Genomic DNA, 89,807 nt, shown 5'->3' on the forward strand with positions numbered 1-89,807 from the left:
GCGCAGCCCAGCGGGGATAAATCCCCTCGCCACAACTGTGTTCTCAGCCGAAATCCGGGGCAGATCAGACAATCCACTTCTTGTCGCCAGTGAAGCTGATGGTCAGCCACCGCGCCGCATCCGGCTTGCCCAACTGCGCCGAAATCTGCTCGCGCAACGCGTCCAGCTGCGTGACATTGCGCAGCGGATAATCCGCCGGCAACACCACATGAATTTCGATGAACCGCGCCCGACCGTGCTTTTGCACGTAGGACACATAATCGTCGAAACCATGCTCGACCTTCGCTGCGTCCATGACCTGACGCACCTGTTCATCGAGGACGTCCGGGGCAATCCCCAGCACATCGCGTAACGCCGGGCCGAGGATCTTGAACGCCGGCGGCAACATGGTCAGCGCCAATACGATCAGGATCAGCGGGTCGACATACACCGCCCACTCGCCGTAGCCCTGGGACTTGAGCAACAGCGCCGCAAGGAAACTGATCAATAACCCCACCGAAAGCATCGCGTCGACCAGCCAACTGATGTTGTCGAACTGGATCAGGCTGGATTTGAGTTGGCGATTACGGTGGCGCACGTAGAAGAAATAGGCGAACTCGACCACCGTAAACACCCCGGCATAAACGATCACCAGACCCAACTCGATCTCACGCCCTCCGTTGATGATGCCGAACACGCCGTTGAGAAACGCGTAGATGGCGATCAACAGCAGGAAACTGCCTTCGATCAGCAGCACCATCGGTTCCAGGTGCCAGAAACCGAACTGGAAGCGCTGATTGCTTTGTTTGGCGATCAACCTGGCGGTGATCAGCATCAGGACTTTGATGAAGGTTGCGATCAGCGAAAAAAAACCATCGAACAGGATGGATTGCGAACCTGAAACAAAACCGGTGACGATCCCGGCGATCGCCACGGCAAACATCAGAATGGTCGATTGTTTGAGCAGTGTCTGCTCACCTCGGTTACTCACTTTGACTCCTCGAAAAACCTGAAACACCGCAGGGTGCGGTGGGGTTGTTGCGAGGGGAGTTTACCTTATCAGCGGTTTTCGCCCGATTATGTGGCGAGGGAGCTTGCTCCCGCTGGACTGCGCAGCAGGCCCTGCTTCTTGCTGAATTGAAGAGCAGAGGCGCTTCGCACCCCAGCGGGAGCAATCTCTGGCCACAGGATCAGGTATCAGGCCTTGTTACGTTCGATGGCAAACCCGGCCCAGGTCTGGCTCACCGGCATCAGTTCCAGGCTGTTGATGTTGATGTGCGCCGGGGTGTTCATCACCCAGAAAATCGTCTCGGCGATGTCCTGCGGCTGGATCGGCTCGGCACCGGCATAGGTCGCGTTATAGCGCTCCTGGTCACCGGCAAACCGTACCAGCGAGAACTCGCTTTCGCACAGGCCGGGTTCGATGTTGCTGACCCGCACGCCGGTGCCTTGCAGGTCGCAACGCAGGTTCAGCGAGAACTGTTTGACGAACGCTTTGGTCGCGCCATACACGTGGCTGCCCGGATACGGATAGTTGCCCGCGATGGAGCCGAGGTTGACGATACCGGCGCCACGCCCATGAGCAATCAAGCGCGGCAGCAGCAGGCGGGTGGCGTACATCAGACCTTTGACGTTGGTATCGACCATGGTGTCCCAATCGTCCAGATCGCACTTCGGCGCCGGGTCCACGCCCAGCGCCAGGCCGGCGTTGTTGATCAGGCCGCGCAGTTTGGCGAACGATGGCGGCAGGTTGGCAATCGCCTCCTCCATCGCTTTACGGTCACGCACGTCGAGAACCAGACCGTGCACTTCAGTCTGCTTCGACAGTTCGGCACACAGGGCACTGAGGCGTTCCTCACGACGACCGGTCAGCACCAGTTTCCAGCCGGCCTCGGCAAAACGACGGGCACAGGCTTCACCAAAACCGGAGGTCGCACCGGTGATAAACAGGGTGTTGGACATCGTGTTCTCCTTGCTTCGGCCACCGCGGCGGCCCTTGGAATAGAAAATCAGCAGGCAGCATGCCCGCCCTCGCATTCACGGGCAACACCTACAATCTGTACAAAAAACGACCAACCGCGCCAACGCCATAGCGACCGTGGCCTGTAGCCATGTGCACGCATGTTATCCACAGTCTGCTCCACAGTTTTCGGGGGCAAGTGCAACGGCGCCAAGCCGCGCCCCACAAGGCTTTGCGGGCGAAATGCAAAGTTTTTTGCTTGACCCTGAGGCAATGGATGTGCGGGACATGGCATTTTGCACGACCGATGGCTCAACATCGTGATCGCGCGAGGCCAGCAATTACGGCCCTCAGCGCAGTCTTTCCAGAGTTTAATCACAGACTTATCCACAGGCTCGACTACCCGCGAGCAGGCCGGTCAGCCGCCCTATAAAAAGGTTGACAATAGCGCCTAACGCTTGCTTGAAATCGCCCGATCAAAAAACAACCACAACCCTGAAAGCCTTGTGCCATAAGGCCTGCGACCACATACACCCACGTTATTCACAGCCAGCTCCACAGCAAACGGGGACAAGTCAAAACTGTGGAAAAACAGCCGTTTGCAGCGTCTATATGTCGCGCTTTGGCAGGTTGGGGAATTTGTTTTCCACAATTGCGAGATCCGGCGCAGATCAACTGTGGGAGCGGGCTTGCTCGCGAAAGCGGTATGTCGGATAGCACTGTGTTTATTGACCCACCGCCTTCGCGAGCAAGCCCGCTCCCACAAGGAATTGGTGGTGGACTTGGGATAAAAAAGCCCCGGGACTTTCGTCGCCGGGGCTGTGTATAACAGCGGAAAAACTCAGTGCCCGCCCAGATAGGCGTTACGCACTTCCTCGTTCACCAACAGTTCCTGGCCGGTGCCGCTCAGGCGAATCTCGCCGTTGACCATCACGTACGCCCGATCCGACAACTTCAGCGCATGGTTGGCGTTCTGCTCGACCAGAAAGATCGTCATGCCGGTTTTCGCCAGCTCACGCAGTGTCGCAAAAATCTGTTTCACCACGATCGGTGCCAGTCCCAGGCTCGGCTCATCGAGCAGCAACAGCTTCGGCCGGCTCATCAACGCACGGGCGATGGCGAGCATTTGCTGCTCGCCACCGGACATGGTCATCGCCCGTTGCGTACGCCGTTCTTCGAGCCGTGGAAACAGCTCGAACATGCGCTGCATGTCCTCTTTGGCGTACTTGTCGCCAATCGGGATGGTGCCCATCAACAGGTTTTCCTCGACGGTCATGTCAGGGAACACCCGCCGTCCTTCCGGCGATTGCGCGATGCCGTTGGAAGCGATGTAGTGCGATGACTTGTGGGTAATGTCGACGCCTTGATAGAGGATCTGCCCGCCCGCCGCCCGTGGCTGGCCGAAGATCGACATCAGCAACGTCGATTTACCCGCGCCGTTGGAGCCGATCAGGCTGACGGTTTCGCCTTCGTTGATCTGCAGCGAAACGCCTTTGAGCGCCTGGATCGGGCCGTAGAACACATCGAGGTTTTTCAGTTCGAGGATCGCTTGGCTCATACCAGTTCCTCTTCGTCGGCGCCCAGATAGGCCGCAATCACTTTCGGGTCGTTGCGGATCGCTTCCGGTCCGCCCTCGGCGATGACGATGCCGTGGTCAAGAACCACGATGTGATCGGAAATGCTCATGACCATGCCCATGTCGTGTTCGATCAGCACCACGGTCAGATCGTGCTCGTCGCGCAGCAGCCGGATCATCGCGCTCAGCGCTTCGGTTTCCTGAGGGTTGAGGCCGGCGGCCGGTTCGTCGAGGCAGATGATCTGCGGCCGTGTGCACATGGCCCGAGCGATCTCCAGACGGCGTTGTTGGCCGTACGAGAGTTCACCGGCCAGACGGTTGGCGCAGTCCACCAGATCGACCACTTCGAGCCAGTAGAACGCGACATCCAGCGCATCGCTCTCGGCCTTGCGATAGCCCTTGGTGTTGAGAATACCGGCGAGCATGTTGCGGTTGACCCACATGTGCTGCGCGACCAGCAGGTTTTCCAGCACCGACATTTCCTTGAACAGGCGAATGTTCTGAAAAGTCCGCGCCAGACCTGCACGGTTCACCAGGTGAGTTCCGCCGAACATTTTGTAGTACATGCGGCTGAGGAAGGATTTCGGCGAAACGAAATCGGTCGGCTTGAACGACTCGCCCAGCAGCTGGATGACGTTGGTCTGCTGGCCGCGCACGTTGAGTTCGATCTTGCCGCCCGTGGCCTTGTAGAACCCGGTCAGGCAGTTGAACACCGTGGTCTTGCCGGCGCCGTTCGGGCCGATCAGGGCGAAGATCGAGTTGCGTTTGACCTTCAGGCTGACATCGCTCAAGGCCTTGATGCCACCGAAATGCATCATCAGTTTTTCAACAGAGAGTACGACTTCACTCATGGCGCAGTCCTCTCGTAGTGAATGGCACCTTTGCGTGGTTTGACCCCGGAACGGCTGATACGGATCAGCCCGCGTGGTCGCCAGATCATCATCAACACCATCAGAATGCCGAACAGCAGCACGCGGTATTCAGCGAAGCCGCGCAGCAGTTCCGGAGCGACGGTGAGCACGAACGCGGCGATGACCACGCCAATGGTCGAGCCCATGCCGCCGAGCACGACGATGGCGAGAATCAGCGCCGATTCGAAGAAGGTAAACGACGTTGGGTTGACGAAGCCTTGATAGGTGGCGAAAAACACCCCGGCCAGACCCGCCGTCGACGCACCGATGGTAAACGCCGAGAGTTTGACCAGCACGTGGTTGAGGCCCATCGAGCGACAGGCGATCTCGTCCTCACGCAGGGCTTCCCAGGCGCGGCCCACCGGCATTTTCACCAGGCGATGCTTGACGTACAGCACCGCCAGCACCACCAGGAACAACACCGCGTAGATGAAGTAATACTTCACGTCGGGGTTGTAGGCGATGCCGAAGAACTCGTGAAACGGCACCCCGCCATCCTTGGCGCGCTTGCCGAACTCCAGACCGAAAAAGGTCGGCAGTGGCGCCGGCATGCCGTTCGGTCCGCCCGTCAGCGACAGCCAGTTGTTGAGCACCAGACGAATGATTTCACCGAAGCCCAGGGTCACGATTGCCAGATAGTCACCGTGCAGGCGCAACACCGGGAAACCCAGAATGCAACCGGCCAGGCCCGCCGTGATCGCTGCCAATGGCAACACTGTCCAGAAGCCCAGGCCCAGATACTGGTAACCCAGCGCCAGACCGTAGGCGCCGATGGCGTAAAACGCCACGTAACCCAGATCGAGCAGGCCGGCCAGCCCGACCACAATGTTCAGCCCCAGCCCCAGCAGCACGTAGATCAAACCGAGGATGACCACACCGAGCAGGTAGGAGTTGGAAACAAACGGCACGATGATCGCCAGCACAATGATCAGCGGGATGATCCAGCGCAGCCGCGATTTGTAATCCGCCGGCAGCACGTGAACGCCGGAACCGCTGCTCTCGAATCCGTCGAGGATCTTCAGGCCCTTGGGCGTTTGCAGGAACAGGCTGAGGGCAAAGCGACCGGCCATGACGATGGCTATGATCCACGCCACGCGGGTCGCTTCGAGGTTGAAGCTGTAGCCGTCAAGTACGACACCGACAATCGGCCCGAACACGATCAGCGCAATCAGGCCAGCCAGAATCGCCTCGACCAGGCTTTTTTTGATATCGATGGATTTTTCAGTGGTTGCAGACATCGCTTACACCTTCGACACAAGAGGACGGCCCAACAGGCCCTGCGGCCGGAAGACCAGTACGAGGACGAGCAGCGAGAAGCTGAACACGTCTTTGTAGTCGGAGTTGACCAGACCGGAGAACAGCGACTCGGAGATGCCGAGGATGATCCCGCCGAGCATCGCGCCGGGCAGTGAACCGATACCACCGAGGACCGCCGCGGTGAACGCCTTGATGCCGATGATGAAGCCGGCATAGAAGTCGAACGTGCCGTAGTTCATGGTGATCAGCACACCCGCCAGTGCCGCCATGGCTGCACCGATGATGAACACGTAGGAAATTACCCGGTCGGTGTTGATCCCCAGGATCGAGGCCATCTTGCGGTCTTGCTGGGTCGCGCGGCACATGCGGCCGAGCTTGGTGTATTTGATGATGTAGGTCAGCAGTCCCATGCCGACGAACGCGGCGATCAGGATGAAGACTTTGGTGTAGGTCAGTTGCACGAAGCCGGTTCCGACTTCAACACGCCAGGCACCGGTCAGCAGCGTAGGCACGCCCTGTTGTTTGGCGCCCTGGGCGATCTGTGCGTAGTTCTGCAGGATCAGCGAGATACCGATGGCGCTGATCAGCGGCGCCAGCCGGGTGGAGTTGCGCAGGGGTTTGTAGGCGACTCGCTCGATGACCCAGCCATACACCGCCGTGACGACGATGGTGAAGATCAACGTGCCGAGCATCAGCAGCGGGAAGGATTCGATACCGAAGTACGCCAGCAGAGCCAGACTGATTGCCGCCAGGTAAGCGGAAATCATGTAAACCTCGCCGTGGGCGAAGTTGATCATGCCGATGATGCCGTAGACCATTGTGTAGCCGATGGCGATCAGGCCATAGACCGACCCGAGGGTCAGGCCATTGACCAGTTGCTGCAGGAAAATACCATCCATAACGCAATCTCACGCAGTGAGAACCTGCGCACCGGGGCGCGCGGTTCTTCTAGGAAAAATACAGATGTACGTCGGAGCAATGTCGGAGAGCGACCAGCCCGTTCGCCACTGAATCCTGTGGGAGCTGGCTTGCCAGCGATAGCGGTGGATCAGCCAACTTGTGTGCCGATTGATCTGACGCCATCGCGGGCAAGCCCGCTCCCACAGGGTTTCAAGTGAGCCGAGTGATCGCCTCAGCCCTTACTTCTGCTTTTCCAGCTGGTGGTATTTGCCATCCTTGTCCCACTGGTAAACCACGTAGTCGGAGATTTTCAGGTCGCCCTTGGCATCCCAGGTCTTCTCGCCCATCACGGTTTTCACCGGGTTGGCCTTGAGCCACTTGGCAGCCGCTTCGCCGTCGTTTTTCTTGGCACCGTTGAAGGCTGCCGCCAGGGTTTGCACCGAAGCGTAGGCGTACAGGGTGTAGCCCTCAGGCTCGGTACCGGCCTTGCGGAACGCATCCACTACGGTTTTGCTGTCTGGCAGCAGGCGCGGGTCGGCGCCGAAGGTCATCAGCACGCCATCGGTGAATTGCGGGCCGCCCGCGGTGGTGACGAGTTCGTCGGTAACGATGCCGTCATCGGACATGAACTTGACGTCTTTGAGGCCTTGTTCACGCAGTTGACGAACCAGTGGACCGGCTTCCGGGTGCAGGCCACCGAAGTAGACGACATCGGCGCCAGCGCCACGGATCTTGGTGACGATGGTGCTGAAGTCTTTCTCGCCACGGGTCAGGCCTTCGTACAGCACCGGCTTGACGCCGCGTTTTTCCAGCTGTGCCTTGGTGGCGTCCGCCAGGCCTTGGCCGTAGGTGTCCTTGTCGTGCAGCACGACAACTTTTTTGCCTTTGAGCATGTCGACGATGTAGTCGCCGGCAACGATGCCTTGCTGGTCGTCACGCCCGCACATACGGAACATGGCGCTCAAGCCACGCTCGGTGACTTGCGGGTTGGTCGAGCCCGGGGTGATCGCGATGATCCCGGCTTCGTCGTAGATTTCCGAGGCGGGAATGGTCGAGGAGGAGCAGAAGTGACCGACCACGCCGGCGACTTTCTGGTTGGTGAGGTCTTTGGCGACCGTCACCGCCTGCTTCGGTTCGCAGGCGTCATCGCCTTTGACCAGGACGATTTTTTCCCCGTTGACACCACCTGCCGCGTTGACCGCGTCGGCCGCCGCCTGTGCACCCTTCATGTACTGCTCGCCAAATGCCGCGTTGGCACCGGTCATCGGACCCGCTACACCGATCTTGATATCAGCTTGAGCAAACGCAGAAACACCCAGCGCAGTAGCCACTGCGAGGGCCAGAAAGCCTTTCTTGTAAAACGTCTGGGACATGAGGTGGTGCTCCAAGGTTTTTTTTAGTTGGCACTGCGACTTCACTTCACTCAAAGCTCAGAGCAAGGCCCGTGCCATCGGTTTTTTATTCGGCAAAAAGTCGCTGTGTTGTTGTTATTTCGACTGTTTCGTTCCCATTTTCATTGGGCGTGCAACCGTCTAAACCGCGGAAGGTGAAACCATTTATTTTTTCAGGCGCAACCCGCACGCGCCATCATTGCAACCGCAGCGGCAAACGACGTGCAACCAGCCTGTAACAGCCCGCGTCACCGAACTGCACACTGCTGGTGCGAGACTGCTACAACCCGCACCATTACAGGCTAGTCGCTCGATGCAAAAGCGCCGCTCGCGGCAACAAATTTCAACACTCAAATGACAATGCGCAGGCACTGGCCCGCGTGATACAGCGAAAATCCGGCCTCGTACAGGCAACTGCGCAGGCCAGCGCCCGCCAAGGGCTGCATCGGTGCAAAGGGAATCGGCAGTGCTTGTGGATCGCCGTTGCACAGGTAATCGGCGAAGGCCTTGCCAACCACGGTGCCGGTCGTCACGCCACGACCGTTATAACCGGTAACGGCCACCAGCCCAGGCGCCGGTTCGAACAGGCGCATCAGATGATCAGGGGTGAATGCGATGCGTCCGGTCCAGGTGCATTCCCACTCGACCGGCTTCAGATTGGGGAAGTAATGTTGCTGCACCCGGTCGGCCCAGGCCTTGAGAAACCAGGTCGGTTTCTGGTTGCCATTGCCCAGACTGCCGAGTAACAGACGGCCGTCCTTGTCGCGACGAATGCTGCTCAGCACCTGACGGGTATCCCATGAGCCCTGCCCGCCGGGGAGAATCGCCTGCGCGGCGTCCTCGGTGAGCGGCACCGAGGCGACCTGATAGTAATAACCGGGGAAAAAATTGCGCTTGAGCTCGGTCCAGTCGCCTTCGGTGTAGGCATTGGAGGCGATGACCACTTGTTCGGCGAGCACCGAACCCTGCCCGGTCTGCACCGACCATTGCTGGCCGACGCGTTCGAGTCGAGTCACAGCAGAATGGTCGAACATCTGCCCGCCGAGACCGATGACCGCGTTCGCCAGGCCAGTCACGTACGCCATCGGATTGAGCGTGCCGGCGCGGCGATCCAGCAGCGCGGCGGCGATCTTCTGCGTGCCGGTGGCTTGTTCGCAGGACTTTCCGGTGAGCAATTCAACCGGTGCACCACGGCGTTTCCATTGCTGCTCGCGACTGCGCAAGTCGGCCTCGCCCTTGGCGTTGTGCGCCATGTGCAAGGTGCCTTCGCGGCGCAACTGGCAATCGATGCCGTACTTGTCCACAAGGCTGAACACCAGCGCCGGCGCCGCGCCGAGCATGCGGTTGAGCTGACTGCCGACCGCCTCGCCAAAACCGGCTTCGATCTCGTCCGGAGGAATCCACATGCCGGCATTGACCAGCCCGACGTTGCGCCCGGAGCCGCCGTTCCCTGCGCGATGAGCCTCCAGCACGCAGACGCTTTTGCCTTTTTCCAACAGATGCAGCGCCGCCGACAACCCGGTGAACCCGGCACCGATCACGCAGACATCGACCTTGACCTCGCCCCTGAGCGCCGAATTATCCGGCCGTTGTGGCGTGAGCTTTTCCCACAGACATTCTTCGCGTAACGGCATTGCCAAGCTCCTGTCGGAGCAGCCGCAAGCCACAAGCTACAAGCTGCAAGCCGGTCTGCTTGACGCTTGTAGCTTGAAGCTTGTAGCTGCTTAATCGAATGTGATGCCCTGCGCCAACGGCAATTCCAGCGAATAGTTGACGGTGTTGGTCTGCCGGCGCATGTACGCGCGCCAGGCATCGGAGCCGGATTCGCGACCGCCGCCAGTCTCTTTCTCGCCACCAAACGCGCCGCCAATCTCGGCGCCGCTCGGGCCAATGTTGACGTTGGCAATCCCACAGTCGCTGCCGACCGCCGACATGAACTGCTCGGCCTCGCGCACGTCGGTGGTGAAGATGCACGATGACAGGCCTTGCGGCACAGCATTGTTCAGGCGCAGCGCTTCTTCAAAATCGCTGTAGCCGACCACGTAAAGAATCGGCGCGAACGTTTCGTTGCAGACCACGTCGCTCTGCTCGGGCATTTCGACGATGGCCGGCGAAACGTAATAGGCATTGGGAAACTGCTCTTGCAGTTGACGCTTGCCGCCGAACACCCGCCCGCCTTCGCTCAGTGCCTGCTCCAACGCATCCTGCATGTTCTCGAAGCTGTGCTTGTCAATCAGCGGGCCGACCAGATTGCCTTCCAGCGGATGGCCGATGCGCACTTTCGAGTAGGCAGCCTTGAGGCGCGTGACGATTTCTTCCTTGACCGATTCGTGAGCGATCAGTCGACGCAAGGTCGTGCAGCGTTGCCCGGCGGTGCCGACAGCGCTGAACAGAATCGCGCGCACGGCCATGTCCAGATCGGCACTCGGGGCGAGGATCATCGCGTTATTGCCGCCCAGTTCGAGAATGCTGCGGGCGAAGCGCGCGGCGACTTTCGGCGCTACTTCGCGGCCCATGCGCGTGCTGCCGGTGGCGCTGATCAGGGCGACACGCGGATCATCGACCAGTGCTTCGCCGGCATCGCGACCGCCGATCACTACCTGGCAAAGGCTCGCCGGTGCATCGCTGAAATTCTTCACTACGCGATCAAACAGCGCCTGACAGGCCAGCGCGGTCAGCGGGGTTTTCTCCGAGGGTTTCCACACCACCGGGTTGCCGCAGACCAGCGCCAGCGTGGTGTTCCACGCCCACACCGCGACCGGAAAGTTGAACGCGCTGATCACCCCGACCACGCCGAGCGGATGCCAGGTCTCACGCATGTGGTGGCCCGGTCGCTCGGAGGCGATGGTCAGACCGTACAACTGGCGCGACAGGCCGACGGCGAAGTCGCAGATGTCGATCATCTCCTGCACTTCACCCAGACCTTCCTGGGTGATCTTGCCGGCTTCCCAGGAAACCAGCTCGCCCAGATCGTTCTTGTATTCGCGCAGCACTTCACCGAATTGACGCACCAACTCGCCGCGACGCGGTGCCGGTACCCTGCGCCACTGCTCGAATGCATGATCGGCGCGACTGATGTGCTGCTCGACTTCGGCGGCGCCTTCCCAGTTCACCGAGGCAATGCAGCTGCCGTCGACAGGCGAATGCACCGGCACTTTGCCGTTCTGGTACAGGGCCGGGTTCACCCCCAGACGATCAAGCAATGCGGCAACCATGGGTCTCTCCTTACGCAAAAACAGTAGGTGTGCGGCCATTCTTTCCATGGCCGGGCAGGCCTTTAGTTGTAGCGTCACCAGGGCGATGCAACAAACGACCTTTACGCCAGATATCATTCCGTTTATTCATGCTGCGTGTAGAAAGACAATAAAAAGGACTGGCCATGCTGAACAAACGCCACTTGCCCTCAATCACTGCGTTGCAGTGCTTCGAAGCGGTGACCCGGCACCTGAGTTTCACCCGCGCCGCCGAAGAGCTGAACCTGACCCAGAGTGCGGTGAGCAAACAGGTCGCTCAGCTTGAAGAATTGTTGCAGCACTTGCTGTTCCGCCGCGTGCGTCGCCGCTTGCAAATGACGCCGACCGGGGATTTGTACTTGGTGGAAGTCAGGAAAATCCTTTCTCAGGTGGAAATGTCGACCCATTACCTGCGTTCCTACGGCGGCGAGACCGAAGTCCTGCGCGTCTCCACGCCATCGACCTTCGGCGCTCGCTGGCTGGTGCCACGTCTGAAGGGCTGGCGCCTGCGCCACCCGTCGATTCATCTGGATTTGTGCAACGAGCAGGAAGCGGATGATCTGTTGCAGGGGCGCAGTGATCTGGCGTTCTATTTCGGCCAGGCATCGCGACCGGGCACGGAATGCCTGAAACTCTTCGGAGAAGAACTGGTGCCGGTCTGCGCACCCGGTAGCCTGCCCGACACGCCTTTCACTGATCCGACGCAACTCACCGATCTGGTGCTGCTGCAAAATGCCTCGCGCCCCCAGGCCTGGCACGACTGGTTCGACAGTCAGGGCTACCACACCGAACACAGCTACCACGGGCCGCGTTTCGAAACCTTTTATATGTGCATTCGGGCCGCACAAGTCGGCTGTGGTGTGGCGCTGCTGCCACGGTTTCTGGTGGAGGAGGAATTGGCCGAGGGCAAACTGGTCATACCCTGGCAACACGCCATGCCCAGCAGCGACGCCTATTACCTGGCCTACCCGGAACACGCGGCGGAAGTGCCGAAGGTGCGCGACTTCGTCAAATGGATGCTGGAGCAAATCGATAGCCCGGCTTGAAACCGACCTGGCCCTTTTTGTGGGAGCGGGCTTGCTCGCGAAAGCGGTGTATCAGTCGATGCAAGAGTGGCTGGTTTACCGCATTCGCGAGCAAGCCCGCTCCCACAGTGGATCTGCGGTGTTCTGAAAAAATGCTGGCAATCCCCACCGCTGATATGCGCCACTAGCGCCATCGATATAGACCGCGCAAGGCGCGGCGCAACTGGAGACCCGTTTATGAGCGAGAGTGTGTTTGCCGATCGCATCGTGCAGAACCTGCTCGACACCGACTTCTACAAGCTGACGATGATGCAGGCGGTGCTGCACAACTACCCCAACGTCGAAGTCGAATGGGAGTTTCGCTGCCGCAACGCCGAGGATCTGCGCCCGTACCTGGCCGAGATCCGCCATCAGATCGAGCGTCTGGCCGAGCTGAGCCTGAGCGCCGATCAGTTGAGTTTTCTCGAGCGCATCACTTTCCTGAAACCGGATTTCCTGCGTTTTCTCGGTCTGTTCCGCTTCAACCTGCGCTACCTGCACACCGGTATCGAGAACGGCGAGCTGTTCATCCGCCTGCGCGGTCCGTGGCTGCATGTGATTCTCTACGAAGTGCCGCTGCTGGCCATCGTCAGCGAAGTGCGCAACCGCTATCGCTACCGCGACACGTCTCTGGAGCAGGCACGCGAACAGCTTTATCGCAAGTTCGACTGGCTGACCGCCAACGCTTCGGCCGATGAACTGTCGCAACTGCAAGTCGCCGATTTCGGCACGCGTCGGCGCTTTTCCTTTGGTGTGCAGGCGGAAGTGGTCAACGTACTCAAGCACGATTTCCCGGGGCGTTTCGTCGGCACCAGCAACGTGCATCTGTCTCGCGAGCTGGACATGAAACCGCTGGGCACCATGGCCCATGAATGGATCATGGCCCACCAGCAACTCGGCCCGCGGCTGATCGACAGCCAGATTGCCGCGCTCGATTGCTGGGTGCGCGAGTACCGTGGCCTGCTCGGCATCGCCCTCACCGACTGCATCACCACCGATGCGTTTCTCGGCGATTTCGATTTATTTTTCGCCAAGCTCTTCGACGGCCTGCGCCATGACTCCGGGGACCCGGTGGCCTGGGGCGAGAAGTGCATCGCGCACTATCACAAGCTCGGCATCGACCCGATGAGCAAGACCCTGGTGTTCTCCGACAGTCTGACGCTGCCGAAATCGTTGGAGATTTTCCGCGCGCTGCACGGTCGCATCAATGTGAGCTTCGGCATCGGTACCAACCTGACCTGCGACATTCCGGGTGTCGAACCGATGAGCATCGTGCTTAAAATGACCGCCTGCAACGGCCAGCCGGTGGCGAAGATCTCCGACGAGCCAGGCAAGACCCACTGCAAAGATCCGAATTTCGTCGCCTATTTGCGACACGTGTTCCAGGTTCCTGCCGAATCCAGTCTATCTAGCAAGGAGTGAATTCATGCAAGCCGTACAGCGTGAGATTGCTGAGCAGCTCAAGGTGCAAGCGCCATTCGCCGACGACCAGGCCCTACAGGCCGAAGTGGCCCGGCGCATCACCTTCATCCAGGATTGCCTGGTCAATTCCGGACTCAAGGCCTTGGTGCTGGGCATCAGCGGCGGCGTCGACTCACTGACCGCCGGCCTTTTGGCCCAACGCGCGATGCGTGAGCTGCGCGAAAAAACCGGCGACGACCGCTACAAATTCATCGCCGTGCGCCTGCCCTACGAAACCCAGTTCGACGAGCACGACGCCAAGGCTTCGCTCGATTGCATCGGCCCTGACGAGATCCACACAGTCAATATCGGCCCGGCAGTCAAAGCGCTGGCTGCTCAGGTCTCTGCTTTCGAAGGCAAACCGGCGGCGTCGGTGGATTTTGTGCTCGGCAATACCAAGGCGCGGATGCGCATGGTTGCGCAGTACACGATTGCCGGCGCGGCTGGCGGCTTGGTGATTGGCACTGACCATGCGGCGGAAGCGGTGATGGGCTTCTTCACCAAGTTCGGCGACGGCGCCTGCGACCTCGCCCCGCTCAGCGGCCTGGTAAAAAATCAGGTTCGCGCGATTGCCCGCAGCTTCGGTGCGCCGGAGTCGTTGGTCGAGAAAGTGCCGACTGCCGACCTTGAAGATCTGTCACCGGGCAAACCGGACGAAGCGGCACATGGCGTGACGTACGCCGAGATCGATGCGTTTCTGCACGGTGAAACGGTGCGTGACGAGGCGGCGAAGATCATTGTCGATACGTACAACAAGACCCATCACAAGCGGGTCATGCCGTTTGCGCCTTGATGTGAATGCCCAGCAGCACCTGCGCCTTTGCAGGTGCTGCGCAACACTGTCGCTGCGGTTCAGGATCAATAGATCGCTGCCGGCATTCTCGTATGCGGTCAACCAATCGGTATCAGTCGTGCTTTATAGGCGACTTCGAAGTAGCGGCAGTATCAATAGTAACAGTGAAGGTTTCGGAGGGATTACCGCCCGCACTCGGTGTTGGCTGTGCGTTGAATTCGTAAATTCCGTCCGACAACAGGTCGGTGCCTATTAGCCAAGTATCAGTAATATCCACGCTTGTTGGCACTAAGGGTGTTTCATTATTGCGAAGCATCAAGCGATAATGCCCAAATGCCACGCCTTGAATATCGAGCCGATTGATATCCGTTTTATCCCCATCGTTGAGTTCCTTTCCACCACGCTCAGAGATTTTTGTGATTTGTGGATTCTGCAATGCACCCACAAAAAAAACTTTAGCGGCTGACGTACCACCACCGTCAATTTTTGCAGTCAAAGAATATCTTTTGTTGTTATTCAAGCTTAACGATCCATTCCATTTTCCATCAACAACCGTAAACTCATCGATCGGCGTCGCGCCATGGCCATCATATATATATACCTTGTCGGATGAAGCAGTTCCCTCGATCTGTAGCGTTTCGTTCGATGTACCACCCTCGTTTGGAACCTCGGTATCAGATCCGTCTTTCAGCGAAGAAATCCGAGGCTCCCCACCGGGAAGAGAATTTACTGTGATGGTGTAGGTCGGAGAGGTCCTGCCGGCTACATCCTTGGCTATCAACTGATAAGTTTTACGTGTAGGCAAATTAAGCACATCTTTCCACTTACCGTCAGTGCCGGCCAGTGCTCGTCCTACAAGGTTCGTCTCGGTGTCATCGTATATCAATACTTCACCTTGTCGAGCATCACCTTCTATATCAAGCACCATTTCGGTTGTACTGCCGTTATCTGGAATCTCTTTGACGGAATCTTTTAGCAAACCAATCAATGGCGCTGCGCTTGCTATTAAAGTCATTCTAAATTCAGCAGAATACTCATCCATGAATTCTGCCTTATAGGTATGTGCTCCTTCCTGAATATCCGTTATCAACCTTCCCGCAAGGCCATTCAGGTCGGCCTGCATGCTGACTCTCGGGTTGCCATCCTCAAAAAGTCTTAAAATTTTATCCGAGGGGCCCGTCAGAGAGAAAAAAACCATCGGGCTGGTGGCCTGACCGCCGTCGCTAATTACCTTGCCATCGGAAGTCACCTGTCGGATGGTCAGGGGGCGATCGACGCTGGTTTCCTCAATACTGTTTTTCATCGAAAGCTCCTACTGGCGTTAGGCAGTCGATGCCAATTTATTGTCAAGCCGCAGGAATCGTCTACTGTCAGAAATTACAGGTCCGGTGGACATCCGACAGAAGGCGCAGGTTTCAAAGGGAGGTGCATTGCAAACGAGTGGGTTAACCAAGAACGACAAAATGAAAACGCCGCTGCGATGGCCTCGCAGCGGCGCTTTACGTCAATGCCTGGTTACTTGACGATGACGGTGCCTTTCATCATCGAGATGTGCCCAGGGAACGAGCAGAAGAAGCCGTATTTTTCGGCGGCATCCAGTTTCGACACATCGAAGGTCACCGAATCGGTTTCCTTGGCGCCGATGATTTTGGTGTGGGCGATGACGCGCGCGTCGCCATCCTTCAGGTAGTTCTTGTCGATACCGGCTGCCAGGCCGTCGGTAGCGATCGGCTGCATGTCCGCTTCTTTGCTGATCACCAGGTTATGGCCCATGACGTTCTTCGGCAGGCTGCCGGAGTGGGTCAGTTCGACGGTGAAGGTCTTGCAGCTCTTGTCGATCACGATCTCCTTGGTGTTGAAGGACATCTGATCGGTGGAGTCAACGGTGGTTTTGCACTCGGCAGCCATCAATTGGCTGCTGGCCAGCGCCAGCAGGGATACCGCAACAACTTTGGAAAACATGGTGAATCTCCAAGGCAGGGTTAACAAAACACGAGTGGTGGAAAGACTGCCTGAAATCTTCGCAAGTTCCTATGACTTGTGTCAAAAATTGTATACAACTTTCAGGCTATGACGCTCATCGACACAATCTAACGGCCAGATGACCTGGCCAGACTTATGATCGGCCCATCCATTGAGACGGAGTGCCTGTCATGTTTTTTAACGGTCTGTTGTGCAGCTTGCTCGCCGCTTACGCCTGTGGCGCCAGCGGCAGCTTTGAATCGCCGGAACGCGAAGTTTAGCCCTTGGATCGAAGCTCGCCAGCCATTACCCTGTGACGGATTGACCCAGGAGTAAGGCATGTCTTTGAAGTCCGTGTGTGTATTTTGTGGTGCCAACGCCGGCAGCGTTGCGGCGTACACCGAAGCGGCTATCGCCCTTGGCCGGGCGCTGGCCGAACGTCATTTGACACTGGTTTACGGCGGTGGCGCCGTGGGTTTGATGGGCGTTGTCGCTGACGCCGCACTGGCCGCCGGCGGCGAAGTGATCGGCATCATCCCGCAGAGCCTGATGGACAAGGAAATCGGCCACAAAAGCCTGACGCGTCTGGAAGTGGTCGATGGCATGCATGCGCGCAAGGCGCGGATGGCCGAACTCAGCGATGCGTTCATCGCCCTGCCCGGCGGTCTCGGCACCCTGGAAGAGCTGTTCGAAGTCTGGACGTGGGGTCAGCTCGGCTATCATGGCAAGCCGCTGGGTCTGCTGGAGGTGAACGGTTTCTACAGCAAACTCACGGCTTTTCTCGACCATATCGTCGGCGAAGGCTTCGTTCGTGCGCCACACCGTGACATGCTGCAAGTGAGCGAATCGCCAAATACCCTGCTTGATGCGCTCGATCAGTGGCAGCCGACCGTCACGCCCAAGTGGGTCGATCAAAAACCCGGTTAACCCCCGGACGCCGATACAGGGCAGAATACGCGCCGCTCAACCTCACCTTCGACCTAGAGGATCGCCCATGGCCAAACCCAATTACTCCTTCGCCAAACGTCAACGAGACCTGGCAAAGGAACAGAAGAAAGAGGAAAAGCTTCAGCGCAAGAAACAAACCGCTGAAGAAGCGGCACTGAACCCCGACGGTGAAGTGGCGACGGATGATGATGTTGATGCACCCGATGCACCGAAAGAACAGGCGCCCGACGCCTGAGCCCCACCGGGTTTGATGATCGAATCAGACCCTGCGGATTTGTGAAAGGGCTGGCGGTTTTGCCGCCGGCCCTCACAGCCCTCCCCCAAAACACCCCATTTCCCTTGTAGGAGTGAGCCTGCTCGCGATAGCGGTGTGTCAGCAGCGAATGTTTCAACTGACACACCGCTATCGCGAGCAGGCTCACTCCTACAGTTTGATCTGCGTTATTCCTGAGGCATCACCGTAACCCGCACTTCCGGGTCGTGATTACCGCCACCGAGAATCACCCCGCGCAACGGCGACACATCAGAAAAATCCCTCCCCCACGCCAACGTGATGTGCTCCAGCGCCGGCTGCACATTGTTGGTCGGATCAAAATCCACCCACCCGAGCACCGGACAAAACACCGACACCCAGGCATGGGACGCATCGGCGCCGATCAGGCGTGGCTGCCCCGGTGGTGGCTGGGTCAGCAGGTAGCCGCTGACATAACGCGCCGCCAGCCCGCGCGAGCGCACGCAAGCCAGCATCAAGTGCGCGAAGTCCTGACACACCCCACGCCGCCGCTCCAGCACTTCCACCAGCGGCGTCGCCACCTGGGTGGCTTCGGCATCGAAGGTGAATTCGCTGAAAATCTTCTGCATCAAGTCCTGCACACCCAGCAACAGCGGACGTCCAGCCGGGAAACAGCTGTGTGAAAACTCGACGAAGCTGCGCTTCAAGTGCACATAGGGCGACTGGAACCGGTAGCGACAGGCTTCAAGCAAGTCGGCAGATAACGGCTGGCTACTGTAGGTGAGCGCATCACGGGTCTGCTCCCACGCCGACGACCGATTGAAATCCAGCGCAGGACGCGCCAGCACTTCAACGGTGAGCCGCGCGTTGACCTGCAACTGATCATGCGGCCGTTCGAACGCCAGCCGGGTCAGCGGATTGCCAAACACGTCCAGCTCATCACGCCGCACCGTCGGCTCCGGACTGATCAGCAGTTGTTGTTCGGTGCAGCGCTGCCAGTCGCACTCACGTGGCCACAGATGCGCCAGTTGCTGCGCGAGGGATACCGGGCTGTCGTAGTGATAGCTGGTGTCGTGAAAGATCTGGTAATGGGCGCTCATCAGACGGACACCGTACGCTGGCTGACATCATCGACATGGGCGAAATGGCGCAGGGCCAATCGATCCGAGACTTGCCCGCTGGCCTCGGCAATGTCTTGCAGCAGATCCGCCAGGCCGTCGAGCGCGGCACGCACGCTGGACTTGCCGAACAACGGGTTTTCCAGGCAACCCAGCTCAAACCGCGACAGGCGTTCGACCAGCTGCGGCAAACCGGCTTCGCGGGGAGCGCCGAAATCGTCGTTCAAGCGTTTCAACGTGCGGGTGACCAGTTTCAACTGAAACAACACCGCGTGCGGGTTCTGATCATCCAGCAGCAACAGATCGAGGACCGGAATCAATTGCGCCACCGCCAGATATCGCGAGCGGTAGGTGATGCTGCTGTTACCCAGTTCGAGCAGCCATTCCAGCCCCGCTTGATCGAACGCACCCGCGCCGCGCAGAAACGCGGCCAGACTGGCGCTGAGAAACTGCAGGCGCTCGATGCGCCGGCCGATCATCAGAAAGCGCCAGCCTTCGTCGCGGGTCATGTCATCCAGCGCAAACCCCGACAGCGCCGCCAGCGACATCACCAGACGGTTGAGGAAATCCAGCAGTTCGCCAAAATCCGGCTGGTCGGTGTCCAGCTCCATGGCTTCACGCTGCAATTCAACCAGCGCTTGCCAGTTCTCCCGGGAGAGCTTGCCGCGCACCTGCGAGGCAGCCCACTGCAAGCGTTGCAGGTTGGCGCGCAGGCTGAACGACCAGTCCTCGCCCAGCAGCGCAGCGAGCAAGCGTTCCGGCAGCTCACCCTCGTCCGGCAGCAACGCCAGCCGTTCGCCAAGATCGACCGCCGCCTGCAACGCCTGCGGATCATCGCCATCGACGTAGCGCGCCAGCATGATGCGCAGCAGCCGCGCGCTGTCATCGCAGCGTTCACAATAACGGCCGAACCAGAACAGGTTCTCCACCACCCGCGAGGGCAGGTAAGGATCCCGACGCACCAGATCGTGCACACCAATATTGCGCTGCGCCTTCCACTGCTCGCCACTCGGCGCACGGTCGCCCAGCACCCAGGTGTCCTTGCTCGCACCGCCACGCTGCATCGACACCACTTCGGCATCGGCGTCGGCCGCCACGCGGGTCAGCCCACCGGGCAGCACACGGTAGCCGTCGTGACTGGCCACTGCGTACATGCGCATGCCGATTGCCCGGGGTTGCACATGGCCTTCTTCAGCTTGCCAGACCGGCGCCTGTGAGAGCTGCGCCAGTTCCTGGGCGACATAGGCATAGGGCCGCGCCTGCATGCGCTCCGCCAGTTCGTGGCGCTGTGTTTCATTAAGGTCCCGGCCAAAAACCGGGGCGAAGCTTTGCGAAGGGAACGCGGGTTTGATCAACAGCTCCGGGAGTTTTTCCAGTGCCTGCGCCAGCACCGGCGCTTCACCGCACCACCAGGTCGCGATGGACGGCAGGATCAGTTCCTCGCCGAACAGGTACTGATTGATCTTCGGTAGAAACCCCAGCAGCCCCGGCGATTCCAGGACTCCGCTGCCCAGCGCGTTGGCGACCAGCACCCGCCCCTGACGCACCGCCTCGAGCAGACCGGGGACGCCCAGCGCCGAATCGGTACGCAGTTCCAGCGGATCGCAGAAATCGTCGTCGAGGCGGCGCATGATCGCGTGCACCCGGCGCAGACCGCTGAGGGTTTTCAGGTACACCGTGGCATTGCGCACGGTCAGATCACCGCCTTCGACCAGTGGATAACCAAGCTGGCGGGCGAGGTACAGATGCTCGAAGTAGCTTTCGTTGAAACGCCCCGGCGTCAGCAGGACCACCAGCGGCGTGTCGTCCTCGCCGGGCGCCTGTCGCGCCAGGGTTTCCTGCAACGTGCGGAAGAACCCGGCCAGGTGCTGAACCTTCAGATCGCGGTACAGCTCGGGGAAGGCACGTGAAACGATGGTGCGGTTTTCCAGCGCATAACCCGCGCCGGACGGCGCCTGGGTGCGATCGGCGGTGACCCACCAGCGGCCGTCCGGCGTGCGCGCCAGATCCACGGCGTACAGGTGCAGGAAGGCCGACTCCGGTGGAACGATGCCCTGACAGGGCCAGAGAAAATTATTGTGGCCGAACACCAGTTCTGCCGGCAGCAGGCCTTCGCTGATCAGCCGTTGCGGGCCGTACAGATCCGCCAGCACGGCATTGAGCAGCCGGGCGCGTTGCGCGATGCCGGCCGCCAGGTGCTGCCATTCATCGGCAGCGATCACATGGGGCAACAGATCCAGTTCCCACGGCCGATCGGCCCCTTTCGGATCGGCATAGACGTTGTACGTGACGCCGTTTTCCTGAATCTGCCGCGTCAGCAAGGCCTGCCGCTGCACCAGTTGCGCGGGACTGCTGCGCTGTAACTGATCGAACAGCCGCTGCCAATGCGGGCGCACCGCGCCGCTGCCGTCAAGCAGTTCGTGATAAGTACCCGCGCTCAGCGGGTAGCGGTCTAGCAGGTCAGGCATGGAAAGCTCGGCAGACAGCAGGGAACGGTCAGACTAACGCAGGCACATGACGTGCGGATAGTTGAAAAATCCGCATGAAATGTATGACTCAGAAACGGCGCAGATCGATTGTCATCGGCAGCTCGTCACTGATTTCCACTTTCGGTATCGGAAGTTTCCCTGGCGTGTGGCCGAGACGGAAAAACCGCGCCATGCGCCGACTCTCTGCTTCATTGGCATTGACTGGCAACGTCTCGTAATTGCGCCCACCGGGGTGGGCGACATGATATTGGCAACCGCCCAGCGAACGGCCCATCCAGGTGTCGAGCAGGTCGAACACCAGCGGTGCGTGCACCGGGATGGTCGGGTGCAGGCAGTTGGCCGGCTGCCAGGCGCGATAACGCACCCCGGCGACGAACTCGCCGACACGGCCGGTCGGGTGCAACGGTACCGCGACACCATTACAGGTCAGCAGATACCGCTGCGGCGTCAGGCCGTTGAGTTTGACCTGCAAACGCTCCAGCGACGAATCGACATAGCGCACCGTGCCGCCCGCCGTACCCTCCTCGCCCAGCACGTGCCAAGGTTCAAGAGCTTGCCGCAACTCCAGCTCGATGCCATTGACGGCGTAATCGCCAACCTTGGGAAAACGGAATTCCAGATGCGCGGCGAACCACTCCGCGCGCAACGGATAACCGGCGTTGTTGAGGTCGACAATGACGTCGGCGAAATCCTGCTCGATAAAGTGCGGCAGCAGGAAGCGATCGTGCAGTTCAGTGCCCCAGCGTGCCAGTTTCGGTGGTGCGTAAGGCTCGCGCCAGAAGCGTGCGACCAAGGCGCGCAGCAACAACTGCTGAGCCAGACTCATGCGCGCATGCGGCGGCATTTCAAAGGCGCGCAGTTCCAGCAAGCCGAGACGCCCGGTGGCGCCGTCTGGCGAATAAAGTTTATCGATGCAGAATTCGGCACGATGGGTATTGCCGGTGACATCGATCAGCAAATGGCGCAACAGTCGATCGACCAGCCACGGCGCGCACTCTGCGCCCGGTTCGGGCATTTGTGCGAAGGCAATTTCCAGTTCGTACAACGCGTCATTACGCGCCTCATCGACCCGTGGCGCCTGGGAGGTCGGGCCGATGAACAGCCCGGAAAACAGGTACGACAGCGATGGATGGTTGTGCCAGTAACTGATCAGGCTGCGCAGCAGATCCGGCCGACGCAGAAAGGGTGAATCCGCTGGTGTTGCGCCGCCAAGAACGAAATGGTTGCCGCCGCCGGTGCCGGTGTGGCGCCCATCGATCATGAATTTCTCGGTGGTCAGGCGGGTTTGCCGGGCCTGCTCGTAGAGAAATTCAGTGCGCTCGACCAACTCGTCCCAAGTCGCCGACGGCTGCACATTGACCTCGATCACGCCAGGGTCCGGAGTGATGCGGAAATTGTTCAGACGTGGATCGCTCGGCGGCTCGTAGCCCTCCAACAGCACCGGGCAGCGCAGCTCCGCAGCGGTGGCTTCGATGGCTGCGACCAGTTCCAGATAATCCTCGACCCGTTCCAGCGGCGGCATGAACAGATAGAGCCGTCCCTCGCGGGCCTCGGCACAGAATGCGGTACGGGTCAGCCAGTCGGCGGACTCATCGATTTTCGGCACGCGCTCATCCACCGCAGCAGATTCGCCGTGAACACCAAGCTGCGCGGGATCCGGCAGTCCAGCAAAGTCCTGATTCGGATCGTTGGGATGGATGAACGGATATTCCGCCGCTTTCACCCACGGCTGCGACGCCAGCGGCAGGCGATACCCCAGCGGCGAATCCCCCGGTACGAGACGACAGTGCTCATCGCGCAAATACCAGCGTCCGCTTTGCCATTGATCGCCCTTGGCAGTACGCGCCAGCGGCAGCACCTGGCCAATGACCTTGTCGAGTCCCTGAGTGAACACCTTGCGCAGGCGCGCGCGCTCCAGCGGATCGTCCAGACGCGAATCTTCGGCGCTGACGTTGCCGGGCAAGGTGCCTTCGCGCCAGAGGTAATAGAAATTGTCCTCGTAGGCCGGGAAGACAAAACGTGCGGGTAATTTCAGCCGCTCGGCGACGCTCGCCAGAAAGCGTCCGGCCAAATCGCCATCGGCACCATAGTCCTCCTGCTCGTCAGCGATCAGCGCAGCGTTTTGCCAGATTGGCACGCCATCGCGGCGCCAGTAACAATTGAGCGACCAGCGCGGCAATTGCTCTCCGGGATACCACTTGCCCTGGCCGAAATGCACCAGGCCCTCAGGCGCGTAGTGACTGCGCAGACGCTGGAACAATTCGGCCGATAGCCGGCGCTTGTCCGGCCCCAGCGCGGCGGTGTTCCACTCGGCGCCGTCGGGATCGTCGATGGACACAAAGGTCGGCTCGCCGCCCATGGTCAGGCGCACATCGCCTTCGAGCAGATCGACGTCGATCTGCTTGCCCAATGCCTGGATCGCCAGCCATTGCTCATCGGTGTAGGGCCTGGTGACGCGGGGCGCCTCCCAGATTCGCTCCACTGACATGTCGTGGCTGAACTGACACTCACACGGTTCGACCAGACCACTGATCGGCGCCGCCGAGGACGGATCGGGACTGCAGGCCAACGGAATATGTCCTTCGCCGGCGAACAGCCCGGAGGTGGCGTCAAGGCCGATCCAGCCCGCACCCGGCAGGTACACCTCGCACCAGGCGTGCAGGTCGGTGAAATCGACGTCGGTGCCGGACGGGCCGTCGAGGCTCTTCACATCGGCAGTCAGTTGAATCAGGTAGCCGGAGACAAACCGTGCGGCCAGCCCAAGATTGCGCAACAGCTGCACCAATAGCCACGCGGAGTCGCGGCAAGAGCCAGAGGCCTGTTCGAGGGTGTGCTCCGGGGTTTGTACACCCGGCTCCATGCGAATCAGATAACCGATGTCTTCGCTCAGGCGTTGATTGAGCGCGACCAGAAAATCCACTGCCGGCAACGGCGTGCGGTCGATACCGTCCAGATAGGCCTTGAACGCCGGCGTCAGCGGCAGGGTTTCGAGGTACGGCGCCAGTTCCTTGCGCTCGTCGGTGGCATACGTAAAAGGAATGTTCTCGGCGTAGGGTTCGAGGAAAAAGTCGAAGGGGTTGAACACCGCCATCTCGGCCAGCAGGTCGACTTCAATGCGCAACTCACTGGTTTTCTCGGGGAATACCAGACGCGCGAGGTAGTTGCCCTGAGGGTCCTGCTGCCAATTGATGAAGTGCTGCTCGGGCGAGACTTTCAGCGCATAGGACAGAATCCGCGTGCGGCTGTGAGCGGCCGGGCGCAGGCGTACGATCTGCGGGCCGAGTTCGACAGCGCGGTCGTAGCGGTAATGCGTGACGTGGTGCAATGCGACATGAATCGACACGGCGTGCCTCCTGCGAGCCTGGGCGTATGGGAAAGCGCGCAAGACTTATGCCATGCACAGGTCCGGGCGTTTTCGCGAAATGCTCAAGGCAGTACAGCACCAAAACCGGGCGATGCGGGGAAATGCTTTAGTGAGTTTGCTTCTATTTGTGGCAGGCATGGGATGCAAGCTGCCTGTGCTCGCGAAGAGGCCAGTGGCTTCGATACTCTTTTTCTTCTCGCTCCCACGCTCTGCGCGGGAGTGCAACCCGTGACGCTCTGCGTCACAGCATCGCTCGAACTGACACCGGGTGAAGGCTGGAACGCGGAGCGTCCCTAGAGGCATTCCCACGCAGAGCGTGGGAACGATCAGCAAAACGCCAACCCGAAGGTTGGCGTTCTGTTTAGCGTGGCACTACCGGCTTGCGCGTCGGCTTCGGCCCTTTGCCCTTCGCGGCGTCCTTGCGCTCCTTGGCCGCCTGCTGATTGCGGGCGAACGCGGCGGCCTTGGCTTGTTCACGCTTGTCCCAGGGATTGCCGCCATCACTGGCACGCGGCGGCAGGCCGGTGTGCTGGGTGAGGATCTTGGTGGTTTTCTCTTTCGCGACCTTGTGGCTGCCGGCCGGGGTCGAGTTCTTGCGACGGGCGCTCTGGTAGCTGTCAGTCGCCGGCTGATGCGCCGGGATCAACTGATCCTTGCCCGAACCGATCAGATCGGCCCGGCCCATGCGCACCAGCGCTTCACGCAGCATCGGCCAGCCTTTCGGGTCGTGATAACGCAAGAACGCCTTGTGCAGACGACGCTGCTCTTCGCTCTTGACGATGGTCACGCCGTCGCTTTTGTAAGTCACCTTGCGCAGCGGGTTCTTGCCCGAGTGGTACATCGCGGTAGCGGTGGCCATCGGCGAGGGATAGAACGCCTGCACCTGATCGGCACGGAAGCCGTTGCCCTTGAGCCACAGGGCCAGGTTCATCATGTCTTCGTCAGTGGTGCCCGGGTGGGCGGCGATGAAGTACGGAATCAGGTACTGCTCCTTGCCCGCTTCCTTGGTGTACTTCTCGAACATGCGCTTGAACTTGTCATAGCTGCCGATGCCCGGTTTCATCATCTGGTTGAGCGGACCTTCCTCGGTGTGTTCCGGGGCAATCTTCAGGTAACCGCCGACGTGGTGGGTCACCAGCTCCTTGACGTATTCCGGCGACTCGACCGCGAGGTCGTAACGCAGGCCGGAAGCAATGAGGATTTTCTTCACGCCTGGCAACGCACGGGCACTGCGATACAGCTGAATCAGCGACGAGTGGTCGGTGTTCAGGTTCGGACAGATTCCCGGGAACACGCAGGACGGCTTGCGGCACGCGGATTCGATTTCCGGGCTCTTGCAGGCGATGCGATACATGTTCGCGGTCGGGCCGCCGAGATCGGAAATCACCCCGGTGAAGCCCGGGACCTTGTCGCGGATCTCTTCGATTTCGCGAATGATCGACTCTTCGGAACGGTTCTGGATGATCCGGCCTTCGTGCTCGGTGATCGAGCAGAAAGTGCAGCCGCCGAAGCAGCCGCGCATGATATTCACCGAGAAACGGATCATGTCGTAGGCCGGAATCTTCTCCTTGCCGTACGCCGGGTGCGGTACACGGGCGTAAGGCATGCCGAACACGTAGTCCATTTCTTCAGTGGTCATCGGAATTGGCGGCGGGTTAAACCAGACATCGATCTCGCCATGCTTCTGCACCAGCGCGCGGGCGTTGCCCGGGTTGGTTTCCAGGTGCAGCACACGGTTGGCGTGGGCGTAAAGAACCGGGTCATTGCGCACCTTTTCCATCGACGGCAGGCGGATCACGGTCTTGTCGCGAGTCATGCGCGGGCTGGCCAGAATCTGCACGACCTTGGCTTCCTGCGGATCCTCGACCGGACCCTTTTCCTGCTCGATGGCGCAGGCCTGGGTGTCCTGGGTATTGACGTACGGGTTGATGATCTTGTCGACCCTGCCCGGACGGTCGATGCGCGTGGAGTCGACTTCGTACCAGCCCTGCGGCGTGTCACGACGGATGAACGCGGTGCCGCGCACATCGGTGATGTCTTCGATCTTGTGTCCCCACGACAGACGCTGGGCCACTTCGACAATGGCGCGCTCGGCGTTGCCGTACAGCAGGATGTCGGCGCTGGCATCGATCAGGATCGAGTTACGCACCCGGTCCTGCCAATAGTCATAGTGCGCGATGCGGCGCAGCGACGCTTCGATGCCGCCGAGCACGATCGGCACGTGCTTGTACGCCTCTTTGCAACGCTGGCTGTAGACCAGGCTCGCGCGATCCGGACGCTTGCCGGCCATGCCACCCGGCGTGTAGGCGTCGTCGGAGCGGATTTTCTTGTCCGCGGTGTAGCGGTTGATCATCGAGTCCATGTTGCCGGCCGCGACGCCGAAGAACAGGTTCGGCTCACCAAGCTTCATGAAGTCGTCTTTGGACTGCCAGTTGGGCTGGGCAATGATCCCGATGCGGAAGCCTTGCGACTCCAGCAGCCGGCCGATAATTGCCATGCCGAACGACGGATGATCGACGTAGGCATCTCCGGTAACAATGATGATGTCACACGAATCCCAGCCAAGCTGATCCATCTCCTCCCTGCTCATCGGCAGGAATGGCGCTGGCCCGAAACATTCGGCCCAATATTTTGGATAGTCAAATAACGGCTTGGCTGCTTGCATGTCGACGACCGGTGTTGAAGTGAAAAATCGCGGGCGCGGAATATAGCACAAATTTTGACCAATTCCGACGGTAATGGTCGGTTTCTCGATGAAGCCGCCCGCCACGTCAAACTGCCCGGAAGATGACACGTTTTACCGGAACGCACGACACACAGAACGGCAAGGAAGCCGACCACCCGTCGATATCCGTTTGTGCGGATATCACGGCGTGAACGTTAAAGGATGACAGGCAATGCCACTCAAACCGCCCGCTCGGGGCAAAACCACTGTCGAGGTGCACGTCCAGCCCAGACCCGGCACCGACAGCCCGACAATCCGGCCCGATTTTCCGTCGCCTCACGGCGGCGGGTCGGTGCATTGGATTCCCACACGGCCGTCGACAGGCGACCGGACAACCGCGGGAACAGACCTTGACGCCATCACGCCAGCGCCTGCGAGGGTGACGGTCAACGCCACAACCGAACCCGGGCCTGCACCTGCGATGGTTACACGTCCGTTGAAGGATTACTGGATACACCCCTCGATCGTGTTGCCGCCCCCGAATGCCGACGGTATTTCGGTTTACAAGGGACGCCACTACGTAAAGGTGTCAGAAAATGGCGCCGTACAGGTGGCTCTGGACCCTGTCTCCGGCCTCTACCAGGCGAAGCTGCCCAACGAGCTGAACCCTTCCGGGCCGAAGCTGCAATCCGATCCCGAAAGCAGACTCTGGCGACCGGTCGAACAATTGTCGCCCGCGACCTATCCGTTATCTGCGGCACGCTTGCAGCGATTTCGCAGCGACCTCGATGTCAGCGACCTGGAACCGGACAGTCATGGCCTGTATTCCACCAACGGAAAACTTTACGCGGTTATCGAGAACCACACCTATCAGATGCTGCACGATCTTGACGCGTCGTCGCCGCACACGACAGTGATGCGCATCGTCCGCCCGGAGGATCCGATCGCCACGCACGAGCACAATGTGTACGTCGCAACACGTGACGGCAGCTCGGAGCCGGTCGTTTTCGACTCTCGCCACGGTTGGCAGGGCATTGTTGTGCCAGGTGCCGCCGGAATGCGGCGCAGTGCAGCGCCCGAACAATTAATAGTTCAGCGCCTGGAAGTGGCGAGCAAGCTTGAACAATTCACCGAGACCATCAATAAAGATCACGATGAAAATCAGCGACTGATAGCTGCATGGATGGCCGCAAGGGATTCACAAGGCAATCGAGCCGACATCGTCAAAAACGAAAAACAGGCACTGCGTGAGCGCAAATCACACAATAAGCAAGAGCTGGCGAGGCTTGATGAGGCCTATAACTACTACACAGACAACAAGTCCGTCATAAAGGCTCTCATTACGGAAGCCGTTTACAACCAGAGCGTCATTGCGCTGCAAAAAAGGCAAATGCTCGCCTATCAACAACTGGTCGAATGCAGCCTGACGCGCCGGGCACTCGAGGGTCCTTTGCTCGACATCCACCCAGACAGGCTCCAGGGGACCATAGAGTTCCTGACCCGGATAATCAGCCGGATGAAGGCGCGACAAAGGATTGCCGATAATCTGATTAAAAAATGGCGGCTCTCGCCTGACGACTTGAGTGGCGACATCCTTTCACCCATGGATACTCATAACGTCGTCGCTTCGTGGGTTCTGGCCAAAAGCCTGACGCTGGACAACCCCCAATCGACCGGTACCGCCCCGCAGGCTTCTGAGCTGGCGGCGCAGTTTGGTCAGGCAACGTTTATATATGGCGCACTCGACAGGATTCCAGACGGCTCGCGCCCTGCCGTTCTGAGCGAGCTGTCGGGGCAATGCGCCGCCATCCGTGACTGGTACGAGCGACTGGACCTGGCACCTGGCCCGCTACAACTCGCCTCACGCGATGAAATTATCACGCAACTGGAGCTGTTCGAAGAAACGCTCGCGCATCGCCTGAAACGCTATCACGAGAAACAGACTGAGCGTCCAGCGCTGCCCTTCCACGAACAACCAATTGATTTCGACTTCATCCCGCCACAAGACAGAAGCGGCACCGCCCCCCGGCCCAGGCGTATTTTTCGAGCCAAAAAGCACGGCGTCTACAAGATCAATGTCGGCGAATCACGACACACTGCGCAGGGCGCAGAGATTATTGAGGTCCGTAATCCTCTTAACCCCGATCAGCCTATACAGACCTATGAACGAAGGGCCGGCGAATGGCAACCGGTGCGGACGCCCCCGCAAAAGGAGCTGTCCAGGCTTGTCCAGGAAGCCCGCCAGCATCTGGCGCAATCGGACGCGCATGTACAGGCGGCCCTGAACGAAGAGCACCGGAAAAACAATCCGGACAACATCGTCGAAATGCTCGAGAGCAAAGCTAATGTGCTGGATGACCTGGTCCTGGAGCTTCAGCTTTTTGAGCCGACCGACCTTAATGCCGGCGACCTGATACGAAGCTTGAAGGGGGACGGTGAGCGCCTGCGCCAGGAAGGCGAAAACATTCGCCTGCGGATCTATAAGGACAAAAACTTTTTGAGCGCCGAACGGCTGATTTATCTGATCGACAAGGGACAGGTTCGTGTAGTTGAAAACCACCACCGGTCACCACGAGGCAAGGGCCAGAGCAAAGAGTTTCTCGACATCTACTCAATCCACGATGTCACCGATGGAAAAGTGCTCTGGCACGCGCATTTTCACTACGCGACCGAGCAAGCCCCAAAGTCGGACTTCAACGTGCGCGGCGCCCACCTGAAAACCCTTGAGCAGAGTCAGAAAGGGCGTTTATCACAACGCAAAGAAGAAATGGAAGGCCGCAAACACACCGCCATCTGGCGCGAACAACTCGACGGACGCACCGCGCAAAGAATTTTCGAGCTGGCGGTGCGTTCCCGAGCCGGTGAAGCCTCCACCTCCTCGCAAACGACACACTAAACCACGCGGTCCAGTCGCCGATTGAACGGCGCTGATGCAATCATTGTTTCAAGGATGAACAACACATGGCAGTAAAACCCCTCACTCGAGTCAATGTCTCGGTCGATGTCCACGCGCTACCGAAGAACCCGGTCGACGGGCATCTGTCCGACACGCCGGTCCGCACCGGCCCTGGCCTGACCACGACGACACGCAATCCGCCACGCACGGACAGCCCGACCGGAACCGCTGACCTGGATGCCATCCTGCCCGCACCCGCAGTAACGGTCAGCGAGCAGCCCCTGACCGTTACGCCTACGACATCCCCGACGGCGCCGCTGGAGCAATACACACTCAGTGCAAACGCTGCATTGCCGAGCGCCGACGTCGAGGGCTTCAGGACTTTCAAGGGACGCCGCTACGTCGACCTGAACGACGGCCGTATCGTGCAAGTAGCACAAGACCCGGACACGGGGCTGTACCGGGCCAGACTGCCGAGCGAACTGACGCCTTCGGGACCGACGCTGATTCGCGACCGTGACAGCAGGCGCTGGAGATCAATGAATGACAACGATGCCATCGCACCATTGACCCGTACACGTCTGCAGGCCTTCGGCACGGATCTGGATTTCAGCACTGCCACTGCCGACAGCGACGGCGTGTTCCACCATGACGGCAAGCTTTACGTGGTTATCGACAAACGCGGTTATCAGGTCTTGCAGGATCTCGATGCGTCCACGCCGGCGCAAAAAGTCTGGCGTATCGCCCGGTCGCCAGATCCGGTCGCGGCCGACAGTAGCAACGTCTATCGCGCCAGTCGAATTGGCCAAACGCTGGCCATTACGCGCAATCCGGCCCACATCTGGGTCGCTGCCCACCCCGGACTCAACGGTGGCATGCGGCGTAATCCACAACCGCAAGTGAGCGTCGCCGAGCTGCAGATCATGTACACGGCCATGGCGGCGGCCCACGGTGACTTGAAGCACTCGGCGGCCCGGTACAACACGCTTTTCGCCGAGTCACGGCAACAGGCCGAGGGCAGTGACGCGAAGACCGCCGCGCTGGTCGCCGTCGAGATACAGCTGATCAAGCACGTCAAACTCCAGACCGTCTTCGTACAGTCGTTTATCGACAACAAGGACGGCCTGATCCGCGTTAAAACCAGAGCCCTCTATAACGAAGAATTGCACACCTTCCAGCTGGAGCGAGTCGAGTACCTCAACCGGTTGATGGCGGTGATGGATTTGAGGATCAGGCCCACGGTCACTGCACTGACCGCTGACAACTTCAAGAAAATCATCACACACATGAACAAGAAGCTGAAGCTGCTCGAAGATCGCCAAGGGGTCATCGATCAGTTGAGCAAAGCCGCCCCGCGCACCAGTTTTCAGTTCGACGAAGATTTCAACGTTGTTCCGGGCTTCGACCTGGTCAACCGTAACAAGCTGACCGCCTATCTTTGTCTACTCTCGGACAATCCCGAGAACCCGCCGGCAAAAGGCATGCAAACCTTGCTGGCGATTGACCTGTTCGCCAACGATCTGAACAACATTGCCGAACCGCAACAGCCAATGGCACTGATGCTGGCCGACAGTCAGATCAGGGCGGAAAAACAGCACTTTGCGTCACTGTTGTCCTCCGCCAGCCCTGAGAACGCGGGGTATCTCAAAGAAATCATCAGTCTTATCGAGCCGTTCGAGCAGCGCATCGACAGCAAACTGAGCGATATCTTCGCCACGTTCCGCCGTCGTGGCGAGCCACTCAGCCTCGATCAGGATATCGATTTCGACTTTGTTCCCAAGCAGACGCTCAGCACCGAAACGGCGACGCCCGCCCCTGCGCGCAAAGTCTTTCGCACGCGCCAGCACGGTCTTTACAAAGTGCTGGTGGGTGAAAAGGAAGTCGCTGCGGATGGCAACATCATCGTTAAAGTGGCGGATCCGTTCCGCCCCGATGGCCAGCCGCAACGCTACGAAAAACGTCAGGGCGAATGGCTGCCGGTGCGTCCGCAGACTGCCGAAACGCCCAAGCCCCTGCTTGTTGCGCAGGCGCACCGTTTGCTCAGCGACGTCGCCGGCCACCTTGTCGAGGCCAAGACTCGGGAATCGCGACATGACAATCCCACGGACATTCTCGAATACCTGGGCAAGGCCGCCGACCGGCTCAGTGAGCATGCCCATCAGTTAGCCCATCACCCGGAAGCCGCTACTGACACTGAGCTCACGGGGCTGACCGATCGTCTGCGCAGCGCAGGCGATTCGCTGAGCGCCGAAGGCCAACGCGTTCTGGTGCGCATGTATAAAAACCGGGACGTGCTGGACATCATGCGCCTGAACTATTTACTCGATCATGCAGCACTCAGCGTGACCCGCACCGTAGAGCGCAAACAAATCGGCAAAGGCCGCGACAAGTCGTTCCTGGACGTTTATTCCATCAGCGACCGCGCCGATGACGCGCCACTGTGGGAAGCGCATTTCCACTATGAAAAACACGACAGCCTGGCCCTCAACTTCACGGTCAAGGGCGGTCACCTCAAAACGCTTGAACAGGCCGGACGGGGCGCATCCTCCCAGCGCCGGGATGAGCAGGCCGGTCTGCCCCATGTGGCGATCTGGCGCGAAACGATTGACGGTCGCACGGCCCGCAAAATATTCGATCTGGCGACATGAAGTCGCCATGCATGTAACCAGCCGACTCAGTCCTGCAGTGCTGACGTCGAACATCAGGCAATGACGCCGAAGTCCCTTCAGTGCGCCACTCGCGCAACTGGCGGGACAATCTTTTCAAGGACATGAAAGTGAAAAACAAACCACCCGTCAGAGAGACCACCACTGTCGAAGTCAGCCCGGGGGTGACGACACGACCCACCCCCCATTCGCGAGAATTCGACTCCCACGCGCGGACAGACACGGGTTCACTTGCCATTTCACGCGAGAATCTGCCGACATCGACAAGGACCGCTAACGAGGCCGAGCTGGATGCCATCCTTCCCGCGCCGCGAGTGACCGTCAACGAATTCGATCCGCCCGCACAACCGCCTGACACGCCTGCACCACAACCCCTTGAACACTACCGGGTACCTGCCACCGCACGGCTTCCAGCTCCCGACGAACGAGGCCTGCGGACATTCAAGGGACGCCACTATGTCGACTTGCCCGACGGCTTGGTCGTACAGGTCGCGACGGACGCGCAAACGGGTCTGGTGCTCGCCACGCTGGCCAACGAACGGCTACCCTCCGGCCCGGAACTGGTGCGCGATGCCATCAGCGGACGCTGGGAAGTGCGCAGCGACCTGGAGCCGATCCTCTTCCCGCTGTCCGAAAGTCGGCTGGAAGCGTTCCGGACTGCACTGGATTTTACCGGCGTCGAACCTGGCGGCGACGGTACGCTTCACCACGATAACAAGCTCTATGTGGTCATCGGTGAGCACGCCTATCAGGTTCTGCACGATGCTGACTCGTCATCACCGTCAGTACCGGTGCTGCGGATCGTGCGCACTGAAGATCCGGTTGCCCATGACGAAGGCAACCGGTACGTGGCCTCCCGCCCGGGTCGCTCGCAAGCGATCGTTCGCGACCCTCGCGACGGCTGGGTCGGCGTCAACGTGGCAGGGGTTGGCGGCATGCGCCGTGGCGAACCGCAACGAACGCTGTCGCAACGACTGGCGGACCGGTTTGCCACGCTTGCCAACCGCCTGCACAGCCCGGAGTCGCGCGTGCGAAAGCTGTTTCCGACGTTTGACGAGCAGCAGAACGCTGCCTATGTGCGTTCGCTGGGGGACGATGTCGCAGGTGCACTGACGCGGCGTGAAGCCGATTACAAAACCCTGAAAAACGCTCTGCAGGACTGGACCGGGACCAACGCGCAATCGCCGGCCATCAAGGCGTGGGCGCAACGGGTTGCCCTGGAGATCAAACGCTGCTGGCGCCATGAGACCGGCGCGATCCTGAAGCTGACTGGCGCCAGCGCGACGCTGCCGGCACTGACAGCAGATTTCAGCCACGTGCGCACGCTGGAGCTGAACGGGATCCTTTGGTCAGGCACTGGCGAAACGTTTCTTAACGGTTTTTCCGGCCTGCAACGCCTGTCCATCACCGACTGTGGACTGGATAAGCTGCCCGCAGCCATGACCCGAATGCCCGATCTGCAGACGCTGAATCTGCATGCCAATCGCCTGGAGTTCGACGAACAATCCGCCGCCGCCCTGGGCACGATGGTGACTCTGGAGCACATCGACCTGTCCGCTAACCCGTTGGGCAGACACCCTGACTTCAGCGCCATGTCGCGACTCAAGACACTGAATCTGCGTAGCACGCAATTGGAGCAATGGCCCATCGGCCTGACGCAGCACAGCGGCCTCGAGCGGCTCGACCTGCGCGACAATCTTCTGCGCGAGGTGCCTGACGCACTCGTCGCGCCGGCTGCTGATCAGTTTGAACGGATCTACCGGATCAACGCCGTCACGCTGATCGAACGCAACGATTTTCCTGCCGGTTACTGGAAAACGCTGGAAGCATTCTGGCAACGCGTGGCAGCCGCCCCGTCGCATCCGGGCATCGACCCCCTGCCGGGCGCGTTCAGACTCGACAGTGACATTCCCGAAGTGGCGATGGTGCAACGGCTGTATCCGGATAAAACCCCGCAAGAGGCCAGAGCCTACTTAATCGCCTTGGGCGACGATGCAGATACGCTCCTGGCGCAACGGATCGAACAACTGGATTTGCTCGAATCTCAGTTGCAAGGTTATGTCGCGGCCCAAGAGACCGGCACGGCCAGCGGCAGCACGGGCGAAACATCGGCACGACGCGTCGCCCGGATCATCAAGGCATGCTGGCTCGACGATTCCGTGCAAACGTTGAGGATCACCGCAGGTAGCGGTCCGCTCCCAGCGTTGACGCTGGACTTCAGCCATGTAAAGCGACTCGACCTCTTGTCCATCACCTGGTCGGATGACGCCGACACTTTTCTCGGCAACTTTCCCAATCTGGAGCAGCTGTCCATCAACCAGTGCGGGCTGAAGACGTTACCCGCCGTGGTGGGTGGAATGCACTCTCTGCGCCGCCTGGACCTGAGCGCCAACCGCATTGAACTGGATGAGCCAGGCGCGGCCACACTCAGCGCGCTGAGCCGTCTGACGATCATTGATCTGTCCCATAACCCGTCACTCAGTCTGAGTCCGGACTTCAGCGCGATGGCTGGATTGATTTCGGTGAACATGAACAACACCGGCATCCGTCATTGGCCGACCGGGCTGGAGGACAAATCTGCCCTGACGGGCCTGGACCTGCGCAATAACCGCTTGCGGGAGGTGCCAGGCCATCTGCTTGAGCCGACGCTTGAAAAAATGCCAGGCATCGCCCGGATAAACGGCGCGACACTGCTGCTGGGCAACGATTTCCCGTCCGACTACTGGCGTCAATTCGACGCCTACTGGCGCCAACTGAGCGACGCCTATCCGGAGCTGATGGACCCTCTACGTCCTGATGCCTTTGACAGTGAAAACTCGCTGGCGCAGCGCTATAAAAAACTGTTCCCGGCTAAAAGCATCAAGGCCTGCCGGGAGTTCCTCTGGAATCTGGAAGCGGATAGCGTCAACGGGCGGCTGGAGACTCTGGAACAGGAGTTCGGCCAGTTGAAAAGTCAGCTTGATGACTGGGTATTTTCCGGCGGCGGCAATCGCCAGCGCTACGTTCGCGCCAATCAGTTACAGATCAACGCTCAGACCCGCAACGACCGCACAGCGGCACGGGATCGCATCATCGCCTGCTGGCGCCGGGAGACCGCGCAAAAGCACGCCGTCGATGGCACGCCGATTGGCCTGGAGCTGGACCTCAGCGGTCTGATACTGCCGACCCTGCCGGACCTGAGCATCGACTTCAGCCACGTCGGCTCACTCAATCTGGCCCGAATGAACCTGGCTGAATCCCCGGAAGGTTTTCTGACGCGCTTTCGGCATCTGCGCTGGCTGGACATGTCGAACAACCGGCTCAGGGAACTGCCGCCGGCCGTTGGGGAAATGCATGCAATGACGCGCCTGTTTCTCCACGGCAACCAGCTCCAGCTGACCGATGAGACGGCCGCGATCCTCGCCGGGCGGGTTACGCTCAGGGCGCTTTGGCTCAACAACAACCCGCAATTGGGCGTCTTGCCGGATTTCAGCCAGATAACGGACATGCGTTCGATCGATCTGTCGACCACGGGCATTTCCAGCTGGCCCAGGGGGCTGTTCGACCAGCCACTGCTGGACTCCATCAACCTGAGCCACAACCGGATCACCACCATTCCGGACTTCGTCACCGCGCCGCCTGCCGATCGCCTGGCGCAATCGGTGCGGGCCAACAACAGCACGCGGGTGACCAATAACCCGCTCGTCGACACCACTGCCGCCCAACTGGCAGGCTATGTTCAACGGCTCAGAGACGCAGGGCTGGCATTGAACCGTGGCCCCAACCTGGTCACGTCCTCACAGCTCGTGGCACGCCAACCCGATCGCAATCCTCTGGAGCTGCGTGAGCAATGGATTAGCGGACTCTCCGCCGACGAGGTCGCCGCACGGCGAGCGCAATGGCGGATGTTGCGCGAGCTGGAAGGGTCTGACGGTTTTTTCAACATTATCGAAAGCCGTTCCGGGCATGCTGACTTTCGACGTCAGGTCTGGGAAGTGATCGATGTCATGACCGACAACGATGCGCAATCACGGGCGCTGCGCAGAGAGCTGTTTGATCGAGCTTGCGAAGCGGGTTGTACCGACCTCGCGGCAGCGACCTTTACCGATTTGCAAATCCTCGCGGTAACCCACAAGGCACGTATGCAGGCCCGCCAGGATAAGAACGGAGCGCCACTGGTGACATTGTCCAGAGGGTTGTTCCGCCTGAAACAGGTGGATGACATCGCCGCCGCGCACGTCGCCTCCAGCCGGTTGATTATCAACGATCCGGCAACATCCGAGGCACAGCGCAACGTTCATCGTCGTCGCATACGCGATCAGCATGAAGTGACCATGGCGTATCGCTTCGGCCTGAAGGACCGGCTGCAATTACCGTTTCAGCCACAGGCACTGACTTTTATCCTGATGGCCGAGGTGACGCCGGGCATGCTTGAGGCCGCCTATAACAAGGTGATAGTTCTGAATGATTCACCTGAGGAATTTCAGGCGTTGGTGTCCATGGACTTCTGGCAGGATTTCGTCATTTACAAATACCAGACGCAATTCGAAGCCAGTCGGCAGCCCTTTCAGGACCGGCAAGCCGCACTGGACAGCCAGTTTGCCCAGGAGCAACTGACCGAGGCCCAGTACATTGCACAGACCAACGATGGTCAGGCACAACTGGCGATTGCCGAAGCGGCGCTGATTCAGGAACTGACCCGGCAAGAGCTGCAACCTCGTACCACCGTCGAGACATCGCCCGCCGATGAATCGGCGGCTCAGACGTCTGCCTGAGCCGGCGGTATCAGGCAACGAGACGGCTGGCCGAATGTCTTCGGCCAGCCGTCACTCGTCGTCGTCGAAGTTGTAGCTGCCCGGGGCGAGGTTTTCGAAGCGCGTGTATTTGCCGATGAAGGCCAGGCGAATAAAACCGATCGGGCCGTTCCGCTGTTTGCCGATGATGATTTCGGCGATGCCCTTGTGTTCGGTTTCCGGGTGATACACCTCGTCGCGGTAGACGAACATGATCACGTCGGCGTCCTGCTCGATCGCTCCGGATTCACGCAAGTCGGAGTTCACCGGGCGCTTGTTCGGGCGCTGTTCGAGGGAACGGTTGAGCTGCGACAGGGCAACCACCGGGCAGTTGAATTCCTTGGCTAGGGCTTTGAGGGATCGCGAGATCTCGGAAATTTCGTTGGTCCGGTTGTCACCGCTCGAACCGGGGATCTGCATCAGTTGCAGGTAGTCGATCATGATCAGGCCGACATCGCCGTGCTCACGCACCAGGCGTCGGGTCCGCGCACGCATTTCCGAGGGACTGATGCCGGCGGTGTCGTCGATGAACAATTTGCGATCATTGAGCAGATTGACTGCGGAAGTCAGGCGTGGCCAATCGTCATCTTCCAGTTGACCGGAACGCACCTTGGTCTGGTCGATACGGCCGAGCGAAGACAGCATACGCATGATCAGCGATTCGCCTGGCATCTCGAGGGAGTACACGAGGACGGCTTTTTCGCTGCGCAACACGGCGTTTTCCACGAGGTTCATCGCGAAGGTGGTTTTGCCCATCGATGGACGGCCAGCGACGATAATCAAGTCAGAAGGTTGCAGGCCGCTGGTTTTCTCGTCGAGGTCGGTGTAACCGGTGGACAGGCCGGTAATGGCGTTGTCGGTGTTGAACAGGGTGTCGATGCGATCGATGGCCTTGGTCAACAGCTCGTTGACGCCGACCGGACCGCCAGTCTTCGGTCGCGCTTCGGCGATCTGGAAGATCTGCCGTTCGGCTTCGTCGAGGATCTCTTCGGCGGTGCGGCCTTCAGGGTTGAACGCGCTGTCGGCGATCTCGGTGCTGATACCGATCAACTGACGCAAGGTCGCCCGCTGGCGGACGATCTGCGCATAGGCCTTGATGTTGGCGACGGACGGCGTGTTTTTCGCCAGTTCGCCCAGGTAACCGAGACCGCCGACTTGCGAGGTCTGGCCTTCCTTGTCCAGTTGCTCGGCGAGGGTCACAACGTCGATCGGCGAGTTCTGATCGGCCAGTTTGGCGATCGCACGGAAGATCAGACGGTGGTCATGCCGGTAGAAGTCGCCGTCGGAGACTTGATCGAGCACACGTTCCCAGGCGTTGTTGTCCAGCATCAGACCACCGAGTACGGCCTGTTCGGCCTCGATGGAATGCGGCGGCACCTTCAGGGCAGCGGTTTGCAGATCGTATTGCTCGGGAGCGGAGATATCGTTCATGGCCACTTGAGAATTAGGTAAAAAGCAGGAGTTTCAGAAAGACAAAGGGCACGACCTGTAAACAGGATCGTGCCCGATGTTAACCGTCTGACGGGCAAGCCGCCAGCCGATCCGTGTTGCTTAAGCTGCTACCACGACAACGCGTACGGTGGCTTCAACTTCGGCGTGCAGGTGCACGGCCACGTCGAATTCACCCACGTTGCGGATGGTGCCGTTCGGCAGACGAACTTCGCTCTTCGCAACTTCAACGCCGGAGGCGGTCAGTGCGTCAGCGATGTCGTGAGTACCGATCGAACCGAACAGCTTGCCTTCGTCGCCAGCGGTGGCAGTGATAGTCACTTCCAGCTCGGCCAGTTGGGCAGCGCGGCTTTCAGCCGATGCTTTACGGTCTGCGGCAGCTTTTTCCAGCTCGGCGCGACGCTCTTCGAACGCAGCCAGGTTGGCAGCGGTCGCAGCGGTAGCCTTGCCGAAAGGCAGCAGGTAGTTACGGCCGTAACCGGCCTTAACGTTTACTTTGTCGCCCAGGTTGCCCAGGTTGGCGATTTTTTCCAGAAGGATCAGTTGCATGTGAAAATCCTCTAACTTTTAACCTTCACCGTTCGCGCTGTCGGTGTCTTTCGACACGTGACGACCGCGAAAATCAATCAGGCTGTCGACAATGGCCAGAACCACGAGCAACGGATAGATCAGCTGCATGAACAACAGCAGCGTGACGTACAACCCCACCAGCCAGAAACCGGCCAGTCGCTTCTGCCCGACCAGCCCGTGAATCAGGGCGAGTCCGGCGAACACCAGCGGTACACTGCACAACGGCGTCAACATGGCCATCTGTGCACCGAGATTCGGGCCCAGAAGCATCAACGCCAGCAGCAACATCGCCGGCCCCAGCGGGATCCGGATGGCGCGAAACTCACGACCAAAACCACCCGGGTTGTACAACAACGCCTGCCAATGCCGCCCGACAATCAGGCTCAGCACGCTGACGATCTGCAACAAAGCCGCAATCAGTCCGGTCAGGACCGGTGCAATCAGGGACGCGAAACGCGCTTGCTCATCGACCGACAATTGCTTGTAGGTCTCACCGAGAAGCGCTGGCATGACCTTTATAAGGGCCTGCGCGAGCATCTCGATCTGGGCCGCAAACGCGACGCCGAGCACCACTGAAAACACCACCCCGATCGCCACGCTGACCAGCAGCGTACGGACCCAGGATTCGCTTGCGCGCAAAACCAACGCAAGCCCCGAAGAACCCAGCAGCACCAGAAGTGCCCGTGGGTCATCGGCATACAGCCACCAGATCAATGCCGGCAGCAGTCCCAGGGACAGAACGCCGAGGGCGTCCGTCAATCCGCGCCGCAGCAGCACAAGGCTCCCGGCGGCGGCACCCAACCAATACAACAACGGCAATGTTGCACACCCGGCCACTACGAGAGTGGCCTGCAGGCGGCCGCGCATGATGAACTCAGCTAAGGCACGCATGCATTCAATCCTTTGCTACTTGTCGACTGCCCGGTCTCAGCGGCCGTGGCTGTCGGTGTAGGCCAGCAGGGCCAGGAAGCGGGCGCGCTTGATAGCGGTGGCCAGCTGACGCTGATAACGAGCTTTGGTACCGGTGATGCGGCTTGGAACGATTTTGCCGGTCTCGGATACGTAAGCTTTCAGAGTGTTGAGATCTTTGTAATCGATCTCTTTCACGTCTTCAGCGGTGAAGCGGCAGAATTTACGACGACGGAAGAAACGTGCCATTTGATAGGCTCCTTAATAAGGTCCGTGGATTACTCGTCAGCGTTATCGCTGTTGTCGCTGTCATCACTGTCGGTGCCTTCGGCGCCTTCGTGCTCAGGACGGTCGCGACGCTCACGGCGCTCACTGCGGTTTTCTTCAGCCTTGAGCATCTCGGACTGGCCGGTAACGGCTTCGTCGCGACGGATGACCAGGTTACGGATCACTGCATCGTTGTAGCGGAAGTTGTCTTCCAGCTCGGCCAGGGCCTTGCCAGTGCACTCAACGTTCAGCATCACGTAGTGAGCCTTGTGAACATTGTTGATTGCGTAGGCCAGTTGACGACGGCCCCAATCTTCCAGACGGTGGATTTTGCCGCCGTCTTCTTCGATCAGCTTGGTGTAACGCTCAACCATGCCGCCGACTTGCTCGCTCTGATCCGGGTGGACCAGAAAGATGATTTCGTAATGACGCATGAATGCTCCTTACGGGTTGTAGCCTGCCGCTCAAAAACGGTCAGACAAGGAGTGAATGACACTTATGGACTTGCTGGCGCGGGGCACATGCGTGCCTGCCGTCACAGCAAGGGGCGCAATTGTAGAGAAGGGACTGCGGGGGCGCAAGGCAATTGGTGATTATTTGAACAACCACCGATCTTCCAGACACCGTAAACGAATGTGGGAGCGAGCCTGCTCGCGAATGCGGTCTGTCAGGCAACAAATACGTCGACTGACACTCCCTCTTCGCGAGCAGGCTCGCTCCCACAGTTCTTGCGTGACGCTTATTTCTTCGCGGCAGCCTTGGCCTTCGCACCACGCTGGCGCTGGGCCTCGAACAGGCACACGCCAGTGGCGACCGAGACGTTGAGACTGCTGACGCTACCGGCCATCGGCAGGTTGACGAGGTAGTCGCAATGTTCGCGAGTCAGGCGCCGCATACCTTTGCCTTCAGCGCCCATGATCAGGATGGTCGGGCCGGTCAGGTCCTGGTCATAAATGCTGACTTCAGCTTCACCGGCCGTGCCCACTATCCACAGGCCACGTTGCTGGAGCTTTTCCAGGGTACGTGCCAGATTGGTCACCGCAACCAGCGGAATCATTTCCGCCGCGCCGCAGGCCACCTTACGAACCACCGGCGTCAAAGTAGCCGACTTGTCTTTCGGCACGATCACCGCCAGCGCGCCGGCCGCATCGGCCGAACGCAGGCAGGCACCGAGGTTGTGCGGATCGGTTACGCCATCGAGTACCAGCAACAGCGGCGCGCCCTCGGTGCGATCGAGCAGCTCGTCGAGCATCGCCTCGCCCCAGACCTGACTCGGGCTGACTTCCGCCACCACGCCCTGATGAACGCCTTCAACCCAGGCGTCCATTTCACGGCGTTCGGCCTGGCCGACCTGAACCCGGTTTTGGTTGGCCAGTTCCACCAGCGTCTGCACGCGCGGATCGTTGCGGCTTTCCGCCAGCCAGATCTGCTTGACGCGTTTAGGGTGGTGACGCAGCAACGCCTCTACCGCGTGAACGCCGTAGATTTTTTCCAACTGACTCATGACTTCGCCTTCGGTTTACGCGCCCCGCCACTTTTGGCTGGAGCAGAACCCGCTTTCGGCGGGCCTTTACGATGTTTGCTCGGTTTGGCTGGCTTGCCGCCGGTCGCCTCAGGCGCCGACCGCCCGGTCTTTCCCCCGGACGCCGCTTTACCACCGTTTTTCGCATCGGCCAGCAAGGCCTTTTTCAATTCGCGGCTTTTACGCAGTTCCGCGTTTTTCGCCACGGCATCGCTTGGGCGATAGGCTTCGGCAACCTTTTCCTTGGCCGGACGACGGCTGGCGGTTTTCGCTGGAGCCTTTTCCTCCGCAGACTTGGCAGCAGGCGCGGCGGTTTCGGCGCCACGTTTTTTGCGACCGATCGGCGCGCTAATGGTTTTTTCCGCCATCTCGAAGTCGATCTTGCGCTCGTCGAGGTCGACGCGCATGACCCGCACTTCAACGGTGTCGCCAAGACGGAAGCTGCGACCGGTGCGCTCGCCCGCCAGGCGGTGATGCACAGGATCGAAGTGGTAGTAATCGCCCGGCAGCGCGGTGACGTGCACCAGCCCTTCGACATAGATGTCGGTCAGTTCGACGAACAGACCAAAACCGGTCACGGCGGTGATCACGCCCGGGAACGACTCGCCGACGCGATCCTTCATGAACTCGCACTTGAGCCAGTTCACCACGTCGCGGGTCGCTTCGTCGGCACGGCGCTCGCTCATCGAGCACTGCTCGCCGAGCTGCTCCAGCGCCGGCTCGTCGTACGGATAGATGCGCGCCTTCGGAATGGTCATCGCACCGGCACGGCGAACGTGCGGGGTGTCTTGTTTCGAATGGATCACGCTGCGGATCGCGCGGTGCGTGAGCAGATCCGGATAACGACGGATCGGCGAGGTGAAGTGGGTATAGGCTTCGTAATTCAGGCCAAAGTGACCATCATTTTCAGCGCTGTACACCGCCTGGCTCAACGAACGCAGCATAACCGTCTGGATCAGGTGGAAATCCGGACGATCCTTGATGCTCGCGAGCAGGGCCTGATAATCCTTCGGCGACGGACCGTCCTTGCCTTTGTGCAAAGACAGGCCGAGCTCACCGAGGAAGGCGCGCAGCTTTTCCAGACGCTCTGGCGGCGGACCGGCGTGAACGCGGTACAACGCAGGAATCTCGTGTTTCTTGAGGAATTCGGCGGTGGCCACGTTCGCGGCCAGCATGCACTCCTCGATCAACTTGTGCGCATCGTTGCGGACGGTCGGACGGATTTCGGCAATCTTGCGCTCGGAACCGAAGATGATCCGGGTTTCCTGCGTCTCGAAATCGATCGCGCCACGTACGTGACGAGCGGCCAGCAGCACTTTGTACAGCGCGTAGAGCTGCTTGAGGTGCGGCACGACGTCGGTGTACTCGCCGCGCAATTTGCGCGCCTCGGTAGCCTTCGGCGTTTCCAGCATCGCACTGACCTTGTTGTAGGTCAGACGGGCGTGGGAATGGATCACCGCTTCGTAGAAGCAGTAGTCGGTCATTTCGCCAGACTTGGAGATGGTCATCTCACAAACCATGGCCAGACGATCGACTTGCGGGTTCAGCGAGCACAGGCCGTTGGACAGCTGCTCGGGCAGCATCGGGATCACGCGCTCGGGGAAATACACCGAGTTGCCGCGCACCTGGGCTTCGTTGTCCAGCGCCGAGCCGATCTTCACGTAGCTGGAAACGTCGGCAATCGCCACGTACAACTTCCAGCCGCCGGAGAACAGACGCAGCTTGCCCGGCTTGGCTTCGCAGTAGACCGCGTCGTCGAAATCGCGGGCATCTTCGCCGTCGATGGTGACGAACGGCAGATGGCGCAGGTCGATGCGCTTCTCTTTGTCTTTTTCTTCAACTTCAGGCTTGAGCTTCGCCGCTTCTTTCAGAACCGCTTCAGGCCAGACGTGCGGAATGTCGTAGGTACGCAGCGCGACATCGATTTCCATGCCCGGCGCCATGTAGTTGCCGACCACTTCGACCACATCACCTTGCGGCTGAAAGCGCGGCGTCGGCCAGTGGGTGATTTTCACCTCGACGAACTGACCGATCTGCGCGTTGGCGTTACGGCCCGGGGTGACCAGCACTTCCTGCTGGATCTTCGGATTATCCGCAACGACGAAGCCGATGCCGCCCTCTTCGAAGTAGCGACCCACGATGGTTTCGTGCGCGCGGGATACCACTTCGACGATCACGCCTTCGCGACGACCGCGACGGTCGAGACCGGAAACACGGGCCAGCGCACGGTCGCCGTCGAACACCAGACGCATTTGCGCCGGGCTCATGAACAGATCGTCGCTGCCATCGTCCGGCACCAGGAAGCCAAAGCCGTCACGGTGACCGCTGATGCGACCGAGGATCAGATCGAGCTTGTCTACCGGCGCGTAGGTGCCGCGTCGGGTATAGATGAGTTGCGCATCGCGCTCCATGGCGCGCAAACGGCGGCGCAGGGCTTCGATCTGGTCTTCTGTGGTCAGACCAAACTCTTCGACCAGTTGCTCGCGGGCAGCAGGCGAACCCCGATCGGCGAGGTGCGCCAGGATCAGTTCGCGGCTGGGAATAGGGTTTTCGTATTTTTCCGCTTCACGAGCGGCCTCGGGATCGAGGGACTGCCAATCGGCCATTAGAGAGTTTTCACCTTGTCTATATGCGGGTTAGTTTGGCATAGGCGCCGTGAAACGGGAAATTTCCGACTCTACAAGAGCCGTACAAGGCCCTGTATCGACGCTCTGATACCGATTTGAACGCCGCTGGTAAAAAAATTCAGTTTTTTCTGCGGCAGGGGTTTACAGTTAAAAAGCTGCTCCGTATAGTGCGCGCCATCGACGACGCACAAGCGCTTTCGATGATGCCCAGGTGGTGAAATTGGTAGACACGCCAGCTTCAGGTGCTGGTGACCTTACGGTCGTGGAAGTTCGAGTCTTCTCCTGGGCACCAATTTCGAGTTTGAGACTAGATCAGTTTCAAGACTCACACAAAACCCGCGAAAGCGGGTTTTTTGCATTTCAGGGAACGCATTTGTTAAAACCGGTTTATTAAAATTAAATCAGGGGTTTACAGATCAAAAAGCGCTCCGTATAGTGCGCCACATCAACAGCGGCAACGCTTGCGATGAATGCCCAGATGGTGAAATTGGTAGACACGCCAGCTTCAGGTGCTGGTGACCTTACGGTCGTGGAAGTTCGAGTCTTCTTCTGGGCACCAATTCAAATTCAAGGTTCAGGCCTTGGATTTCACGAAAACCCGCGAAAGCGGGTTTTTGCGTTTATGGCTTCCTGAAATTTCCAGATCACCTGTGGCGAGGGAGCTTGCTCCCGCCCGGCTGCGCAGCAGTCGCAAATCTGCACGCACCGTGCAACCAGACAAACACGAGCGCTGCTGCGCACCCCAGCGGGAGCAAGCTCCCTCGCCACAATGTTTTTCAGCCACCGTTGAATTCGTGCGACCGCTACAAGGCGCACTTGAGAAACAATATCGTTTATCATTGTTGCAAGTTTTTGCAATGCGACAGTGAGGAACCCTGCGAATGATGTTTCGAAATACCCTGCGCCGAGGCCTGACCTTCACCCTCCTCGGCCTGGCGCTCGCCACTCCCCTCACCCAGGCAGCCGATGCGGTGTCCCTGACTCTTTACAACGGCCAGCACAAGGAAGTCGGCGATGCGATCGCCAAGGCGTTCGAAGCCAAGACCGGTATTCACGTCAATGTGCGCAAAGGCAGCAGCAACCAGCTCGCCAGTCAGGTCATCGAAGAAGGCGACCGCTCGCCTGCCGACGTGATCTACACGGAAGAGTCACCGCCCCTGAACAACCTGGGCGAACAAGGTCTGCTGGCCAAGACCGATGACGCGACACTGGCCGTTCTGCCAAAAGAGTACGTCGCCAGCAACGGCACCTGGATCGGGGTGACTGCGCGGGTGCGCGTGGTTGCCTTCAACCCGAAACTGATCGATGAAAAAGACCTGCCGAAATCGGTCATGGAGTTTTCCGATCCGAAGTGGCAAGGCAAGGTCGGCTTTGTCCCGACCAGTGGCGCCTTCCAGGAGCAGGCCGTCGCGATCATCAAGCTGCACGGTCGCGACGCCGCCGAAGAATGGCTGACCGGTCTGCGCGCGTTCGGCAAGACCTACAGCAATAACATGGTCGCGCTCAAAGCCGTGGAAAACGGCGAAGTCGCCACGGTCCTGGTGAACAACTACTACTGGTTCGCCCTGCAGCGCGAAAAAGGCCAGCTCGACTCCAAACTGCACTACTTCACAGGTGGCGATGTCGGCGGCTTGATCACCGTGTCCAGCGCTGCGGTATTGAAGTCCAGCAAACATCCAAAAGAAGCCCAGCAATTTCTGGCCTACATGGCCAGCGAAGAAGGCCAGCGCGTGATCACCCAGACCACCGCCGAATATCCGCTGCACAAAGGCATGGAATCGGACCGCGGACTCAAGCCGTTCAGTGAACTGCAAGCGCCGAATGTCACCCCCGCCGATCTGGGCAATGCTGAAGAAGCGCTGGAGCTGGAACGTGAAGTTGGCTTGAACTGATGGCCGCATCGTTATCCGCCCCCGCCGCGCGCGGGGGTTATGTACCAAGACGCAAACGACCGTCGATCTGGTTGGTGCTGCCGGTCTTGCTGCTGGTGGTGATGAGCCTGTTGCCGCTGGCGTATGTCGGGCTTAAAGCCTGGCAGGCAGGCTGGGCCGAAGCGCTGCATTTGTTATGGCGCCCGTACGTGTTCGGGCTACTGCGCAATACTCTCGCATTGATGGTTGGCGTGACCATCACTTGTGCCGTGGTCGGCTTGTCGCTGGCGTGGTTGCTGGAGCGCAGCAATCTGCCGGGGCGGCGCCTGTGGGGCGTGATTCTGTGCCTGCCGTTTGCCGTACCGGCGTTCGTCAGCAGTTTCACCTGGGTTTCTCTGAGCGCCCAGTTCGAAGGTTTGGGCGGGGCAATCCTGGTGATGAGCCTGTCGAAGTATCCGCTGATCTTTTTGCCGGTGGCGGCGACCCTGCGCAATCTTGATCCCTCCCTTGAAGAGTCGGCTCGCACCCTTGGGCAGAATCGCTGGGGCGTATTTTTCCGTGTCACCTTGCCGCTGCTGTGGCCATCGCTGCTGGCCGGCTCGCTGCTGATCGCCTTGCACATGCTGGTGGAGTTCGGCGCGCTGTCGATCATCGGCCTGCAAACTTTCACCACGGCGATCTACCAGCAATTCGAGCTGGAATTCAGCAACGCCAACGCAGCGATGCTGTCGGCCGTGTTGCTGGCGCTGTGTCTGCTGCTGTTATGGCTGGAGCTGCGGGTACGCGGCAAGGGCCGGCATGTGCGCACCGGGCAGGGCGCGGCGCGTCAGGCCGGACAGGTTCGTCTCGGCCCGTGGGCAGCGGTCGGTCAGCTGTATTGCCTTTCGCTGGCGATCGTCGGCAGCGGGATTCCGCTGGGGATGCTGGCGTACTGGTTGGCGGTCGGCTCATCTGCTGCCTTTCCGGTGGCGGCGATTGGCGAGGCGTTATTGTCGTCGTTAGCATTGTCGTTGGGCGGCGCAGCGTTATGTCTGCTGCTGGCAGTGCCAGTCGGGCTGTTGGTGGTACGCCACAAAGGCCGACTGGCGATCTGGGCCGAGCGCCTGCCGTACCTGCTGCATGCGTTGCCGGGCCTGGTGATTGCATTGACGCTGGTGTATTTCGCCCTGCACTACGTGCCGGTGCTGTACCAGACATCGGGGTTGCTGCTGATCGCCTATGCGCTGCTGTTTCTGCCACTGGCTCAGGCGCCGATTCGTACCGCCCTGAACAAGGCAGCGCCGCAGTTGGAGGAGGCGGCGCGCACGCTGGGGGCTTCGTCGTTCACGGCTTTTTGTCGAGTGACGTTGCCGATTATCTTCCCGGCATTGGGCGCGGCGTTTGCGCTGGTATTTCTTGATGCAATGAAGGAGCTGACGGCGACGCTACTGCTGAGCCCGACCGGGCTTAATACGCTGGCGACCGAGGTCTGGGCGCATACCGCGAACGTTGAGTTTGCGGCGGCGGCGCCCTATGCGGCGTTATTGATTGTGGTGTCGGGGTTGCCGGTTTATCTGCTGACGACGCGGATGTATCTGAGTCGCTGAAATAGCTATCGCGAGCAGGCTCGCTCCCACATTAAATCGAGTTTCCCTGTGGGAGCGAGCCTGCTCACGAAGAGGCCCGCGCGGTTAGCATCAAGCCCTGAACTGCCCCAGGCTCGCCTTCAACTGCGCGGCCAGGCCATCCAGCACTTTGCCACTGGCCGTGGTCTCCACTACCGCCTGCGCCGCTTTCTCGGCCTGCGCATGAATGGTCTCGACGCGCCCACGAACAGCCTGCGCCCCCTGCGCCTGATGCGCTGCCGCTTGCGTCGCCAGACCGATCGCCGCATGCACTTGTTCGACCGAGGCCTGCACCGACTGTTGCAGCCGTGCGCTGTCTCGCAGCACCAGCAGGCCTTCGCTGGCCTGACGCCCGGCCTGACCGATTGCTTCGACCGCTTCACGTGCACCTTGCTGCAGCGCGACGATGTGCGCCTGAATATCGCCAGTGGAGCTTTGCGTCTTGCTCGCCAACGCACGCACCTCGTCGGCGACCACCGCGAAACCGCGACCGGTCTCCCCCGCCCGCGCGGCCTCGATGGCCGCATTCAGCGCCAGCAAGTTGGTCTGCTCAGCGATGCCGTGAATCACCGTCAGCACCACTTCGATCTGCTCGCTCTGCTGCGCCAGGCGTTCGATGACCTTCGCCCCGGTATCGACCTGCCCGGCCAGCGCTTCAATCAGGCTACCAACCTTGGCCGAAGTCCGCGTGTTTTCATCGGTGGCCTGACGAATATCGACAACCTGCTTTAACGCCGCCTGCATCGCCTGGCTCTCCGACTGCGCCTCGTCAGCCATTTGCGACAGCGCACGCAAGCTTTCCGCGACCTCGTCACGCTGCATCCCGGCAGCCGCATCGGCGCCAGCGTTGCGCAGGGTCATCGCGCCAATTTCAACGCCAGTGCGCTGAGCGACATCACCTGCCTCGCGCACGATCGGCTGCAACTTATCCACAAAGCGATTGACCGCCGACGCCATGTCGCCGATTTCATCCTTGCTGTTGATCTGCACGCGCTTGGTCAGATCGCCCTCGCCCGCCGCCAGGTCATCCATCGCCGCGTTGAGCATCTTCAGGCGATTGACCACGCGGTGACCAAGCACCACTGCCAGCAACAACAGCACGCCGCAACCGACCAGCGCCAACCCCATGCCTATTCGCCAGCGCAGGGTCGCAGCCGCTTCCTGGACAGTATTGGCCGTGTTGGTTTTCATCTCGGTAGCCGTGGCCTGCGCCGATTGCAGGCGCGCCTGCATGGCCTTGGCGCTGTCCGCCGCAGCCCCTTTGAGACTGTCGCCGACCAACTGATCGCTGCTGGCAATCAGCGCTAAGAAACGCGAGTCGAGTGCAGCCAGATCAGTTTCCACCGAGGCCGTGGACACGCCCATCAGCACCTTGCCGATTTCCACGCCATTAGGGTTGATCGAGGCTTCGAGGTAATACACCGATGGATCGTTCTTCGCTGCATCCAACACTTTATCCAGCGCGCGCTCGCCCTGGCCTTTTTCCAGCAAGGCCTTGTTGATCGGGTTTTCGCGATTGAGATAGCGGGTCAGGTGTTGACCAGTGGCATCGTCGTATACCACGAACAGCACGTTGGGATTGCGCTGGGCACGACGGGCGAACTCCGACAATGTCGGCACATCGCTGTCCCACATGGCGCGAGGCGCGACGGACGCCAGCAACTGCGCCATGTCATTGGCCGAATCCTTGAGATCCTTTTCCAGAGTTGCCCGCAGTTGCGCCTGCTCTTCCTTGAGGCGCGATGACAGGCCGGCGGTCAGCCGCTGACGCGTGCTGGCTGATAGCGCATCGAGGCTCGACGTCACTTCACGCCCCGCCTGCTCCAGCTCCCCGGAGAGTTTCTGGCTGTCGGCGCCAAGGCGCACAGCCAAATCAGCTTCGAGCGCCGTGACCGTGCTCCGCGTCAGGGCAACCGCCACCAACACCTGCACCAAAAGGGCGATACCCAAGGTAACGAACACCGGCCGCAACAAACGGCTTTGTAACAGTGAGAGAACGGCTGACACTTTAAATCCCTCTACTTCTGACGCCATTAATTTGATGGCACTCTTGTAGACAGATTCACAGCAAAGGTCATGCCGTCCAACAGGCATAAACGACAAAGGCCCCGATTAAGGGGCCTTTGTTTTTTACATCAACGACTTATCAAGCAAACGGATGACGCAGAACGATGGTTTCGTTGCGGTCCGGGCCCGTCGAAATAATGTCGATCGGCGCACCGATCAACTCTTCAACGCGTTTGATGTAGGCACGAGCGTTAGCCGGCAGCTCTTCCAGGGTCTTGGCACCCACGGTCGATTCGGTCCAGCCCGGCACTTCTTCGTACACAGGTTGCAGGCCTACGTAGCTGTCAGCGTCGGTCGGAGCAACGGCATTGCCCTGCGCATCTTTGTAGCCGATGCAGATGTTGATGGTTTCCAGACCGTCGAGTACGTCCAGCTTGGTCAGGCAGATGCCCGAGATGCTGTTCACATCGATAGCGCGACGCAGGATAACGGCGTCGAACCAGCCGCAACGACGAGCACGACCGGTGGTCGCGCCGAACTCGTGACCTTGCTTGGCCAGGTGCGCACCCACATCATCGAACAGCTCAGTCGGGAACGGACCCGAACCGACGCGAGTGGTGTAAGCCTTGGTGATGCCCAGAATGTAGTCGAGGAACATCGGGCCAACGCCCGAACCGGTCGCCACGCCGCCGGCGGTGGTGTTGGAGCTGGTCACGTACGGGTAGGTACCGTGGTCGATGTCGAGCAACGAACCCTGAGCACCTTCGAACATGATGTCTTTGCCGGCACGACGCAGCTCATGCAGCTCAGCGGTTACGTCGAGCATCAGCGGCTTGAGCAGCTCAGCGTATTCCTTGCACTCGGCCAGAGTTTTTTCAAACTCGATGGCCGGCTCCTTGTAGTAACCGACCAGCATGAAGTTGTGGTAATCCACCAGCTCACGCAGCTTGTCTTCGAAGCGCGGCATGTTGAGCAGATCGCCAACACGCAGGCCGCGACGGGCCACCTTGTCTTCATAGGCCGGGCCGATGCCGCGACCGGTGGTACCGATCTTCAGCTCGCCACGAGCCTTTTCACGGGCCTGGTCCAGCGCCACGTGGAAGGACAGGATCAACGGGCAGGACGGGCTGATACGCAGGCGCTCGCGCACCGGTACGCCTTTCTCTTCCAGCTTGGTGATCTCGCGCAGCAGGGCGTCAGGTGCAACCACCACGCCGTTGCCGATCAGGCACTGCACGCCTTCGCGCAGCACGCCCGAGGGGATCAGGTGCAAGACGGTTTTTTCGCCGTCGATCACCAGGGTGTGGCCAGCGTTGTGGCCACCCTGGTAGCGCACTACGGCGGCAGCATGTTCGGTCAGCAGATCAACGATCTTGCCTTTGCCCTCATCACCCCACTGGGTGCCCAGGACTACGACATTCTTACCCATAACACTTGTCCTCATTCGCGCAAACTTGGTGCCGGCGATCGCCGGCAGGAAAACTCAAGAAGCCAGTGGCGATACTTGCCAAAGCCCGTTCTGCTGAATCAATTGCCGGTCGCAGTCCGCATCACGGGCGGCGGCCAAAGGTTGCCCAGGCAACGCCTGAACGACACGCTGACCCTCACTGCGCAACTGGCAAACCTGCTGCCAGAGTGCCGCATCCGTACTGTCAGGCATCCAGATACCGCCAGACGGTAACTCGATCTCAGCACGCCCCAGGGTCACCAGGGTTTTCAAATCGGTAGAGAAACCAGTCGCCGGACGGGCGCGACCGAAGTCGGCGCCGATGTCGTCATAACGACCGCCTTGCGCGATGGACTGGCCCACGCCGGGCACGAACACCGCAAATACCACACCCGTGTGGTAGTGATAGCCGCGCAACTCGCCCAGGTCGAAATACAGCGGCAACTGCGGGAAGCGCACCGAGAGACGCTCGGCAATGGCCAGCAGGTCTTCCAGCGCCGCCAATACTGGCGCCGGTGCATTGGCCAGCCGCTCGCGAGCAGCGGCCAACACTTCACGGCCGCCGCACAGATCGACCAGCGCACGCAGCATGCCGGACAGATCGGCCGGCAGGCCTTCGGTCAGGATGATGACTTCGTCGATGGCTTTGCGCTGCAGGGCATCGAACAACTGCTGCTCGACTTCACCGGACAAACCGGCAGCGCGCGCCAGACCACGATAAATGCCGACATGGCCGAGGTCCATGTGCACGTCCGGCACGTCGGCCAGTTGCAGCATGGCCAGCATCAGGCTGATCACTTCAACGTCACTGCTCGGGCTGGCGTCGCCGTACAACTCGGCGCCCAGCTGGATCGGGCTGCGCGAGGACGACAGCGCACGCGGCTGGGCGTGCAGCACGCTGCCGGCGTAGCACAGACGGCTCGGGCCTTCGCGACGCAGAGTGTGCGCATCGATGCGCGCGACTTGCGGCGTGATGTCGGCACGGAAACCCATCTGCCGGCCCGATTGCGGGTCGATGACCTTGAAGGTACGCAGATCCAGGTCCTGGCCCGCGCCGGTCAGCAGGGATTCCAGGTACTCGATATGGGGAGTCACGACAAATTCGTAACCCCAGCTCTGGAACAGATCCAACACCTGGCGACGCGCCACTTCGATGCGCGCCGCTTCCGGTGGCAGTACTTCTTCGATGCCATCTGGCAGCAGCCAGCGGTCTACCGTTGCCATTACGCCATTCCCCTTTGATCCGGGCGGCCAGCCCGAGGGCTGAGCCTTGATTGAAGCAGAAAACGATTGTTCCGCGCATGAACAACGCAGCGAAAAGCCTGTTACCGGCTTCGCCAATCACTTCCCTCGAAAAACGCTCGAGCCTTTCAACCCGATGCTCTGCAGCAAAAACAGCAATCAAACGTGCAGACGCAAAAAAGCCGGGAATTTCCCGGCTGCCGCATCATACACACGTTTTCCCAAAGGATCACCCCGCCCGAGGTTTTAGCCGCCGGGCGGAGTGATTCAGATCAACGTCGTATCAAGGCTTGGCCTTTTCCAGGTAATGGAAAAAGTCGCTGCTTGGGTCGAGGACCAGTACGTCGGATTTGTTCGCGAAGCTTTCACGGTAGGCACGCAGGCTACGGTAGAACGCGTAGAACTCCTGATCCTGACCGTAGGCCTTGGAGTAGATCGCAGCGGCCTGGGCATCACCATCACCGCGAACCTCTTCGGATTCACGATAGGCTTCAGCCAGCAGCACACGGCGTTGACGGTCGGCGTCGGCACGGATGCCTTCGGCCAGCTCGTTACCCTTGGCGCGGTGCTCGCGAGCTTCACGCTCACGCTCGGTGCTCATACGTTCGAACACGCTGCGGTTCACTTCCTTCGGCAGATCGATGGTCTTGACCCGGACATCGACCACTTCGATACCCAGCTCTTTTTCCGCCATCTTGTTCAGCGACGCAGTGATGTCAGCCATCAGTGCATCACGCTCACCCGACACGACTTCGTGCAGGGTGCGCTTGCCGAACTGGTCACGCAGACCGGATTCCAGACGACGGGACAAACGCTCGTCGGCGATCTGCTTGAGGCCGGAGGTCGCGGTGTAGAAGCGCTCGGCATCTTTCACGCGCCACTTGGCGTAGGCGTCGACCATCACCGCTTTCTTTTCCAGGGTCAGGAAGCGCTGCGTCGGTGCGTCCAGCGTCATCAGGCGTGCGTCGAACTTACGCACCTGATTGACGTAAGGCACTTTCACGTGCAGGCCCGGCTGAACATCAGCCTGAACCACGCGACCGAATTGCAGCAGCACCGCACGCTCGGTCTGAGCGACGATGTAGAAGCAGTTCCAGCCCACCAGTACCACGACGACGCCAACAATAAGGGCGATCAGCGATTTATTGCTCATCAGCGGGTCTCCCTTGTGCGCGTCTGCGGCAGGTCAGTGACATGCGGCACGGTTTCCGTGTTGTTGCTGGCGGCGGCCGAACCGGTGACCGGTGCGCTGCCCGAACTGTTCTGGATCATTTTGTCCAACGGCAGGTAAAGCAGGTTGCTCTGGCCGTTCTTGTTGCCGGTCACGAGCACCTTGCTGGTGTTGCTGAAGACTTCCTGCATGGTGTCCAGGTACAGACGCTGGCGGGTTACTTCAGGAGCCTTGCGATACTCGGCGACCAGTTTGGTGAAGCGATCGGCCTCACCCTTGGCGCGCGAGACGGTTTCGTCACGGTAGCCATTGGCATCTTCGATGATGCGCTGGGCCTGACCACGGGCTTCAGGCACGACGCCGTTGGCGTAGGTCTCAGCCTGGTTGCGCGAACGCTGCTCGTCTTCACGGGCGCGGATCACGTCATCGAAGGCTTCCTGAACTTCACGCGGTGCCGCTGCGCTCTGTACGTTGACCTGGGTGACCGTGATACCGGTGCGATAGGTATCGAGGAAGCGTTGCAGACGCTCCTTGATTTCGCTGGCCATCAACTCACGACCTTCGGTCAGCACCTGGTCCATGGCGGTGGAACCCACCACGTGGCGCAAGGCGCTGTCAGTCGCGTGCTGCAGGCTGATTTCCGGCTGATCGACGTTCAGCACGAAGTCCTGCAGGTTGCTGATCTTGTACTGCACGGTCAGCGGCACTTCGACGATGTTCTCGTCCTCGGTGAGCATCTGGCCCTGCTTGGTATACGCACGTTCACGCGTGACGTTTTCCATGTACTTCTTGTCGATCGGCGGGAAGTAGATGTTCAGGCCCGGGCCGACGGTCTCGTAGTACTTGCCGAATCGCAGCACTACGGCCTGCTCCTGCTCGTCCACCACGTAGACTGCGCTGTACAGCCAGACAGCCGCCAGCACGACCAGGCCGATGCCGAGCAGGCCGCCGAAGCCGCCACTGCGTTTGCCCGAACCACCGCCGTCATCACCACGTTTCTTGCCACCACCGAACAACCCGTTCAGGCTTTCCTGCAGCTTTCGGAAGGCCTCGTCGAGATCCGGTGGCCCCTTGCGGTCGCCGTTATTGCGGCGCTTGCCACCCCAGGGATCCTGATTGTTCGAGTTGCCACCCGGCTCATTCCAAGCCATAGCGCTCTCCATCTGATAAAGCAAAGACGCACCCACGGCGCGCCGACCAATGCTACAGAATGCCTGCCGTTGCGGCATAACCGCTTTGTCAGGCTTTTATTGCAAAGTGTGTTGCTCGATGAATTCCATCGGCTGCAATCCTTCGCGGCTTACCAGTCGATTCAACTCGACCCGGGGCAAACGAACGGTCAGCAGGCTGACGCCTTCTTCATCGTGTTCTTCTTTTTGCACCGCACCGAGTTCGAAGAACTGCGCACGCAGTCGAGCGAATCGTTGCGGCAAGCGCAATGTGCCAACAAACAAATCACTGCCCAGCAACTCGGCAATGGCTTGCTCAAGCAATTCCAGACCGCTGCCATCACGCGCCGAGAGCCAGACCCGTTGCGGCTTGCCATCGGCATCGCGCTGGATTTGTGGCTCCACGCCTTCAAGCAAATCGAGTTTGTTATAGACCTCGAGGATCGGCAAGTCCTGGGCGCCAATCTCGCCCAGCACCACCATCACCTGCTCGATCTGCAACATGCGATCCGGTTCGGCCGCATCGATCACGTGCAGAAGCAGGTCGGAGTTGCTCGACTCTTCGAGCGTAGACCGAAATGCTTCGACCAGCTTGTGCGGCAGGTGACGAATGAAGCCCACCGTGTCGGCGAGGACAATCGGACCGAGGTCGTCAAGGTCCAGGCGGCGCAGCGTCGGGTCCAGCGTGGCGAACAACTGGTCAGCCGCGTACACGTCGGACTTCGTCACGTTGTTGAAGAGTGTGGATTTGCCGGCGTTGGTATAGCCCACCAGAGACACGGTAGGAATATCCGCGCGTGATCGGCCGCGACGCGACTGCTCGCGCTGGCTGCGCACTTTTTCCAGCCGACCCTTGATCTGGCGCAGGCGCACCCGCAGCAGACGACGGTCGGTTTCCAGCTGGGTTTCACCCGGGCCGCGCATGCCGATACCGCCACCCTGACGTTCAAGGTGAGTCCAGCCGCGAACCAGCCGGGTGCTCATGTGATCAAGCTGGGCCAGTTCGACCTGGAGCTTGCCTTCATGGGTACGGGCGCGCTGGGCGAAAATATCGAGAATCAGACCCGTGCGGTCGATCACGCGACACTCGAAAACGCGTTCGAGGTTACGTTCCTGACTGGGCGTGAGGATGTGATTGAAAATCACCAGATCGGCTTCTTCAGCCTTGACCAGGTCGCGCAACTCTTCGACCTTGCCGCTGCCGATCAGGTATTTGGCGGTTGGCCGATGACGCGGCACGTTAAAAAACGCAACGGTCTCGGCGCCAGCCGAATTAGCCAATTCCTGAAACTCCTGCGGATCTTCGCGCGCCTCAGGGTCCTGTCCATCCAAGTGAACGAGGATGACTCGTTCACCACCACCGTGGCGCTCAAAGAACAAAGGAGACTCCTATCAGGCGTTACCCGGCGCTGGGTCTGCATCACCCTGTTCGCTTTCGGTTGCACTAGGCAGACGAATCGGACGCACCGGCACTACTGTCGAGATAGCGTGTTTGTAAACCATCTGGCTGACGGTGTTTTTCAGCAGGATGACGAACTGGTCGAACGACTCGATCGTGCCTTGCAGTTTGATACCGTTGACCAGGTAGATGGAAACCCCAACTTTCTCTTTACGTAAAGTATTCAGGTAAGGGTCTTGTAGCGAATGCCCTTTTGACATGTGCCGCACTCCTTTAAGGATTCAATAATAAAAAATAGGTAATTCAGATGGCTTTGGCCGTCACACCCCCAAGGATAGACGGCAATTGCAAGGACTCAGCTCAATATGGAGATGGTCCCAAGGTATTTCAAGGCGCGTGGCAGATTGTCGCAATCAAGACTGTCCAGCCAGTGTATATCTTCCCAGCTGCGCAGCCAGGTGAACTGGCGTTTGGCCAATTGCCGCGTGGCAATGATGCCGCGCTCCTGCATTTCAGCCAACGTCAGCTTGCCATCCAGGTAATCCCAGACTTGGCGGTAGCCTACCGCACGTATAGACGGCAACCCCGAATGCAGGTCACTTCTTTTACGCAGGGCTACGACCTCATCGATAAACCCCTGTTCCAACATATTTGTGAATCTTTGTTCAATGCGCTCATGCAGTACCTGGCGATTTGCCGGAGCAATGGCCAGGTTCGCGACAGTATAGGGCAATTGTTGCAGTCCCGAAGCGGCTGCTTCAGTACTTTGCGCAGATTGCTGCTCGCGCAGGGCGGTCATGCTCTGGCCACTGACCCGGTAAACTTCCAGGGCGCGACTCAAGCGCTGCGGATCGTTCGGGTGAATCCGCGCCGCCGATACCGGATCGATGACCGCCAACTGATCGTGCAGGGCTTGCCAGCCAAGGCGCGCGGCCTCTTCTTCAATCTGCGCACGGACCTCGGGATCGGCTGCCGGCATGTCTGCCAGACCTTCGACCAAAGCCTTGTAATAAAGCATCGTGCCGCCCACCAGCAGCGGAATTTTTCCGCGCGCGGTGATATCAGCCATAGCCAGCAGCGCATCGCGGCGAAAATCGGCAGCCGAATAAGTCTCGGCCGGATCGAGTATATCTATCAAACGATGCGGGTATTTGGCCAGTAACGCCTTCGACGGCTTGGCCGTGCCGATGTCCATGTCGCGATAGACCAGCGCCGAATCGACGCTGATCAACTCGCAGGGCAGCACCTTGGTCAACTCGATAGCCAGATCGGTCTTGCCCGCAGCGGTCGGGCCCATCAGGAAAATCGCTGGAGGAAGCTGGCTCATCAACGACCGCGCAGGAACAGTTTGTCCAGATCGTCCAGGCCCAGTTGGGTCCAGGTCGGTCGGCCATGGTTGCATTGACCGCTGCGCTCGGTGTTTTCCATGTCGCGCAGCAGGCCGTTCATTTCCGCCAGGGCCAGGCGCCGGTTGGCGCGGATCGCGCCGTGGCAGGCCATGGTGCCGAGCAGTTCGTTCAGATGCGCCTGAATCCGGTCGCTGGTGCCGTACTCCATCAAGTCCGACAGCACGTCGCCGACCAGCCGGTTGGCTTCGGCCTGCTTGAGCAACGCCGGAATCTGCCGGATCGCCAGGGTTTCCGGGCCAAGGCGTTGCAATTCAAAGCCCAGACGCTGAAACCACGCCGCATGTTCTTCAGCGCAATCAGCTTCGCGCTGACTGACCGCCAATGACTCTGGGACAAGCAGCGGCTGACCACTGAGGCCTTCGCTGGCCATGGCGATTTTCAGCCGTTCGTACATGATTCGCTCGTGAGCGGCGTGCATGTCCACCAGCACCAGCCCATGAGCGTTTTCGGAAAGAATGTAGATGCCCTTGAGCTGCGCCAGTGCGTAACCGAGCGGCGGGATGTCTTCCTGACCGGTGGGCAATGCGTCGGCGTTGGCTTGCGGCAACGGTGCGAAAAACTCTTTGTAAGCGGCCTGAGCCTCGGCCGCGGGCACGGCCGATTGCGGACGCGGCGTGTATTGATACTGATAAGCGCCGCCAGCGCTGGCGCCGGAGGACGTGTTGAACGCCGGTTGCGCCTGCGGTTGTTCAAGCAACGCATTCGCGGCCAGACGCATCTCGCCCTGTGGGCCGAATTCGCCCGCCTCGATTCCGCTCGGTCGAACGATCGCCGTGGTGACGGAGCCGGCCAGTTGATCTTCCGGGCGCACATCGCCCAACGCGCGGTGCAGTGTGCCGTAGAGGAAATCATGGACCATGCGCCCGTCACGGAAGCGCACTTCGTGCTTGGTTGGGTGCACGTTGACGTCGACCGCTGCCGGATCGACCTCGAAAAACAGCGCAAACGTCGGATGCCGACCATTGAACAGCACATCGCGATACGCCTGGCGCACGGCATGAGCCACCAGTTTGTCGCGCACCGCCCGGCCATTCACGAAGAAATACTGCAAGTCCGCCTGGCTACGGTTGAACGTCGGTAAGCCCACCCAGCCCCACAAGTGCAGGCCGTTGCGCTCGATCTCGATCGGCAACGCCTGCTCGAGAAAGCCCGAGCCGCAGATTGCCGCGACACGCCGGGCGCGGGCCGCGTCGTCATGGGCCTCATGGAGGCTGAGGATGGTCTTGCCGTTGTGGCGCAGATGGAAAGCCACATCGAAGCGCGCCAGCGCCAGGCGTTTGATCACTTCTTGCAGGTGATCGAATTCGGTTTTTTCGGTCTTGAGGAACTTGCGCCGCGCCGGGGTGTTGAAGAACAGGTCACGCACTTCCACCGAAGTACCGACCGGATGTGCCGCCGGTTGCACACGGGGCGCCATGTCGCGACCTTCGGTTTCCACTTGCCAGGCCTGATCGGCATTGCGGGTGCGTGAGGTCAGAGTCAAACGCGCCACCGAGCTGATCGACGCCAGTGCCTCGCCACGAAAGCCCAGGCTCATCACCTGCTCGAGGTCTTCGAGATTGCGGATTTTGCTGGTGGCGTGACGGGCCAGGGCCAGTGGCAGGTCATCGGCAGAAATACCACTGCCGTCGTCGCGCACGCGCAGCAGCTTGACGCCACCCTGCTCGACGTCGACATCAATGCGCCTGGCGCCTGAGTCAAGGCTGTTTTCCAGCAGCTCCTTGATCACCGAGGCTGGACGCTCGACCACCTCACCGGCGGCGATCTGGTTCGCCAGCCGTGGGCTGAGCAGCTCGATGCGCGCCGTATTCAGGACCTGGTTCATTCTTTGGACGCCAGTTCGGTGCCGGGAATGGTCAAGTGCTGACCGACTTTCAGCTCGTCGCTTTTGAGATTATTGGCGGCGCGCAAAGTGGCTGGCGAGACTTGATAGCGCACGCCGATCATCGCCAGGGTTTCACCCGGACCGACGCGGTGGTCGCGCGGGCCCTGGGCGATCTTGCCGGAGTCACGCAGCCAGGCGATGTAAGTGCCCGGTGGCGGATTCTGCTGGAAGAACTGGCGCACGCCGCTGCTGATCGAACGTGCCAGCGCCTGCTGGTGGCTCGCCGCCGAAAGCTTGTTCGCTTCGTTGGCATTGGAGATGAAGCCGGTTTCGACCAGGATCGACGGAATATCCGGAGACTTCAGCACCATGAATCCGGCCTGTTCCACGCGCTGTTTGTGCAGCGGCGTGACCCGGCCGATGTTGGTCAGGACTTTCTGGCCGACATTGAGACTGGAGGTCAGCGATGCGGTCATCGACAGGTCGAGCAGCACGCCGGCGAGCATGCGGTCCTTGTCGTCGAGGCTGACGTTACCGGCACCACCGATCAGGTCGGAGCGGTTTTCGCTGTCGGCCAGCCAGCGGGCGGTCTCGGAGGTAGCGCCACGATCAGACAGAGCGAACACCGACGCACCGAACGCGGCAGCTGACGGTGCGGCGTCGGCGTGAATCGAGACGAACAGGTCGGCGCCCTTCTTGCGGGCAATTTCGGTACGGCCGCGCAACGGAATAAAGTAATCACCGGTACGGGTCAGTTCGGCGCGGAAGCCTTTCATGCCGTTGACCTGACGCTGAAGCTCGCGGGCGATCTGCAGCACCACGTCCTTCTCACGCTGGCCGCGCGATCCGGACGCACCCGGGTCTTCGCCACCGTGGCCGGCATCGATCACCACAATAATGTCGCGCTTGCCGGCCGGGGCGGGCGGCAACTTGATTGCCGGTTCGGTCGGGGTCACCGGCACTGCCGGCACAGTCGCCACCGATGGCGTCGGAGCCGGCGGCGGTGCGGCGTCGGCCGGGTTGTCGAACAGATCGACCACCAGCCGGTTGCCGTACTGCGCGTTCGGCGCCAGCGAGAAGCTTTTCGGCGTGACAGCTTTTTTCAGGTCGATAACCACACGCAGGTCAGTCGGCGTGCGCTGGGCCGAGCGCATCGCTGTGATTGGCGTGTTCGCCGTCTGTACACTCAACGGCGCGCCGAGGGTGGCGCCGTTGATGTCGATCACCAGTCGATCCGGTGCGGTGAGGGTGAAAACGCTGTGTTGCACCGGGCCGCTCAGGTCAAACACCAGTCGCGTGTTGTCCGGCGCCCGCCACAGGCGCACGCTGTTGACCTTTGAATCGGCCACAGCGTTGACGGTTACTGCCATCAATATCAGTCCAGCGGCAGCCACCAACGCGCGAAAGCGCATACCAAACCCCATCATTTAATTGAATTCCGATGCCAAAGCGGCACACCAGGCCTCGCCACGCGAGCCCTGGGCTAATATTTTCAGCGAACGCCCGCTGTCTTGCGGGCTAATGGTAATGGTCAGGTCAGGCTTTGGCAAAAAGCCTGCACCTTTATCGGGCCACTCGATCAGGCACAGGGCATCGTCTTCGAAGTAGTCGCGGATGCCGAGAAACTCCAGCTCTTCCGGATCGACCAGGCGATACAGGTCGAAGTGAAAGGCGCGAATGTTGCCAATCTCGTAGGGTTCGACCAACGTGAAGGTCGGGCTCTTGACTGCCCCGACATACCCCAGCCCTCGGATGATGCCCCGCGACAGCGTGGTTTTGCCCATACCCAGGTTGCCCTCGAGAAAAATCAGGCCATGGCCCTGGGTCACGCGGGCGATCCGTGCGCCAAAGTCGCTCATGGCCTGTTCATCGGCCAGGTACAGGGTTACTTCAGACACGGTGCTTGCTCCTCCAACAACTGACGAATGGCTGGAATCAGATCACTGGCCGCCAGCCCACGGCCGAATTTCCCTTGCTGCAGACCGGCATTGGCGTGCAGCCAAACCGCGAGACATGCAGCATCGAATGCGTCCATGCCTTGCGCCAGCAACGCGCCGATCAGACCGGCCAGCACATCACCGAGCCCGGCCGTGGCCATGGCCGGATGCCCTTGATGACACAGTGCCAGACGGCCGTCCGGGTGAGCAATCAGACTGCCGGAGCCTTTGAGCACGACAACCGCCGAATATTGTTTGCTCAAGGCCAGCGCCGCCGCCGGGCGATCAGCCTGGACCTCGGCGGTACCGATTTGCAGCAGACGCGCCGCCTCGCCCGGATGCGGAGTAATCACGCAATCCTTGGGCAGCTGGACAAACTCCCTGGCCAGCAGGTTCAGCGCATCGGCATCCCACACCTGCGGCAACGCGGCGTTGGCGGCTGCTGATAACAAGGCGCGGCCCCAACTCGCCTGACCAAGGCCCGGCCCGACGACCAGCACCGAGACCTTTTCCAGCAGGCCCATCAGTTGATTGGCTGACGAGGCGCCAAGCGCCATGGCTTCAGGTACACGGGTCAGCGCTGCCGGCACATGCTCGGGACGAGTCGCCAGCGACACCATGCCCGCACCGCTGCGCAAGGCCATTTGCGTACTGAGCAGAATCGCCCCGCCAAAACCGTGATCGCCGCCAATCAGCAGCACATGGCCGAAACGCCCCTTGTGTGAAGTCGGCGCGCGCGCGGCAAGTATTGGAAGGTTAGCGGCGTTCAGCCGTCGCGCGCTGACGGGAATGTCACGGAAGGTTTCGGCAGTGGCATGCAAGTCATTAAATACCAACTCGCCGACGTGATCCGCTGCGTCGCCGGTCAACAGCCCGATCTTCAGGCCAATGAACGTCACCGTAAGCTCGGCGCGCACGGCAACGCCCAGCTCCCGACCAGTGTCGGCACACAGTCCCGAAGGGATATCGACGGCCGCCACCGGCAAACCGCTGGCGTTGATCGCAGCAATGGCAGCGGCATAGGGTTCACGCACCTCGCCACTCAACCCGGTGCCAAGCAACGCATCGAGGACGACGCCGCGCAATTGGCTTTGCGCCTGCCAGCGTTGCACCGCAACACCTTCGGCCAGCGCCTCGGCGTGGGCCGAGGCCGCGTCGCCCTGCAAACGCTGCGGATCGCCAACCGCCAACACCTGCACCGACCACCCGGCACGTTGCGCGAGCAGGGCCACCAGATAACCGTCGCCGGCATTGTTGCCGTGACCGGCCAGTACCGTCAGCGCGTTCGCTGTCGGCCACTGGCGCACCAGCGCGCGCCACGTTGCCCGGGCGGCACGCTGCATCAGTTCGAAGCCCGGCGTGCCGGCGGCAATCAGCCGTGCGTCGAGTTCGCGCACCTGTGCGGCGCGGTACAGCGCGTCGGGTAATTCATCTTTCGTCTGCGGCATGCGTCTTCGGGCTCCGATGTCTGGCAGAATTATACGCACCTCAGCTCCGGTTTCTCTCGCCTCATGTCCGCCATCACCACAGACCTGCCCGCCCTCGCCCAATCGATCAAGGACTGGGGCCGTGAGCTGGGCTTCCAGCAAGTCGGCATCAGTGGCCTGGACCTGGCTGAGCATGAGCAGCACCTCGCGCGCTGGCTCGAAGCCGGTTATCACGGCGAGATGGATTACATGGGCGCCCATGGCAGCAAACGCTCGCACCCCGAGGAACTGGTGCCGGGCACTTTGCGCGTGGTTTCACTGCGCATGGACTACCTGCCCGGCGATACGCAAATGGCGCAAATGCTGGCGCAACCGGAAAAAGCCTACGTGTCGCGTTATGCCTTGGGCCGCGATTACCACAAATTGATCCGTAAACGCGTTCAACAACTGGCCGACAGGATTCAGGCGCAGATCGGCCCGTTCGGTTTTCGCGCCTTTGTTGACAGTGCTCCGGTGCTGGAAAAAGCCATCGCCGAGCAGGCCGGGCTGGGTTGGATCGGCAAAAACACTCTGGTGCTCAACCGCAAGGCCGGCAGTTATTTCTTTCTCAGCGAATTGTTCGTTGATCTACCGTTGCCGGTAGATGAGCCGCACAGCACCGAACATTGCGGGCGCTGCACCGCGTGCCTCGATATCTGCCCGACCAACGCCTTCGTCGGTCCGTATGTGCTGGACGCCCGGCGTTGCATTTCCTACCTGACCATCGAGCTGAAAACCGCCATCCCCGAAGAGCTGCGTCCACTGATCGGCAATCGCGTGTTTGGCTGTGATGACTGCCAGATCGTCTGCCCGTGGAATCGTTTCGCCCGGCCTACCGGAGAAAGCGATTTCAAGCCACGGCACAATCTGGATAACGCTGAGTTGGCTGAGCTGTTCATGTGGGACGAAGAGAAGTTCTTGAGCAGCACCGAAGGCTCGCCGTTGCGGCGGGCGGGCTATGAGCGCTGGTTACGCAATCTGGCGGTGGGGCTAGGCAATGCGCCTTCAACGATTCCGGTGCTGGAAGCGTTGAAGGCGCGACGTGATTATCCGTCAGAGTTGGTTAAAGAACATGTGGAGTGGGCACTTGAACAGCACTCCAGACCTTAAACCCCCGTAAAAGGGCAAGCACAGTACTCAGAGTGCTCATATGCGCGTTGTAACCATATTTTTGGCCGATCTCATTATTGCGTTGGTCTCCCCGTCGGTCCAATGGCCCCCCGCCCGCAGGACTCTGCAAACTCTCTGGTTACTGTCCTCCAGAAGATAAATACGCTCCCCACGTCCTTTCGAGGCCGTAAAAAAAACATGCGTTACTTTTCTTCCATCACCGGCTGCGCCGAATTCCTCGTAATACATCCTGGACCTCCTGGCTGCCTGTAGGGGGGACATATCGCTTTCCACGAGCTGGAAGAATTCGTCGGCCATCGTCTTATGAGTGGCATAGACGTAGTCTTCTGCATCGGGCCTGATTAATTGCCAAGGCCTCTCCGCCGCTTCCTCCACGGGCGCATTCGCTCTACTTGAATTTTGCCTCGCGCGTCTTCCCCCAAGCCGTCGTGCTGTTCTGGCTGCGTCGTCTCTATTAGGGCTGAGGCCTTTGCTAAAAGCTGAAGCCATCTTCCTGCCAGCATTCACAGCAGCTTTTGCACCCGCCGCCATACCTGCACCGAGCGAAGCCAGTCCCAGGCCAAAACTGATCCAGCCCAATATCTCGCCGGCTTGAGAACCCGGGTCCAGCCCATTGACCACCTCGCTGGCAATACCCGCCAAGCCTGAGGCGACCGCCAGCCCCAGTGCTGCCACTGCCCATGGCGTCGCCGCGCCCATCGTCACCACGCTGGCAACAATCCCGAGAATACTGAGCCCGATGCCCAGGATCGATTGCCAGGAGATATGCCCGGTAGGGTCAACCCGATTGACAGGGTCGCCCAGGCAATAACTGTAGGCATTGACTCCGCCACCGCCGAATGGACTCATGCTATCGGGAGCAAGAAAACGCATCAGTGTCGGGCTATAGGCCCGGTAACCGTTGCCCAGCAGATACAGCCCGGTAACCGGATCCAGCTGTTCGCCGTTGAACCCCGCCAGGCTGAACAATCCGCCGTCGGCAGGACGGTGCCCATAAGGGCTGTAGGCGCAATCGGTGAGCTGTTCCTTGCCCAGCGTTGCCAGCACGCTTTGCTGCTGATCGGTGCCAAACAGCTGCGCGCCGACATTCAAACCACGTTGCTGTTGCCCTACGAGCGTTCCACCGTGACGGACAATACTGGATGAATTTTCACCACTCACCTCATTGGCGACCCGGCCTGCGTAGTAGTAACGCTGCGTAGTCACCTGATCGGGTTGCGACAGCTCAACCAGATCATCGAAACCGTCGTAATGGTAGCCACGAATGACTGAACCGCCTGCGCCGGACAATTGCTCGAGCCGTCCAAAAGCGTCATAGGCCAAGGTTCGCCCCTGGTCGTCCTTGATCATCCTGCCGCTGGCGTCGTACTCCAACGTCACTGCCGGCGGATAGTCGGCATGGGAGTGTTTGACTGCGCTGAGCTGTGCAGGATCAGGATTGTCATAACTGAACGTAGTCAGATTGACGCCCAGCGGGAACTTCGTCTGCACGGTAAGAATGTTGCCCAGCACATCGAAGGTGAACGTCTGCCGAACAATTTCCTTACCGTATGGATCACGGGGCTTCTGCATGCCGGTACAGTCGTACTGGATCAGACGCCCGCGCGCATCGTAGGCGAATTGCTCGTCGCGCAATACTTGCGTGCCACGCCTGGACACTTTCTGCGCCAGTTTGCCAGCAAGCGTATAAGTCGATTCCAGCGTCTGGTCGGGCTGGCCCTGAATCTCGAATTTACGGCGGGTTTCGCGACCGATATCGTCATAGGCGAATCGGGTGATCATCTGCCGCTTGATCGACGTATCTTCGGTTTTCGTCCAGCCCAGCATCCCCGTCTGGACGTCATAGTGGAATTCGGTTTTCAACGAACCCTGCGTGGTAAATAGCAGGCGGCCGTGCTGATCATAGTCGGATCTGCATTCGGCTCCGAGTACATCGACATGGGTGATCGGTCGCCCCTGCAAGGAATAGGTACTGGACGTTTCTTTACTGATAGCGCCGAAGGTCGTCGTTTCGGTTTTGACGCGTCCGGAGGGGTAATAGGTAAAGCTGCGTTCCCGGCCGTTTTCGGTACAGGTCAAGGGATTGCCACTGACGGGGTCGTACGTCATGGTCGTGAGCAATGCGCCGACCTTGCGCTCCGTCAGTAAACCGCCCAGATCGCGCAAATAGGTGAATTCGGTTTTGTTGCCATCAGCACTCCTGTGCCACTGCGGTTGAGTGAAGCCCGCTTCATAACCAGCCTCGGACTTTCGTCCACCCACGGTACTTTGTATTAATCGACTTAAACCGTCATAAGCTTGCTGCCCCAACACTATGTCATCGACCTTGATGCCGATCGGTAGCCCCTCATCGCTATGCTCGGCATAGTCGGTCACGACCGTACTGGCGTCGGGCAGGACACTGCGGATTATCCGGTCAAAAACGTCGTACTCATATCGAGTGGTATTGCCCAGAGGGTCTGTCTGGCTGGTTGTGCGCCCGTACCCGTCATAGGTGAAAGCGGTTTTGCCGAGACTCTTGTTCTTCAGGTTGAAGCGCTCGACACTGAGTGGCTTACCGAAATCATTGACGAGGGTGAGTGTCTTGCCCATTCCCTGAAACCAATGGGATTGCTGGCGAAGCACCGGGTCCGCCTCACTATGCTCAATACGCCCATCGGCATGCAGCGTCTTGCTGACCTGGCCCCAGAAATCGAATTCGTAGCGGGTGCTGACCGGATAAGGCTTGTTATCGCGCCAATCGGTCAGCGTCACTTCCACCTTGTGACCGACCGAATCATGCAGGGCGCAATACAGCGTGCGAGCCTGGATGAGACCGTCCTTGTCGGGATGGTCGCAGTCCTTTTCCTGAACGGTGATGACCCGTTCCAGGCCGTCATAGGTCACTCTTTGCTCGCCACCGCCTGGATCCGTGGTCACCACTGTCGCCGGCTGCTGTTTGGTGGCGGCCAGATAGGCCCATTGGGTGGCAGCCGCATAAGGTGTGCCAGAAGCGACTGTTTTGCACACCGCACGGCCGATGGCATCGTATTGATGTTCGATGTGCTCGCCATCGACACCCGTTTCCGAGACCAGTAATCCGGTTAGCGTCGAGAGCATTTTTTCACTGGTCTGCAGCGTGCCGTCAAATCCGCGTGTGCTGGACTTGACCCGCAATCTCTCACCCTCAAGTTCATAGGAAAATTCGGTAGAGGTTTTTTTATCATTCAGGGTGACACTTTGCTCTTTCGTAGCCCCGTGCTTGAGTGGGTCCTCAGGCGAGTTCAGATAACTGCGTTCGGTTTTCGAGCGTAAGACCTCAACGCCTTCCACCACTTCGCACAAACGCTCCTCAACCGGTACGACAGATGCCAGTTCCGTATCCTTCAATGCTGGATGCAGTGCATAGTCGTAGTACGTGACAGTCGACGCCCCCCCCGACGCGGCAGCAGTGACCGTCCTCTTTCTCGGGAACCGGGTAAAACCCAGCGGATCCTCTGGGCAATTATCGCCACCACTGGCCGGATAAAATTCCGTCGAAGTCGTGACCCCACTCGGCTCAACCTGCTTGAGCAGGTTGCCTTCCTGATCGAACTCGGTGAGGGTGGTTTCCACACGCTTTTGCTGGGTGCGTCGATCAAGGTACGTCACCGTATGCACCTTCGGCATGCGGAACTGAGCCACCTGGTCATTGAATGGCTTGGTGACGGAGCAGTGATATTCGGTGGCGGTTTCGATCTGCGCGTCGCCACAGGTGGTCGTCTCTGCGACGAGGAGATGAAACTTGTTGTAGGTGCGTTTGATGCGGGTGTGAACTTTGCCTTTTACCACCCACTTCTCATCCGAGGTGTATACGTAGTAGCCGGGCGCCTGATAGAGAGGATCCCCGTCACTGTCTCTGGCCGGCAGCAGTCCCTGGCCGAGAAAGTTATGGTCGGAGTACTCGTAAGTCTTGCAGAGCCTGGGTTGGCCACGCCCTGGGTAAATATCGTGAGCGATGACAAACGGCAATGTCCGGTCAACGCCACTGACGAAGCGATGGCCTTGGCGCTTGTAGCGAATGATCTCTACACCGCGCAATGGGTTGACAAGGCGGTGCAAATAACTGGCCCCGTCAATCACCTCATATTCCAGCTCCCAACCTTTACCGAGCGGTAGCTCGATAGCCGTTACCCGAGCGTTTTTCAAGATCAACTTGTAGTTGGAACTGGAAGCAGTGTCGGGATGCCGGGTCAATACCACCTGGCCTGCCTTGCGTGTGACCCTCAAGAGGCAGCGCTTGGTGTCATTGATCTCGGTCAACTTGGGAAACCCGTTGAACAACTCATGCTTCAGCGTAACGCTGACACCGTTCGCCGCAATTATTTTTTCCGCTACGGCGAAATGACTGCCCGCCAGGACTTTCAGCAACTCACGCCGACCATCCTTGTATCGGACTTCATAGCGCCCTGCCCCAGTTACCAATACCCTCGCGGTTTGCAGCTTCATTTCCTTGAACTTCAGGCCGGCAGGCGTCTCGACAGCCTTGTAGCGTTCACCGTTGGACAAGGTCATGACTTTGCTCTGCAAATCATAACAGGGCGTGGTCAGCGACCAGCCCGTACCGAAACCGACATCCGCCTGATTGAGCGGATTAAAACCCAGTGAAAATGCAAACTCGGGGCCATTGAGATCCGCTGAATGAAACTTTCCCAACGAAAGGGCGCAGGTGTACATGCCCGTACGGGGATCAACGCCTCCGGAAACAAATTCACCAAAGTTGAAAGCGTTTGAATGAACAGCGGAAGATGAAGTGTTTGCCATGGAAAATCGTCCTTTACTTTCAGATTCAGAAAATTGCCAGTCCAATGGATCAGCGATGACTCGCTGATCCCATGACGAAATCAGGCAAACTGTCTCATCGGCCGCCTCGATTCACTCAGAACCAGAATGAATCGCTCTTTATCACCATCGATTGAAAGCCTGTGCTCCGAACCGAACTCATCGATCACTGCAAACTCGAATCCATCTTTATTTTTCGGATCAGCCTGCAAGTCAGCAGAAGCATATTGAACGAGGGTCAATTGTCCTGGCACTCCATTGATCGGGATATTCTGGTTACCGACGAGAGTGCGAAGCGTGGCGTTCACGCCATAAATCGGCGCCAGAAAGCCATAAAATCCTGTTCGACTATTTAATGAAGTGGAAGAAATTTTCCCAGACACATAAATCTTCACCGCGTCTGCAGAGTCATAAGGATGGAGTTTTACTTCACTGCTGTACCAGTCGAGCAGATGGATCTGCCGGCCATCCGCGTGAAGACCAATATGAAAACGTTGAACCCAGTCGTATCGGGCTCTCTGCTGTTGCTCAGCATATTTGGTCAGAGAGAAGCTGCTAACTGGATATTTTTTCGGCGGGATCGCCTCCAGCGTGACACTGCTGTCGAAGCCGACTCCGTTGGATCGCAACACCACGCCGTTCATGACAATCTCGGCTGCGACTTCCATAATTCCAGGTCGGGCAGCCGAAACCCAGAACTGAAAAATCTGTACCGGGTCAGAGTCGTCGCTTATCCGGTTATACGTGACGCGCGGGACTTCAGTCAGCCGAGTTGCACCCCCCGTCATTTCGTGAGCATAACGGTTCTCCTGAAGCGATACGCTCCAGTCTCCCTCCAGCGGCCGAGAGCCGTTATAGGCGATCAATCGCAGCGACTGCAACGCCGGATGTCCATACAGTGACGCGCCGTCGCCATTGTTATCGATGCCGTGAAGAAGAACCAATACACGCACCTGCATGCGACCGTTGGCATAGAGCACCTTGTGCTGGCCAGAATTTGCGGCGTCGAGTTTCACCTCGATACGGGAGATATCAACTTGTTCATCAATCATTTTACGATACCTTGCTGGTTGATAGATTTCGCCCTTTAAGGACTCAGCAAAGTATTGAGGCTTAACTTAAATTAAAACAGCCGAGACATTCGACAAATTATGAGAAGGCAATAATTTAACATCTCCATCACCAACTTACACAAATACTCACACACTCAAAAATTGCAAATATCACGACGCAAACTTTAACAACCTCATCCCTGAACCTCTGATTCCAGCACGCGGGGACTTTTCTCCCCTTCTGACTTAAGCTACACAGAATCAGAAGGGGAAGTCACCGGACAGCTACCCTTGTCAGTATATGTTATGAAGATAAAGAATCCGTCACCTTTACCAACATTTCAGTCACTGTCCGACCCTGTCGAAATCCCGCTTTCAGAAGATTCACTATCGGAGTCAGATTGTGAAACCACATCCTCCACCTGGATTTCCACCTTCCGATCCATACTGGAGTTTTCTAAATACTGACTAATCCGTTGCCTTGACGCTTCACTCAGCGGGTTATTCACTAAACCAACGAACAGATCCTGAGTATCCGGTATCTCAAACAACTCATATCCCACGTCGGAAATATTATTATCATGCAACGCCACGACACCCAGTTTCCTTAGCGCATCTATGCCTGAAGGTACGTTGGAAAGATTTGCGTTGCTCAGCATCAATCCGGTTAAACCTGCCATGTAGCCTACCTGCGGAGCAACTGTCAGAGGGTTGTTTGCCAGATTCAATCGGGTAAGCGTTTCGATTCTGGACAATCCCTCAACGGTGACCTCGGATAGTGTTAGCGAGCACCCGTCCAGTGTTAGCTCGCTTAACTGGCGCATTTGAAATATTCCTGATGGGAATTCCCCGATTTCAATGCCAAAAATCCCTATTGATTGAACATTGGGAAAACTGTCAAGAAACGCCCCCATCCGTGCGCCCGGTTTTTCTACGGTCAGGATCAACTCCGTTACATATTCAAATCTGGTGGAAAGCCTTGGTAACTCACCCGAAAAATCGACATAGTAAGAAAAATGATAGTCTCCCTCCCCCCACTTTGACACCGACTTGCGCTGCCAGATATCTCGCAGCTTTGCGCTGAATCGCTCGCGAGCCTGGCGTCGCTCCGCCTGTGTGGTAGCGCCGTCTGGTTCCGATACCAGGGTATGAGGTGGCGGCCCATCGGCATTCCATATCGCCAGTTCATCGCACAACGTCGCAAACTCTTTTTCCAGACGAATCAATACACCGGCCGGATCATTCTTCAAACGTTCGTTGATGAACTTTGCCGCCTCCTCGTGCGAAAGCTGCGGATAAAGATCATGTACCCGCTCCACGACGGACTTTGTCGATGCCGGTTGGCTGTCTCCCCCCCCATGCAACTGACCCCTTTGCCCGAATTGCACGGTGCCAAGGTCGACCTGGGGTAGCGGTGCGAGCCCGAGCAATTTGCTCACGGCTGCGCGCGTCGGCAGCGGCTGGGCACGGATCAATTGTCGCAGCGCTGCACCACCGTCTTTTGTCACACCGAGTAGCTGGCGTTGTTCGGGCAGCAACAGCAAAAAGAGTACCGAACACAGATCTTTCGATCCCTGAGGTGAAGAGCCATCGCCACGGTGAGTGGCATAACCATCATTCTGGCGAATCAGTACGTGACGAAACGGTGAACGGGCATCGCCTATAGCGCCCAGAACGTCAGAGTCCGTCGCCCCCCGGCGAATCTCGATACGCATTTGCTGCGGCCAATTGGCAAGGTTGCCGAGCATATGCAGCATTAATCGATCACTGTCCGGGTTCGATACTGCCTCTAAATAAAGGCCTTCCCCGGCCCTGGCCAGACGGATTTCCCGCAGGGCTACCAGGATCTCTTGCGCAACTCGCTGTGGCATGCCCGGTTGATTGTGCATATGCAAACGCTCGCTGGCGCTGGTGGTGCGCCATATCGCTTGTGCGGCAGTTTTCGGCAGACCCGGAAATACCCGGCGCATGCGAAGAGTGTTTTCATCACAGTCGGCTTCGAACGCTTCTTCCAGGTTTTTGAACCGGCCGAACCGCTCAGAGGGTATCTGGTGCCCCTCTGCCTGAATCAGGTGATCAAGTTCGAATCGCCTGATGGTGTCCTCCAGCAAAAAAGGTGCGGGACGCTCATTGACGAGCACATCGCGCAGTAACGATTCAGTGACCCCGCTCACGGCTAACATGCGTCCGACCGTCGCGTCGCTGAACTGCGCTACGGAACGGCCCATCTGGCGAAAAAGCTGTGCGGTTTGCGCTGATATAGAATCGAGAAAAATGACGCTCTGGCTATCGAGCGGGCGCCACAACTGCCCCTCCTCGCCCGGTATCAGCCATGGACCGGAGGGCTCGAGTTCGCGGGAGTTTGTTGCCCTGAACAGGCCGCTGCCTGGATCGGTGACGACCTGAACAAACTGACCATCGGCAATCGCGACATATTCGCGCCCCTTGAATATCCAGACGCCCCGAGAGCCGACCTTCATCAAACTCGTGGGCGCCAGCACCCGGAAACCCGCCAGCGCCTCGCCCGCTGTGGCATGAATCAATTCATCTGCGACGGGATTCATCAGACTGACGCTGATCGCCTGCTCGGGATTAACCGAATCCACAATCGCAGGTTTCGGCCTGATCTCCGCAAGTCGAGGCTCGGTAAGGTGCGGCAGTGGTGAGAGGACTGTTTCGCTGTCCAACGGCCGTCGCGAGCCGTCAGCGTCGAGATCCGGTTTTTTCGAAAGGCCGGTTGCAGGGTTGCGGGGTGGTTTGCCAACCATTAATGCTCATCCTTGAGTGGTGGTGTGCTGGCTCCACAGCACCGCGGAGCCAGCAAACGTTTGTCTGTAAAGTATCGAACTTCAATCAATCATGGGATTGCCGAAGTTTCAGCTTACAGACTTTCACCCTCTGCAGCGGCATATATATCTACCACTTGTAACAGCTCAAGTTCGTCGCGCTGAAGTTATCCGCGCTCCAAATAAAATTGGCGCGCTGCAAAATCCGTACGAAGGGCAAGTTTATGCTCAGTACCATACTGATCGATGGCCTGAAAGTGAAATACTTCAGCGTCGCTGCTTGCTGGCTCAATAGTGGAATACCCGGAGAGCGCCTGCACCACGGTCAACTCCCCGTCTCTGTCACTGACCTTGACCGAATAGCGTTTCTTCTTGGTTGATAAATATAACCAGCCCTGCGCGCCGAAACTGAGTACATCGGAGAGCGGCGGGCCGTCGAACGGCAACCATACTTCCTGCGTCTTTTGTTCAGGCAGAACAAAGATGCCTTGAAGATGATTGGTTGAAGACTCCCGCAGCTTGTTACCTTTGGCAAACAAACGGCTGCCCCGGCCGCCTTCCGAAATCCAGTCCACCAGTTTGATTTGCTGCCCGCCCTGCGGATACAGCCCCAGATAATAGTTCCAGATGCGATTGCCTGGCTCTTCGTTCCCGCGCCGGACCGAGTACCAGCGGAAACTGTCGATGGAATAGGCAACGGGTTCCTTCGCAATCAGGCTCACGCTGCTGTCGTGGACACTGGAAAGCGTCGTGCCGTTACTACGGATGACCTGCTGGTTTACCGTCACACGTGCGGCAACCTGGGTTTCTCCGGCACCGGCCGAAGATACCCAGAAGGTCCGTACCTGCGGATGCACGGAGTCATCCTCATCGGGCACGGTATTGCCGCTGTAGTGCGACTCCAGGGTGAATCTACCTTGCTCATCGCTGGCCTTCCAGCCATTGCTCAGCGGTTGGCCGCTGCTGTAATGAATGAGGCTGATGCTGTCTATCACTTCGGCCGGAACATGAACCGCATTGCCATCGGCATCGGCACCCGCTACAAGTACTTGCACTTTGACTTGCATGCGGCCATTGCCGAAAAGTTCTTTGCTGCGCGTGCTTTCTGCCGCATCGAATTTAACTTTCAGCAATGTAAGGCTTTCAAAAGCCCCGATCATGGCTGGCTGAACCTGTGTTTCTTCCGTGACTTCACCCATGTTTGCACTTCCTTTGCTTTCGTATGATTTCAGAAAATCGACATCAGAGTTGATGTCCCTGAATTAATAACATTCAGCGCAAAGAAAGCGAAAAGCAAAACTGTAAGAAACATGCATTTACGCAGGCACGATTACAGCAAAAAAACCTGCTTGCCCCAATCGGAATCAGTGTTCGTCGTTATAAACGAACTTAGGCATTTCCCAGTGAAAACGAATGGCCAAAAGACGTAACAGAAATCCGCCAAACAGAGTAATCAGAATCGCTTGCTCGCCTGGCACATTCAAGTACAGACACAGCATGTAGCACCACGCTGCGGCGAAGGAAACGCTCGCATAAAGCTCACGTCGAAAGATAAGCGGAATGTCATTGCAGAAGATGTCACGCAGGATGCCGCCGAACACCCCGGTGATCACGCCGCTGACCGAGGCCACCAGCATGCCGTGGCCCATTTCCAGCGCGGTCATACAACCGATCAGAGTGAACGCCACCAGACCGACCGCATCGAGTACCAGAAACAGTGAACGCAGGTGACGCATCCAGCGCGCAGTGAATACGGTAAACATCGCCGCGACCGACGTCAGCACCAGGTACTCCGGGTGTTTGACCCAAGTCAGCGGGTAATGCCCCAGCAACACGTCGCGCACCGAACCGCCGCCCAGCGCCGTGATGCAAGCGATCAGCACCACGCCGAACCAGTCCATGCCGCGGCGGCCGGCAGACAACGCGCCAGTCATGGCTTCGGCGGTAATGGCGATCAGATAGAGCATCAGCAGCATGATGGCGGTCCAGACAGGAAGGCGCGCAGTCTAGCCATTTCATCACCGCACCAGAAGAGGGCAGAGGCGCATTGCCCTTTTCTGGCCAGGGAGCTTGCTCCCGCTGGAGGGCGAAGCACTCCCGTGCATTTTTCAGGCATACGGGACAGGCAGATTTACGACTGCTACGCAGCCGGGCGGGAGCAAGCTCCCTCGCCACAAAAACCTATCAAGCGCATCAGAACTTGATGAAATGCTTGCGATAGTGCTGCAACTCGGCGATCGATTCGCGAATGTCGTCCAGCGCCAGGTGGGTGCTGCCCTTCTTGAAGCTGTCGCGCACGTCCGGTGCCCAGCGCGCGGCCAGTTCCTTGAGCGTCGAGACGTCGAGGTTGCGGTAATGGAAATAGCTTTCAAGCGCTTTCATGTGGGTATAAAGGAAGCGCCGATCCTGGCAGATGCTGTTGCCGCAGATCGGTGACTTGCCCTTCGGCACCCACTGTTCCAGAAAGGCGATGGTCTGGGCTTCGGCTTCGGCCATGCTGATACGGCTGTCACGTACACGCTGGGTCAGGCCGGAGTTGCCATGGGTGCGAGTGTTCCATTCATCCATGCGCGCGAGCACTTCGTCGCTGTGGTGAATGGCGATCACCGGACCTTCGGCCAAGGTGTTGAGGTCGCTATCGGTAACGATAGTGGCCATTTCGATGATCACGTCGTTGTCCGGGTCCAGACCGGTCATTTCCAGGTCGATCCAGATCAGGTTCTGCGGGTTTTGCATATTCGGGCTCCTAGGCAATGCTGCGCAGTTTAGCCTAGGCCGGCGGCCGGGCGTGCTAAACTCGCGGCCGTTTTACCTAATCGCTGCATTCTTCAGACGGAACACCCATGGCCAAACGCCAACTCAATCGTCGCCAAAACTGGCGCATCGAAAAGATTCAAGGCGAGCGCGCCGCACGCGCTGCCAAACGCGAGTCCTCGGCGGTCGAAGCCCTCGAGGGCGGCGACCTGGGCCCGGAACAGCACGGTCTGGTGATTGCCCACTTCGGCGTGCAGGTTGAGGTCGAGGCCACCGACGGCGAACTCGCCGGACAAGTGTTCCGCTGCCATTTGCGCGCCAACCTGCCGGCGCTGGTGACGGGCGACAAAGTCGTCTGGCGTGCCGGCAACCAGGGCATCGGTGTGATCGTCGCGCAACTGCCGCGCAGCACCGAACTCTGCCGTCCGGACAGCCGGGGCCAGCTCAAGCCGGTGGCGGCCAACGTTGACATGATCGTCATCGTTTTTGCGCCGCTGCCCGAGCCCCACGCCAACTTGATCGATCGCTACCTGGTCGCTGCCGAACACGCCGGCATCCGTCCGTTGCTGCTGCTGAACAAATTCGATCTGATCGACGAACACAACGCCCCGGCCCTCAACGCGCTGCTGGCGGTGTATCGCACACTGGGTTATCCGGTGCTGGAAGTCTCGGCGCATCACGGCAATGGCATGGAACAGCTGCAACAGCAGCTCGACGGACGCATCAGCGTATTCGTCGGCCAGTCCGGGGTGGGCAAGTCGTCGCTGGTCAACAGCCTGCTGCCGGACGTTGAGACCCGCGTCGGACCGTTGTCCGAACTGTCCGGTCAGGGCACGCACACCACGACGACCGCACGCCTGTTTCACTTCCCCGGCGGCGGTGAGCTGATCGACTCCCCGGGCATCCGCGAATTCGGCCTGGGCCACGTCAGCCGCGCCGACGTCGAAGCCGGCTTCATCGAGTTTGACGACCTGCTCGGCACCTGCCGTTTCCGCGACTGCAAGCACGACCGCGAGCCGGGTTGTGCGCTGCTCAAGGCGCTGGAAGACGGCCGCGTGCAACAGCAGCGAATGAACAGCTACCGCTCGATCATCGCCAGCCTGCCCGAAAACAACCATTAAACAGGCGCACCGGCGGCCCCTTCCCCACGGGCTGCCGGTTGTCGGATCACACCTGACAAAACCCTGCCAAACTTAAACGTCAGATCTTTCCGAAAGACCTGCACTCGTTCGCTTGCAGGGCTTTTCTGTTTCGCCGCGCGGATCTTGTGAGCGCGCTCCAGAAGCCTACATTCGGGTCCTCCTTCGCACTTTCGCGACTTCCGAGGACCCTATGCAAACCTACCATTTGTTCATCAGCCACTCGTGGAACTACTCAGACAGCCACGACAATCTGGTCCGTCTGCTCAACGCCCATCCGACGTTCACCTACAAGAATTTTTCCGTGCCGCCGCACAACCCTATCGTCGGCGCGCGCACGGACAAGCAACTTGAAGAAGCCATCGAAAACAAGATTCGCCCCTGCTCGGCAGTGCTGATCATGGCCGGCATGTATTCGACCTACAGCAAATGGATCAACAAGGAAATCGAGATCGCCAAACGCATGGGCAAGGTGATCATCGCGATCAAGCCCTTTGGTGCCGAACGTATTTCCACGGTCGTGCGCAATGCGGCTCATGCCGAGTGCGCGTGGAACACCAACAGTATCGTCAGCGCGATCCGCCTGCACACGGCGGTGTAACCATGCGCAAGGGACTGTTTATCGGCATCAATGATTACTCGAACATTTCTGCGCTGAGCGGCTGCTGCAACGACGCCATGGCCATGGCCTCGGTGCTGAAGACCGACGCCAATGGCGACCCCAACTTCAAGAACATCGTGCTGACGTCCGCTGAAGATTATCTGAGTCGAGAGAAACTGGAGGACCAGATTCGCGAGCTGTTTTCCGGCGACTGCAACGTCGCACTGCTGTATTTCGCCGGACACGGCGGCTTCGATGCCGACACTGATGAAGGCATGCTGATCCCACAGGACTACCGCAGCGCCAAGGACGGCGTCCGTATCAGCGACGTCCTCAATTGGGCCAGCAAAGCCACGCGCATCAAAAACAAAGTGATCATTCTCGACTGCTGCCAAAGCGGCTCGGCCGGCGAGGTGCGCGCCTTGCGCAGTGAAAGCAGCACGGTCTGCGAAGGCATGACGATTCTGACCGCCTGCAAGAAAGAGCAGCCGGCGCTGGAGGGCGCGCAGCACGGCGTGTTTACCGGCCTGCTTTTGCAGGCGTTGCACGGCGGCGCCGCGAACATCCTCGGCAAGATCACTCCCGGCAGCCTGTATTCCTTCGTCGATAACGCCCTCGACGCCTGGGAACAGCGCCCGGTGTTCAAGACCAACGTTTCGCAGTTCATTTCCCTGCGTGAAGTCTCGCCGCTGATCCCCAAGGAAATCCTGCGCAAACTGCCCGACTGGTTCGCCGAGGCCGAGTCAGTCTTCGCGCTGGACCGAAGCTATGAACCTACCGAAGCGACCTTCGACCCGGCGCACGGCGAAATTTTCGCTCAGTTGCAGAAATGCAACCGCCACAGCCTGATCGAACCGGTCGACGCCGAGCACATGTACTACGCCGCGCTCAACGCCACCGGCTGCCGTCTCACCGCCCTCGGCGCCTATTACCGCGAACTCGCTCTGAAAGGACACTTCTGATGCCCGTATTTATCAGCTACCGCCACATGGATCGCGCCCATGCGATCAACATCAATACGCGCCTGACCCAAGCCAACATCAAGACGTACCTCGACGTGCTGGATCCGGAATCGCAGACCACCGACGACATCACCGGGGTGATCACCCGCAACATCACCGAATGCACGCATTTGCTGGCAGTGGTTTCAGAGAAAACGGCGTTGTCGTGGTGGGTGCCGTTTGAAATTGGTGAGGCGACCATTAGCAACCGACGGATCTGTACGTTCAAAACCGGGCCGGCTGAACTGCCGATCTATCTGGACAAGTGGCCAAAGCTGAGCACGGCCAGCGATCTGAATTTCTTTATCGAGGCGTATCGCGAGGAGGTGTCGAACAAGCGGTCGATGGCCCTGGATTCAATCAGCGAGTCGGTGAAGGGAGCTTACAAGCGCAATGCGGAGATGTTTCATGAACAGCTGAAAAACCGGATTCGCCGCGGGTTCTAGAATCTCCTCACTTTTGAAAAGCCCCGTGAGGGGTGGCCGCTGATCAGGCAAAAAAAAACCGACATCGCTGTCGGTTTTTTTTGATCACTGCTTCGGCGCTGGCGCCGCCGCGCCCGGGTCAGCAGGTTTAGGCGCGGCGTCATCGAACAGATTCAAGCGTTCACGCAACTCGTGAGCCGGCACTGGCTGCTTGTCCGCCGGCAGCGCGTTCGGGTCGACCGGGGCTGCCGGAGCGGCGCCGTTCTGACTCTGATCGGCAGGCTTCGCCGCATCAGCACCTTGCGCACCTTCGATGGCCGCCTGGGCTTTCTTGGTCAGCACGACGATGTCGATACGGCGGTTGACCGGGTTGAACGGGTTGTCCCGGTCGAACAATGCCGACGAGGCGTAACCGACCACTCGCGCCACCTGCGCATCGGGATAACTGCCGGCGACCAAGGCACGCCGAGCGGCGTTGGCGCGGTTGGCCGACAGTTCCCAGTTGCCGTAATCGCCCGTGCCAATGTACGGCTTGGCGTCGGTGTGGCCGCTGATGCTGATCTTGTTCGGCACCGCTTTGATGGTGTCGGCCATGGCCAGCAGAATGTCTTCGAAGTACGGTTTCAGGCGTGCGGAGCCGGAGTCGAACATCGGCCGGTTCTCGGCATCCATGATCTGGATGCGCAAGCCGTTCGGCGTGATTTCGAAGAGGATCTGATCCTTGAACTTTTGCAGCTGCGGGTTCTCGTCGACCTTGTTCTGCAGTTCTTGCAGCAACAACTCCAGCCGCTCCTTCTCAACCTGCTCGGCCATGCCTTCAACCTGTTCGGTATCGACCGTGACCTTGTCCGGTTGCGGCTGCGACTTCACTTCCGGGTTGAGGGTGTTTTCCGGGGCCAGGGTTGGCGTACCGCCCAGGTCGATGATGTACGGCGTGCCGCTTTCGGAGAAACCGACCGGGTCCTTGAAGTAACCGGCGATGGCGATCTTCTGCTCCGGCGTCGCGGTGGAGAGCAGCCACAACACCAAAAAGAACGCCATCATCGCCGTCGCAAAGTCGGCGAAGGCGATTTTCCAGGCCCCGCCGTGGTGCCCGCCGGCAATGCGCTTGACGCGCTTGACTATGATCGGCTGATTATTTTCCATGTCTTAACGACCGCGAACCGCTTGTTCCAGCTCGGCGAAGCTCGGACGGTGGGCCGGATACAGAACCTTGCGCCCGAACTCGACCGCCAGCGACGGCGGCATGCCGGACGCCGAAGCCACCAGCGAGGCCTTGATGGCTTCGTAGACGTTGAGTTCTTCCTTGGCATCGTGGGCCAGGGAGTGCGCCAGCGGGCCGAAGAATCCGTACGCCGCGAGAATACCGAAGAACGTACCGACCAGTGCCGCCCCCACGTGCAGACCAATCGACGCCTGGTCACCTTCGCCCAGCGACGCCATGGTCACCACGATACCGAGTACCGCCGCGACGATACCGAAACCGGGCATGCCATCAGCGATACCGTTGACCGCGTGCGATGGGTGTTCGAGGTCTTCCTTCAGGCTGTACAACTCCATGTCGAACAGGCCTTCGAGTTCGTGCGGAGCCATGTTGCCGGAGGACATGATGCGCAGGTAATCGCAGACGAACGCGGTCATGCGTTCATCCTTGAGCACCGCCGGGTACTTGGCGAAGATCGGGCTCGCGGCGGCATCTTCGATGTCGCCTTCGATAGCCATCATGCCTTCGCGGCGGCTCTTGTTGAGGATCTCGTAGATCAGGCCGAGCACTTCCAGGTAGAAGGTGTGGCTGAAGCGCGAGCTGAACATGCTCAGGGATTTCTTGAGCACGTGCATCGTCATATAACCAGGGTTGGCCTGGAGGAACGCGCCAAGGGCCGCACCGCCGATGATCAACACCTCGAAGGGCTGGATCAGGGCGGCAATCTTGCCGTGGGAGAGCACGTATCCGCCGAGCACGCTCGCGAATACGACGATGATGCCGATAATTTTAGCCATAGGTAGAAGGTACTTACTTAAGTCGGGTTCAAGGTCATATTCGGAAGTTAAAAAATCTCTTCTTCTACTTATCGGCAAAACTGCGCCAGACTATAGCCAGTTCAGGCGAAAAGCCAATTTAGCCCATGCCGGGCGCGTCTACAGTCAGTGAAGATCTTGTCCAGACATGGCTAATGAAACGAACGTCCCATCCGCAATCCCGACCACCATCGCCGGCTGGGTCAAGCTGCTCGACAGCGTCCCCCTGCCCGTGCCGCAAGAGGCACACGACAAAGTCTGCCGGGCGATCCGTGACAATCGCAGCTCGCTGCGCGACATCGCCGACCTGATGCAGGACAGCCCGGCGCTGGCCTTGAGCATCATCCGTGAGGCGAATCGTCACACCCACGGCGCCATGGCTGCGCCGGCGGAAAACCTTGAGGTCGCGATCAATCGCCTGGGCCTGGCCCGCACCGAAGAACTGCTGGCGCGCCTGCCCGCCGCACCGCACATGCAGATCCCCAAGGCCCTGCGCCAGCTGCAAATGATCAGCCAGCACGCGACGCAACAGGCCAACGGTTTTTTCGCCAGTCGCCTGGCGCGGCTGTGGCAGGATATCCATTGGGGCAGCCTGCTGTTTCTCTCGCCGTTGTGGCCGCTGGCGCTGATCTTTCCCCGATTGCTCGAAGAATGGGAACTGCGGGTTATCCACAAGGGTGAACCGGCACAGGCCGTCGAGAAGCAACTGTTCGGTGTGCGCCTGCTGAGCATCGCGGCGGCGCTGGTGGAAGCCTGGCACCTGCCGATCTGGGTTCAGCAAGGCTACAAATTGCTGCTTGGTGAGCAGCGCGAGCTGGTCAAAGTGCTGCGCATTGCCCGCGACAGCGAGCATCCGCTGCGCCAGCAAAATCGCCTCGACGAAGACCCGACCCTGCGTCGCTGGCTCAATCAGCCGGCCAATACCGTGCTGCTGGCAAACGGCCTGGCACTGTCGGCGCAACAGGCCTGGGACTGTCCGCACAGCGCGCGCTGGCAATACCTGACCAGCCTTTACTTGCAGATGCCGATGGACGAGGTGCAGCAACAACTGCACCAGCAGGCCGCGAACAGTGCCCGTCATCACGCCATGCCCGATCTCTGGCATCCAGCGGTAGCGCTGCTGTGGCCGTGGGGCGCCCGGCGCTTGCCTGCGGGAATGTTACCGGCGGCAGCGCCGAACGCCGAAGACTTGAGCCAGTGGCGTCGGCAATGCGCCGAACTGCTGGCCGAACCCAGCCGTTTCACCAACGCCATGAGCCTGACCGTCGCCGCACGTGACGCACTGGTGGCCAGCGGCATGCGCCGGGTGATGGTGCTGATGGCTGATCGCACCCATTCGACGCTGCGCGTGCAGCAGGCCGCCGGCCTGCCAAAAGAAGCCGCGGCGCTGAGTTTTGCCGTCAGCCAAAGCAAGGTCCTGCAACGCCTGCTCGCCCAGCAGGCGCAAGTGCGGATCACCCCTGAGAACAACGCGCAGTTTTCCGCGCTGCTGCCGCCGAGCCTGCGCACGCTGTTTCGTGGCGAGCATCTGTTTCTGCGTTCGCTGGTCAATAACGGTCGGGTGATCATGATCGTTGTCGCCGATCAGGGTGGCGGGCCGTTCGCCGAGATCACCGTGCAAGCCTTCGGCAAAACCGCGCAGTGCATCGAAAAAGCCCTGCACAGCTTTAGCAGCCGTGGCCGATGAGGCTGCGCTACAATCCTCCCCTTTGTGCTCTGGAGACCTCACATGTCTGACTTCTCTAGCTTGCCGCTCGTCATCGAGCCGAGCGACCTGCTCCCGCGTCTCGAGTCTGACAACCTGATTCTGGTGGACCTGACCAGCGCAGCCCGCTATAGCGAAGGCCATTTGCCCGGCGCACGCTTTGTCGACCCGAAACGTACCCAGCTCGGCCAGCCGCCGGCGCCGGGGCTGCTACCGGCCAAAGCCGATCTGGAAGCGCTGTTCGGCGAGCTGGGCCATCGCCAGGACGCGGTCTACGTGGTGTATGACGACGAGGGTGGCGGCTGGGCCGGACGCTTTATCTGGCTGCTCGATGTGATCGGTCACGACAAATACCACTATCTGGACGGTGGCCTGCCGGCATGGCTGGCCGCAGGCATGCCGATGTCGATCCAGGTGCCGGCGGCCGTTGGCGGCCCGGTATCGCTGACGCTGCACGATGAGCCGACCGCCACCCGCGAATACTTGCAAAGCCGTCTCGGCGCCGCCGATCTGGCGATCTGGGATGCGCGCGGGCCGCTGGAATATTCCGGTGAGAAGGTCCTCGCCGCCAAGGGCGGACATATCCCCGGTGCGGTCAATTTCGAATGGACTGCCGGGATGGACCAGACCCGTCAGCTACGCATTCGCAAGGACATGCCACAGATACTCGAACAGCTCGGGATCACCAAGGATAAAGAAATCATTACCCACTGCCAGACCCATCACCGGTCGGGCTTCACTTATCTGGTGGCCAAATCCCTCGGGTATCCGCGGGTCAAGGGCTACGCCGGTTCATGGGGCGAATGGGGCAACCACCCCGACACGCCTGTCGAGATTCAAGCTTCCAAGGACAACTAATGAAAGAGCGTCTGTTTATCCTCAGCCAATACCTGCTGCCGCACCACTTGCTGTCACGTCTGGCCGGCTGCATTGCCGAGTGCCGCGTGCGCTGGTTCAAAAATGCCTTCACCCAATGGTTCGCCAAGCGCTATCAGGTGGACATGTCCCAGGCGCTGGTCGAAGACCTGACCGCTTACGAGCACTTCAATGCATTCTTCACTCGTGCGTTGAAAGACGGCGCGCGTCCGCTGGACGAAACCCCAGGCGCGATTCTCAGCCCGGCCGACGGTGCGGTCAGCCAGCTCGGTCCGATCGAACACGGTCGCGTATTCCAGGCCAAGGGCCACAGTTTCAGCGTGCTGGAGCTGCTCGGTGGTGATGCGGCCAACGCCGCGCCGTTCATGGGCGGCGACTTTGCCACCATTTACCTGTCGCCGAAGGACTACCACCGCGTGCACATGCCGCTGGCCGGCACCCTGCGTGAAATGGTCTACATCCCGGGCCGGATTTTCTCGGTCAACCAGACCACCGCCGAAAACGTCCCGGAACTGTTCGCCCGCAACGAGCGAGTGGCGTGCATCTTCGACACCGAGCGCGGGCCGATGGCTGTGGTGCTGGTCGGCGCGATGATCGTCGCTTCGATCGAAACCGTATGGGCCGGTCTGGTCACGCCGCCCAAGCGCGAACTGAAAACTTTCCGCTACGACGAAGCCGCCCGCGCGCCGATTCATCTGGAAAAAGGTGCTGAACTGGGGCGCTTCAAGCTGGGTTCGACGGCTATCGTGCTGTTCGGCCCGGATCAGGTGAAGTGGGCTGAAGGGCTGGTGGCTGGTTCGCCGGTGCAGATGGGCCAGGGTCTGGCACTGCCGAAAGTGTGACAACCTTTGCGGAAGCAGCCAGCGCTGCTTCCGCAAAGTGCTGTATTTGCTGCTATGGTTTTTGGCATGAGCCAGACCATATCCTCCCCCCAGTTGCGTGCTCCTACTCCTACCCAATCGCGTCTGTCGTTTTGCGACGCCAGCCCGCGCGACCTCAAGCGCTGGATCGCCGGCCTGCCCAAGGCCAACATCGGCGAAACCGCCCGCCTGCTCTATCAAGGCCTGGGCGAACTCAACGTTTTCCTAACCCCCAGCAATAATCGTCTGCAACTGCTGGAGCTGTTGCGGCCCGAGGTGTATTTCGTCTGCCAGCATCTGGAACGGCACTTTCTGCATCAGGCGATCATGCTCGATGAGCGCTCGCGCAAGGTCAGCAACCTGTGTCAGGCGCTGCAAGGCCATCTGGCGATCGGCTACAAACAGATCGCCCTGCGCATCGCGCCGAAGTACAGCAAGGACCGCGCAGCACTGGTCAGCACCGCGCTGCAACGCGCCGCTCATGCACTCAAGGGACAATTGGTGCGCGCCACGCAGCTGTACAGCTCACCGCCCGAACAGGTGTGGTTCGAACTGCATCAGTTGTATCGCAGCGCCACCGAATTGCAGTTGCAACAGCGCCCGGTGCGCGATGACCTGGCCTTTCTGACCAGCGAACTGAGCGTCGAACAGACCTACGTCGCCGCCCTGTTGCTGGGCAGCGCTCGTTGCAACCAGCTGCGTCAGAGCCAGATTGCCCGGCTTGCCGAGGTAATCGAGCCATGGAGTGCTCTGCTCAAGCTAAATCCGGGCCGCGCCGACGGCGGTTTGTTTGCGATCAGCCCGGACCTCGACGTCGGTCCGCGCTACCGGAAGATGTTTCGCAGCGAACAACAGAGCGCACTACTGGGCTTCGACCCACAACCGCTGGTCCAGCAGCTCGAAACGCACTTGCTGCACCAGCCGACCTCGCCGCCCTTGCCCATCTCCGCCGGCCTGAGCGTCGACACCCTGCAACATCTGCACGCTACTTGGGGACAGACTGCCGAACGCAGCTTTCAGCGCATTGCCGGTCAAGGCGCATTGACAGTGTGCGTCGGCATGAGTGCGTTGCATTTCTATCTCGCCGGCGAGCGTACCTTCAGCGAACTGCTCAAGCACCCCGGCGCCCGTGCGGCGAATTTCAGCCGCGTGGTCGCCAAGGGTGAAAAGGACAGCTGGAGCCAAGCGTTTGACGCGGCACCGCAAGGCAACGATGAGTTGCTGCCTTATGAGGAAATCCAATACGACCAATTGGCCGAAGACGAAAGCCCAGGCCATGCGCCGAACTATCCAACCTACGCCTTGCCCGTAATCAACCACAGCCCCGGCGGTTATTGCCTGGCCTGGCCAAGCGAGGTACCGGCCGAATTGCAGGCCGGGGAAATGCTCGGCATTCAGGACAGCGAGAGCAAGGGCTGGAGCATTGCGGTGATTCGCTGGATTCGTCAGGTGCGCGGCAGCGGTACGCAGATGGGCATTGAACTGGTTGCGCCACACGCCCAGCCCTGTGGACTGCAACTGGTGCATACGAAGGACGATCACAGTCAGTACTTGCGCGGTTTATTGCTGCCGGAAATCAGCGCAATCGATGTGCCGGCGACGGTGCTCGCGCCGCGCCTGCCGTTTCAGGAGGGCAACAAGGTGGTCATCAACACACAAGGCGAAGAACACCGCGCCGGACTGGATCGGCGGGTGGCGAGTACGCACAGTTTCAATCAGTTTGCGTATCGCTCGCTGGAGGCTGCGCAAAATGCCGGGGGTGAGGAAGATTTTGATTCGTTGTGGAAATCGCTCTAGACCGAGGTGCGGCCTTCGCGAGCAGGCTCGCTCCCACAGGGGAATGAGGTCTCCTGTGGGAGCGAGCCTGCTCGCGAAAACGGCCGGATCAATCGATAGAAGACTTAGAGCTGACCGTCGCGATCGCGCAAGCCCAGCAGATACAACACTCCATCCAGCCCCAGCGTTGAGATCGCCTGCTTCGCCGACTGCTTGACCAGCGGCTTGGCGCGAAACGCTACGCCCAGCCCGGCAATCGCCAGCATCGGCAGGTCATTCGCGCCGTCGCCGACCGCGATGGTCTGCTCCAGACGCAGGCCTTCTTTGTGCGCCAGTTCCCTGAGCAGATCGGCCTTGCGTTGCGCATCGACGATCGGCTCGATCGCCACGCCGGTGCACTTGCCGTCGACCACTTCCAGCTCGTTGGCGAACACGTAGTCGATGCCAAGCCTGGCTTGCAGTTGCTTGGCGAAATAAGTGAAGCCGCCGGACAGGATCGCGGTTTTGTAGCCCAGGCGCTTGAGTTCGGCGAACAGGGTTTCGGCGCCTTCGGTCAAGCGCAGCGAGGCGCCGATCGAGTCGAGCACGCTGACGTCCAGACCTTTGAGCAAGGCCAGGCGCTCTTTGAAACTGGCGCGAAAATCCAGCTCGCCGGCCATGGCCCGCTCGGTGATTTCCGAGACCCGATCGCCGACGCCGGCGGCCTTGGCCAGTTCGTCAATCACTTCCGCCTCGATCAGGGTCGAGTCCATGTCGAACACCGCCAGACGCCGATTGCGGCGAAACAGCGAATCTTCCTGGAAGGCGATATCGACATTCAACGCCTGCGCGACGCTGAGGAATTCGGCGCGCAGTGCTTGCGGGTCAGCCGCTTCGCCACGCACGGAAAACTCGATGCAGCCTTTGCCCTTGTCAGCTGGCGTGTCCAGCGGCATACGGCCCGACAGACGGTCGATATGATCGATGTTCAAACCATATTTGGCAGTGATCGCACTGACTGCCTGCAATTGGCCGGCGGTCACTTTGCGGGTCAGCAGGGTGACGATATGGCGTTTCTTGCCCTGATTGCCCACCCACTGCTGGTAATCCTCTTCGGACACCGGGGTGAAGCGCACTTGCTGATCCAGTTCGTAGCCCTTGAACAGAATGTCCTTGAGCACCGACTTGCCCTGCTCGGAATCGGGGATTTCAACCAGAATGCCGAACGACAGGGTGTCGTGGATCACCGCCTGACCGATGTCGAGAATGTTCACACCACCTTGTGCCAGGACACCCGTAATGGCCGCTGTCAGACCTGGACGGTCGACTCCCGTGATGTTAATCAGGACGATTTCGCGCAACGCGCACCCCCGCAGCTGGAAAAAAACCGCATTCTACCCACTTTCAGTGACCATCGGGCACCGCGAGCGCTTTGCCGGTCTAGGGCCTGTCGCTATACTGCGCGTCAACTTCACGGACAAAGAGCCGAGCTCAAGTGAACCGGCCCACGCCAGTTAAAACCGATAACTTCTTCCTGCTGATCTTCCGTGCACTGCGCCACCGCCGTGTGCCGATTGCATTGCGCATTGCCAGCCACAACGTGATCCTGGTCGCTCTGGCCCTGGTGATCTATGCCGGGGTGATGGGGCTGCAATTCAAGCAGGCCATGCACGAGCAGGCCGATGCGCTGGGCGAGAGCCTGACCACGCAGACGGCGACATCCGCCACCGAACTGCTGGTGTCCAACGACATCCTCAGCCTCAACGTGCTGCTCAACAACCTGACCAAGAACAAACTGGTGGCCCATGCGGCGATCTACAGCGTGGACAACCGTATCCTCGCCGAGTCCGGTCAGCGCCCCAAGCACAGCCTGTTGGGCGAAGCCGAGGGTATGTACGAGAGCAAGATCACGTTCCAGGACGTGACCGCCGGCCAACTGCGTATCAGCCTCGACATGGATCAGTTCCAGCAGCCGATGACCATCAGCCTGCAAAGCATGGGCATTCTCAGTGCGATTCTGCTGGCGCTTTCGCTGGCCTTGAGCCTGCGTATGGGCCGCTATCTGTCCACGCCACTGCTGCAATTACGCGTGTGGCTGCGCCGGATCGACGAGCACACGCCGGGCATTGATCGTCAGGATGAGATCGGCGATCTGGCGCGCCAGCTGCACGCCAGCTACGCCCCGGAGCCAGCCCCTGAGCCGGAACCTGAATTCGAAGATGAGGACGAGCCGGAATTCGAGGTGCGTAATTTGCGCGATCCGAGTTTTGACGAAACCCGTCCGTTGGCTGCACAGAAACCGGCACCGCGGCACTTGGTCAGCACGGTTGAAGATGACGACGATGATGACGCCTTCGCCGACCTGCGCGACGAATCGCTCAACGGCGCCGTGCAACCGCTCACTCGCAAACCGACCCCGAACGTGCCGCAGCACACCGCCGTGCTGGCTGTGCAACTGGGTTCCCAGGAGCAATTGCGCCGCCTGCCCCGGGCACGTCTGGAAGAGTTGCAGGAGCGCTATCGCGACTGCCTCGAACAAGCCGCCTCGCTGTATCAGGGCGAAATCGAGACCCTGAACGATGGCAGCACGCTGATGCTGTTCCACACCGAAGACAGCGGCGACGATTACCTGACCAACGCGATCTGCTGCGGCGAACTGCTGCGTGCGCTGGGTCATCAATTGCAGATCGAAGTCGCCGACAGCGGCATCACCCTGCAATTGCAATTGGGCCTGACCTTGGGCGATGAGTTGTTCGGCCTGAGCCAGATCGACTTGCTGCTGACCGACTCGGCACAGGATGCCCTGGCCTTGTCGCAGCACAGCCGCAATCTGCTGCTGGTTGAGCGCAAGATCAGCGACGATGCGCTGATCCGTCAGCGCGCGCGGATCCGCCCGATTGCCAGCCCTGAGGGCGCTTGCTGCGTCGAGCGCTTGATGGAGCCTTATCCATCGATGCTGGAACGGCAACTGGCGCGGATGCATGAGCGCCGGGCGTAAATCTTAAGCCCGATACACCAAAGCCCGCCGACACGTGTTTGTCTGCGGGCTTTTTGTTGCCTGACACTGCGCCTTCGCGGGCAAGCCCGCTCCCACAGGGTTTTGCATTCACTCACACATCTGCTGTTCAGCGCAGATCCACTGTGGGAGCGGGCTTGCTCGCGAGGGGGCCTTTAGATGCAAGATCTCTGTTGTCTGACACTGAGCTATCGCGAGCAGGCTCACTCCTACAGGGTTTTGCATTCACTCAGATACCTGCGGCCCAGCGCAGATCCATTGTGGGAGCGGGCTTGCTCGCGAAGGGGGCCTTTAGATGCAAGATCTCTGTTGTCTGACACTGAGCTATCGCGAGCAGGCTCACTCCTACAGGGTTTTGC

General features: G+C 59.6%; 63 protein-coding genes and 2 tRNA genes. 22 read left to right on the forward strand and 43 right to left on the reverse strand.

The annotated features are described in order from the left end of the window. Positions 1 to 64: 64 nt before the first annotated feature. The 9 genes from HU743_RS20575 to HU743_RS20615 all read right to left on the reverse strand — a co-directional run bounded on the left by HU743_RS20575 (position 65) and on the right by HU743_RS20615 (position 11,189). Positions 65 to 970, reverse strand: a complete 906-nt coding sequence (locus HU743_RS20575; RefSeq protein WP_186650898.1) for a cation diffusion facilitator family transporter — start codon at positions 968 to 970, stop codon at positions 65 to 67. Between the two features lie 206 nt (positions 971 to 1,176). After that, complete coding sequence (locus tag HU743_RS20580; RefSeq protein ID WP_186650900.1) at positions 1,177 to 1,941, reverse strand: SDR family oxidoreductase; 765 nt, start codon at positions 1,939 to 1,941, stop codon at positions 1,177 to 1,179. A gap of 839 nt (positions 1,942 to 2,780) precedes the next feature. Then, positions 2,781 to 3,497: an ABC transporter ATP-binding protein gene (locus HU743_RS20585; RefSeq protein ID WP_186621662.1), complete on the reverse strand. Its 717-nt coding sequence runs from the start codon at positions 3,495 to 3,497 to the stop codon at positions 2,781 to 2,783. Beyond that, positions 3,494 to 4,366, reverse strand: a complete 873-nt coding sequence (locus HU743_RS20590; RefSeq protein WP_016771916.1) for an ATP-binding cassette domain-containing protein — start codon at positions 4,364 to 4,366, stop codon at positions 3,494 to 3,496. The genes HU743_RS20585 and HU743_RS20590 overlap by 4 nt, the downstream gene beginning before the upstream one ends. Next, on the reverse strand, positions 4,363 to 5,664 hold the full coding sequence (livM, locus tag HU743_RS20595; protein WP_186650902.1) for a high-affinity branched-chain amino acid ABC transporter permease LivM: 1,302 nt from the start codon (positions 5,662 to 5,664) through the stop codon (positions 4,363 to 4,365). The genes HU743_RS20590 and livM overlap by 4 nt, the downstream gene beginning before the upstream one ends. Positions 5,665 to 5,667: 3 nt before the next feature. Beyond that, complete coding sequence (locus HU743_RS20600) at positions 5,668 to 6,582, reverse strand: branched-chain amino acid ABC transporter permease (RefSeq protein ID WP_041480712.1); 915 nt, start codon at positions 6,580 to 6,582, stop codon at positions 5,668 to 5,670. 240 nt (positions 6,583 to 6,822) lie between these two features. Further along, positions 6,823 to 7,956, reverse strand: coding sequence for an ABC transporter substrate-binding protein (locus HU743_RS20605; RefSeq protein WP_186650904.1), 1,134 nt, complete (start codon positions 7,954 to 7,956; stop codon positions 6,823 to 6,825). Positions 7,957 to 8,324: 368 nt separating this feature from the next. Next, positions 8,325 to 9,608: an FAD-binding oxidoreductase gene (locus HU743_RS20610; RefSeq protein ID WP_186650906.1), complete on the reverse strand. Its 1,284-nt coding sequence runs from the start codon at positions 9,606 to 9,608 to the stop codon at positions 8,325 to 8,327. 90 nt (positions 9,609 to 9,698) lie between these two features. After that, complete coding sequence (locus HU743_RS20615; protein WP_186650908.1) at positions 9,699 to 11,189, reverse strand: aldehyde dehydrogenase family protein; 1,491 nt, start codon at positions 11,187 to 11,189, stop codon at positions 9,699 to 9,701. 164 nt (positions 11,190 to 11,353) lie between these two features. Between HU743_RS20615 and HU743_RS20620 the strand changes: the two genes are divergently transcribed. The 3 genes from HU743_RS20620 (at position 11,354) to nadE (ending at position 14,525) form a co-directional block, all read left to right on the forward strand. Next, positions 11,354 to 12,253, forward strand: coding sequence for a LysR family transcriptional regulator (locus tag HU743_RS20620; RefSeq protein WP_186650910.1), 900 nt, complete (start codon positions 11,354 to 11,356; stop codon positions 12,251 to 12,253). 216 nt (positions 12,254 to 12,469) lie between these two features. Continuing rightward, complete coding sequence (gene pncB, locus HU743_RS20625; protein WP_186650912.1) at positions 12,470 to 13,693, forward strand: nicotinate phosphoribosyltransferase; 1,224 nt, start codon at positions 12,470 to 12,472, stop codon at positions 13,691 to 13,693. Between the two features lie 4 nt (positions 13,694 to 13,697). Further along, positions 13,698 to 14,525: an ammonia-dependent NAD(+) synthetase gene (nadE, locus tag HU743_RS20630; protein ID WP_186650913.1), complete on the forward strand. Its 828-nt coding sequence runs from the start codon at positions 13,698 to 13,700 to the stop codon at positions 14,523 to 14,525. 112 nt (positions 14,526 to 14,637) lie between these two features. On the opposite strand, the gene HU743_RS20635 is transcribed toward nadE, so the two are convergent. Both HU743_RS20635 and azu read right to left on the reverse strand, forming a co-directional pair. Next, on the reverse strand, positions 14,638 to 15,828 hold the full coding sequence (locus HU743_RS20635; protein WP_186650915.1) for a hypothetical protein: 1,191 nt from the start codon (positions 15,826 to 15,828) through the stop codon (positions 14,638 to 14,640). Between the two features lie 212 nt (positions 15,829 to 16,040). Beyond that, positions 16,041 to 16,487, reverse strand: a complete 447-nt coding sequence (gene azu / locus HU743_RS20640) for an azurin (RefSeq protein WP_186650917.1) — start codon at positions 16,485 to 16,487, stop codon at positions 16,041 to 16,043. A 339-nt stretch (positions 16,488 to 16,826) separates the two neighbouring features. Between azu and HU743_RS20645 the strand changes: the two genes are divergently transcribed. Continuing rightward, a complete protein-coding gene (locus HU743_RS20645; protein ID WP_186650919.1) occupies positions 16,827 to 17,414 on the forward strand; it encodes a TIGR00730 family Rossman fold protein in 588 nt (195 codons plus the stop codon). 67 nt (positions 17,415 to 17,481) lie between these two features. Further along, positions 17,482 to 17,670 carry a hypothetical protein gene (locus HU743_RS20650; RefSeq protein WP_186547618.1) on the forward strand — a complete coding sequence of 63 codons (189 nt, stop codon included), beginning with the start codon at positions 17,482 to 17,484 and terminating at the stop codon, positions 17,668 to 17,670. A 206-nt stretch (positions 17,671 to 17,876) separates the two neighbouring features. Here the strand turns inward: HU743_RS20650 and HU743_RS20655 are convergent, their stop codons facing one another. From HU743_RS20655 to HU743_RS20670, 4 genes are all read right to left on the reverse strand, one after another. Continuing rightward, positions 17,877 to 18,767, reverse strand: coding sequence for a transglutaminase family protein (locus HU743_RS20655; protein ID WP_186650921.1), 891 nt, complete (start codon positions 18,765 to 18,767; stop codon positions 17,877 to 17,879). Then, entirely contained in the window at positions 18,767 to 21,253 is a 2,487-nt protein-coding gene (locus HU743_RS20660; RefSeq protein ID WP_186650923.1) for a circularly permuted type 2 ATP-grasp protein, read from the reverse strand. The genes HU743_RS20655 and HU743_RS20660 overlap by 1 nt, the downstream gene beginning before the upstream one ends. Before the next feature lie 88 nt (positions 21,254 to 21,341). Beyond that, positions 21,342 to 24,617, reverse strand: coding sequence for a transglutaminase family protein (locus HU743_RS20665; RefSeq protein WP_186650925.1), 3,276 nt, complete (start codon positions 24,615 to 24,617; stop codon positions 21,342 to 21,344). Between the two features lie 382 nt (positions 24,618 to 24,999). Next, positions 25,000 to 27,303 (reverse strand): YgiQ family radical SAM protein, encoded by a 2,304-nt coding sequence (locus tag HU743_RS20670; protein ID WP_186650927.1) that lies wholly within the window; start codon positions 27,301 to 27,303, stop codon positions 25,000 to 25,002. 496 nt (positions 27,304 to 27,799) lie between these two features. Between HU743_RS20670 and HU743_RS20675 the strand changes: the two genes are divergently transcribed. The 3 genes from HU743_RS20675 (at position 27,800) to HU743_RS20685 (ending at position 37,619) form a co-directional block, all read left to right on the forward strand. Continuing rightward, positions 27,800 to 30,199 carry a hypothetical protein gene (locus HU743_RS20675; protein WP_186650929.1) on the forward strand — a complete coding sequence of 800 codons (2,400 nt, stop codon included), beginning with the start codon at positions 27,800 to 27,802 and terminating at the stop codon, positions 30,197 to 30,199. Between the two features lie 65 nt (positions 30,200 to 30,264). Beyond that, positions 30,265 to 32,847, forward strand: a complete 2,583-nt coding sequence (locus tag HU743_RS20680; protein WP_238351768.1) for a hypothetical protein — start codon at positions 30,265 to 30,267, stop codon at positions 32,845 to 32,847. A gap of 332 nt (positions 32,848 to 33,179) precedes the next feature. Beyond that, positions 33,180 to 37,619, forward strand: coding sequence for an NEL-type E3 ubiquitin ligase domain-containing protein (locus HU743_RS20685; RefSeq protein ID WP_346656526.1), 4,440 nt, complete (start codon positions 33,180 to 33,182; stop codon positions 37,617 to 37,619). 51 nt (positions 37,620 to 37,670) lie between these two features. On the opposite strand, the gene dnaB is transcribed toward HU743_RS20685, so the two are convergent. From dnaB to rnr, 7 genes are all read right to left on the reverse strand, one after another. Beyond that, the gene (gene dnaB / locus HU743_RS20690; protein WP_186547633.1) at positions 37,671 to 39,068 is read right to left on the reverse strand and encodes a replicative DNA helicase; all 1,398 of its coding nucleotides are present in this window, start codon (positions 39,066 to 39,068) and stop codon (positions 37,671 to 37,673) included. Between the two features lie 120 nt (positions 39,069 to 39,188). Further along, the gene (gene rplI / locus HU743_RS20695) at positions 39,189 to 39,635 is read right to left on the reverse strand and encodes a 50S ribosomal protein L9 (RefSeq protein WP_003186385.1); all 447 of its coding nucleotides are present in this window, start codon (positions 39,633 to 39,635) and stop codon (positions 39,189 to 39,191) included. 18 nt (positions 39,636 to 39,653) lie between these two features. After that, on the reverse strand, positions 39,654 to 40,547 hold the full coding sequence (locus HU743_RS20700) for a hypothetical protein (protein WP_186547635.1): 894 nt from the start codon (positions 40,545 to 40,547) through the stop codon (positions 39,654 to 39,656). Between the two features lie 36 nt (positions 40,548 to 40,583). Continuing rightward, positions 40,584 to 40,814: a 30S ribosomal protein S18 gene (rpsR, locus tag HU743_RS20705; protein WP_002551829.1), complete on the reverse strand. Its 231-nt coding sequence runs from the start codon at positions 40,812 to 40,814 to the stop codon at positions 40,584 to 40,586. Positions 40,815 to 40,843: 29 nt separating this feature from the next. Further along, positions 40,844 to 41,266, reverse strand: a complete 423-nt coding sequence (gene rpsF / locus HU743_RS20710; protein WP_016771938.1) for a 30S ribosomal protein S6 — start codon at positions 41,264 to 41,266, stop codon at positions 40,844 to 40,846. A gap of 305 nt (positions 41,267 to 41,571) precedes the next feature. Further along, positions 41,572 to 42,336 (reverse strand): 23S rRNA (guanosine(2251)-2'-O)-methyltransferase RlmB, encoded by a 765-nt coding sequence (gene rlmB, locus HU743_RS20715; RefSeq protein ID WP_186650933.1) that lies wholly within the window; start codon positions 42,334 to 42,336, stop codon positions 41,572 to 41,574. After that, positions 42,333 to 44,960 (reverse strand): ribonuclease R, encoded by a 2,628-nt coding sequence (gene rnr / locus HU743_RS20720; RefSeq protein ID WP_186650935.1) that lies wholly within the window; start codon positions 44,958 to 44,960, stop codon positions 42,333 to 42,335. Before rnr ends, rlmB begins: the two co-directional genes overlap by 4 nt. Positions 44,961 to 45,186: 226 nt before the next feature. Between rnr and HU743_RS20725 the strand changes: the two genes are divergently transcribed. From HU743_RS20725 to HU743_RS20740, 4 genes are all read left to right on the forward strand, one after another. Continuing rightward, positions 45,187 to 45,273: transfer RNA gene (locus HU743_RS20725), tRNA-Leu, on the forward strand. Between the two features lie 180 nt (positions 45,274 to 45,453). Then, positions 45,454 to 45,540 (forward strand) — tRNA-Leu (locus HU743_RS20730). A 322-nt stretch (positions 45,541 to 45,862) separates the two neighbouring features. Then, complete coding sequence (locus HU743_RS20735; RefSeq protein ID WP_186632559.1) at positions 45,863 to 46,873, forward strand: extracellular solute-binding protein; 1,011 nt, start codon at positions 45,863 to 45,865, stop codon at positions 46,871 to 46,873. Further along, positions 46,873 to 48,438 (forward strand): iron ABC transporter permease, encoded by a 1,566-nt coding sequence (locus HU743_RS20740; protein WP_186650937.1) that lies wholly within the window; start codon positions 46,873 to 46,875, stop codon positions 48,436 to 48,438. Before HU743_RS20735 ends, HU743_RS20740 begins: the two co-directional genes overlap by 1 nt. A 90-nt stretch (positions 48,439 to 48,528) precedes the next feature. On the opposite strand, the gene HU743_RS20745 is transcribed toward HU743_RS20740, so the two are convergent. From HU743_RS20745 to HU743_RS20800, 12 genes are all read right to left on the reverse strand, one after another. Beyond that, positions 48,529 to 50,463, reverse strand: a complete 1,935-nt coding sequence (locus tag HU743_RS20745; protein ID WP_186547647.1) for a methyl-accepting chemotaxis protein — start codon at positions 50,461 to 50,463, stop codon at positions 48,529 to 48,531. A gap of 139 nt (positions 50,464 to 50,602) precedes the next feature. Beyond that, on the reverse strand, positions 50,603 to 51,892 hold the full coding sequence (locus tag HU743_RS20750; protein ID WP_186547649.1) for an adenylosuccinate synthase: 1,290 nt from the start codon (positions 51,890 to 51,892) through the stop codon (positions 50,603 to 50,605). A 54-nt stretch (positions 51,893 to 51,946) separates the two neighbouring features. Continuing rightward, the gene (locus HU743_RS20755; protein WP_186547651.1) at positions 51,947 to 53,134 is read right to left on the reverse strand and encodes an ATP phosphoribosyltransferase regulatory subunit; all 1,188 of its coding nucleotides are present in this window, start codon (positions 53,132 to 53,134) and stop codon (positions 51,947 to 51,949) included. Positions 53,135 to 53,435: 301 nt separating this feature from the next. Next, on the reverse strand, positions 53,436 to 54,305 hold the full coding sequence (gene hflC, locus HU743_RS20760) for a protease modulator HflC (protein WP_186547653.1): 870 nt from the start codon (positions 54,303 to 54,305) through the stop codon (positions 53,436 to 53,438). After that, positions 54,305 to 55,474 carry an FtsH protease activity modulator HflK gene (gene hflK / locus HU743_RS20765; protein WP_186621696.1) on the reverse strand — a complete coding sequence of 390 codons (1,170 nt, stop codon included), beginning with the start codon at positions 55,472 to 55,474 and terminating at the stop codon, positions 54,305 to 54,307. Before hflK ends, hflC begins: the two co-directional genes overlap by 1 nt. Positions 55,475 to 55,570: 96 nt before the next feature. Then, the gene (gene hflX, locus HU743_RS20770; protein WP_186547657.1) at positions 55,571 to 56,872 is read right to left on the reverse strand and encodes a ribosome rescue GTPase HflX; all 1,302 of its coding nucleotides are present in this window, start codon (positions 56,870 to 56,872) and stop codon (positions 55,571 to 55,573) included. Between the two features lie 12 nt (positions 56,873 to 56,884). After that, positions 56,885 to 57,151 (reverse strand): RNA chaperone Hfq, encoded by a 267-nt coding sequence (gene hfq, locus HU743_RS20775; protein WP_108592145.1) that lies wholly within the window; start codon positions 57,149 to 57,151, stop codon positions 56,885 to 56,887. A 95-nt stretch (positions 57,152 to 57,246) separates the two neighbouring features. Next, the gene (miaA, locus tag HU743_RS20780) at positions 57,247 to 58,218 is read right to left on the reverse strand and encodes a tRNA (adenosine(37)-N6)-dimethylallyltransferase MiaA (protein ID WP_186650939.1); all 972 of its coding nucleotides are present in this window, start codon (positions 58,216 to 58,218) and stop codon (positions 57,247 to 57,249) included. Beyond that, on the reverse strand, positions 58,218 to 60,125 hold the full coding sequence (gene mutL / locus HU743_RS20785; protein WP_186650942.1) for a DNA mismatch repair endonuclease MutL: 1,908 nt from the start codon (positions 60,123 to 60,125) through the stop codon (positions 58,218 to 58,220). The genes miaA and mutL overlap by 1 nt, the downstream gene beginning before the upstream one ends. Continuing rightward, positions 60,122 to 61,552, reverse strand: a complete 1,431-nt coding sequence (locus HU743_RS20790; protein WP_186650944.1) for an N-acetylmuramoyl-L-alanine amidase — start codon at positions 61,550 to 61,552, stop codon at positions 60,122 to 60,124. The genes mutL and HU743_RS20790 overlap by 4 nt, the downstream gene beginning before the upstream one ends. Further along, positions 61,553 to 62,023 carry a tRNA (adenosine(37)-N6)-threonylcarbamoyltransferase complex ATPase subunit type 1 TsaE gene (tsaE, locus tag HU743_RS20795; RefSeq protein ID WP_186650946.1) on the reverse strand — a complete coding sequence of 157 codons (471 nt, stop codon included), beginning with the start codon at positions 62,021 to 62,023 and terminating at the stop codon, positions 61,553 to 61,555. Further along, entirely contained in the window at positions 62,011 to 63,510 is a 1,500-nt protein-coding gene (locus HU743_RS20800; protein WP_186650948.1) for an NAD(P)H-hydrate dehydratase, read from the reverse strand. Before HU743_RS20800 ends, tsaE begins: the two co-directional genes overlap by 13 nt. Positions 63,511 to 63,573: 63 nt before the next feature. Between HU743_RS20800 and queG the strand changes: the two genes are divergently transcribed. Next, entirely contained in the window at positions 63,574 to 64,638 is a 1,065-nt protein-coding gene (gene queG / locus HU743_RS20805) for a tRNA epoxyqueuosine(34) reductase QueG (RefSeq protein WP_186650950.1), read from the forward strand. 36 nt (positions 64,639 to 64,674) lie between these two features. Here the strand turns inward: queG and HU743_RS20810 are convergent, their stop codons facing one another. The 6 genes from HU743_RS20810 to orn all read right to left on the reverse strand — a co-directional run bounded on the left by HU743_RS20810 (position 64,675) and on the right by orn (position 76,033). Next, on the reverse strand, positions 64,675 to 69,441 hold the full coding sequence (locus HU743_RS20810) for an RHS repeat-associated core domain-containing protein (RefSeq protein ID WP_186650952.1): 4,767 nt from the start codon (positions 69,439 to 69,441) through the stop codon (positions 64,675 to 64,677). 80 nt (positions 69,442 to 69,521) lie between these two features. Continuing rightward, on the reverse strand, positions 69,522 to 70,511 hold the full coding sequence (locus HU743_RS20815; protein WP_186650954.1) for a hypothetical protein: 990 nt from the start codon (positions 70,509 to 70,511) through the stop codon (positions 69,522 to 69,524). A 341-nt stretch (positions 70,512 to 70,852) separates the two neighbouring features. After that, positions 70,853 to 73,279 carry a leucine-rich repeat domain-containing protein gene (locus HU743_RS20820; RefSeq protein ID WP_186650956.1) on the reverse strand — a complete coding sequence of 809 codons (2,427 nt, stop codon included), beginning with the start codon at positions 73,277 to 73,279 and terminating at the stop codon, positions 70,853 to 70,855. Positions 73,280 to 73,464: 185 nt separating this feature from the next. After that, positions 73,465 to 74,496 carry a hypothetical protein gene (locus tag HU743_RS20825; protein ID WP_186650958.1) on the reverse strand — a complete coding sequence of 344 codons (1,032 nt, stop codon included), beginning with the start codon at positions 74,494 to 74,496 and terminating at the stop codon, positions 73,465 to 73,467. A gap of 165 nt (positions 74,497 to 74,661) precedes the next feature. Further along, the gene (locus HU743_RS20830; RefSeq protein ID WP_186547712.1) at positions 74,662 to 75,276 is read right to left on the reverse strand and encodes a trimeric intracellular cation channel family protein; all 615 of its coding nucleotides are present in this window, start codon (positions 75,274 to 75,276) and stop codon (positions 74,662 to 74,664) included. A gap of 214 nt (positions 75,277 to 75,490) precedes the next feature. Further along, positions 75,491 to 76,033 (reverse strand): oligoribonuclease, encoded by a 543-nt coding sequence (gene orn, locus HU743_RS20835; RefSeq protein ID WP_186547680.1) that lies wholly within the window; start codon positions 76,031 to 76,033, stop codon positions 75,491 to 75,493. Between the two features lie 107 nt (positions 76,034 to 76,140). On the opposite strand from orn, the gene rsgA reads away from it, so the two are divergent. From rsgA to HU743_RS20855, 4 genes are all read left to right on the forward strand, one after another. Further along, positions 76,141 to 77,172, forward strand: a complete 1,032-nt coding sequence (gene rsgA, locus HU743_RS20840) for a small ribosomal subunit biogenesis GTPase RsgA (protein ID WP_186547682.1) — start codon at positions 76,141 to 76,143, stop codon at positions 77,170 to 77,172. A 211-nt stretch (positions 77,173 to 77,383) separates the two neighbouring features. After that, on the forward strand, positions 77,384 to 77,791 hold the full coding sequence (locus tag HU743_RS20845) for a TIR domain-containing protein (protein ID WP_186547684.1): 408 nt from the start codon (positions 77,384 to 77,386) through the stop codon (positions 77,789 to 77,791). A 2-nt stretch (positions 77,792 to 77,793) separates the two neighbouring features. Continuing rightward, entirely contained in the window at positions 77,794 to 78,753 is a 960-nt protein-coding gene (locus HU743_RS20850; RefSeq protein WP_186547686.1) for a caspase family protein, read from the forward strand. Further along, a complete protein-coding gene (locus HU743_RS20855) occupies positions 78,753 to 79,238 on the forward strand; it encodes a toll/interleukin-1 receptor domain-containing protein (RefSeq protein WP_186547688.1) in 486 nt (161 codons plus the stop codon). Before HU743_RS20850 ends, HU743_RS20855 begins: the two co-directional genes overlap by 1 nt. 84 nt (positions 79,239 to 79,322) lie before the next feature. Here HU743_RS20855 and motB read toward each other — a convergent pair whose 3' ends face one another. Then, complete coding sequence (gene motB / locus HU743_RS20860) at positions 79,323 to 80,363, reverse strand: flagellar motor protein MotB (RefSeq protein WP_186547690.1); 1,041 nt, start codon at positions 80,361 to 80,363, stop codon at positions 79,323 to 79,325. A 3-nt stretch (positions 80,364 to 80,366) separates the two neighbouring features. Further along, positions 80,367 to 81,218 (reverse strand): flagellar motor stator protein MotA, encoded by an 852-nt coding sequence (motA, locus tag HU743_RS20865; RefSeq protein ID WP_186547692.1) that lies wholly within the window; start codon positions 81,216 to 81,218, stop codon positions 80,367 to 80,369. Between the two features lie 166 nt (positions 81,219 to 81,384). On the opposite strand from motA, the gene HU743_RS20870 reads away from it, so the two are divergent. From HU743_RS20870 to HU743_RS20885, 4 genes are all read left to right on the forward strand, one after another. Continuing rightward, on the forward strand, positions 81,385 to 82,923 hold the full coding sequence (locus HU743_RS20870) for an HDOD domain-containing protein (protein ID WP_186632588.1): 1,539 nt from the start codon (positions 81,385 to 81,387) through the stop codon (positions 82,921 to 82,923). Between the two features lie 42 nt (positions 82,924 to 82,965). Continuing rightward, complete coding sequence (gene rhdA, locus HU743_RS20875; protein ID WP_186650960.1) at positions 82,966 to 83,799, forward strand: thiosulfate sulfurtransferase; 834 nt, start codon at positions 82,966 to 82,968, stop codon at positions 83,797 to 83,799. Then, on the forward strand, positions 83,799 to 84,659 hold the full coding sequence (asd, locus tag HU743_RS20880; protein ID WP_186632594.1) for an archaetidylserine decarboxylase: 861 nt from the start codon (positions 83,799 to 83,801) through the stop codon (positions 84,657 to 84,659). The genes rhdA and asd overlap by 1 nt, the downstream gene beginning before the upstream one ends. A gap of 66 nt (positions 84,660 to 84,725) precedes the next feature. Then, positions 84,726 to 86,474, forward strand: coding sequence for a molecular chaperone (locus HU743_RS20885; RefSeq protein WP_186650962.1), 1,749 nt, complete (start codon positions 84,726 to 84,728; stop codon positions 86,472 to 86,474). A gap of 104 nt (positions 86,475 to 86,578) precedes the next feature. Here HU743_RS20885 and serB read toward each other — a convergent pair whose 3' ends face one another. After that, on the reverse strand, positions 86,579 to 87,793 hold the full coding sequence (gene serB, locus HU743_RS20890; RefSeq protein WP_186547702.1) for a phosphoserine phosphatase SerB: 1,215 nt from the start codon (positions 87,791 to 87,793) through the stop codon (positions 86,579 to 86,581). A 134-nt stretch (positions 87,794 to 87,927) separates the two neighbouring features. On the opposite strand from serB, the gene HU743_RS20895 reads away from it, so the two are divergent. Further along, a complete protein-coding gene (locus HU743_RS20895; RefSeq protein ID WP_186650964.1) occupies positions 87,928 to 89,430 on the forward strand; it encodes an AhpA/YtjB family protein in 1,503 nt (500 codons plus the stop codon). The last annotated feature ends 377 nt before the right edge of the window (positions 89,431 to 89,807 follow it).

Origin of the sequence: Pseudomonas sp. SWRI99 (assembly GCF_014270125.1) — a bacterium.
Taxonomy (GTDB): Bacteria; Pseudomonadota; Gammaproteobacteria; order Pseudomonadales; family Pseudomonadaceae; genus Aquipseudomonas; species Aquipseudomonas hamedanensis.

Coding starts and splice junctions, on each gene's coding strand:
- HU743_RS20580 (WP_186650900.1), bottom strand. CDS start 1,941: ATGTCCAACACCCTGTTTATCACCGGTGCGACCTCCGGTTTTGGTGAA.
- HU743_RS20585 (WP_186621662.1), bottom strand. CDS start 3,497: ATGAGCCAAGCGATCCTCGAACTGAAAAACCTCGATGTGTTCTACGGC.
- HU743_RS20590 (WP_016771916.1), bottom strand. CDS start 4,366: ATGAGTGAAGTCGTACTCTCTGTTGAAAAACTGATGATGCATTTCGGT.
- livM (WP_186650902.1), bottom strand. CDS start 5,664: ATGTCTGCAACCACTGAAAAATCCATCGATATCAAAAAAAGCCTGGTC.
- HU743_RS20600 (WP_041480712.1), bottom strand. CDS start 6,582: ATGGATGGTATTTTCCTGCAGCAACTGGTCAATGGCCTGACCCTCGGG.
- HU743_RS20605 (WP_186650904.1), bottom strand. CDS start 7,956: ATGTCCCAGACGTTTTACAAGAAAGGCTTTCTGGCCCTCGCAGTGGCT.
- HU743_RS20610 (WP_186650906.1), bottom strand. CDS start 9,608: ATGCCGTTACGCGAAGAATGTCTGTGGGAAAAGCTCACGCCACAACGG.
- HU743_RS20615 (WP_186650908.1), bottom strand. CDS start 11,189: ATGGTTGCCGCATTGCTTGATCGTCTGGGGGTGAACCCGGCCCTGTAC.
- HU743_RS20620 (WP_186650910.1), top strand. CDS start 11,354: ATGCTGAACAAACGCCACTTGCCCTCAATCACTGCGTTGCAGTGCTTC.
- pncB (WP_186650912.1), top strand. CDS start 12,470: ATGAGCGAGAGTGTGTTTGCCGATCGCATCGTGCAGAACCTGCTCGAC.
- nadE (WP_186650913.1), top strand. CDS start 13,698: ATGCAAGCCGTACAGCGTGAGATTGCTGAGCAGCTCAAGGTGCAAGCG.
- HU743_RS20635 (WP_186650915.1), bottom strand. CDS start 15,828: ATGAAAAACAGTATTGAGGAAACCAGCGTCGATCGCCCCCTGACCATC.
- azu (WP_186650917.1), bottom strand. CDS start 16,487: ATGTTTTCCAAAGTTGTTGCGGTATCCCTGCTGGCGCTGGCCAGCAGC.
- HU743_RS20645 (WP_186650919.1), top strand. CDS start 16,827: ATGTCTTTGAAGTCCGTGTGTGTATTTTGTGGTGCCAACGCCGGCAGC.
- HU743_RS20650 (WP_186547618.1), top strand. CDS start 17,482: ATGGCCAAACCCAATTACTCCTTCGCCAAACGTCAACGAGACCTGGCA.
- HU743_RS20655 (WP_186650921.1), bottom strand. CDS start 18,767: ATGAGCGCCCATTACCAGATCTTTCACGACACCAGCTATCACTACGAC.
- HU743_RS20660 (WP_186650923.1), bottom strand. CDS start 21,253: ATGCCTGACCTGCTAGACCGCTACCCGCTGAGCGCGGGTACTTATCAC.
- HU743_RS20670 (WP_186650927.1), bottom strand. CDS start 27,303: ATGCAAGCAGCCAAGCCGTTATTTGACTATCCAAAATATTGGGCCGAA.
- HU743_RS20680 (WP_238351768.1), top strand. CDS start 30,265: ATGGCAGTAAAACCCCTCACTCGAGTCAATGTCTCGGTCGATGTCCAC.
- dnaB (WP_186547633.1), bottom strand. CDS start 39,068: ATGAACGATATCTCCGCTCCCGAGCAATACGATCTGCAAACCGCTGCC.
- rplI (WP_003186385.1), bottom strand. CDS start 39,635: ATGCAACTGATCCTTCTGGAAAAAATCGCCAACCTGGGCAACCTGGGC.
- HU743_RS20700 (WP_186547635.1), bottom strand. CDS start 40,547: ATGCGTGCCTTAGCTGAGTTCATCATGCGCGGCCGCCTGCAGGCCACT.
- rpsR (WP_002551829.1), bottom strand. CDS start 40,814: ATGGCACGTTTCTTCCGTCGTCGTAAATTCTGCCGCTTCACCGCTGAA.
- rpsF (WP_016771938.1), bottom strand. CDS start 41,266: ATGCGTCATTACGAAATCATCTTTCTGGTCCACCCGGATCAGAGCGAG.
- rlmB (WP_186650933.1), bottom strand. CDS start 42,336: ATGAGTCAGTTGGAAAAAATCTACGGCGTTCACGCGGTAGAGGCGTTG.
- rnr (WP_186650935.1), bottom strand. CDS start 44,960: ATGGCCGATTGGCAGTCCCTCGATCCCGAGGCCGCTCGTGAAGCGGAA.
- HU743_RS20735 (WP_186632559.1), top strand. CDS start 45,863: ATGATGTTTCGAAATACCCTGCGCCGAGGCCTGACCTTCACCCTCCTC.
- HU743_RS20740 (WP_186650937.1), top strand. CDS start 46,873: ATGGCCGCATCGTTATCCGCCCCCGCCGCGCGCGGGGGTTATGTACCA.
- HU743_RS20750 (WP_186547649.1), bottom strand. CDS start 51,892: ATGGGTAAGAATGTCGTAGTCCTGGGCACCCAGTGGGGTGATGAGGGC.
- HU743_RS20755 (WP_186547651.1), bottom strand. CDS start 53,134: ATGGCAACGGTAGACCGCTGGCTGCTGCCAGATGGCATCGAAGAAGTA.
- hflC (WP_186547653.1), bottom strand. CDS start 54,305: ATGAGCAATAAATCGCTGATCGCCCTTATTGTTGGCGTCGTCGTGGTA.
- hflK (WP_186621696.1), bottom strand. CDS start 55,474: ATGGCTTGGAATGAGCCGGGTGGCAACTCGAACAATCAGGATCCCTGG.
- hfq (WP_108592145.1), bottom strand. CDS start 57,151: ATGTCAAAAGGGCATTCGCTACAAGACCCTTACCTGAATACTTTACGT.
- miaA (WP_186650939.1), bottom strand. CDS start 58,218: ATGAGCCAGCTTCCTCCAGCGATTTTCCTGATGGGCCCGACCGCTGCG.
- mutL (WP_186650942.1), bottom strand. CDS start 60,125: ATGAACCAGGTCCTGAATACGGCGCGCATCGAGCTGCTCAGCCCACGG.
- HU743_RS20790 (WP_186650944.1), bottom strand. CDS start 61,552: ATGATGGGGTTTGGTATGCGCTTTCGCGCGTTGGTGGCTGCCGCTGGA.
- HU743_RS20800 (WP_186650948.1), bottom strand. CDS start 63,510: ATGCCGCAGACGAAAGATGAATTACCCGACGCGCTGTACCGCGCCGCA.
- queG (WP_186650950.1), top strand. CDS start 63,574: ATGTCCGCCATCACCACAGACCTGCCCGCCCTCGCCCAATCGATCAAG.
- HU743_RS20810 (WP_186650952.1), bottom strand. CDS start 69,441: ATGGCAAACACTTCATCTTCCGCTGTTCATTCAAACGCTTTCAACTTT.
- HU743_RS20815 (WP_186650954.1), bottom strand. CDS start 70,511: ATGATTGATGAACAAGTTGATATCTCCCGTATCGAGGTGAAACTCGAC.
- HU743_RS20820 (WP_186650956.1), bottom strand. CDS start 73,279: ATGGTTGGCAAACCACCCCGCAACCCTGCAACCGGCCTTTCGAAAAAA.
- HU743_RS20825 (WP_186650958.1), bottom strand. CDS start 74,496: ATGGGTGAAGTCACGGAAGAAACACAGGTTCAGCCAGCCATGATCGGG.
- orn (WP_186547680.1), bottom strand. CDS start 76,033: ATGCAAAACCCGCAGAACCTGATCTGGATCGACCTGGAAATGACCGGT.
- rsgA (WP_186547682.1), top strand. CDS start 76,141: ATGGCCAAACGCCAACTCAATCGTCGCCAAAACTGGCGCATCGAAAAG.
- HU743_RS20845 (WP_186547684.1), top strand. CDS start 77,384: ATGCAAACCTACCATTTGTTCATCAGCCACTCGTGGAACTACTCAGAC.
- HU743_RS20850 (WP_186547686.1), top strand. CDS start 77,794: ATGCGCAAGGGACTGTTTATCGGCATCAATGATTACTCGAACATTTCT.
- HU743_RS20855 (WP_186547688.1), top strand. CDS start 78,753: ATGCCCGTATTTATCAGCTACCGCCACATGGATCGCGCCCATGCGATC.
- motB (WP_186547690.1), bottom strand. CDS start 80,363: ATGGAAAATAATCAGCCGATCATAGTCAAGCGCGTCAAGCGCATTGCC.
- motA (WP_186547692.1), bottom strand. CDS start 81,218: ATGGCTAAAATTATCGGCATCATCGTCGTATTCGCGAGCGTGCTCGGC.
- HU743_RS20870 (WP_186632588.1), top strand. CDS start 81,385: ATGGCTAATGAAACGAACGTCCCATCCGCAATCCCGACCACCATCGCC.
- rhdA (WP_186650960.1), top strand. CDS start 82,966: ATGTCTGACTTCTCTAGCTTGCCGCTCGTCATCGAGCCGAGCGACCTG.
- asd (WP_186632594.1), top strand. CDS start 83,799: ATGAAAGAGCGTCTGTTTATCCTCAGCCAATACCTGCTGCCGCACCAC.
- HU743_RS20885 (WP_186650962.1), top strand. CDS start 84,726: ATGAGCCAGACCATATCCTCCCCCCAGTTGCGTGCTCCTACTCCTACC.